The organism is Streptomyces spinosus (assembly GCF_020400655.1).
Lineage (GTDB): Bacteria > Actinomycetota > Actinomycetes > Streptomycetales > Streptomycetaceae > Streptomyces > Streptomyces argyrophylli.
In genome coordinates, this window is the sequence record NZ_JAINRC010000027.1 from 1 (window position 1) to 101,191 (window position 101,191).

The 101,191-nt window shown below is 72.2% G+C and carries 84 protein-coding genes, 3 pseudogenes and 2 riboswitches; of the genes and pseudogenes, 53 read left to right on the plus strand and 34 right to left on the minus strand.

The window, feature by feature from the left end:
* Positions 1-752, minus strand: a 752-nt coding sequence (locus tag LG395_RS36755) for a maltotransferase domain-containing protein (RefSeq protein WP_225813292.1), incomplete at its 3' end; no start/stop codon positions are given.
* Positions 753-1,069: 317 nt separating this feature from the next.
* On the opposite strand from LG395_RS36755, the gene LG395_RS36760 reads away from it, so the two are divergent.
* The 3 genes from LG395_RS36760 to LG395_RS36770 all read left to right on the plus strand — a co-directional run bounded on the left by LG395_RS36760 (position 1,070) and on the right by LG395_RS36770 (position 8,913).
* Positions 1,070-1,486 carry a Pepco domain-containing protein gene (locus LG395_RS36760; protein ID WP_225813302.1) on the plus strand — a complete coding sequence of 139 codons (417 nt, stop codon included), beginning with the start codon at positions 1,070-1,072 and terminating at the stop codon, positions 1,484-1,486.
* Entirely contained in the window at positions 1,476-6,197 is a 4,722-nt protein-coding gene (locus LG395_RS36765) for a wHTH domain-containing protein (RefSeq protein ID WP_225813304.1), read from the plus strand. Before LG395_RS36760 ends, LG395_RS36765 begins: the two co-directional genes overlap by 11 nt.
* Before the next feature lie 97 nt (positions 6,198-6,294).
* The gene (locus tag LG395_RS36770) at positions 6,295-8,913 is read left to right on the plus strand and encodes a glycosyltransferase family 1 protein (protein WP_225813306.1); all 2,619 of its coding nucleotides are present in this window, start codon (positions 6,295-6,297) and stop codon (positions 8,911-8,913) included.
* A gap of 98 nt (positions 8,914-9,011) precedes the next feature.
* Here LG395_RS36770 and LG395_RS36775 read toward each other — a convergent pair whose 3' ends face one another.
* The 9 genes from LG395_RS36775 to LG395_RS36815 all read right to left on the minus strand — a co-directional run bounded on the left by LG395_RS36775 (position 9,012) and on the right by LG395_RS36815 (position 23,884).
* Complete coding sequence (locus tag LG395_RS36775; protein WP_225813308.1) at positions 9,012-9,443, minus strand: contact-dependent growth inhibition system immunity protein; 432 nt, start codon at positions 9,441-9,443, stop codon at positions 9,012-9,014.
* 12 nt (positions 9,444-9,455) lie between these two features.
* On the minus strand, positions 9,456-14,144 hold the full coding sequence (locus LG395_RS36780; protein ID WP_225813310.1) for a putative T7SS-secreted protein: 4,689 nt from the start codon (positions 14,142-14,144) through the stop codon (positions 9,456-9,458).
* A complete protein-coding gene (locus LG395_RS36785; protein ID WP_225813312.1) occupies positions 14,144-14,803 on the minus strand; it encodes a hypothetical protein in 660 nt (219 codons plus the stop codon). The genes LG395_RS36780 and LG395_RS36785 overlap by 1 nt, the downstream gene beginning before the upstream one ends.
* Positions 14,804-14,817: 14 nt before the next feature.
* Positions 14,818-15,345, minus strand: coding sequence for a hypothetical protein (locus tag LG395_RS41555; protein ID WP_225813317.1), 528 nt, complete (start codon positions 15,343-15,345; stop codon positions 14,818-14,820).
* Between the two features lie 91 nt (positions 15,346-15,436).
* The gene (locus tag LG395_RS36795) at positions 15,437-15,958 is read right to left on the minus strand and encodes a DUF1990 domain-containing protein (RefSeq protein ID WP_225813318.1); all 522 of its coding nucleotides are present in this window, start codon (positions 15,956-15,958) and stop codon (positions 15,437-15,439) included.
* A 71-nt stretch (positions 15,959-16,029) separates the two neighbouring features.
* Complete coding sequence (locus LG395_RS36800; RefSeq protein ID WP_225813319.1) at positions 16,030-17,670, minus strand: M4 family metallopeptidase; 1,641 nt, start codon at positions 17,668-17,670, stop codon at positions 16,030-16,032.
* Positions 17,671-17,921: 251 nt separating this feature from the next.
* Positions 17,922-19,976: a M4 family metallopeptidase gene (locus tag LG395_RS36805; protein WP_225813321.1), complete on the minus strand. Its 2,055-nt coding sequence runs from the start codon at positions 19,974-19,976 to the stop codon at positions 17,922-17,924.
* A gap of 339 nt (positions 19,977-20,315) precedes the next feature.
* Positions 20,316-22,079, minus strand: a complete 1,764-nt coding sequence (locus tag LG395_RS36810) for an ABC transporter ATP-binding protein (RefSeq protein WP_171152664.1) — start codon at positions 22,077-22,079, stop codon at positions 20,316-20,318.
* On the minus strand, positions 22,076-23,884 hold the full coding sequence (locus LG395_RS36815; protein ID WP_225813322.1) for an ABC transporter ATP-binding protein: 1,809 nt from the start codon (positions 23,882-23,884) through the stop codon (positions 22,076-22,078). Before LG395_RS36815 ends, LG395_RS36810 begins: the two co-directional genes overlap by 4 nt.
* Before the next feature lie 217 nt (positions 23,885-24,101).
* Between LG395_RS36815 and LG395_RS36820 the strand changes: the two genes are divergently transcribed.
* The 3 genes from LG395_RS36820 to LG395_RS36830 all read left to right on the plus strand — a co-directional run bounded on the left by LG395_RS36820 (position 24,102) and on the right by LG395_RS36830 (position 28,712).
* A complete protein-coding gene (locus LG395_RS36820; RefSeq protein WP_225813324.1) occupies positions 24,102-25,901 on the plus strand; it encodes an ABC transporter ATP-binding protein in 1,800 nt (599 codons plus the stop codon).
* Positions 25,898-27,778, plus strand: coding sequence for an ABC transporter ATP-binding protein (locus LG395_RS36825; protein ID WP_225813336.1), 1,881 nt, complete (start codon positions 25,898-25,900; stop codon positions 27,776-27,778). Before LG395_RS36820 ends, LG395_RS36825 begins: the two co-directional genes overlap by 4 nt.
* A 70-nt stretch (positions 27,779-27,848) precedes the next feature.
* On the plus strand, positions 27,849-28,712 hold the full coding sequence (locus LG395_RS36830; RefSeq protein WP_171152658.1) for an alpha/beta fold hydrolase: 864 nt from the start codon (positions 27,849-27,851) through the stop codon (positions 28,710-28,712).
* 13 nt (positions 28,713-28,725) lie between these two features.
* On the opposite strand, the gene LG395_RS36835 is transcribed toward LG395_RS36830, so the two are convergent.
* The 5 genes and pseudogenes from LG395_RS36835 to glgX form a co-directional block, all read right to left on the minus strand.
* Complete coding sequence (locus LG395_RS36835; RefSeq protein ID WP_372463514.1) at positions 28,726-29,964, minus strand: putative hexosyltransferase; 1,239 nt, start codon at positions 29,962-29,964, stop codon at positions 28,726-28,728.
* Positions 29,965-29,987: 23 nt separating this feature from the next.
* A pseudogene (locus LG395_RS36840) lies at positions 29,988-30,704 on the minus strand (dolichyl-phosphate beta-glucosyltransferase); the annotation flags it as partial.
* A gap of 167 nt (positions 30,705-30,871) precedes the next feature.
* Complete coding sequence (locus tag LG395_RS36845; RefSeq protein ID WP_225813338.1) at positions 30,872-31,462, minus strand: hypothetical protein; 591 nt, start codon at positions 31,460-31,462, stop codon at positions 30,872-30,874.
* Positions 31,463-31,472: 10 nt separating this feature from the next.
* Entirely contained in the window at positions 31,473-31,979 is a 507-nt protein-coding gene (locus LG395_RS36850; protein ID WP_171152654.1) for a SigE family RNA polymerase sigma factor, read from the minus strand.
* Positions 31,980-32,092: 113 nt separating this feature from the next.
* The gene (gene glgX / locus LG395_RS36855) at positions 32,093-34,336 is read right to left on the minus strand and encodes a glycogen debranching protein GlgX (RefSeq protein ID WP_372463515.1); all 2,244 of its coding nucleotides are present in this window, start codon (positions 34,334-34,336) and stop codon (positions 32,093-32,095) included.
* Between the two features lie 230 nt (positions 34,337-34,566).
* On the opposite strand from glgX, the gene LG395_RS36860 reads away from it, so the two are divergent.
* The 6 genes from LG395_RS36860 to LG395_RS36885 all read left to right on the plus strand — a co-directional run bounded on the left by LG395_RS36860 (position 34,567) and on the right by LG395_RS36885 (position 40,861).
* Complete coding sequence (locus LG395_RS36860) at positions 34,567-35,790, plus strand: L,D-transpeptidase (protein ID WP_225813340.1); 1,224 nt, start codon at positions 34,567-34,569, stop codon at positions 35,788-35,790.
* Positions 35,791-35,947: 157 nt separating this feature from the next.
* Complete coding sequence (locus LG395_RS36865) at positions 35,948-37,177, plus strand: L,D-transpeptidase (RefSeq protein ID WP_225813343.1); 1,230 nt, start codon at positions 35,948-35,950, stop codon at positions 37,175-37,177.
* Between the two features lie 79 nt (positions 37,178-37,256).
* The gene (locus LG395_RS36870) at positions 37,257-38,024 is read left to right on the plus strand and encodes an enoyl-CoA hydratase/isomerase family protein (RefSeq protein WP_225813345.1); all 768 of its coding nucleotides are present in this window, start codon (positions 37,257-37,259) and stop codon (positions 38,022-38,024) included.
* A 194-nt stretch (positions 38,025-38,218) separates the two neighbouring features.
* Entirely contained in the window at positions 38,219-38,827 is a 609-nt protein-coding gene (locus tag LG395_RS36875; protein WP_171152644.1) for an ATP-binding protein, read from the plus strand.
* Between the two features lie 70 nt (positions 38,828-38,897).
* Positions 38,898-39,674: a polysaccharide deacetylase family protein gene (locus LG395_RS36880; protein ID WP_225813346.1), complete on the plus strand. Its 777-nt coding sequence runs from the start codon at positions 38,898-38,900 to the stop codon at positions 39,672-39,674.
* Complete coding sequence (locus LG395_RS36885; RefSeq protein WP_171152640.1) at positions 39,674-40,861, plus strand: YncE family protein; 1,188 nt, start codon at positions 39,674-39,676, stop codon at positions 40,859-40,861. The genes LG395_RS36880 and LG395_RS36885 overlap by 1 nt, the downstream gene beginning before the upstream one ends.
* On the opposite strand, the gene LG395_RS36890 is transcribed toward LG395_RS36885, so the two are convergent.
* A complete protein-coding gene (locus LG395_RS36890; protein WP_225813356.1) occupies positions 40,828-41,481 on the minus strand; it encodes a GNAT family N-acetyltransferase in 654 nt (217 codons plus the stop codon). The two genes, LG395_RS36885 and LG395_RS36890, sit on opposite strands and share 34 nt — an antisense overlap.
* Before the next feature lie 48 nt (positions 41,482-41,529).
* On the opposite strand from LG395_RS36890, the gene LG395_RS36895 reads away from it, so the two are divergent.
* Together LG395_RS36895 and LG395_RS36900 are read left to right on the plus strand one after the other, a co-directional pair.
* A complete protein-coding gene (locus LG395_RS36895) occupies positions 41,530-42,441 on the plus strand; it encodes a MerR family transcriptional regulator (protein ID WP_225813358.1) in 912 nt (303 codons plus the stop codon).
* Positions 42,442-42,500: 59 nt separating this feature from the next.
* Complete coding sequence (locus LG395_RS36900; RefSeq protein WP_014675107.1) at positions 42,501-42,713, plus strand: EF-hand domain-containing protein; 213 nt, start codon at positions 42,501-42,503, stop codon at positions 42,711-42,713.
* 59 nt (positions 42,714-42,772) lie between these two features.
* Here the strand turns inward: LG395_RS36900 and LG395_RS36905 are convergent, their stop codons facing one another.
* Together LG395_RS36905 and LG395_RS36910 are read right to left on the minus strand one after the other, a co-directional pair.
* Positions 42,773-43,597 (minus strand): ABC transporter ATP-binding protein, encoded by an 825-nt coding sequence (locus tag LG395_RS36905; protein WP_225813360.1) that lies wholly within the window; start codon positions 43,595-43,597, stop codon positions 42,773-42,775.
* Positions 43,594-43,797, minus strand: coding sequence for a hypothetical protein (locus LG395_RS36910; RefSeq protein WP_308071480.1), 204 nt, complete (start codon positions 43,795-43,797; stop codon positions 43,594-43,596). The genes LG395_RS36905 and LG395_RS36910 overlap by 4 nt, the downstream gene beginning before the upstream one ends.
* 223 nt (positions 43,798-44,020) lie before the next feature.
* Between LG395_RS36910 and LG395_RS36915 the strand changes: the two genes are divergently transcribed.
* Positions 44,021-44,683, plus strand: a complete 663-nt coding sequence (locus tag LG395_RS36915) for an NADPH-dependent F420 reductase (protein ID WP_171152633.1) — start codon at positions 44,021-44,023, stop codon at positions 44,681-44,683.
* 31 nt (positions 44,684-44,714) lie between these two features.
* Here LG395_RS36915 and LG395_RS36920 read toward each other — a convergent pair whose 3' ends face one another.
* The 6 genes from LG395_RS36920 to gcvT form a co-directional block, all read right to left on the minus strand.
* Positions 44,715-45,272 carry a glycoside hydrolase family 25 protein gene (locus LG395_RS36920; RefSeq protein WP_171152632.1) on the minus strand — a complete coding sequence of 186 codons (558 nt, stop codon included), beginning with the start codon at positions 45,270-45,272 and terminating at the stop codon, positions 44,715-44,717.
* A gap of 36 nt (positions 45,273-45,308) precedes the next feature.
* The gene (locus LG395_RS36925; RefSeq protein WP_372463516.1) at positions 45,309-46,340 is read right to left on the minus strand and encodes a phosphatidylinositol-specific phospholipase C domain-containing protein; all 1,032 of its coding nucleotides are present in this window, start codon (positions 46,338-46,340) and stop codon (positions 45,309-45,311) included.
* A gap of 250 nt (positions 46,341-46,590) precedes the next feature.
* Positions 46,591-47,958: an L-serine ammonia-lyase gene (locus LG395_RS36930; protein WP_225813364.1), complete on the minus strand. Its 1,368-nt coding sequence runs from the start codon at positions 47,956-47,958 to the stop codon at positions 46,591-46,593.
* Between the two features lie 62 nt (positions 47,959-48,020).
* Positions 48,021-49,286: a serine hydroxymethyltransferase gene (gene glyA, locus LG395_RS36935; RefSeq protein WP_171152628.1), complete on the minus strand. Its 1,266-nt coding sequence runs from the start codon at positions 49,284-49,286 to the stop codon at positions 48,021-48,023.
* 14 nt (positions 49,287-49,300) lie between these two features.
* Complete coding sequence (gene gcvH, locus LG395_RS36940; RefSeq protein ID WP_171152626.1) at positions 49,301-49,678, minus strand: glycine cleavage system protein GcvH; 378 nt, start codon at positions 49,676-49,678, stop codon at positions 49,301-49,303.
* Positions 49,679-49,814: 136 nt separating this feature from the next.
* Positions 49,815-50,933 (minus strand): glycine cleavage system aminomethyltransferase GcvT, encoded by a 1,119-nt coding sequence (gene gcvT / locus LG395_RS36945; RefSeq protein WP_225813365.1) that lies wholly within the window; start codon positions 50,931-50,933, stop codon positions 49,815-49,817.
* A 42-nt stretch (positions 50,934-50,975) separates the two neighbouring features.
* Positions 50,976-51,088, minus strand: a riboswitch (glycine riboswitch).
* Positions 51,089-51,184, minus strand: a riboswitch (glycine riboswitch). It abuts the riboswitch before it with no gap.
* Positions 51,185-51,363: 179 nt separating this feature from the next.
* Between gcvT and LG395_RS36950 the strand changes: the two genes are divergently transcribed.
* From LG395_RS36950 to LG395_RS36995, 10 genes are all read left to right on the plus strand, one after another.
* Positions 51,364-52,032, plus strand: a complete 669-nt coding sequence (locus tag LG395_RS36950) for an AAA family ATPase (protein ID WP_171152622.1) — start codon at positions 51,364-51,366, stop codon at positions 52,030-52,032.
* Between the two features lie 66 nt (positions 52,033-52,098).
* Complete coding sequence (locus LG395_RS36955; RefSeq protein ID WP_171152620.1) at positions 52,099-52,890, plus strand: enhanced serine sensitivity protein SseB; 792 nt, start codon at positions 52,099-52,101, stop codon at positions 52,888-52,890.
* A 196-nt stretch (positions 52,891-53,086) separates the two neighbouring features.
* Entirely contained in the window at positions 53,087-53,872 is a 786-nt protein-coding gene (locus tag LG395_RS36960) for an enhanced serine sensitivity protein SseB C-terminal domain-containing protein (protein WP_225813401.1), read from the plus strand.
* A gap of 349 nt (positions 53,873-54,221) precedes the next feature.
* On the plus strand, positions 54,222-55,220 hold the full coding sequence (locus LG395_RS36965; protein WP_171152618.1) for an ABC transporter permease: 999 nt from the start codon (positions 54,222-54,224) through the stop codon (positions 55,218-55,220).
* Positions 55,221-55,277: 57 nt separating this feature from the next.
* A complete protein-coding gene (locus LG395_RS36970) occupies positions 55,278-57,029 on the plus strand; it encodes an ABC transporter substrate-binding protein (protein WP_443743017.1) in 1,752 nt (583 codons plus the stop codon).
* A gap of 72 nt (positions 57,030-57,101) precedes the next feature.
* The gene (locus LG395_RS36975; RefSeq protein WP_171152614.1) at positions 57,102-58,109 is read left to right on the plus strand and encodes an ABC transporter permease; all 1,008 of its coding nucleotides are present in this window, start codon (positions 57,102-57,104) and stop codon (positions 58,107-58,109) included.
* Positions 58,106-59,200: an ABC transporter ATP-binding protein gene (locus LG395_RS36980; RefSeq protein WP_171152612.1), complete on the plus strand. Its 1,095-nt coding sequence runs from the start codon at positions 58,106-58,108 to the stop codon at positions 59,198-59,200. Before LG395_RS36975 ends, LG395_RS36980 begins: the two co-directional genes overlap by 4 nt.
* Positions 59,197-61,020, plus strand: coding sequence for a dipeptide ABC transporter ATP-binding protein (locus tag LG395_RS36985; protein ID WP_225813366.1), 1,824 nt, complete (start codon positions 59,197-59,199; stop codon positions 61,018-61,020). The genes LG395_RS36980 and LG395_RS36985 overlap by 4 nt, the downstream gene beginning before the upstream one ends.
* 98 nt (positions 61,021-61,118) lie before the next feature.
* Positions 61,119-62,510 (plus strand): M1 family metallopeptidase, encoded by a 1,392-nt coding sequence (locus LG395_RS36990; protein ID WP_225813367.1) that lies wholly within the window; start codon positions 61,119-61,121, stop codon positions 62,508-62,510.
* 47 nt (positions 62,511-62,557) lie between these two features.
* Complete coding sequence (locus LG395_RS36995; RefSeq protein ID WP_103811275.1) at positions 62,558-63,217, plus strand: trimeric intracellular cation channel family protein; 660 nt, start codon at positions 62,558-62,560, stop codon at positions 63,215-63,217.
* Here the strand turns inward: LG395_RS36995 and LG395_RS37000 are convergent.
* Entirely contained in the window at positions 63,126-64,385 is a 1,260-nt protein-coding gene (locus tag LG395_RS37000) for an alpha/beta hydrolase (protein WP_225813368.1), read from the minus strand. The genes LG395_RS36995 and LG395_RS37000 overlap by 92 nt on opposite strands.
* A gap of 165 nt (positions 64,386-64,550) precedes the next feature.
* Here LG395_RS37000 and LG395_RS37005 point away from each other — a divergent pair, with 165 nt between their 5' ends.
* On the plus strand, positions 64,551-65,414 hold the full coding sequence (locus LG395_RS37005) for a thioesterase family protein (protein ID WP_171152605.1): 864 nt from the start codon (positions 64,551-64,553) through the stop codon (positions 65,412-65,414).
* Here LG395_RS37005 and LG395_RS37010 read toward each other — a convergent pair.
* Complete coding sequence (locus LG395_RS37010; protein WP_225813369.1) at positions 65,401-66,003, minus strand: TIGR03086 family metal-binding protein; 603 nt, start codon at positions 66,001-66,003, stop codon at positions 65,401-65,403. The genes LG395_RS37005 and LG395_RS37010 overlap by 14 nt on opposite strands.
* 99 nt (positions 66,004-66,102) lie before the next feature.
* Here LG395_RS37010 and LG395_RS37015 point away from each other — a divergent pair, with 99 nt between their 5' ends.
* Positions 66,103-67,065 carry a helix-turn-helix transcriptional regulator gene (locus tag LG395_RS37015; protein WP_225813370.1) on the plus strand — a complete coding sequence of 321 codons (963 nt, stop codon included), beginning with the start codon at positions 66,103-66,105 and terminating at the stop codon, positions 67,063-67,065.
* Between the two features lie 24 nt (positions 67,066-67,089).
* On the opposite strand, the gene LG395_RS37020 is transcribed toward LG395_RS37015, so the two are convergent.
* A complete protein-coding gene (locus LG395_RS37020; RefSeq protein WP_171152599.1) occupies positions 67,090-67,716 on the minus strand; it encodes a TetR family transcriptional regulator in 627 nt (208 codons plus the stop codon).
* A 145-nt stretch (positions 67,717-67,861) separates the two neighbouring features.
* On the opposite strand from LG395_RS37020, the gene LG395_RS37025 reads away from it, so the two are divergent.
* The 3 genes from LG395_RS37025 to LG395_RS37035 all read left to right on the plus strand — a co-directional run bounded on the left by LG395_RS37025 (position 67,862) and on the right by LG395_RS37035 (position 69,832).
* A complete protein-coding gene (locus LG395_RS37025; protein ID WP_171152597.1) occupies positions 67,862-68,029 on the plus strand; it encodes a hypothetical protein in 168 nt (55 codons plus the stop codon).
* A 53-nt stretch (positions 68,030-68,082) separates the two neighbouring features.
* Positions 68,083-68,367, plus strand: coding sequence for a DUF4190 domain-containing protein (locus LG395_RS37030; RefSeq protein WP_171152596.1), 285 nt, complete (start codon positions 68,083-68,085; stop codon positions 68,365-68,367).
* A gap of 295 nt (positions 68,368-68,662) precedes the next feature.
* Positions 68,663-69,832 carry a cysteine desulfurase family protein gene (locus LG395_RS37035; protein ID WP_225813372.1) on the plus strand — a complete coding sequence of 390 codons (1,170 nt, stop codon included), beginning with the start codon at positions 68,663-68,665 and terminating at the stop codon, positions 69,830-69,832.
* On the opposite strand, the gene LG395_RS37040 is transcribed toward LG395_RS37035, so the two are convergent.
* Positions 69,825-70,526: an N-acetylmuramoyl-L-alanine amidase gene (locus tag LG395_RS37040; RefSeq protein WP_225813374.1), complete on the minus strand. Its 702-nt coding sequence runs from the start codon at positions 70,524-70,526 to the stop codon at positions 69,825-69,827. The genes LG395_RS37035 and LG395_RS37040 overlap by 8 nt on opposite strands.
* Before the next feature lie 106 nt (positions 70,527-70,632).
* Here LG395_RS37040 and mnmA point away from each other — a divergent pair, with 106 nt between their 5' ends.
* Positions 70,633-71,763, plus strand: a complete 1,131-nt coding sequence (mnmA, locus tag LG395_RS37045) for a tRNA 2-thiouridine(34) synthase MnmA (protein WP_225813376.1) — start codon at positions 70,633-70,635, stop codon at positions 71,761-71,763.
* A gap of 31 nt (positions 71,764-71,794) precedes the next feature.
* Here the strand turns inward: mnmA and LG395_RS37050 are convergent, their stop codons facing one another.
* Complete coding sequence (locus LG395_RS37050; protein ID WP_171152590.1) at positions 71,795-72,577, minus strand: alpha/beta fold hydrolase; 783 nt, start codon at positions 72,575-72,577, stop codon at positions 71,795-71,797.
* Between the two features lie 63 nt (positions 72,578-72,640).
* Complete coding sequence (locus tag LG395_RS37055) at positions 72,641-72,964, minus strand: DUF427 domain-containing protein (RefSeq protein WP_171152588.1); 324 nt, start codon at positions 72,962-72,964, stop codon at positions 72,641-72,643.
* 66 nt (positions 72,965-73,030) lie between these two features.
* On the opposite strand from LG395_RS37055, the gene LG395_RS37060 reads away from it, so the two are divergent.
* From LG395_RS37060 to LG395_RS37080, 5 genes are all read left to right on the plus strand, one after another.
* The gene (locus LG395_RS37060) at positions 73,031-73,561 is read left to right on the plus strand and encodes an LOG family protein (protein WP_171152587.1); all 531 of its coding nucleotides are present in this window, start codon (positions 73,031-73,033) and stop codon (positions 73,559-73,561) included.
* Positions 73,562-73,600: 39 nt separating this feature from the next.
* The gene (locus LG395_RS37065) at positions 73,601-74,299 is read left to right on the plus strand and encodes an SDR family oxidoreductase (RefSeq protein ID WP_171152585.1); all 699 of its coding nucleotides are present in this window, start codon (positions 73,601-73,603) and stop codon (positions 74,297-74,299) included.
* Positions 74,300-74,330: 31 nt separating this feature from the next.
* A complete protein-coding gene (locus tag LG395_RS37070) occupies positions 74,331-75,338 on the plus strand; it encodes a methionine synthase (protein ID WP_225813378.1) in 1,008 nt (335 codons plus the stop codon).
* Positions 75,339-75,353: 15 nt separating this feature from the next.
* A complete protein-coding gene (ligA, locus tag LG395_RS37075) occupies positions 75,354-77,549 on the plus strand; it encodes an NAD-dependent DNA ligase LigA (RefSeq protein WP_225813380.1) in 2,196 nt (731 codons plus the stop codon).
* Between the two features lie 259 nt (positions 77,550-77,808).
* Entirely contained in the window at positions 77,809-80,028 is a 2,220-nt protein-coding gene (locus LG395_RS37080; protein WP_225813383.1) for a putative bifunctional diguanylate cyclase/phosphodiesterase, read from the plus strand.
* Between the two features lie 51 nt (positions 80,029-80,079).
* Here LG395_RS37080 and LG395_RS37085 read toward each other — a convergent pair whose 3' ends face one another.
* Entirely contained in the window at positions 80,080-80,658 is a 579-nt protein-coding gene (locus LG395_RS37085; protein WP_225813384.1) for a TetR/AcrR family transcriptional regulator, read from the minus strand.
* Between the two features lie 96 nt (positions 80,659-80,754).
* Between LG395_RS37085 and LG395_RS37090 the strand changes: the two genes are divergently transcribed.
* From LG395_RS37090 to LG395_RS37120, 7 genes and pseudogenes are all read left to right on the plus strand, one after another.
* Positions 80,755-81,126: a DUF4267 domain-containing protein gene (locus LG395_RS37090; protein WP_225813385.1), complete on the plus strand. Its 372-nt coding sequence runs from the start codon at positions 80,755-80,757 to the stop codon at positions 81,124-81,126.
* Between the two features lie 37 nt (positions 81,127-81,163).
* Entirely contained in the window at positions 81,164-81,658 is a 495-nt protein-coding gene (locus LG395_RS37095; protein WP_225813386.1) for a cupin domain-containing protein, read from the plus strand.
* 157 nt (positions 81,659-81,815) lie between these two features.
* Entirely contained in the window at positions 81,816-82,112 is a 297-nt protein-coding gene (gatC, locus tag LG395_RS37100) for an Asp-tRNA(Asn)/Glu-tRNA(Gln) amidotransferase subunit GatC (RefSeq protein WP_004925108.1), read from the plus strand.
* A 5-nt stretch (positions 82,113-82,117) separates the two neighbouring features.
* Positions 82,118-83,620, plus strand: coding sequence for an Asp-tRNA(Asn)/Glu-tRNA(Gln) amidotransferase subunit GatA (gene gatA / locus LG395_RS37105; protein WP_171152573.1), 1,503 nt, complete (start codon positions 82,118-82,120; stop codon positions 83,618-83,620).
* The gene (locus LG395_RS37110; RefSeq protein ID WP_014675152.1) at positions 83,617-83,856 is read left to right on the plus strand and encodes a hypothetical protein; all 240 of its coding nucleotides are present in this window, start codon (positions 83,617-83,619) and stop codon (positions 83,854-83,856) included. Before gatA ends, LG395_RS37110 begins: the two co-directional genes overlap by 4 nt.
* 16 nt (positions 83,857-83,872) lie before the next feature.
* A complete protein-coding gene (gatB, locus tag LG395_RS37115; RefSeq protein WP_171152572.1) occupies positions 83,873-85,387 on the plus strand; it encodes an Asp-tRNA(Asn)/Glu-tRNA(Gln) amidotransferase subunit GatB in 1,515 nt (504 codons plus the stop codon).
* Between the two features lie 304 nt (positions 85,388-85,691).
* A pseudogene (locus LG395_RS37120) lies at positions 85,692-85,802 on the plus strand (SAM-dependent methyltransferase); the annotation flags it as partial.
* An 8-nt stretch (positions 85,803-85,810) separates the two neighbouring features.
* Here LG395_RS37120 and LG395_RS37125 read toward each other — a convergent pair.
* Positions 85,811-86,029: pseudogene (locus tag LG395_RS37125) on the minus strand (SAM-dependent methyltransferase); the annotation flags it as partial.
* A gap of 76 nt (positions 86,030-86,105) precedes the next feature.
* Here LG395_RS37125 and LG395_RS37130 point away from each other — a divergent pair.
* From LG395_RS37130 to LG395_RS37155, 6 genes are all read left to right on the plus strand, one after another.
* Complete coding sequence (locus LG395_RS37130) at positions 86,106-86,414, plus strand: hypothetical protein (protein ID WP_225813387.1); 309 nt, start codon at positions 86,106-86,108, stop codon at positions 86,412-86,414.
* A 160-nt stretch (positions 86,415-86,574) separates the two neighbouring features.
* Positions 86,575-87,147 carry a GNAT family N-acetyltransferase gene (locus LG395_RS37135; RefSeq protein WP_171152568.1) on the plus strand — a complete coding sequence of 191 codons (573 nt, stop codon included), beginning with the start codon at positions 86,575-86,577 and terminating at the stop codon, positions 87,145-87,147.
* A 35-nt stretch (positions 87,148-87,182) separates the two neighbouring features.
* Positions 87,183-87,827: a hypothetical protein gene (locus tag LG395_RS37140; RefSeq protein ID WP_225813388.1), complete on the plus strand. Its 645-nt coding sequence runs from the start codon at positions 87,183-87,185 to the stop codon at positions 87,825-87,827.
* A gap of 209 nt (positions 87,828-88,036) precedes the next feature.
* Positions 88,037-88,219 (plus strand): hypothetical protein, encoded by a 183-nt coding sequence (locus tag LG395_RS37145; protein ID WP_225813389.1) that lies wholly within the window; start codon positions 88,037-88,039, stop codon positions 88,217-88,219.
* Between the two features lie 95 nt (positions 88,220-88,314).
* Positions 88,315-91,353 carry a helix-turn-helix transcriptional regulator gene (locus LG395_RS37150; RefSeq protein ID WP_308071481.1) on the plus strand — a complete coding sequence of 1,013 codons (3,039 nt, stop codon included), beginning with the start codon at positions 88,315-88,317 and terminating at the stop codon, positions 91,351-91,353.
* Between the two features lie 37 nt (positions 91,354-91,390).
* On the plus strand, positions 91,391-91,597 hold the full coding sequence (locus LG395_RS37155) for a DUF6191 domain-containing protein (RefSeq protein WP_225813390.1): 207 nt from the start codon (positions 91,391-91,393) through the stop codon (positions 91,595-91,597).
* A gap of 31 nt (positions 91,598-91,628) precedes the next feature.
* On the opposite strand, the gene LG395_RS37160 is transcribed toward LG395_RS37155, so the two are convergent.
* Together LG395_RS37160 and LG395_RS37165 are read right to left on the minus strand one after the other, a co-directional pair.
* The gene (locus tag LG395_RS37160; RefSeq protein ID WP_225813405.1) at positions 91,629-92,774 is read right to left on the minus strand and encodes a PQQ-dependent sugar dehydrogenase; all 1,146 of its coding nucleotides are present in this window, start codon (positions 92,772-92,774) and stop codon (positions 91,629-91,631) included.
* A gap of 195 nt (positions 92,775-92,969) precedes the next feature.
* A complete protein-coding gene (locus LG395_RS37165; RefSeq protein ID WP_225813391.1) occupies positions 92,970-93,968 on the minus strand; it encodes an aldo/keto reductase in 999 nt (332 codons plus the stop codon).
* A gap of 75 nt (positions 93,969-94,043) precedes the next feature.
* On the opposite strand from LG395_RS37165, the gene LG395_RS37170 reads away from it, so the two are divergent.
* The 4 genes from LG395_RS37170 to ilvN all read left to right on the plus strand — a co-directional run bounded on the left by LG395_RS37170 (position 94,044) and on the right by ilvN (position 101,064).
* Positions 94,044-95,021 carry a 2-hydroxyacid dehydrogenase gene (locus tag LG395_RS37170; RefSeq protein WP_225813393.1) on the plus strand — a complete coding sequence of 326 codons (978 nt, stop codon included), beginning with the start codon at positions 94,044-94,046 and terminating at the stop codon, positions 95,019-95,021.
* Between the two features lie 386 nt (positions 95,022-95,407).
* Entirely contained in the window at positions 95,408-98,425 is a 3,018-nt protein-coding gene (locus tag LG395_RS37175; protein WP_225813395.1) for a putative bifunctional diguanylate cyclase/phosphodiesterase, read from the plus strand.
* A gap of 243 nt (positions 98,426-98,668) precedes the next feature.
* Complete coding sequence (locus LG395_RS37180; RefSeq protein ID WP_171152554.1) at positions 98,669-100,519, plus strand: acetolactate synthase large subunit; 1,851 nt, start codon at positions 98,669-98,671, stop codon at positions 100,517-100,519.
* A 20-nt stretch (positions 100,520-100,539) separates the two neighbouring features.
* Positions 100,540-101,064 (plus strand): acetolactate synthase small subunit, encoded by a 525-nt coding sequence (ilvN, locus tag LG395_RS37185; protein WP_171152553.1) that lies wholly within the window; start codon positions 100,540-100,542, stop codon positions 101,062-101,064.
* Positions 101,065-101,191: the final 127 nt, after the last annotated feature.

The window sequence follows — 101,191 nt, forward strand, 5'->3', positions numbered from 1 at the left end:
AACAGCGCCCGTTCGCGCTCCACCAGCAACGGCATCGGCTCCGAGGCCGTGACCAACTCCCTCAACGGGTACCGCGCGAGGACCGCCTCCACCTCCGGCGCCAGCGCCGCCGCCAGCCGCCAGGCCGCCGGGCGGTCGTCGTCCCGCAGGGCCGCCGCCGCGTCCAGGACGGCCTGGCGCCGGTCCTCGGGGACACCCTCGGCCGCACGCTCGTACAACTGCGCGCCCTCGGTCAGGACGAGTTCGGTGTCGATGCCCGCCGGGACCTTGATCCGGGCGTGGTGCCGCCAGGTGGCCAGCGGGTCCGACCAGGCCTCCACCGTGTACGTCCAGTGACCGGGTTCCCCCGCGGTGACCGTGGCACCCCAGCGGTCGGTGCCCGGGGCGAGTTCCCGCATCGGCGTCCACGGGCCGGGCCGGCCCGCCGGGTCCCGCAGCACCACGTTCGCCGCGACGGCGTCGTGGCCCTCCCGGAACACGGTGGCCGACACCTCGAACGACTCCCCGGTGACGGCCTTGGCGGGCCGGCGGCCGCGCTGGACCACGGGGCGTACGTCGAGGACGGGGATACGGCCCACGGTGGTGGCCGGGTCCGGGGAGGACCGTTCCCCGGCGGCGGTGGCGTCGACGACGGCGGCGGACGGACCGTCGGTGCCGGCCGGCGCCGTGCCTTTCCTGCCCGTCGTCCTCTTTCCTGTGGCCTTGTCCTTACTGCTTGTCGGTGGTGCTGACGAGTGGTGCGTGGCGGGCATGACCGCTCCTGTCCGCTTCAACGAGGTATGGCGGATGGATATGGGGAGGTGGGTCCTGCGAGGTGCTGTGGTGCTGCTGTGGGGCGTACCGGAGGAGCCTTCCCACCCGGTTCGGGTGGGCAATCCGGCACTTTGTTAACTACTCACGCGTACGTCCGTCCACAAGACCGGCCCCTCTTTCCGAGTGCCCGGTGACCGGGTCTTGACGCCAGTCTCCAGGGCAGAAGCCCGTACGGCTGTTCGTTCCGCGCACCGGGCCGCGTCGGCTCGTCAACTCACCCACCAGGTGAACCATTTGGCCCTATGATCGGCGGCAGGTGCCGGGACGAGCGTGGGGGCGGGGCATGGAGTCGTACGACGGACGGTCGGCCGGCGGCGCGCAGGAGCTGGAGTTCCTGGTAGTGGACGAGGAGAGCGACGGACGCGGCGGATACGACAAGTCCGGCGGAGGGCTGCGCGGCGGCCGGAGCGACGACGGACCCCGGATACGGCGCCGCAGTTTCAGACCGGCCGACCTCAACGCCCAGCTGGCGCACACCCTGGCCGGCCTGCGCGACGCCTTCGAGGGGCTGCAGCAGGCGGGCCCCGACGGCTGGGGCATCTCCCAGGTGCAGGTGTCCTGCCAGCTGACCACGTCAGGGCAGCTCGTCGTCGTGGGAGTCGGCGGCCAGGCCCAGTGCATGGGCGGCATCCAGCTGACCCTCACCCCGAACCCGACCGGCGGTGACCGCTAGCCGAGGCGGGCCGGGCGGGAGGGAGCGGCGGTTCCGCGCGCTCCTGGTGGGCGTGGGCCGCTACAGCGACCCCCTCTTCCGGCCGATGCCCTTCATCACGACCGAACTACGGGCGCTGGCCGAGGCGCTGAAGGAGCACGGCGGATACCAGGAGGCGGAGGTCCGGGAGGCGGACGACTGGTACGGCCCGCAGCTCAGGCGTGAGGTGGAGCGCTTCGTGGAGGACGCCGCGCCCGGCGACCACCTTCTCCTGGTGCTGTCCGGACACGGTTTCCACGAGGACGGCTCGGACTACCTCGTCACCGGACCCGCCGTGCGCAGCTCCCAAACCTTCAAGGAGACCTGCCTGCGCATCGAGTTCGGTGCTTTTCTAAAGGACTCGGGGGCCGACCAGTTCGTCGTGGCCGTCGACGCGTGCCGTGCGCCGCTCGACGAGTACGCCAAGGGCGGCGACGAACTCGGCTGGAGCACGGGCGACACCGGCTATCGCGCCGACGAGGTCCTGGACCAGCCCCGCTACGCCCACGTCTACGCCTGCACCCGCTACAACAAGGCGGGCTTCAAGCCCGCGGCCGGACCGTACCCCGAGGACACGCAGGCCGACGGCGTGGTCGAGGAGTCCAAGGGGTTCTCCTACTTCACCAAGGCCCTCACCCAGATCGCCCGGGACGGCACCGCCCCCGGCCTCCTCGACGAACTGGAGCCCGCGCTCGACGAGCGGGTCCGCGCCATCGCGCGCGAGGAGCGCGGCGACTCCGACCAGTGCGTACAGATCACCTACGCCACCGGCAAGGACGACCTGCTGCTGTTCCCCGACCGGGGCCCCGGAGCGAGACGGGCGGGCGAACACCACTGGGAGGAGAGGGCCCGCGAGCACGAGGCCTGGCGCCGGGTGCGGCGTCCCGAGGGCCTCACCAAGGCCCAGACCGAGCAGGCCGTCGCCCAGCTGCGCGAGGCGGTCGCCCGGCTCGTCGGCCTGTGGGGGCACGACACCGACGAAGGCGACGCGTGGCTCGCCGGGCACGGGGACATCTGGCGGCCCGCCGGCACGGAGAGCCGGATGGGGCCCTGCGTCGAGACCATGCTGCGGAACGCCGACAAGTCCGCGACGGGTCTCAGCCTCACCGAGGCCGCGCTGCTCGTCGCCGGCCCCTTCCTCTACACCGCGTTCGGCACCCGGCTCGCCTACCTGGCCCGGGACATCCGGCCCTGGACCCTGGTGGACGGCACGCCCGCGGGCGAGGAGCGCGGCTTCGCGACCCGCGAGGCGTTCGAGCACTACTGCGGCGCGCACCAGGCCCTCCAGGACCGCGAGCGGCGCGCCCGGGAACGCGGCCGGGACGGCGAGGCCCACGCCGTCGCCTGGTGGCTGGCCCGGCAGTGGCTGATGCGGCTGCCCGCCTCCCGCGCCGCTGTGGAGCGCTCCGGCCTCGCCGGGTTCGACTCCCTCCCCGACGAGCCGGAGTTCGAGCCGTGGCTGGTTCGCGAGGTGCTCACCCCAGTCCGGCTGCGGTCGCTCGCCGGCCTCTTCGGGCTCGACCTCGAACAGCTGCGGCCCGCGTGGCTGGACACGGTCACCGCCCTGCGACGCACCGAGCACACCGCCGACTGGGGGAGGATCGCCACCCTCCTCACCGTGGCCCACCACATGGCCGTCGACCCGGTGCTGCTGCCGTCCCTGGTCGCCGAGCACCTCGGGATCAGCGACCCCGTCGACGGCCGGGAGTTCCGCGAGACCCTGCGGGGGCTGACCTGGCAGCCGGAGAGTCCCGGCCGGGTGCTGTCCGCGGACTGCGCGCACGAGGCTGTCGAACTCGCCCTGCGGGAGCACACCGACACCCTCGACGGCACCGTACGTGCCGTGCTGCGCGGCCCGGCCGGCGCCCGCGTCACGGCCTGGGGCGTCCCCGCCGCGTACGGTGCGGGCAGAGTCGGTCCCGCTCCGGGCGAGGGCCGTCAGCCGCGGTACCACTCGGCCGACGTGCGGTTCCGGCTCGACGGCGAACGGGTACGCGACCTGCTCATGGGCGAACAGCTCTACCAGGACCGCACCCTCGCCCTGCGCGAGCTGTACCAGAACGCCCTGGACGCCTGCAGGTACCGGCGCGCCCGCACCCAGCTGCTGAACCTGCGCAACCCCGACAACCCCGATCACTGGCAGGGGGAGATCACCTTCGTCCAGGGTGAGGAGAACGGGCGCGCCTACATCGAGTGCCGGGACAACGGCATCGGCATGGGTCGGCACGAACTGCGCCATCTGTTCGCCTTCGCGGGCAGCCGGTTCGTGGAGGAACGCGAGTTCCTGGAGGAGCGCGCCAAGTGGGCCGAGAAGAACATTCCCTTCCAGCCCAACAGCCGCTTCGGCATCGGTGTGCTCAGCTACTTCATGCTGGCCGACGAGATCCAGGTGATCACCAGCAGGATGCCCCGCGAGGGCGGCTACGGCGAACGGCTCGAAGTCGGCATCGACGGGCCCGGAGTGCTGTTCCGGGTGCGGGAGACGGGCCTGTCCCGGCCGCCCGGGACGACCGTACGACTGTACCTGCGCAACCCGGACGACCACGTGTCGTGCGGGGAGGTGCTGCGCAAGCACCTGTGGGTGTCGGACTTCTCGGTCACCGTGTGCGAGGCGGGCGAGGAGCGGCTTCAGTGGCGGCCCATGGAACTGTCGGAGTACGTGGGCGTGGTCCCCGCGGGCTCACCGGACGACGGGCCGGAGCAGGACGGTGCCGGTCCCGCCGTACAGGACGCCGGGGACGGAGTGTGGTGGTGCCCCGGGCACGGCGCGGTCCTCGCGGACGGACTGTGGGCCGGAGAGGCCCGTTTCGGCGCCGTGGTCAACCTCACCGGGGAGCACGCGCCCACGCTGCGCCTGGACCGGGGTGCCATGCTCGACGACCACGAGGAGTACGTGGCCGGCCTCCTCGCCGAGAAGATCCCCGTCCTCTTCGAGGAGGGCGGGCGTGTGCTCTCCTTGGAGTGGCTGGACGACCTGGTGCAGGGAGGTTCCCGCGCCTTCGGCGCGCCGAAGGCCGAAAGCCCGGGCCAAGGGGAGCTGGCCAACCGGATCGCGGCGCAGGCCGCGGCCCGCGGACACCGTTTCCGGTTTCGTACCTTCGAGCAAACGGAGGTCGTCGCGGACGCCTCAGTGCTCGGTTGTTGCCCGGGCGACAGCAGGCTGGTCCGCACCAGGAGGTCGGGCGCGCCGACGGTGCTCACGGATGACGCGAACCTCTTCACCGAATGGCGGGCCAGGGTCTGGGCAGCCGCCGATCCCGCGGCCGGAGTGGTGCCCCGCTCACCGCTCCCCGCCGCCCTCCCCACGGATCAAGTGATCATCGACCATGTCGCACGGGTAGACGGCGCGATCGCCCCGCCGGGAGCGCTGGTGGCGGCCGCCAGGTCGTGCGGGATGGCCATCGAGCAGGTCGCCGACCGCATGCGGGAGCTGGGCATCGAAGCGCCCGGCGAGCCGATCCTGCGCCGACTTGCCGACCTGTACGAGGAGCAGGCCGCGCGGCTGGTCAGGCTGCTCAGCCGCGACCGGGACGGTCTGCACCCCTGGCTTCCCTGGGGCGAGCGGCTGGACGTCGGAGAGATCGTCGCCAGGCGCGCCTCCGACAGCGAGGACCCTCGTTCCCTGGCGGGGCTGTTGGTCACCCTGGGCTTCCGGGTGCCCGCCGACGAGGAGTTCGACCGGCCGCCCGTGCGCCGGCGCTGGCCGCCGGCCCGTAAGGACTTGCTCACCCTGCTGCTGCGGCAGGACTTCGACCCGGAGGGGCCCGAGCTGCCCCGGGATCGGCCCGTGTCGCCGGTCCATCTCGCCATGGCCGTGTCTGCCTTCCCCGACCTGTGGGACGTGATCGCAGAGACGCTGACGAGGGCCGGACACCGGCTGCCGCCGGACCTGGTACCCGACCCCGATCTCGATCCCGCTCTCGTCAGCCGGTTCAGCAACGGCCGGGATCCGTGGCGCTCTCCGGACGAGCCTGTTTCGCTGGGCGACCTGCTCGTCCTCGCCGAGGAGCTCCGCATGAGCCCCGAGCGGGTGGCCCAGCGGTGCGAGGTGCTCGGCTTCGTCCCGCCGCGGCTGCCCGGCGAAGACGAGCGGCGCGTCCTTGAACGGCTCTTGGCGGACCTGCACCGGAACGACCGGATCGATCCTCAAGGCGACTCGGAGAAGATGGAGCCGTATGTCGTCCTCACCCTGGCTCGGCGTCACGCGCGGGACGACAGGGAGATCGCCCGGTTGCTCGGCATCCTGGGTTACTCCGTACGGGGTCTCGAGGAGCACCCGGGGCAGCCTCGGGACCACCTCGACATGGCGCTGACAAGCCTCGACGAGGAAGGCGGACCGCCCTGGCTGGATGTGGAGCACCGGGTGCCGTGGCACCACGTCCTGCGCGGCGCGGACACCTACCGGCTGACGGCCGAGGAGGTCGTCGAGCGGCTGGTGCGTTGCGGTTACGACGTGGCCCCTGAACCCCCGCGCGCGGACTGGGCATGGGACGACGACCTGTTCCTGCTCCGTAACCGCTCACGGCATATGGCGTACATGTGGCACGCCATGAACGTCCCCGTCCCCCTCACCCACATCCTCCACACCGCCCACCGCCTCAACCGCACCCCCACCGCGGTCGCCCGCCGGCTCGAACAGCTGGGGCACGTCCTCCCGGAGGACGTGGAGTTCACAGAACCCGCCGTTCGCTAGGACAAGCCGGGCCAACCCCGAAGTAACCACTACCGTCGACAGTGATGACAGGGCGCACACAGCGGTGCGTCCCCCTCCGCATGCGACGAGGTGGAATGTGAAGGCGATCCGCCGATTCACCGTCCGACCTGTTCTCCCCGACCCCCTGCGCCCCCTGAGCGACCTCGCGCGCAACCTGCGCTGGTCCTGGCACGCCGAAACGCGCGACCTGTTCCAGTCCGTCTGTCCCGAGGGGTGGGCCGGGGCCGGCGGGGACCCGGTGCGGCTGCTGGGCAGCGTGCGGCCCGACAGGCTGGCCGAGCTGGCCGGGGACCGGCGGTTCCTGCGCCGCCTCACCGCCGCCGCCGACGACCTCGACGACTACCTCACCGGCGACCGGTGGTACCAGGAACAGGCCGCGGGCCTGCCCGCCGCCGTCGCCTACTTCTCACCCGAGTTCGGCATCACGGCCGCGCTCCCGCAGTATTCCGGCGGCCTCGGCATCCTCGCCGGCGACCACCTGAAGGCGGCCAGCGACCTCGGGGTGCCGCTGATCGGGGTGGGACTGCTGTACCGGCACGGGTACTTCCGGCAGACCCTCTCCCGGGACGGCTGGCAGCAGGAGCACTACCCGGTGCTCGACCCGAACGAACTGCCGCTCACCCAGCTGAAGGAGGCCGACGGCACCCCGGCGCAGGTCTCCCTCGCGCTGCCCGGCGGCAGGGCGTTGCGCGCCCGGGTCTGGCTCGCCCAGGTGGGCCGGGTGCCGCTGCTGCTGCTCGACTCGGACGTGGAGGAGAACGAGCTCGGCGAACGCGGGGTGACCGACCGGCTCTACGGCGGCGGCAGCGAGCACCGGCTGCTCCAGGAGATGCTGCTCGGCATAGGAGGTGTGCGGGCCGTACGGACGTACTGCCGGCTCACCGGGCACCCGGAGCCGGAGGTGTTCCACACCAACGAGGGGCACGCGGGCTTCCTCGGCCTGGAGCGGATCGCCGAACTGTGCGCGGACGGCCTTGACTTCGACGCCGCGCTGGAGGCCGTGCGGGGCGGGACGGTGTTCACCACGCACACCCCGGTCCCGGCCGGCATCGACCGCTTCGACCGGGAGCTGGTGGGCCGGCACTTCGGCCCGGACGCCGAACTGCCCGGCATCGACGTGCAGCGCGTCCTGGCGCTGGGCATGGAGACCTACCCGGGCGGCGAGCCGAACCTGTTCAACATGGCCGTGATGGGGCTGCGGCTCGCGCAGCGGGCGAACGGGGTGTCGCTGCTGCACGGGCAGGTCAGCCGGAACATGTTCGCCGGGCTGTGGCCGGGATTCGACGCCGAGGAGGTGCCGATCACCTCCGTGACCAACGGGGTGCACGCGCCGACCTGGGTGGCGCCGGAGGTGCTGCGGCTCGGTGTGCGGCAGATCGGCGCCCAGCGGACCGAGGACGCGCTGAGCGTCGGCCGCTCCGAACGCTGGGACGCGGTCGCGGACATCCCGGACCAGGAGATCTGGGAGCTGCGCCGCACGCTGCGCGAACAGCTGGTGCTGGAGGTACGGGAGCGGCTGCGCGCCTCCTGGCGGCAACGCGGAGCGGGCGACGCCGAGTTGGGCTGGATCGACGGGGTACTGGACCCGGACGTCCTGACGATCGGTTTCGCGCGCCGCGTCCCGTCGTACAAACGCCTGACGCTGATGCTGCGCGACCGCGACCGCCTGATGGAGCTGCTGCTGCACCCGGAGCGGCCGGTGCAGATCGTGGTCGCGGGCAAGGCGCACCCGGCGGACGACGGCGGCAAACGCCTGGTGCAGGAGCTGGTCCGCTTCGCCGACGACCCGCGGGTGCGCCACCGGATCGTCTTCCTGCCCGACTACGGCATGGCGATGGCGCAGAAGCTCTACCCCGGCTGTGACATCTGGCTGAACAACCCGCTGCGCCCCCTGGAGGCCTGCGGTACCTCCGGCATGAAGGCGGCGCTGAACGGCTGCCTCAACCTCTCGGTGCTGGACGGCTGGTGGGACGAGTGGTTCCAGCCCGACTTCGGCTGGGCGATCCCGACCGCGGACGGCGCGGGCACCGATGCCGACCGGCGCGACGACATCGAGGCGGCCGCCCTGTACGACCTGCTGGAGCAGCGGATCACCCCCCGCTTCTACGAGCGCGGGCGCGCCGGTCTGCCCGACCGCTGGATCGAGATGGTCCGCCAGACCCTGTCCCTGCTCGGCCCGAAGGTGCTGGCCGGCCGCATGGTCCGGGAGTACGTCGACCGTCTCTACGCTCCCGCCGCGCGGGCGCACCGCGCGCTGACCCCGGACACGGCGCGGGATCTCGCCGGGTGGAAGGCGCGGGTGCGGGCCGCCTGGCCGGGGGTGAGCGTCGACCACGTCGAGACGACGGCGACGACGGCCACGGTGGAACTGGGCGGCACCGTGGGGCTGCGGGTCCGGGTCGGCCTCGGGGAGCTGAGCCCCGACGACGTGGAGGTGCAGGCGGTGTCCGGGCGGGTGGACGAGGAGGACCGCATCACGGACGCCACGGTGGTCTCCCTGAAGCCGGCCGGCACCCCCGACCTGGAGGGCCGCCTCCTCTACGAGGGCCCCCTCTCCCTGGACCGCACCGGCCCCTACGGCTACACGGTCCGCATCCTCCCCGCCCACCCCCTCCTGTCCTCGGCCGCCGAACTGGGCCTCGTGACGGTGCCGTCCCAGGAGGTGGTGGAGGGGGCGGGGATGGTGTTGCGCTGAAGGGGACGCCTCCTCGCTGATTCACCGAAGACCGACGCGAGTGCGGCAGTGGCGACGGGCCCGGAGCGGCTGCCGCTGCGCGGAAGTCACACAGGCGTTCAGATCACGTCCGACAGGGTGGCGCGGAATGCGTCCACCTCTCGCTGTACGTAAGGCGAGAGGTCGGTGAGCATGCGGACTGTCCCGTCAAGGTGACGTGCGAGTTCCGGCGCGTTCCTCCACACCGATTCCTTGCGCGTCAACGCCGCGGAAAGCAAGTCGTCGTCGTACCAGCCGCCCGCCGCTTCCTGCGGTGCTGTATCGCGCAGGAAGTCCAGAGCAACGGGAAGGAGCCAGTCAAGGCCGACATCCTGGGCGATGAGCCGGCGTAGATCCTCCACTGTGAGATCTTCGATGGCTCGTCTCCTCAACTCGTGGACGCTGAGAACCAAGTTCGTGCTGCCTTCTGGGGGATCGGGCCATCGATCCCCCTCCAACTCTTCGACGGATCTGCTTTTGTCAACGAAATCCGAGAGCATGATCTCCTTCATTCCGAGATTGGTCTAACGATGTCCGATCGAATGCAGGAAGCCATTCAAGCGGTCAAGCTCTCCGATCACCTCTTTGCGCTTGGTGATCAGAACGTCGACTCCTCGGTCCGTCAGCGTTTCAGGAGGACTCTCGATTTCACGTTCAAGAACTCTCCTTGCCCTGTCCAAACCATCCCGTGCCTGCTTCAGTTCCGCGATGTGATCGAAGGGCGTGCCGTCGGCTTTCCGGGCGACCACCTCTCCGTTTGCCTCTCGCCTGGCCGCATCGTAGTGGTTGTGATTCGGCTGCGAGTTGACATCACCAAGCGGGTCCTTCCTTATGTTCTCGAACTTTTCAATGGCACGCTGCGCGGCCGGCGACAATCCCAACTCACGGCAGGCGTCGGGCGCGAGGCCCAGCGAGTCGGTCCACCTGAGCGGGTTATGGACGTAGGTGGCTGGGCTGGGAGCGGGTGCGAGTCCGAGAGGGTCTGGTGTGAGGTAGCGGGCGGTTTCGGGGTCGTAGTGGCGGAAGTAGTTGTAGTGGAGGCCGGTTTCAGGGTCGTAGTACTGGCCTGGGAAGCGTAGGGGAGTGTAGGTCGTGCTGTTCGCCGACCACGCCGTTGTTCCCCACAGGGTGCTGCGGGTGCGCCAGGCGATGTCGCCCTGTTCGTCGATCAGTTCGCTCGGCGTGCCGACCAGGTCGGTGACGATGGCGAAGAAACGGGAGTCGATTTCCTGCTGGGGAGCATTGGCTGCGGTGATGCGTTCCGTTTGGGAGAGCGGGCGCAGGCCTTGGTGGTCCCAGGTGAGGGTGACCGGGTGGGGTAGGTCAACGGCTGTCGTGGTCTGTTCACACAGCGTTGTGCCGTCCCAGGTGAAGTCCACCCGCTCCACGACCGTCTCGCCGTCGTCGGCCAGGCGGAGTTTCGCCGTGCGGCGGCCCAGCGGGTCGTAGGTGTAGCGCCAGCGGGTGCCGTCGGGGGTCACCACCGAGGTCAGGCGGTCCTCTGCATCCCATTCGTAGCGCCATGTGTCCGGCTTGCGGGACAGGCGGGTCTTCTGGCGGAGGGTGATGCGGCCCAGCGCGTCGTGCTCGTAGCGGGTGTTGCCGGCTCGGACGATGCTGGTGCCCACGTAACTACGGGGCCCCGTCGCCTCTCGGCCCGGGTGGTGCGGTGGCCAGGACGCCTGGGTCTGGTTGCCTGCCTCGTCGTACGCGTACCGTTCCGTCCAGTTGGACGCGTGTACTGCCGTCACCCTGCCTGCCGCGTCCAGGTCGAAGCGGCGGCTGCCGGACAGGTGGTCGTCTATGCCGATCAGGTTGCCGTCCGCCCGGTAGGTGTAGGTCCGGTGCTGCACGGTGCAGCCGCCGTGTCCGGTCACCCGTTGGGTGGTCAGGCGGCCGAGAGCGTCGAAGGTGTGTTCCAGGGCGACCGTGGCGCCAACCCGACGGGTTAGTTCGCGGTCTGCTGCGTCGTACGTGAAGTCGATCGTCCGGCCGGACGCCACCATGCTCGTGCGGCGGCCCGCCGCGTCGAACGACCACGTTGTCCTGGCCCCGGTCGGGGTGGTGCGGCCCGTGGGGCGGCCCAGGGGATCATAGGTGTACGTCACTGTACGGCCGTTGACGCTCTCGGAGTGCACGCGGCCGTGGCGGTCTCGCAGCAGGGTCAGTGTGGTGCCGTCCGGGCCCGTCGCCTGGGCCAGTTGGTCGGTCAGGTCGTACGCGTAGGTCGTGACCTGGCCCGCCGTGTCTTTGCGGACTACCTGACCCAGTTCGTTGCGTTCGAAGGACGTCACCTCACCGAGTGCGTTCCGACGTGCGATCAGGCGGCCCGCCGTGTCGTATTCGTACGTCAGCGTACGGTCGTCGAAGTCCGTCTCCGTCACCAGGCGGCCGGCCGCGTCGTACTCGTACGACCAGGTCAGCCCCTGTGGAGTCGTGACCTTCGTCAGGCGCAGTTCCGTGTCGTGGTCGAATGCGTAGCGAACACCGTCCGGGCCCGTGCGGGCCGTCAACAGGTCGAAATGGGTGAACTCGAAACGGCTGACCCCGCCGAGCGGGTCCGTGTGGCTCGTGCAGTTTCCTTCGCCGTCGTACGTCCATGTCTCTGTGGTGCCATCGGGGGCCGTGCGGCGGGTCAGCTTGCCTTCCAGCGACCATTCCAGGTGGGTCGCCGCGCCGGTGGGGTCCGTGATCGTGGTGGGGAGGCCGAGGGGGTTTCGTTCGTAGCGCGTGGTCGCGCCCAACGGGTCCGTCACCTGCACAGGCAGGCCCCTGCGGTCGCAGATGACCCTTGTCGTGTTGCCCAAGGGGTCCGTCACCGACGTCAGATGGCCGGCCCCGTCGTACGCGTATCGGGTGGTCTGGCCCGCCGAGTCGGTCACCGAGGTGCGGTTGCCCCGTTCGTCGTACGTCTGGCGGGTCACCGTCCCGTCCGCGTGCACGACCTTCACCGGGAGGCCGAGGCCGTTGTACTCCGCCCGCGCCTCGCGGCCGTCCGGGCGGACCACCCGGGTGAGGTTGCCGGCGACGTCGTACTCGTACGTGGTCGTGTTGCCCAGTGGGTCCGTGGTGGACAGCAGGCGGTTGAAACGGTCGTGACTGTAACTGGTGGTGACGCCGAGGGCATTCGTTTCGGCGATGACCTGGCGGTTACGGTTGATCAGATAGTGGGTGGTGTGACCGTGTGAATCGGTGATAGTCGTGGTGTGCTCACCGGTGCCGGGATCCACCGGCCCGTAGGCGAAAGTCGATGCCAGGTGGCCGGCGGCTCCCGACTGGTGGGTGCAGCGGTCCTGGTCGTCATAGACATACGTGAAGTGACTGTCGTTGCTGTCGGTCCAGGAGGTGATGCGCCCGCGATGGTCGTAGGTGAAGCGGGTGGCATGACCGGCTGAGTTGACGACCTCAGTCAGGTGGCCGTCGGCGTAGCCGTAGCGGATCAGTTCATGACCGGTGTCATCCGCCGCCCCCGCCAGGCGCAGGGCGGTGACACGGTCGTCGGCAGTCGACACCAGCAGGCGGTAGCCGCCGCTGTGGGTGAGAGCGCTGGGTACTCCCGTGGTGTCGTACTCGAAGGTGATCCAGTTGCCGTTGCGGTCGTTGATCTGCTCCAGTACCGCCAGGCTTGCGGAGCGGTTGGCGAAGTGCCGCACCTGGCCCGTCTCGGGGTCGGTGAGGGTGTAGCCGTCGTCCGTTCGGTCCAACGACCAGCGGGGGCCGTGGTTGGGGAGAGTCGGCAGACCTGGAGCCGGATGCGGGTAAGCGAGTGTAAGGCCGTCCTCGCCGACGAAGACGACTCCCTGTGAGTCGATCTCCAGGCGCTGGTCGAGCGTCGAGGACCAGGCCGGTCCGAACCAGCCGCCGAGTCGGTAAGAGGATTCGAACTGGCGCTTGACGATCAGCGGCAGGACGCCGAGAAGCGAGACGTCCGTGGCGGGCAACACCATGCGGCCGGTGGCGACGTCGACGGGGTCCTTCTCGCAGACCTTCTCCAGCGGCCGCCGTGAGACGTCCTCCGCGCCCTCCTCCACCGCGTTGCGGGCGGTCTTGCGCAGCCCCTGTTCCGCGACCCCTTCGGCGCCTTCCTTCAGCGCGAGCCGCAGGCCGCCCCGGGCCAGGCCCGCGCCCTTGGTGCCGATCAGTTCCGGGATGAGGCGGCCGACGAACTCCGAGGGGTCCTTCTTGAAGCCGTCCACTGCGGCCTGCACGACCCGCTCGGGATGCGCGGCGGTGGAGACCAGCCCGGACAGCGTCATGCTGACGTTCTGCAGGTATGCGGCGGGGTGGGTGAGGTTGTAGGGGTCCGTCGGGTTCAGCCCGCGGACGAAGTTGACCAGGCCCGCCGTGCCCTTGAGAGCGCCGCCGACGACATGGGTGAGTTCGGTGTTGACCGCCTGGTAGCCGTCGCTGAGGTCGTTCCCGATGCGTTCCAGGGGCGGGGGTTCCGCGGGGGCGTGGGCCAGGGCTGCCTTGACCTTGCCCTGGGCTTCGGAGGCGGCGGTGTTGCGCTGTTTGCGGGCCTCGGCGAGCTTGTCCTGCGCGGCCTTGATGTCGGCTTTGCCCGGGTCGTGGAACGGCTCCGGCTTGGGGCCGGGGTCCTCGTTCGCCTTGATCTTGGCGTTGTAGGCGTCGACCGTCTTGTTGTACGCGTCCACCGCGTCCTTGGAGGCCTTCACGCCCTTCTTGTAGAGCTCGACGGCCTCCTTGGCCTGCCCTTGTGCCCACTTGACGGTGTCGGCGTACGCCTCCAGCGCACCGGCCGCCGTGGCGCACGCCTCCGCCGCCCGCGCCCACTTGACGGGGTGCACGCCGAACTTCTCCCGGAAGGCGTCGCCGCCCTCGCCCCGCCAGCCGGAGGAGTCGACCTTCTTCAGCCCCTGGCCGACCTTGTCGAACGCGCCGTGGAAGTCCCGCAGGTGCTTGGCGCTTTCGCGGATCTTGTCCGGGCTGCCGTGGACGAGTTCGTTCGCCTCCTCGCTCTGGCCGAGCTGCTGCTCGCCCGGTGTCGCCCCGAGGTCGGAGGCGACGCCGTCGCCCCAGTCCTCCACGCTGTCGGCCCAGTCGTGCGCACCGACGTAGTCCAGCGCGCCGCCCAGCTTGTCGGTGCCGTAGTCGACCGCCTCGCCGAGTTTCTTCTTGCCCTCGTCGTAGAGGTGTTCCCCGTAGCCCAGGGCACTGTTCAGGCCGTCGCCGATGTCACCGAAGACCCCCATCAGCCCTCACCGCCCTGCTGCTCGGCGGCTTGGGCGCGGGCCTCGGGGGAGGGGCCGAAGGTGTCGTCCAGGTACTGGCCGTACTCCTGGTCCGAGACCCCGAACGCGTTGTGCAGGTTCTCGGGGTTGAGGCCCATCGGCCCCACGGTGTGGGAGGTCATCACGTCCCGCCCGGCGTCCTTCCAGCCCTGCTTGCTGTTGGCCCAGGCCTGCTCGAAGGACTCCTTGCTGTAGTCCACGTCACCGCCGTAGGCACCGGAGGAGGCGATGTCACCCCAGCCCATCTTCTGCACGTCCTCCTCGGAGGCGTACGGATTGCCGATGGCCGCGTTGGTGACGATCTTGAAGGTGCCCTCGACGTACTGGTCGGTCTCGTAGTAGGTGCCCGCCGCCAGGCCGGTCTTCGCGGCGAAGCCGTTGCCCTCGTCGATGAGCGAGCGCACGCCCCATTCCCAGCGTTCACAGAAGGACTTGAACTCGTCCGTGAGGCCTTGGTGGCCCAGTTCCAGCCCGGACAGGGCGATGTCGGAGAAACCGCGCCCGGCACCGGCCTCGCCGACCATGCCAAGTTCCTTCAGCTCGCCCAGCGCCTCGGTCAGCCCCTTGGCGATCAGACCGAGTCCCTCGGTCGCCAGATCCTTGCCGCCGCCCCCGCTCACCGCACGTCCCCCGTCTACTCAGCCACCACGTCGACGTCCACCGCCACCTCGTCCGGCACGATCCCGCGCACCGGGGGAAAGACCATCCCGTCCTCACCGTCCGCACAGTCCAGCGCCACCCCACACGGCACCCCGACCGCCGGAACCGCAGCGTCCAGCAGACGCGCCCCCAGCCACCGCTGGTACGGCCACTCCCGGTCACCCTCACCTCGCGCGAGTGCGAAGCGCGCCAACGCCTCCTCGTTCGAGAAGGCGTAGAACCAGCGGACACCACCGAAGTCCGCTGTCAGCGGCGCGTCGTCCTGGTCCAGCGGCACGAGCACCGCCGTACGGCGGAACTCGCCGAGCAGACGCACAAATTCATGCCGTCGGTGCTCCGCGGCATCGGTCTGTGGTGCCCCTCGAACAGGCGAACCGGTGCCTTCGGGCGCCTCCGGTGTGGTCGTGTCCTGCTGGTCGGTACGGGTCGAGTTCACGTAGTCGTATAGACGTGACCTCGGCACATGTGCCGGAAATTCGGCGTTGCCCCCGTGATCGTTCACGGCCGGATCATTACATCGGCACATTCTGGATCGCAACGCGGAGCGGGGGATGCCGTCGGCGGCACGGTCGAATTCCGGCCTTCTCGAACGGTCATGCTTCCGGCAGGCTCCCGCACAGCTTCCTCAGCACAGCCCCGCACCGGCGCGCGTACGCGTGTTGCAGTCCCCGGGTCGCCGGGCCGCCCGCGCGGGCGTACCACTTGGCGGCCTTGCTGAAGGCCGCCACCGTCAGCCAGACCGTGCCGTCGCCGGTGCGGTCGACCACGAAGGCCTCCTCGCCGCACTCGGGGTGGCCTTCGAGGGTGCCGTAGGCCCAGCCGGCCCGGCGGTGTTCCTCGGCCGTCCATATGATGCGGCAGGGGGCCCGGATGACGCCGGCCAGGGTGACGGTGACGTCGGCGCCGGGGGCGGCGCGGTCGGCGCCGGCGTCGATGCCGACGCCCAGGGCGCGGTGCATCTCCCAGGTCAGGACCGCCTCGGCGGCTCGCTGGAACACCTCCTGGCCTTCGCCGAGGCGGGTGCGGACCAGCATGGGGTGGAAGCCGGGCGGGCAGAAGGTGAGATCGTCGCGGGTCGCACCGACCGGCTCGTAGGTGAAGGTCGCCGAGGACATGGGTCACAAGCGTAGGGCGGCACCCGGAAGAACCGCTTCCCGGGTGCCGCCCCCTCACGAGCCGGCGCGTACTAGCTGACGTTGACCGCTGTCCAGGCCGCCGCGACCGCGTTGTACTCGGCGCTGCCGGAGCCGTACAGCGCGGACGCCGCGTTCAGGGTCGCCGTGCGGGCGGCCTTGTAGTTGGTCGTCGACGTCATGTACGTGGTCAGCGCCTTGTACCAGATCTGCAGCGCCTTGGCGCGGCCGATGCCGGTGACCGCGGCGCCGTTGTAGGTCGGCGAGTTGTAGGTCACGCCGTTGATCGTCTTCGAACCGCTGCCCTCCGACAGGAGGTAGAAGAAGTGGTTCGCGACGCCGGACGAGTAGTGCACGTCCTTGCTGCCGACGGACGAGGACCAGTAGTCGGCCGAGCCGCCGTCCTTGCTGGGCTTGTCCATGTAGCGCAGCGGGGTGCCGTCGCCGTTGATGTCGATCTTCTCGCCGATGAGGTAGTCACCGGGGTCGGACGCGTTGTTCGCGAAGAACTCCACGCCGGTGCCGAAGATGTCGGAGGTGGCCTCGTTCAGGCCGCCGGACTCACCGGAGTAGTTCAGGCCCGCGGTGTTGGAGGTGACGCCGTGGCTCATCTCGTGGCCGGCCACGTCCAGCGAGGTCAGCGGGTCGACGTTGCCGGAGCCGTCGCCGTAGGTCATGCAGAAGCAGCCGTCGTCCCAGAACGCGTTGACGTAGGCGTTGCCGTAGTGCACGCGGGAGTAGGCGCCCACACCGTTGTTCTTGATGCCGTTGCGGCCGAAGGTGCTCTTGTAGAAGTCCCAGGTCTCGGCCGCGCCGTAGGCGGCGTCGGCGGCCGCGGTCTGGTCGGAGGAGGAGCTGGAGGCGGTGCCGGTGCCGAAGACGTTGGTGGAGCTGGCCACCAGGGTGCCCGTGCCGGACGTCTTGCGGGCCAGGTTGTAGGTCTTGTGGTTGCCCCGCGCGCTGTCGGTGAGCTGGTAGGTCGAGCCCGACTGCACGGAGTTGAGGGTGACCGTGCCGGAGTACAGCGTCTTGCCGGTCGCGTTCTCGATGCCCTGGTACTCGAACAGCTTCTTGCCGGTGGCCGCGTCGGTGATGACGTGCAGCTGGTTCGGGGTGCCGTCGTCCTGGAGGCCGCCGACGACGGTCTCGTAGGCGAGGACGGGCTTGCCGGAGCCGGCCCAGATCACCTTGCGGGCGCCGTCCGCGGTGGTCTTGGCGGAGCCCAGCGTCTTGGCGGCGGACACCGCCTGCTTCTCGGCCTTGGCGGCGGTGATCTGCGGCTTGAGCGAGGCCACCTTGATGGCGGACTTGGTCGCCTTGGTGACGCCCTGGGTCTTGCCGGACTTGGCCGTGTGGACGATCAGGTCGCCGCCGAGCACCGGCAGGCCCGCGTAGGTGCGCTCGTAGCGGGTGTGGACGGTGCCGTCGGCGTCCTTGACGACGTCCTTGACGACCAGCTTCTCCTGGGCGCCGAGGCCTATCTGCCGGGCGGTGCCGGCCGCGTCGGCCTGGGCCTGCTGGATCAGGGTGGTGCGCGCGGCCGCGGACAGCGCGGTCGGGGCGGCGGCGAGCGGCTTGGCCGCCGGCTGGGCGGTGGCACTGGTGGTGACACCGGTGGCGAGCAGGGCTCCGGCGGCGACGGCGGTGGCGATGGCCAGAGTGGTGCGCTTGTGACGCGCGTAGAGGGGGCTCACAGAAGCTCCTTCTGGTGGGGGAGTCCGGGCAGTGTGGGGTTACTGCCGGAGTGTGTGGCGTTGCGGAGTTGCGGTGCTGCTGCGGCGGGTGGAGAGAGAGTGACATCAAGGGCGCGTACATGTCAGGCCCTTGACGTGATGTTGGCCGAAAGTCAACTGTCCGAGAAACGTTGCGGGCGTGTGAACCGGGTGCCGCCCGAGGGTGTTCGACCCCCGGACGGCCCCGTGATCACCGGCCCCCGGCGTGCGGTTTACGGGAAGGTCAGCTTCCAGCCGTTGAGTGTTCCGGTGTCGTACGTGGCCTGATCCTGTACCCGCAACTTCCACGTGCCGTTGGCCGGTTCGGCCGAGGCGTTGACCGTGTAGGTCTCGTTCACGTCGTCCGCCGAGTCCGAGGAGCTGAAGTTCTTCAGCCGGTAGGCGGTGCCCGACGGGCCGACGAGGTCGATCACCAGGTCACCGCGCCAGGTGTGGGTGATGTCGACGCTCACCTGGAGGTTGGCGGGCGCGTTCCCGCTGCGGCCGGAGACGGTGATGTCGGAGGTGACGGCGGGGCCGTTGTCCGGCACCGCCACCGGCGTGGTGCTCTCGTACGACGTACCGCCGCCGCCCCCGCCTCCGGAGCGCGAGCCGACCCCGACGCCCGCCCAGGCGTCCTGCACGGCCTTGTACTCGGCGCTGGTGGTGCCGTACAGCTCGCCGGCCACCGCGAGGGTGCCGGTGCGGGCGCCGGCGTAGTTGGTCGTGGACGTCCACTTGGTGGTCAGCGCCCGGTACCAGATCTGCAGCGCCTTGTCCCGGCCGATGCCGGTGACCGGGAGGCCGTCCGCCGTCGGCGAGTCGTAACTGACGCCGTTCACGACCTTGGCGCCGCTGCCCTCGCTGAGCAGGTAGAAGAAGTGGTTCGCGGGACCGGACGAGTAGTGCACGTCCACGCCGCCGATGCCCGAGTACCAGTTGTCCTTGGACGCGCCGTCCTTGCTGGGCTTGTCCATGTAGCGCAGCGGGGTGCCGTTGCCGTTGATGTCGATCTTCTCGCCGACCAGGTAGTCGCCGGGGTCGGTGGGGTTGTTCGCGTAGAACTCCACCCCGGCGGCCATGATGTCGCTGGTCGCCTCGTTCAGACCGCCGGACTCACCGCTGTAGTTGAGGTTGGCGGTGGCGGAGGTGACGCCGTGGCTCATCTCGTGGCCGGCCACGTCGATCGAGGTCAGCGGCTTGGTGTTGCCGGAGCCGTCGCCGTAGGTCATGCAGAAGCAGCTGTCGTCCCAGAACGCGTTGACGTAGGCGTTGCCGTAGTGCACGCGGGAGTAGGCGCCCACGCCGTTGTTCTTGATGCCGGTGCGGCCGAAGGTGTTCTTGTAGTAGTCCCAGGTGAGCGCCGCGCCGTAGTGGGCGTCCGCGCCGGCGGTGGCGGCGTTGGAGCTGCTGCCGTTGCCCCAGGTGTCGGAGGACTGCGAGAACAGGGTCCCGGTGCCGGAGGTGCCCCGGTTCAGGTTGTACGTCTTGTGGCCACCGCGCGCCCCGTCGGTGAGCGTGTACGCCGAGCCCGACTGGGTCGTGGTCAGCGTGACCTGCCCGCTGTACTGGGTGTTGCCGATACCGGTCTTGACGCCCTGGTACTCGAAGAGCTTCCTCCCCGTGGCCGCGTCGGTGACGACGTGCAGCTGGTTCGGGGTGCCGTCGTCCTGGAGGCCGCCGACGACCGTCTCGTACGCCGGCACGGGCTTGCCGCTCGCCGCCCAGATCACCTCGCGCACGCTGTCCGCGGCCGGCTTCGTCGCGCCGAGCGCCTTCGCCCGCTGGACGGCCTGCTTCTCGGCGGCGGCCTTCGGCACGGCCGGGGTGAGCCCGGGGACCTTCAGTGTGGCGCCGGTGGCCCGGATCACCTCCATGGTCTTGCCCGACCTGGCGGTGGTCACCACCAGGTCGCCGCCGAGCACCGGCAGACCTCCGTACGTGCGCTCGTAGCGGGTGTGCAGCGTGCCGTCGGCGTCCTTGACGACGTCCTTGACGACCAGCCGCTCCCGGGCGCCCAGGCCGATCTCCCGGGCGGTGGCGGCGGTGCCGGCGTCGGCGTGGCGTATCAGCTCGGCGCGCTGCGCCGGCGTGAGCCTGACCGCGGTGTGGGCCCGGTCGGCCTTGCCGGCCCGCGGGGTCGCCGGGGCGGCGGTGGCCGCGCCGGACTGGACGGCGGCGGCGATCAGGGCGGCGACGCCGGCGAGGGCGACGGTGGCGGCGCGGCGGTGCGTGGTGGGGCGGTGCGGGGTGTGGGAGGTGCGTCCGCGAGAGAGATTGCTTCTCACACTGACTCCTTCTGCGTGACCGCGGGTCGCGCGGCCGGGGAGACCGGACGGTGGGTTGGGGCGTCCGGGCAGAACAAGGCGTTACGCGAAAGCCACGTGCAGGTGCGGAGCCGGCTCACACAGAAGCGCGGAAACTGTGGGGTTGCTGTGAGTCGGCCAGGGAAGAGTGGCAGGCGATCTCGCTGCTTGTCAGGACCGCGTCACCAATTTGGCCGGAAATGGTTCGTTGTCCGGATGTCCGAGTCCGTTATGCGGACTGCCGGGCCGGCGGACAGCCGCGGGACGCCGGCAGACACCCGCGCGGGACGCCGGCGGTCACCCGCCCGGGGCGCCGGCACATCACCGTTCGGGCGCCCGCCCGTGCCATGTCCGCCACAGCGCCGCGTACGCGCCGTCCGCCGCCACCAGCTCCTCGTGCGTGCCCAGTTCGGTCAGCCGGCCGCCCTCCATGACCGCCACCCGGTCCGCGTCGTGCGCCGTGTGCAGGCGGTGGGCGATGGCGATGACCGTACGGCCCTGGAGCACCGAGGCGAGGGCGCGCTCGGTGTGCCGGGCGGTGGCCGGATCCAGCAGGGCCGTCGCCTCGTCGAGGATCAGGGTGTGCGGATCCGCCAGGACCACGCGCGCGAGGGCGAGCCGCTGGGCCTGCGAACCGTCCGTCGGCCGGCCGCCCTCGCCCAGCCGGGTGTCGAGCCCGTCCGGCAGGCCCCGCACCCAGTCGTCGGCCCCCACGGCCGTGAGCGCCGCCCACAAGGCGGCGTCGTCGGCGGCGGGTTCGGCGATGAGGAGGTTCTCCCGCACGGTGCCCAGGAAGACGTGGTGCTCCTGGGTTACCAGCACCACCTGCCGGCGCAGCAGCTCCGGCGCCAGCCCCGCCACCGGCACCCCGCCCACCGTCACCGTGCCGGAACCGGGCCGGTCGACGCCCGCGAGCAGCCGGCTCAGGGTCGTCTTCCCGGCACCGGACGGCCCCACCACGGCGAGCCGCTCCCCGGGCCGCACCGTCAGGTCCACCCCGCCCAGCACCTCACCGCCGCGTTCGTACGCGTACCGCACCCCGCGCACCTCGATCCGGTCGTCCGCCGGCACCGCGGACGCCCCCTCGTCCTCGTCCCGGGGTGCCTGCGCCAGCCCCTCCACGCGCGCGAACGAGGCGCCGCTGCTCTGCAGTTGCTCCACCCGGATCAGGATCTGGTCCAGCGGCTCGGTGAACTGCCGCAGGTACAGCGCCGCCGCCACCACCGCCCCCACCCCGACCGCCCCCCGGGCGTGCAGCCAGCCGCCGAGCAGCAGCACACCGGCCACGGGGACGGTGTACGTCACCTCGACCGCCGGGAAGAACACCGACCGCAGGCGCAGGGTGTACAGACGGGTACGGCGGGACGCCTCCAGCGCGTCCCGGCTCGCCGCGATCCGCCGCTCCCGCAGCCCGAACGCCTCCACGGTCCGCGCGCCGGCCGCCGTCGCCGCGACACTCTCCGCGACCTGCGAGGTCGCCGCCCCCTCGGCGAGGTAGCCGTCCCGGGCGCGCCGCAGGTACCAGCGCAGCGCCAGCTGGATCGGGGTGAGACCGAGCAGGCCGAACGCCCCCAGCACGGGGTCGAGCGCGAACACCGCGCCCAGCACGAAGACCGCCTGCACGCTGTCGACCAGCAGCTCGGGGCCGGCGTCCCGCAGGGTCGTGCCGACGGTCGCCACGTCCGCGGTGCCCCGCGCGGTCAGGTCACCGGTACCGGCCCGCTCGACCACGGAGGCGGGCAGCGCCAGCACCCGCTCGACGTACTCCTCGCGGACCCGGGCCAGCGTGCGCTCCCCGAACCGGTGCCCGACGTACCGCGCCCAGCGGGCCAGCAGGAGCTGCGCCAGCGCGCACACCACGATCCAGGACGCCAGCCGGTCCACCGCGCCGGCCCCGTGCCCGGCCCGCACCTCGTCGACGATCCGGCCCACCAGCCAGGGTCCGGCCAGCCCCGCCGCCGCGGCCAGCGCGTTCAGTCCCAGCGCCCCGGCGAACGCCCGCCGGTCGGCCGACACCAGCCGCACCGTGGCCCGCCGTACGGCAGCCCGGTCGGCGACCGGCAGCAGGGCGTCGCCGGAGGTCATGCGCGGGGCTCCGTCGCGGGTGGGGCCGCCGCGCCCGCCGGGGGCGCGGCGGTGGTGGGCGTGGCGGTCGCCGGGTGCGGCGTGTCCGCCGCGTCCGGTGTGCCGTCCGTCTCCCCGCCGTCGCGCGCGACCAGCGCCCGGTAGGCCGGTTGCTCCGCCAGCAGGGCCGGGTGCGGGCCGGTCGCCGCGACCTTGCCGTCGGCCAGGAACACGACCGTGTCCGCCCGGGTCAGGACCAGCGGGGACGTCGTCGTCACCAGCGTGGTGCGGCCCTCCCGTGCCGCCCGGAGCCGGTCGGCGACCGTCGCCTCCGTGTGCGCGTCCAGCGCCGAGGTCGGCTCCACGGCGAGCAGCACCTCGGGATCGGCCAGCAGCGCCCGGGCGAGGCGCACGCGTTGCCGCTGGCCTCCGGAGAGGCTGCGGCCCTGCCCGGCCACCGCCGAGTCCAGGCCGTCCGGCAGGCCGCGGACCACGTCCTCGGCCGCCGCCGCGTGCACCGCCCGGCGCAGTGCCGCCTCGTCGGCCGGGTGCGCGGCGGCCAGCACCTCGCGCAGCGGCCCCGCGAACAGGTCCGCCTCGTTGTCCGCGACCAGGACGCGCCGCCGCACGTCCGGCAGCGGGACCGCGTCGAGCCGTACCCCGCCCCAGGTCGCGTCGGTGGGCCCGTACCGGCCGAGCCGGTCGACCACGGCGGCGGCCTCGGCGGGCCGGACGGCGGCCAGCGCGGTCAGCCGGCCCGGCACCACCCGCACCCCGGACACGGGGTCGTGCAGCTCGGCCGGTCCGGCGGGCGCCGGCAGGGTGCCGGTGTCCGGTTCCGGTTCCAGCCGCAGCAGCCGTACCGCCCGGCGCGCGGCCACCACGCCCCGGTTGAGGTCGTAGGCCATCCGGACGAAGAACGCGACCGGTCCGACGAGCACCGCCACATAGCCGTAGACGGACACCAACTCGCCCACCGACATGGAGCCCTCGGCGGTGAGCCGGGCCGCCAGCCAGGTCACGACCGCGAGGAACACGGTCGGCAGGCCCACCCCGAGCGCCTGCACCCAGCTGGCCACCGCGCCCACCCGGTAGCCCTGTGCCCGCAGCCGCCGCGAGTCGTCGCGGAACGCGTCCGCGACCAGCCCCTTGCCGCCGAGCCCGTTGAGGACGCGCAGCCCGCCCGCGAGGTCGGCGATGCGCGCGGTGAGGATCCCCTGGAGCTCGCGGTACCCGCTCTCCGCGCCCTGCAGCCGCCGCGCCGGCGGCCCGGTGAGCAGCGCGATCACCGGCACCCCGAGCAGCACCACCGCGGCCAGCGGCGCGGAGACCGCCAGCAGCAGCCCGGCCACCACCGCGTAGACCACGAGCGAGCCGACCCCCGGGCCCACCACGGTCAGCGCCGTCGCCAGGGTCTGCACGTCCCCGACCCCGATGGTGACGACCTCCCCGGCCCCGGCCCGGCGCGACAGCGTGGCCCCCAGCCGCACCACGTGCCCGACCACCACCTTGACCGTGCGGAAGTTGGCGTCCATCCGGACCCGCGTCATCACCCGGTGCCGCAGGATGCTCACCCACGCGCTCAGCGCCCCGACGGCGAACATCACCCCGGTCCACCCGGCGAGCACCCCGAGCCGTCCCGGCAGCAGCCCGTCGTCCACGGCCCGCGCCATCAGGTACGGCTGTGCGGCCAGCAGCACCATCCAGGTACTGGCCAGCAGCGCCCCGGCCACCGAACGACCCGGCTGACACCGCACCAGCCACCACAGGAACCACCAGCCGCCACGGGTGTCGGGCGTGCCCGGATCCTCGTACGCGTCGATCATCCATCCCCCGATCCGCCGGCCGTCCCCCCGGCGCGCCCGCCCATTTTCCCCGAGGCGGCCCGTCCGGCGGAACACGTCACCCGGCCGGGTGAGGGGGGACCGGCACCGCCCGCGCCTGTCCGTACCCGCGCCGGTCCCGCGACGCGACCGAGGTCCGGGCGGAGCCGGGCCGAAACTCGGTGGGCGTTGTCAGTGCCGGTCCGTACGCTCGCGGTTGATGGCCACGACACGTGAAACCACCGACCGATCCGCCGTACGGACCCTGCTCAGGCTGTGGCCGTACGTCCGTCCCGTGCGCGCCCGGCTGTTCACCGCCGCCTTCGTCGCGGTCGTCGCCTCCTGTACGGGGCTGGTGATCCCGCTCGTCCTGAAGTGGATGGTCGACGGGCCGGTCGCCGGCCGCGACCCGGCGGGCGTCTGGCTCGGCGCGCTGTACCTGCTGCTGCTCGGCATCGCCGAGGCGGTCCTGTTCGGCATACGGCGCTGGCTCGTGGCCCGGCCGCTGTCGCACGTCGAGGCGGAGATGCGTGCCGCGCTGTACCGGCGTCTGCAACGGCTGCCGGTGGCCTTCCACGACCGCTGGGCGTCCGGCCAGCTGCTCTCGCGCGGCACCACCGACCTGATGCTGCTGCGCATGTTCCTCGCCTTCCCGCTGACGTTCCTCCTCGTCAACGGCGTCACCATCCTCGTCGGCCTGGTCATCATGCTGCTCCAGGACTGGGTGCTGGGGCTGGTCATCCTCGGCCCCGCCGTCCCCGTGGTGTGGACGTGCGTGGTCTTCGAACGGCGGTACGCGCAGGTGGCGCGGCGCGCCCAGGACCAGATCGGCGACCTGACGACGCTGGTCGAGGAGAGCGTGCTCGGCATCCGCGTCATCAAGGGCTTCGGCCGCCACCGCAGCCAGGCGCGCGCCTTCCGTGAACTCGCCGGCCGGCTCCGGGGCACGGAGCTGCGCAAGGCGCGGCTGCTGGCCACGATCTGGGGTGTCATCGTGACGCTGCCGGAGGTGGCGATCGGGGCGGCGCTGGTGCTGGGGGTGCTGCGGGTGGCCGACGGGCAGCTGTCCGCCGGCACGCTGGTGGCCTTCCTGAGCACGGCGCTCGCCCTGCGGTGGCCCGTGGACTCGATCGGGTTCCTGCTGGCGATGAGTCAGGAGGCGGCGACCGCCACGGAGCGGTACTTCGAGGTGATGGACGAGGAGCCGGAGGACCGGCTGGACGGGGCCGCGGCCGGAGGCGCGCGCTCGCGCGGTGGCGCGGACCCTGCCGCCGCGCCGGGACTCCGGTTCGAGAACGTGTCGTTCCGCTACCCCGACGCGCCTCCCGGCTCCCCGCCCCTGCTGACCGCCGTCGACCTGCACGTCCGCCCCGGTGAGTCCATGGCCCTCGTCGGGGCCACCGGCAGCGGGAAGACCACCCTCACCGCGCTCGTCCCCCGGCTGCACGAGGTGACCTCCGGGCGGATCACCCTCAACGGCGTGGACATCGCCGCCATGTCCCGCGAGGAGTTGCGCGGCAGAGTCGCCGTGGCCTTCGAGGAACCCACGCTGTTCTCCGCCAGCGTCGGGGAGAACGTGCTCATGGGCGCCCGGGACGCCGCGGGGAAGGCGGAGCTGGACCGGGCCCTCGCCATCGCCCAGGCCGACTTCGCGCACGCGCTGCCGCAGGGCACCGACACCCGCGTCGGCGAGCAGGGCCTGAGCCTGTCCGGCGGCCAGCGCCAGCGCCTCGCGCTGGCCCGCGCGGTGGTCGGCCGGCCGGAGTTCCTGGTCCTGGACGACCCGCTGTCCGCCCTGGACGTGCACACGGAGGCCGCCGTGGAGGCCGCGCTGCGCCAGGTGCTCGCCGACACCACCGCGCTGATCGTGGCCCACCGCCCGTCCACCGTGCTGCTCGCCGACCGCGTCGCCCTGCTCTCGGGCGGCCGCGTCGCCGCCGTCGGCACCCATCAGCAACTGCTGCGCGAGAACGCCGAGTACGCCCGTCTGATGTCCGGGGAACAGGAGGACTCCCGTTGACCACCACGACCCCCTCCACGCCCGCCGTCGACGACGACGGTGACGGACCGGCCCGTCACCGGGACGCGGACGACCCGGGCGGCGCGGGCGACCGGTTCGACCGGGACGTCCTGCCCAGCCCGCCCGGCGCCACCGCCGCCCTGCTGCGCTCGCTGCTCGCGCCCATGAAGGCCCGGGTCGCGCTCACCACGCTCCTGCTGCTGCTCCAGCAGGCGGCGGTGCAGGCGGGCCCGCTGCTCGTGGCGTACGCCATCGACACCGCCGTACCGGCGTTCCGGGACGACCGCGACGGGCCGCTGTTCGCGGTCGCCGCCGGCTACCTGCTGTGCGCCCTCGCCTCCGGCGCGCTGCAGTTCGCGTTCATCGAGGTCTCCGCCCGGGTCAGCCAGGACGTGCTGCTCGACCTGCGCGGGCGGATCTTCCGGCACGCGCAGGCGCTGAGCGTCGACTTCCACGAGCGGTACACCTCGGGCCGGCTGATCTCCCGCTCCACCACGGACGTCGAGTCGCTGCGCGAACTCCTCGACGAGGGTCTGCAGGAACTGGTGACCATCGTCCTGTCCTTCGTCTACATCTCCGCGACGCTGCTCTGGCTCGACCCCGGCCTCGGCGCGGTCGCGGTGGCGTCCTTCCTGCCGCTGTACCTGCTCGTCCGGCTCTACCGGCGGCGCGCGGCGCGGGTGTACGGGGCGCGGTCCACGGCCATCGCGGCGGTGATCGTGAAGTTCGTGGAGACGATGAACGGCATCCGGCCGGTGCGCGCCTTCCGCCGCGAGGCCGCGAACGACGCCGAGTTCGCCGTGCTGAACGCGCGGCACGAACGCACGAACGGCGACTCCCTGCTGGAGATGGCCCGCTATGTGGTCGGCTCCCGGCTGGTGGCCAACACCGCGGTCGCCGGGATCGTGCTCTGGGGTGCCCACCGGGTGGCGGGCGGCTCGCTGGAACTGGGTGTGCTGGCGGCGGCCGTGCTGTACCTGCGCCGGCTGTACGACCCCATCGACCGGCTCGGCATGTTCCTGAACTCCTACCAGTCGGCCGCCGCCTCCCTGGAGAAGATCGCCGGGCTGCTGGCGCAGACGCCCTCCGTGCCGGAGCCGGAGCACCCACGCGAACTGCCGCCGCGCAAGGGCGAATTCCCGGGACGCGAGGTCGTCTTCGACGGGGTCAGGTTCGCCTACCGCACCGGCGGCGAGGTGCTGCCCCGCTTCGACCTGACCCTGCCCGCCGGGCAGACGGTCGCGGTCGTCGGCTCCACCGGCGCGGGCAAGTCGACCCTGGCCAAGCTGCTCGCCCGGTTCTACGACCCCTCCGCCGGGCGCGTGCTGCTGGACGGCGTGGACCTGCGCGAGCTGCCGATGCCCGAACTGCGGCGCGGGGTGGTCATGGTGACGCAGGAGGCGTTCCTGTTCTCCGGCACGGTCGCCGACAACATCGCCCTCGGCCGGCCCGACGCCACCCGGGAGGAGATCGAGCGGGCCGCGAAGGCGATCGGCGCGCACGAGTTCATCAGCGCCCTGCCCGACGGCTACGACACCGACGTCCGCAAACGCGGCGGCCGGATCTCCGCCGGTCAGCGCCAACTGGTCGCCTTCGCGCGCGCCTTGCTCGCCGACCCGGCCGTGCTGATCCTGGACGAGGCGACCAGCTCGCTGGACATCCCGGGGGAGCGGGCGGTGCAGGGGGCCATGGCGACGGTGCTGCGGGGCCGTACCGCGGTGGTGATCGCGCACCGGCTCTCCACGGTCGAGATCGCGGACCGGGTGCTGGTGATGGAACACGGCCGGATCGTCGAGGACGGCCACCCGGATGAACTCATCGGCGGCACCGGCCGGTTCGCGGACCTCCACAAGGCGTGGCGGGACAGCCTGGCCTGACGTGCGGGGTCCGCAAGTCCGCCGAAACCCGGTTGCCCCCGTCGGTACGCGGCTGACAGGGTTCCCGGTCATGCCTTCCTTCTCGGCGTACGACGGGACCCGGCTCGCCTACCACGTGGCCGGGGACGGCCCCCCGGTGGTCTGTCTGCCCGGGGGCCCGGCGGATTCCGCCTACCTCGCCGACCTCGGCGGGCTGTCCGCGCACCGGCAGGTGATCAGGCTGGATCTGCGGGGCACCGGCCGGTCCGCGGCACCGCGGGACACCGCGTCCTGCCGTTGCGACCGGCTCGTCGACGACGTCCAGGCGCTGCGCGAACACCTGGGCCTGGACCGGGTGGACCTGCTCGCGCACTGCGCCGGCGCCAACCTGGCCGTGCTCTGCGCGAGCCGCCACCCGGACAGCGTCGGCAGGCTCGCGCTGATCACGCCGAGCGTCCGGGCCGTCGGCCTCACGATCACCGGTGACCTCCGGCTCCGGACCGCGCGGCTGCGCCGGGGGGAGCCGTGGTTCCCGGAGGCGTTCGCGGCCCTGGAGGCGATCGTGGCGGGGGAGGCCACCCCCGACCGCTGGCAGGCCGTCGCACCGTTCTCCCACGGCCGCTGGGACGCGGCGGCCCAGGCCTGCCAGGCGGCCCAGGACGAGCGGACGGACCCGGAGCTCGTCGCCGCCTTCGGCGCCGAAGGAGCCTTCGCCCCGGCGGCCACCCGCGCCGCGCTCGCCCGGTTCCCGCGGCCCGTCCTCCTCCTGGCCGGCGAGGTCGACCCGGGAGCCCCTCCCGGCACCACGGCCGAGTTCGCGGACCTGTTCCCGGCCGCCGAGCTCGTCGTCCAGTCCGGCGCCGGACACTACCCGTGGCTCGACGACGCCGACCGGTTCGTGGCCGCCGTCGCGGCGTTCCTGGGCCCGGCCGACGTCCCGGGACAGCCCACCTAGTCGGCGGGCCCGGTCACGGCACCCCCAGTTCGAACAGCGCGTACCCGGCGTACGAGCCGGAGGCCAGGGCCGCGATGCCCAGCAGCGTGCACTGCACGGGCAGGCTCAGCCGGCGCATGGCCACCGCGAGCGGCAGGAACAGCGGGAAGCAGGGCAGCAGGTAGCGGGAGATGTTCGCGACGATCTGCTGGCTGCCGAGCACCAGGACCAGGGTCAGCACGGTGTACACCACCAGCACCGCCGGCGGGCGCAGCCGCAGCAGCAGCGGCAGCAGCGCGCAGGCGAGCAGGATGACGGCGACGGAGACGACGTCCGCGAAGGGGTAGGCGAAGAGGTAGTCGAACCTGCCCACGGGCACGGACGTCAGCACGTCCAGGGTCTGCGCGCCGTAGTCGAAGCTGTGCGCCCACGCGCCCGACTGGAGGCGGAAGTAACCGCCCAGGTCGCCCATGCGGTCGCCGACCCAGAGCAGGTAGCCGAGCAGTCCCAGCGGGGCGAGGGCCGTGGCCAGCAGCGGGCGCAGGACGCCGTCCTCCCGCCGGCGCAGGGACAGCAGCGCGGCCACGCCGAGCGCGGCGATCAGCGCGGCGGCCGTGGGCCGGTTGAGACCGGCCGCGAAGGTGAGCACGCCGGCGGTGAGCCAGCGGCGGGTCAGGACGGCGTGGCAGGCCCAGGCGGCCAGGGCCACGTACAGCGATTCGGAGTAGACCGCCCACTCCACCCCCGAGCCCGGCCACACCGCCCACAGCCCGGCCGCCGCGAGCCCGGCCCGCCTGCCGCCGAAGCGCTCGGCGACGGCGTACACGCCGAGGGCGGCGACGAAGGAGGCGACGACGGAGACGAGCAGCCCGGCGCCGTAGGGGACGAGACCGGTGACGGCCGAGGCCGGCCGCATCAGGGCCGGGTAGAGCGGGAAGAACGCCGCCGAGTTGCCCTCCAGCGTGATCAGGCCGGTGGCGCCCGGGACCGGGACGAGCTTCGGGTCGTAGCCGTGCAGCGCGATCTGCTGGTACCACCAGCCGTCCCAGGTGGCCAGCACGTCCCAGGGGTGTGCGCCGCCGCCGAACCGCGGGTGCCGGGTGCGGTAGTCCCCGGTGGAGGACAGCAGGTACAGGAACGAGCAGAAACCGGCCAGCTTCAGCGTGCCGAACAGGGCGAGGACCGGTCCGTGGCGGCGGACGGCGGCCCGCGGCCGGGAGACGGGCGCGGCCTCGGGCGCCGGCTTGCGGGCGCCGGGCAGGATCGCGGTCACCGGAGCGCCGGCCCGGGCCGGCGGCGGCTCAGGGTGCGCCGCATCCGTACGATCCCGCGCAGGTCGGCCAGGGCGGTGGCGAGGATGTCGACGCTGCTGTCCGGGTCGTCCACCCAGTCCACCGGCACCTCGTGGATCCTGAGGCCCGCCCGCTCGGCGAGTACCAGCAGCTCGGTGTCGAAGAACCACTCCCCGTCCCGCACCAGCGGCAGCAGCCGCTCGGCGGTCTCCCGCCGGACCGCCTTGAACCCGCACTGCGCGTCGGAGAAGCCGACGGCGAGCGTGCGGCGCAGCAGGGCGTTGTAGCAGCGGGATATGACCTCGCGCCGGGCCCCGCGCACCACCCGGGCGCCGGGCGCCAGCCGGGTGCCGATGGCCAGGTCGGAGTGGCCGGAGATCAGCGGGGCCACCAGCGGCAGCAGCGCGGTGAGACCGGTGGACAGGTCCACGTCGAGATACGCCAGCACGGGCGCCCGGGAACCCGACCAGGCGGCCCGCAGCGCCCGGCCGCGGCCCTTCTCGGGCAGCCGCAGCGAGACCACCTCCGGGAGTTCGCCGGCGACCCGGGCGGCGATGACCGGGGTCCGGTCGGTGCTCGCGTTGTCGGCGATGGTGATCCGGAACGGGTAGGGGAAGCCGTCCCGCAGGTGCGCGTGCAGCCGCCGGACGTTGGGCTCCAGGTCCTTCTCCTCGTTGAACACCGGCACGGTCACGTCCAGGACGGGGTCCTCCTGGGGCATCCGCAGGGGGGTGCGCCGGGGTGCCGCGGCCGGTGATGCGCTCGGCCGGACCGGTCGTGCCGATCGGCTCGGTCGGATGTATGTCACGTAAGTACCTGTTTGTTCCAGTGGACAGGGCGCACGGAAGGGCATGCGCGGGTGCGACGCGCGAGGTAGGGCAGGTGGGGCTAGTCGCTCGCCGTCGCGGTGGCCGGTGGCGTGGTGCTGTCGCCCCGGGCGGTGGCCGTCGGCGGCCGCTGCGTGGCGGTCGTCGAACTCTCCGGGGCGGTGGGCGGGGCGGAGGTGGTCGCGGTGTCGCCCGGTGACGGCAGGCCCGTCGGCGTCGATGTCGGCGTGGACGACGGCGTCGATGTCGGCGTGGACGTCGGCGTGGACGACGGCGAGGACGACGAGGACGGCGGCGGACCCGGCGTCCCGGACGGCGACCGCGACGGCGAGGTGCTCGGCGCGGGCGCCGGGCTCAGCGCGGGCCGGGGGCGCGGGGCGGTGGGCCGGTCGGCGGTGTGGCCGTGCGGCCACAGGAACAGGCCCAGGCCCAGCCCGGCCGCCGCCAGCACGGAACCGGCGGCCCGGCGCGCCGCGCGCACCCGGCGCCGGGCGCGCACTCCCGCGCGCAGCGCCTCCCGGTGCCGCACCTCGAACGGCACCGGCTGCCGGGCCCGGTGCATGAGCCGCGTCAGCTCCCGCTCGAAACGGTCCGTGCCGTCCGGCGCGGCCCTGCGGTCTTCCCCGTGATCCGTGCGGTCCCTGCGCTCCATGGGTCCTCCCTCACCCCACCGGCTCGATGACGTCGGCCAGCAGCCCGCGGAGCCGGGCCACGCCGCGCGCGGCATGCGACCGGGCCGTGCCCACCGGGCAGCCCAGTGCCTCCGCGACCTGCCGGTCGGGCAGGTCCTGGTAGTAACGCAGGACCACGGCGGCCCGCTGCCGCGGCGTCAGCTGGGCGAGCGCGGCCTCCAGCCGGGACCGCTCGGCCACGGTCGCCGACACGTCACCGGACACCGCCACCTCGGGCAGCTCCTCCACCGGCCGTTCGCCCCACCAGCGCCGCCGCGCCGAGCGGGCCGCGGCCCGCGCCAGCACCTTGCGCACGTACGCCTCCGGCGCCTCGTCGGCGACCCTCGGCCAGACGAACCACAGCTTGACCAAGGACTCCTGCAACAGGTCCTCGGCGCGGTGCCGGTCCCCGCCGGTGAGCAGACGGGCGAGATGGAACAACACCGACCAGCGGGCCGCCACGAACGCGTCGTACTCACCGGCCCTGGTCTGCTCCATCCCACGGTCCCCGTCCTCGCCGGCTCTTCCTCCACCAGGGGTAAGGCACTGGACCCCCGGCGGCGCTGCACCCGGCGGACGTGATCCGCGTCACCCACGGCTCCCGCGCGGCCTCAGCAGACCCTCAGCAGCAGCACCGTCCGCGCCGGCACCGTGATCTCCGCCCCCGCCCGGTGGACCGTGCCCGGCGCCCGGTCCTGCTCCTCCGCCGAGGTGTCCACGACCACCTCGTACCGCCGCGCCCACGGCGGGCCGGGCAGCACGAAGCCGGTCGGACTCTCGCCCGCGTGCAGCACGGCGAGGAAGCTGTCGTCCACCACCGGCGCGCCCCGCTCGTCGCGGCCCGGGATGTCCCGGCCGGAGAGGTACATGCCGAGCGTGGCGGCGGGCGCGTACCAGTCGCCCTCGGTCATCTCCGCGCCCCGCGCGGTGAACCAGGCCAGGTCGCGCAGCCCGTCCGCGGTCTGGGCGCGGCCGGAGAAGAAGGCCCGCCGGCGCAGCACCGGATGCCGGTGGCGCAGCGCGATCAGCCGCGAGGTGAGGTCGTACAGCGCCCGCCAGCCGGGCTGCTCCAGCAGCGACCAGTCCAGCCAGCTGATCTCGTTGTCCTGGCAGTAGGCGTTGTTGTTGCCGCGCTGGGTGCGGCCCAGTTCGTCGCCCGCGACCAGCATGGGCACACCGGTGGACAGCAGGAGGGTCGTCAGCAGGTTCCGCAGCTGCCTGCGGCGCAGGGCCCGTACGCCCGCGTCGTCGGTCTCGCCCTCGGCGCCGCAGTTCCAGGAGCGGTTGTCGTTCGTGCCGTCCCGGTTGTTCTCGCCGTTGGCCTCGTTGCGCTTGGTCTCGTACGACACCAGGTCGCGCAGGGTGAAACCGTCGTGCGCGGTGACGAAGTTGACGGAGGCGTAGGGGCGCCGGCCGCCCCAGGCGTACAGGTCGCTGGAGCCGGAGAGGCGGTAGCCCATCTCGCGCACGTCGGGCAGGGCGTGCCGCCAGAAGTCGCGGACCGCGTCGCGGTAGCGGTCGTTCCACTCGGTCCACAGGGGCGGGAAGGCGCCCACCTGGTAGCCGCCGGAGCCGATGTCCCACGGCTCGGCGATCAGCTTCACCCGGCGCAGCACCGGGTCCTGGGCGATGACCGCCAGGAACGGGGAGAGCATGTCGACGTCGTGCATCGAGCGGGCCAGCGCCGCCGCGAGGTCGAAGCGGAAGCCGTCGACGCCCATCTCGGTCACCCAGTAGCGCAGCGAGTCGGTGATCAGGCGCAGCACCTGGGGGCGGACCACGTGCAGGGTGTTGCCGCAGCCGGTGTAGTCGGCGTACCGGCGGGCGTCGTCCTGGAGCCGGTAGTAGCCGCGGTTGTCGACGCCCTTCAGGGACAGCGTGGGGCCCAGCTCGCCGGCCTCCGCGGTGTGGTTGTAGACCACGTCCAGGATGACCTCGATGCCGGCCGCGTGCAGCGCGCGCACCATCCGCTTGAACTCGCCGACCTGCTGGCCGGTCGTACCGGAGGCCGCGTAGGCCGCGTGCGGGGCGAAGTAGCCGATGGAGTTGTAACCCCAGTAGTTCCTCAGGCCCCGGCGCAGCAGGTGGTCCTCGTGCGCGAACTGGTGCACCGGCAGCAGCTCGACGGCCGTGACGCCCAGCCCGACGAGGTGGTCGATCGCGGCCGGGTGCGCCAGTCCCGCGTAGGTGCCGCGCAGTTCCTCGGGGACGCCGGGGTGCAGCTTGGTGAAGCCCCGCACGTGCAGCTCGTAGATCACCGAGTCGGCCCACGGCGTCTTGGGGCGCCGGTCGTCGGACCAGTCGTCGTCGTCGTGGACGACGACCCCCTTCGGAACGTACGGCGCCGAGTCCCGCTCGTCGCGCACGGTGTCGGCGACCGACTGCTCCGGCCAGTCCCGCACGTGCCCGTACACCTCCGGCGGGAGGCCGAACTCGCCGTCCACCGCGCGTGCGTACGGGTCCAGCAGCAGCTTCGCCGGGTTCCAGCGGGCGCCGGTCCACGGGTCCCAGCGGCCGTCCACCCGGTAGCCGTAGCGCTGTCCGGGCATCACCCCGGGCACGAAGCCGTGCCAGATCTCGTGCGTCAGTTCGGTCAGCGGGATCTGCGTCTCCCGGCCGCCCTCGTCGAACAGGCACACCCGGACCGCCTCCGCACCGGCCGCCCACAGCGCGAAGTTGGTGCCCGCGACCCCGTCCGGACCGACCCGGAACCGGGCACCCAGCGGGGTCGGCGCACCCGGCCACACGGCCGGGACCGGCGGTACGGCACGCCGGGCGCCGTTCACCGCCGCCGGTTGCCCGCTCCCCGCGGCCGGCATCCCGGCCGGTGCCCGCTGCTCGGCTGCGCTCGTCACTGTCGCCCCTCTTCCCAGTGGCTCGCCCGAGGGGCGCGGCCGGCCGCGCCGGGTGGCCGGGGCGCTCCCGGCACCCCGGCCACCCGGTCCGGCCGCGCCCCGACGGCTCCGACGCGGGCCCGGGGGTCCCCTGCGGGGAGACCCCCGATGTGTCGTCCTTCCCTCTGTTCTGCCCAGCGCGTGGCTCGCACTCACGTTTCCCCGGAGCGGGCCCGGTCGTTGGGTCTCGCGTGAGGCACGCAACTGGACGCGCACGGCGCGCGGGGGCCGCGCTGGCCGCCGTACTGACATGGGCGGGGCTGCTCGCGGGCTGCTCCATGAACGGCTCGGGCCCCCTGGGCATGGGCGGGCCGGTGGGCAAGCCCCCGGCTCCCGAGGACATCATCCGGGTGACCCCCGACGACGGCAGCAAGGCCGTCCGTCCGGGTGACCGGCTACAGGTGCGGGTGCCCGGCGGGCGCCTGGAGAAGGTGACCGTGGTCAGGTCGCAGGACGCGCAGGACACCCCGGTCCCGGGGCACATCAGCGAGGACGGGCTGACCTGGCGGCCCGACGAGGACCGGCTGGCGCTGGCCGCCAGGTACACCGTCGACGCGGTCGCGCTGGACCCCCACGGCCGCCGCTCGGCCCGGCACACCACGTTCACCACCTACGTCCCCGACCGGCGGTTCATCGCCTACGTCAGCCCCGAGAACCGCGCCACCGTCGGCACCGGCATGATCGTCTCGCTCTCCTTCAGCCAGGAGATCACCGACCGTGCCGCCGTCCAGCGCGCGGTCCGGGTCAGCGCGAAGCCCCCGGTGGAGATCCGCCCGCACTGGTTCGGCAAGAACCGCCTGGACTTCCGTCCCGAGCGCTACTGGAAGCCCGGCACCGAGGTGACCGTCGACCTGGACCTGCGGGACGTCCAGGGCGCCCGCGGGATCTACGGGCTGCAGGACAAGACGTTCGCCTTCACCGTCGGCCGCAGTCAGGTCTCCGTGGTCGACGCGGCCCGGCACACCATGGACGTCCGGCGCGACGGACACCTCCTCGCCACCGTCCCCATCACCGCGGGCGCCCCCCAGCACCCGACGTACAACGGGAAGATGGTGGTGATGGACATGCTGGAGGTCACCCGCATGAACAGCCAGACGGTCGGGCTGGGCGCCGAGTACGACATTCCCGACGTCCCGCACGCCATGAGGCTCACCGACTCCGGGACCTTCCTGCACGGCAACTACTGGGCGCCGGAAGCCCCCGGACAGGTCAACGTCAGCCACGGCTGCGTGGGACTCATGGACGTCAAGGGCGGCAGTTCGGACACCCCGGCGGGCTGGTTCTTCGACCGCAGCCTCGTCGGCGACGTCATCGAGGTGGTCAACAGCAAGGACAAGACCGTCGCCCCCGACAACGGCCTCGGCGGCTGGAACATGGGCTGGAAGGAATGGAAGGCGGGCAGCGCGGTGAAGTAACCAGGTGAGGGGGCGGGGCGCGCGGCGCGGGTGCCGGGCGGAAGTTGCGACGGAACGGTGACATTCGGCTGACACCCCGCTCAAATCCAGGCGGTTAATATGCGCGCACAATGTGGTGGGGAGCGGCCTGACCAGGGCCGCTGGAGGGGAGAACAACGTGAACACGCGGCCTGTGGCGGGGGCGTCGGCTCGGGGGCGGCAAGGCCGTGGGGCGCTGGCGGTCATAGCCGGCGCCCTGGCGTTGTCGCTCGCCGCGTGCGGCGGGGGCGGCGACTCGGGCTCCGGTGACGGCAAGGGCAAGGACGGCGGCGGCCGGAAGGGCGGCCAGTCCACGGCCGCGGTCAGCATCGCGCCCAAGGCCGGTGCCACCGGCGTCGACACCAGCGGGGCGCTCAAGGTCGACGTCGCCCGGGGCCGGCTGACCGAGGTCACCGTCAAGGACGCCAAGGGCGAGAAGGTCGAGGGCGCGATATCCGGCGGCGGCGCCTCCTGGACGCCGTCGACCCATCTGGCCGCCGGCACCAAGTACACGGTGCACGCGGTCGCCAAGGACTCCGAGGGCCGCGAGGCCGCGGAGGACTCCACCTTCACCACGCTGACCCCGAAGAACACCTTCGTCGGCTACTTCACCCCCGAGGACGGTTCCACCGTCGGCGTCGGGATGCCGTTCTCCATACGCTTCACCCGGGGCATCACCAGCCCGGACGCGGTCGAGAAGGCCATCCGCGTCAAGACCGAGCCGGCCGTCGACGTCGAGGGCCACTGGTTCGGCAACGACCGCCTGGACTTCCGCCCCGAGAAGTACTGGAAGGCAGGCACCAAGGTCACCGTCGACCTCGACCTGGACGGCGTCGAGGGCCGCGACGGCGTCTACGGCAAGCAGCGCAAGACCGTGAAGTTCACCATCGGCCGCAACCAGGTCTCCGTCGTGGACGCCAAGAAGCACACGATGAAGGTCACCCAGGACGGCAAGGTCGTGAAGACCATCCCGGTCACCACCGGCAAGCCCGGCTACGACACCTGGAACGGCCAGATGGTCATGAGCGAGAAGCTCGCCGTCACCCGGATGAACGGCGAAACCGTCGGCTACGGCGGCGAGTACGACATCAAGGACGTCCCGCACGCCATCCGCCTCACCAACTCCGGCACCTTCATCCACGGCAACTACTGGGGCGGCGACGCCTTCGGCAACTACAACGCCAGCCACGGCTGCGTCGGCCTGCGCGACGTGCGCGGCGGCTACGACGGCTCCGTACCGGCGGCCTGGTTCTTCAACCACTCGCTGATCGGCGACGTGGTCGTCGTCAAGAACTCCCACGACGCCACGGTGGCCCCCGACAACGGCCTCAACGGCTGGAACATGTCGTGGGCCGACTGGAAGAAGTAGCCCCGTCCGACGTAAGGGCCCGGTGCTGTGACCTACGGCACCGGGCCCATTGTCGTTAGTGGCCGTTAACCTGACCCCCATGACCGTCTCTCTCGAAGTCGCCGAAGGCGTCGGCACCCTGCGGCTCGACCGGCCGCCGATGAACGCGCTGGACATCGCCACCCAGGACCGGCTGAAGGAGCTGGCCGAGGAGGCCACGGACCGCGACGACGTGCGCGCCGTGGTGATCTACGGCGGCGAGCGGGTGTTCGCGGCGGGCGCGGACATCAAGGAGATGCAGACCATGGACCACGCGGCGATGGTCCGGCGCTCCCGAGCCCTGCAGGACTCCTTCACCGCCGTCGCCCGCATCCCCAAGCCCGTCGTCGCGGCCATCACCGGCTACGCCCTCGGCGGCGGCTGCGAGCTGGCCCTGTGCGCCGACTACCGCATCGCCGCCGACAACGCCAAGCTCGGCCAGCCCGAGATCCTGCTCGGCCTGATCCCGGGCGCCGGCGGCACCCAGCGGCTGCCCCGGCTGATCGGCCCCTCCAAGGCCAAGGACCTCATCTTCACGGGCCGTCAGGTCAAGGCCGACGAGGCCCTCGCCGTCGGCCTGGTGGACCGTGTCGTGCCGGCCGCCGAGGTGTACGAGCAGGCGCACGCCTGGGCCGCGCGGCTCGCCCAGGGTCCGGCCATCGCGCTGCGCGCGGCCAAGGAGTCCGTCGACACCGGCCTGGAGGCCGACATCGACACCGGGCTCGCCGTCGAACGGAACTGGTTCGCCGGTCTGTTCGCCACCGAGGACCGCGAGCGCGGCATGCGCAGCTTCGTGGAGGAGGGGCCGGGCAAGGCCAAGTTCGTCTGACCGTCAACCGCGTGGACGGCCCGCCGGCTTGCGCGCGGGGTCTTGCAATTGACGCGTCGTCTCATTCGGGTCCCCCGATGGGGCGGTTTATGGGAGCCTTATCGCAACCTTAAGCCTGCCTCGTCGAGGGGGTCCGACGATTGCCCGGAAGTGAGCCGTCGCCGCAGGTCAACCGGGCAGCACCGGACATCGACATGCCAACGGCATATGCCGATCGGCGGGTGCGGGGCGGGGGCGTGCGGGGGGCGTATTCCTCCGGAACGGCCCCCAAGACGGCTCCGGACGGCCATCATGGGGGCATGGCGGGGCTGGAGGGCATCGAGCAGCCGCGGGGAGACAGCCGTGCGGCCGCGGCGCGCTGGTCACCCGCGGTCGAGGACGAACAGGGACTCAAGGCGCTCGAACTGTTCGGGAACCCGACCGAGGCGGAGGTCCCGCTGCCGTCCCGCCCGGAGTCCGCGGCCACCGCCCGCCGGCTCGCCCAGGTCGTCGTCCTGCGCACCTGGCGGCTCACCCCCAAACTGGCCGAGGACGCCGTCCTGCTCGTGTCGGAACTCGTCGGCAACGCCGTACGGCACACCGGCGCCCGCGTCTTCGGTCTGCGGATGCGCCGCCGCACCGGCTGGATCCGGGTCGAGGTCCGCGACCCCTCGCGCGGGCTGCCCTGCCTGATGCCGGTCCAGGAACTGGACGTCAGCGGGCGCGGACTGTTCCTCGTCGACAAACTGGCCGACCGCTGGGGCGTGGACCTGCTGCCGCGGGGCAAGACGACGTGGTTCGAGATGCGGGTCGCCGACCGCTGAGGACCGGCGGGGCGTCCGGTTGCGCCATCCGCGGCGCCAATCGCCCTGTTTCTCACCGATCGCCCCTTAAATGGTGCAGGTGACCCCCACCCACCGCCGTGATGTGCTGCGCACCGGCGCCGGAATCGTCGCCGGCGGTGCGCTCGCCGCCGGATGCGGCACCGGACACGCCGTCCGGCCCCCCGTTCCGGCCGCCCCCGAGCGCTCCCCGTCGGCACCCCCGCCGGAACCCCGCGCCTACCCCGGCCAACCCGCCCAGATCACCCACGGCCCCCGCACCCGCCCCCAGGTCGCCCTCACCTTCCACGGCCAGGGGGACCCCGCCCTCGCCCGCACCCTGCTCGACACCGCCGAACAGCGCGGCGCGCGGCTCACCGTGCTCGCCGTCGGCACCTGGCTGGACCAGCACCCGGACCTCGCCCGCCGCATCCTCGACGGCGGCCACGACCTCGGCAACCACACCCAGCGGCACATCGGCGTCAACACGCTGCCCGAGGCGGAGGCCCGCCGGGAGATCACCGACTGCGCCGCCCGGCTCAAGCGGCTCACCGGCTCCATCGGCACCTGGTTCCGCCCCTCCCGCGCCCCGGCCGCCTCCCCGCTCGTCGCCCGGCTGGCCCGCGCCGCCGGCTACCCGCACGTGCTGTCGTACGACGTCGACTCGCTCGACTACACCCGCCCCGGCGCCGCCGCCGTCACCCGCGAGGTCCTCGCCGGCGCGCGCAACGGATCGGTGGTGAGCCTGCACTTCGGATACCCCGACACGGTCGCCGCCCTCCCCGACCTCCTGTCCGAACTCGGCCGCCGCGGACTGCGCGCGGTCACCACCACGGAGCTGCTGAGCTGATGCGAACCACGAAAGCCGCCCGCCTGCTGGCCGCCGGTGCCGCCGTCACCGCCCTGACGCTGCTCTCCGCGTGCGGCGGCGGGTCCCGCGACCACGCGGACGAGCCCGTCGGCAGCAAGGCGCCGGTCCAGCCGAAGGTGAAGAAGCCGCTGGTCGACGTGTTGCCGGGGATGCCACCGGTCGACGACCCGGCCGACCTCTACGCCGCCGACCGGCCGAACCGGCTCTCGCCCGTGGTCAAGGGCTTCCCCTCCCGGGTGTACGTCCCCAACACCAACTCCGACACCGTCACCGTCATCGACCCCGCCACCTACCGGATCGTCGAGACCATCCGGGTCGGCCGCCAGCCCCAGCACGTCGTGCCGTCCTGGGACCTGAAGACCCTCTGGGTCAACAACGACCTCGGCAACAGCCTGACCCCCATCGACCCGCGGACCGGCCGGGCCGGCGAACCGGTCTCCGTGCACGACCCGTACAACCTGTACTTCACGCCCGACGGCAAGTACGCCGTCGTCATGGCCTCCATGGACCGCCAGCTGGTCTTCCGCGACGCGCACACCATGAAGGTCGTCAAGGCGCTCCCGGTCAGCTGCTACGGCGTCAACCACGCCGACTTCTCCATCGACGGCCGCTACTTCATCGTCTCCTGCGAGTTCAGCGGCGAGATCCTCAAGGTCGACACGGCGCGGATGAAGGTCGTCGGCCAGGAGAAGCTGCCGCTGCACGGCGCCATGCCGCAGGACGTCAAGATCTCCCCGGACGGCAAGCTGTTCTACATCGCCGACATGATGGCGGACGGCCTGTGGATCCTCGACGGCGACAAGTTCACCCGGCCCCGGTTCCTCGCCACCGGCAAGGGCGCCCATGGCCTCTACGTCAGCCGCGACTCCCGCGAGATGTACATCTCCAACCGGGGCGAGGGCACCATCTCGGTCTTCGACTTCACCCGCAACCGGCTCACCAAGAAGTGGCACCTGCCCGGCGGCGGCAGCCCCGACATGGGCGGGGTCTCCGCCGACGGCAAGGTCCTGTGGCTCTCCGGCCGCTACAACGCCGAGGTGTACGCCATCGACACCCGCACCGGCGCCCAGCTGGCCCGCATCAAGGTCGGCAGCGGCCCGCACGGCCTGGCCGTCTACCCCCAGCCGGGCCGCTACTCACTGGGACACACCGGCGTCTTCCGCTGAAGCAGCAGTTCCGCGCCCACCGGACGGTACCCGGCGGCCTGGAACGCCCGCAGGCTGCGGGCGTTCCCCGGCGCCACCTGGGCCCACAGCGGCTCCGCGGCCAGCTGCCGGGCGGCGGTCACCAGCAGCCGCCCGAGCCCCCGGTGCCGCACGTCCTCGGCCACCTCGACGGACACCTCCAGCCGCCCGGCGAGCCCGCGCCCCATCACCAGCACCCCGCCGTCGGTCACCCAGGCCCGCACCTCGTCCCGGCGCCCCCGGGCGTACCGGATCCGGGGGTGCCCGGCGTCCTCGATCTCCGTCAGCGCGAGCGGGGGTCCGCCCGGCAGCGGGTCGCCCACCAGCACCGCGTCGACGGTCTCGGCCCGGCGTCCGGTCCGGTCCAGGAGGGCGGTCAGGAAGCGCGGGTTCAGCGTGGCCGCCAGGGGATCGCAGTCCAGGCCGCGCAGCGTTTCGTACACCCACTGAGGGTCCTCGTCGGTGACGACCACCGAGTGCGCGGTGAAGGACAGCACCCCGGCGTCCCGCGGTGAGGGCTGCGCCACGACCGTCGTACCGCCGTCCGCCGGCGGGAAGACACCGGCCGCCGCCGCATCGAGAATGTCCCGCAACGTCTCCACGGCCCGCTCCTTGAGTCTCCACCCACTGGAAGGCCCAGACTCGCAGACATGATCGAGGACGGCACCGGACTTCTCACCATCGGCGAGCTGGCCCGCGCCACCGGACTGGGTGTGCGCACCATCCGCTACTGGTCCGACGCCGGGGTGCTCACCCCGGTGACCCGGTCGGCCGGCGGTTACCGGCTCTACGACGCCGAGAGCGCCGCACGCCTGGAGCTGATCCGCACCCTGCGCGAACTGGGCCTCGGCCTGGCGGACGTGCGCGCGGTGCTGGCCGGCGAGCGGACCGTGGCCCAGGTCGCGGCCACCCACGCGGCGGCGCTGGACGCGCAGATCCGGTCGCTGGGGGTGACCCGGGCGGTGCTGTCCGCCGTAGCGCGACGCGGTGCGACCGCTGAGGAGATGACACTGGTGAACAAGCTGGCCCGACTGTCCGCCGCCGAACGGCAGCGGATCATGGAGGAGTTCGTGGCGGAGGCGCTGCACGGGCTCGACACCGTGGACCCGGACGTCCGGGAACGGATGCGGCGCACGGCCGTCCACCTTGCGGAGGACCCCACGCCCGAGGAGGTGGACGCCTGGGTGGAGCTGGCCGAGATGCTCCAGGACCCCGCGTTCCGGGCGCAGATGCGCCGGGCCGTCGAGTTCAACGCGGCCGACCGGCGGCCCGGCGAGCCGCGGGGACGGTCGCTGTGGTTCGCCAGGCGGCTCGTGGAGCTGGTGGCGCCGGTCCGCGAGCGCGGCGTCGACCCCACCGGACCCGGCGCGGAGGAGGTGCTGGACGAACTGTTCGGCGACGCCGACCGGGGCGAGGCACTGGAGCGCATGACGGCCGGCTTCGACGAGCGTGTGGCCCGCTACCGGGAGCTGGTCGCCGTGGTGAACCGGCAGCCCGCGCCACCGCACGCCGAGGACTTCGCCTGGGTGGTCGCCGCACTGCGCTTTCGTGCGGGCCGTTAACCTGACCAGCGTCAGTACGCCAGCACGGCATGAGAAACACGAACAAAAGGGGCGGATCGGTGGCGGACATCGAGGAAGCACGCAAGCAGTTCCAGCGGATCGACGCGGACGGTGACGGATTCATCACCGCAGCGGAGTTCAAGTCCGCCCTCGCGCAGCAGGGTGACTGGAACGTCACCGAGACGGTCGCGGAGGCCGTCATCAAGACCCGCGACCTCAACGGCGACAAGGTGCTGTCGTTCGACGAGTTCTGGGCCTACCTGAGCAAGTGACCCGTCGGCGACAGGGGGTGCCCGCGCCGAGCGGCCCGGGCACCCCCTTCGTCATGCCGTCACGCCGTCATGCCGTCACGGCGCCGCGTCCCGCGCCGGATCCGCACGCTCCAGCGCCCCTCGTGCCGCTCCAGCGTCAACGGCAGGTCGAAGCACTTGCCGACCTGGTCACCGGTGAGCACCGACGCGACCGGCCCCGAGGCCAGCACCCGTCCGTCGCGCAGCAGCACGGCGTGCGTGGTGCCCGCCGGCAGCTCCTCCAGGTGATGGGTGACCAGCACCGTCGCCAGCGCCGGATGAGCCGCCCGCAGGTCCTCCAGCGCATCGATCAGCTGTTCCCGGCCGGGCAGGTCCAGGCCGGTCGCCGGCTCGTCCAGGAGCAGCAGCCGCGGCTCGGGCATCAGCGCCCGCGCGATCAGCGTCCGGCCGCGCTGCCCCTGCGAGAGCGTCGGCCACCGGGCGTCCCGCAGCGCCCCCAGCCCCAGTGTGGCCAGCAGCGCCTCGGCCCGCTCCGTCTGCTCCGGGGTGGGACGCCACCGGGGGACCGGTTCGACCGAGTTCGTCGCCCCCGTGAGCACGACGTCCCGCACTCGCAGCGGCGAGGTCAGCGGATGGCGCGGGTCGACGTGCCCGACCAGGGTCCGCAACTCGCGCAGGTCCACCCGGCCCAGCCGGTGTCCGAGCACCTCCACCGCGCCCCGGGTCGGATGGACCAGCGCGCCGAGCAGCCCCAGCAGCGTGGACTTGCCCGCCCCGTTGGCGCCGAGCAGCGCCCAGTGCTCACCGGCCCGGACGGTCAGCGAGACCTCCTGGAGGATGGCCCGCCCGTCCCGGACGACGTGCACGTCCTCGGCGCGCAGCACCTCCGTCGTCGCCTTCGTCATCGCGCCGCCCGGTTCACCGCGGACGGCACCGTGCGCGCGGCGGCCGACCGGTTCTCCCGGGCGCGGCGGGCGGGCCCGGCCCGGCCCTCGCCGAGCGCGTCCTGGTGGGTGCCGGAGAACACCGTGCGTACGGCGTCGACGTCGCCGGGGCCGGCCATGGGGCCGGCCTCCTGGGCGCGGAGATCGAGGGCGAGGGTCACCAGGCCGACGTTACCGGTGCGCTCACCGTCGCCGAACGGGCAGCCCCCCGCCCGGGGTCTCCGGGTGCCGCGGCCGTTGTGCGGATGCCCCGAGAGGATCGCGCGGCGGCACCGGCCGGGCAGCCGTCACCCGTTCGGCGCACGGCGCGGAATAGGCCCGGACCCGGCTGGGTTGAGCGGAGAACATCCCATGCATGCGCATAGACCATCCGGAGGGTCAGCCATGAAGATCGGCATCATCGGCGCGGGGAACATCGGCGGCAACCTCACCCGGCGGCTCACCGCCCTCGGCCATGACGTCTCCGTCGCCAACTCCCGCGGCCCCGAGACGCTCCGTGACCTGGCGGAGGAGACCGGCGCGACCCCCGTCCGGGCGGAGGAGGCCGCCAAGGGCGCCCAGGTCGTGGTCGTCACCGTGCCGCTGAAGGCGGTCCCGGACCTGCCCGCCGGCCTGCTCGACGGCGCGGCCGAGGGCGTCGCGGTGATCGACACCGGCAACTACTACCCGCAGCAGCGGGACGGCCGGATCGCGGCCATCGAGGACGAGGGCCTCACCGAGAGCCGCTGGACCGAGCAGCACCTCGGCCACCCGGTGGTCAAGGCGTTCAACGGCACCTACGCCCAGGACATCCTGGACCGGCCGCGCCCCGCGGGCGACCCCGAGCGCATGGCCCTCCCGGTCGCCGGCGACGACGAGGCGGCCAAGCAGGCCGTCCGCGACCTGATCGACGAACTCGGCTTCGACACCGTCGACGCCGGCACCATCGCCGACTCCTGGCGCCAGCAGCCCGGTACCCCCGTCTACGGCCTGCGCGCCGGCGCGGAAGCGGTGCGCAAGGCCCTCGCGGAGGCGTCCCCGGAGCGCCCTGCGGACTTCCGGGGCTGACCCCGGCGAGACGGGAGGGGCCACGAACCCGTCAGGCGCTCGTGGCCCACTCCTTCAGCGCCGCCTTGCTCGCGAAGTCCGCCACGTCCTTGTCGTGGGGTTCGCTGGTGTACTGGTGGAACCGCCACCTGGCCTCGATCCGGGGCTTTCCGGCGGTGACGTAGTCGGCGATCCACAGCCCGTCCCCGGCGTAGGAGGTGGTGTCGACGTTCAGCCAGAAGTGGCGGTTGCAGTAGAGCACCACCCGGTTGTCCGGCCGCAGTTCCTTCAGCTTGCGGATGAAGCGGTCCTTCTCCGCGTTGCTCGCGTGGGTGCCGTCGCCGGTGGTCTCCCAGTCGACGGCGAGGAGATCACCGCGGCGGTCCGGGGCGTGACTGAGGAAGTACTCGGCCTGGGCGGTGAGGTTGCCGGGCCACAGGAAGTGGTAGAAGCCGACGACCAGGCCCGCGTCACGGCCGTGGCCGGCCTGGGCCGCGAGTCTGGGATTGACGTACGAACGGCCTTCCGTCGCCTTGATGAAGACGAAGGAGAGACCGCTCGTCGCGTAGGAGGAGGACTGGTAGGCGCTCACGTCGATGCCATGCAGCATGTGAAGGTTGTCCCCCGTGGGCGCCGCCCCGGAACCTCAGCTTCGGGTGGTCACCGAACTCAGTACGGAGGCGGACTTCGCCGACCAGTCCGAGGTGATCAGACTGGCGTGGTTCTTGGCCAGCAGGGCGAGGCGCGCGGCGACTTCGGCGTCCGTCGGGCTGGTGGAGGAGATGGCCGGTGACACGTTGTGGGCGTCGGTGGTGATGAGGATGTAGTGGTTGGCGGAGTAGAACGAGGTGTCGTAGCCGTTGTCGACGTACGTCGCCGCGTCGCCGTCGAAGAACACGAACCAGGGGCGGATCGAGGCGTCGTAGCGGCTGGTGCGCGGGTCGCCGTTCGCCGCGCCGAGGACGACGGGGAAGGCCTGGGCCGCCGAGATGTTCCCGGCCGCCTTCAGGTCGCGCAGGTGGTCGCCGTACTCCTCGTCCGTCCAGTAGCTGTCGAACGGGTTGGACTGCTCCACCGTGCCCGGGATCAGGTCGAAGACGAACTTGCCCTTCAGGGCGTCCCGGGCGGGCCAGGCGTTGGCCTTCGCGGCCTCGTCCAGCGTGCCGTACGTCCCGCCGAGCAGGTCGGCCGGCTTGTAGACGCTGCCGCCCAGCCGCTGCGCGACGAGCGTGTCGAACTCGTCCGGTCCGAGGCCCGCCTTGTCGTTGAAGCCGACCTTCATCTCGACCTTGACGACGATCGGCGGGTGGTCGGGGTGGAGCTGGTTCCAGGCGGCCATGTTGTCCAGGCAGCTGCCGAGGTCCTGGTTGCGGCTCTTGCCGTACAGCTCGCCCGGGGTCTTCGCCGCCTCGCAGTTGTTGTCGTTGCCCAGCGGGTTGCTGTGGCTGACCCGCCAGCGGTGGCTGATGCTGTCGACGTAGACGTCCAGTTCCAGCAGCGAGGCGCCGGAGTCCAGCGCCTGGGCGAAGTAGGCGTACTTGGCCTTGTCGTACGCGTTGTGCGTGCCGATCGCCGTCGTCTCGGAGAACTTCGGCGACGCCGCGTGCGCGTTGCCCGGCACCATCGCCAACAAAGCGGCGGCCCCCACGAGCGCCGCCAGCCGTCTCATCCCGCGTATCACCGAACTCCCTTTCGCTGACGTCGAGTTGGCGGCAGCGTAGGGCCAATCGGTTACTGTGCGGTAGCCCTTGAGGGAACATCAGAAGCGGGGCGGCGGCGCGTGGCGCGGGCTCCGGCCGGACATGACACCGCCGCCCCGTCCGGTGGGCGGGGCGGCGGTGTGCGGGGTGGGGGGGAGGCGGCGGGGCCGGGCGGGTGCCCGTCACGGCGCGACGGGCTTCACCGCACGGTGGGACCGGGTGGGCGGGTCAGCACTCGATGATGTTCACGGCCAGCCCGCCCCGGGCCGTCTCCTTGTACTTCACGCTCATGTCCGCGCCGGTGTCCTTCATCGTCTTGATGACCTTGTCCAGGGACACCTTGTGGGAGCCGTCGCCGCGCATCGCCATCTTCGCGGCCGTGACCGCCTTCACCGCGGCCATGCCGTTGCGCTCGATGCACGGGATCTGGACCAGACCGCCCACCGGGTCGCAGGTCAGGCCGAGGTTGTGCTCCATGCCGATCTCGGCCGCGTTCTCCACCTGCTCGGGGGAGCCGCCGAGCACCTCGGCGAGCGCGCCCGCCGCCATGGAGCAGGCGGAGCCCACCTCGCCCTGGCAGCCGACCTCGGCGCCGGAGATGGAGGCGTTCTCCTTGAAGAGCATGCCGATCGCGCCGGCGGCCAGCAGGAAGCGGACCACGCCGTCCTCGTCGGCGCCGGGCACGAAGTTGATGTAGTAGTGCAGGACCGCCGGGATGATGCCGGCCGCTCCGTTCGTGGGCGCGGTCACCACACGGCCGCCCGCCGCGTTCTCCTCGTTCACCGCCATCGCGTAGAGCGTGATCCACTCCATGGCGTGCGCCAGCGGGTCGCCCTCGGCGCGCAGCTGGCGGGCGGAGACGGCGGCGCGGCGGCGTACCTTCAGACCGCCCGGCAGGATGCCCTCGCGGGACATGCCCCGCTGCACGCACTCGCGCATCACCCGCCAGATCTCCAGCAGGCCCGCGCGGATCTCCTCCTCGGTGCGCCAGGCCCGCTCGTTCTCCAGCATCAGCGAGGAGATCGACAGGCCCGTCTCCCTGGTCAGGCGCAGCAGCTCGTCGCCCGTGCGGAACGGGTACTTCAGGACCGTGTCGTCCAGCTTGATCCGGTCCGCGCCCACCGCGTCCTCGTCGACGACGAAGCCGCCGCCCACCGAGTAGTACGTCTTGGTGAGCAGCTCCTTGCCGTCTGCGTCGTAGGCCCACAGCGTCATGCCGTTGGCGTGGTACGGCAGGGCCTTGCGGCGGTGCAGCACCAGGTCCCGGTCGAAGTCGAAGGCGATCTCGTGCTCGCCCAGGAGCCGGATCCGTCCCTCCGCCTTGATGGCCTCCACGCGCGCGTCCGCCGTCTCCACGTCCACCGTGCGCGGTGAGTCGCCGGTCAGGCCGAGCAGGACGGCCTTGGGGGTGCCGTGGCCGTGCCCGGTCGCGCCCAGGGAGCCGTACAGCTCCGTGCGGACGGCGGCGGCCTGCTCCAGGAGGCCTTCGTTGCGCAGGCGGCGGGCGAACATCCGTGCCGCGCGCATCGGGCCGACCGTGTGGGAGCTGGACGGGCCGATGCCGATCGAGAACAGGTCGAAGACCGAGATGGCCACGGTCACTCCTCAAGACAGCAGGGGGGTGGTGGGGCACCCTCGGCGGGTGCCCCACCGGGGACTTACTTGTTCAGGCCCGGGTACAGCGGGTGCTTGTCGGCGAGCGCCTTCACGCGCGCCTTCAGGGCCTCGGCGTCGTAGGACGGCTTCAGCGCCTCGGCGATCACGTCCGCGACCTCGGCGAAGTCCTCGGCCGTGAAGCCGCGGGTCGCCAGGGCCGGCGTACCGATGCGCAGACCCGAGGTGACCATCGGCGGCCGCGGGTCGTTCGGGACGGCGTTGCGGTTGACCGTGATGCCGACCTCGTGGAGCCGGTCCTCGGCCTGCTGCCCGTCCAGCTCGGACGCGCGCAGGTCCACCAGGATCAGGTGCACGTCCGTGCCGCCGGACAGCACGTTCACGCCGGCCTCGCGGGCGTCCGGGGCCGTCAGGCGCTCGGCGAGGATGCGGGCACCCTCCACCGTACGACGCTGGCGCTCCTTGAAGTCCTCCGAGGCCGCGACCTTGAACGACACCGCTTTGGCCGCGATCACGTGCTCCAGGGGGCCGCCCTGGAAGCCCGGGAAGACGGACGAGTTCAGCTTCTTCGCGAAGTCCTTCCTGGCGAGGATGATGCCGCCGCGGGGGCCGCCCAGCGTCTTGTGGGTGGTGGAGGTGACCACGTCGGCGTACGGCACCGGGTTCTCGTGCAGACCGGCCGCGACCAGGCCCGCGAAGTGCGCCATGTCGACCCACAGGTAGGCGCCGGCCTCGTCGGCGATCCGGCGGAACCCGGCGAAGTCCAGCTGCCGCGGGTACGCCGACCAGCCCGCGATGATCACCTTGGGGCGGTGCTCCTTGGCGAGCCGCTCGACCTCGGCCATGTCGACCAGGCCGGTCTCGGCGTCCACGTGGTAGGCGACCACGTCGAACTGCTTGCCGGAGAAGTTCAGCCGCATCCCGTGGGTCAGGTGGCCGCCGTGCGCCAGGTCCAGGCCGAGGATGGTGTCCCCGGGCTGGGCCAGCGCGAAGAGGGCCGCCTGGTTCGCGGAGGCGCCGGAGTGGGGCTGCACGTTGGCGTACTCCGCGCCGAACAGCTCCTTGACCCGGTCGATGGCGATCTGCTCGGCGACGTCGACGTGCTCGCAGCCGCCGTAGTAGCGGCGGCCCGGGTAGCCCTCGGCGTACTTGTTCGTCAGGACCGAGCCCTGCGCCTCCATCACCGCGAGCGGCGCGAAGTTCTCGGAGGCGATCATCTCCAGGGTCGACTGCTGGCGGCGCAGCTCGGCGTCGACCGCGGCGGCGATCTCCGGGTCCAGCTCGTGCAGAGGCGTGTTCAGGACAGTCATACGGCTACGACTCCTCAGCCGGCGGAAAAGGCGGTGTACTCGTCGGCGGAGAGCAGGTCGGCCGGCTCCTCGGTGACGCGTACCTTGAACAGCCAGCCACCCTCGAAGGGGGCGGAGTTCACCAGCGACGGGTCGTTGACGACGTCCTCGTTGACCTCGGTGACCTCGCCGGTGACCGGCGAGTACAGGTCGGACACCGACTTCGTTGACTCCAGCTCTCCGCAGGTCTCGCCCGCGGACACCGTGGAGCCGGCCTCGGGGAGCTGGACGAAGACGACGTCACCGAGCGCGTTGGCCGCGTGCTCCGTGATGCCGACCGTCGCGACGCCGTCCTCGGCGGCCGACAGCCACTCGTGCTCCTTGCTGTAGCGCAGCTGCTGGGGGTTGCTCATGGCCTGAATTCTCCTGTACACGCGAGGGTGCTGATGACGGGGGACTGCGGAAACCGCTGGTGAGCGGGCGAATGTGCGCAGCGTCACGCCCCGGCCACGGGACCGGGGCCCCGGCGGGCGCGACCGCGCCCAGTGTCTACTTCCGGCGCTTGTAGAACGGCAGCGCCACGACCTGGTACGGCTCGTGGGTGCCCCGGATGTCCACGCCGACGCCCTCGGTGCCCGGCGCCGCGTGCGCCGCGTCGACGTAGGCCATGGCGATCGGCTTGCCCAGGGTGGGGGAGGGGGCGCCGGAGGTGACCTCGCCGATCACCTCGCCGCCGGCGACGACGGCGTACCCGGCGCGCGGCACCCGGCGGCCCTCGGCGACCAGGCCGACCAGGACCCGCGGCGGGTTCTCCTGGGCCCGCGCGGCGGCCTCGGTGAGCGCCTCGCGCCCGACGAAGTCGCCCTCCTTCTCGAACTTGACCACACGGCCGAGCCCGGCGTCGAACGGGGTGAGGGAGGTGGTCAGTTCGTGCCCGTACAGCGGCATGCCCGCCTCCAGGCGCAGCGTGTCCCGGCAGGACAGCCCGCACGGGACCAGGCCCGCGCCCTCGCCCGCCTTGGTCAGCGCCTGCCACAGCTCGACGGCGTGCTCCGGCGCGACGAACAGCTCGAAGCCGTCCTCGCCGGTGTAACCCGTGCGGGCGATCAGCGCCGGGACGCCGGCGACCGTGCCCGGCAGGCCGGCGTAGTACTTCAGGCCGTCGAGGTCGGCGTCGGTGAGGGACTTCAGGATGCCGGGGGACTCCGGGCCCTGCACGGCGATCAGCGCGTAGGCGTCCCGGTCGTCGCGGACCTCGGCGTCGAAGCCCTCGGCGCGCTCCGTCAGCGCGTCCAGCACCACCTGGGCGTTGGAGGCGTTGGCCACGACCATGTACTCGGTCTCGGCGAGGCGGTAGACGATCAGGTCGTCCAGGATGCCGCCGTCGGTCCGGCAGATCATCGTGTAGCGGGCGCGGCCGACGCCGACGGAGGCGATGTCGCCGACCAGGGCGTGGTTCAGGAACGCGGCGGCCTGGTCGCCGGTGACGGTGATCTCGCCCATGTGGGAGAGGTCGAAGAGACCGGCCCTGTTCCGCACCGCGAGGTGCTCGTCGCGCTCGGAGCCGTAGCGCAGGGGCATGTCCCAGCCGGCGAAGTCGGTCATCGTCGCACCGAGCGCGCGATGCACGGCATCGAGCGCGGTGTGGCGGAGTTCAGTGCTGCTCATCGGACGGTCGTCTCCCAAGGCGAGCGGACAGGCGAGGAACGTTCCTCCCCATCTGTCATCGGAACCTGAGAGGTTCGCCACGACCGCCACAGGGACGATCACGGCTTGCACCGTGGGTGGAGCCACTGACACAGCGGCCCGCTTTTCAGATGTGCCTCGCCCGCGCGGTAACGGGGCCTGAGAGATTCAAGGGAGGGACTTGCTCCTTCGGCGTCCCAGCCGGGGGCTGGGAACTCTCCCGCGCGGATTCAAGCGGCCGGTATGCAGTTGGCGGCCTCATCATTGCACGCCGCTCCCCGCCCATCCAGAGCGTGCTCCTTGTGACCGGGCTGTGGCAGAACGCACACGAACCGCCTACCGTTGCCCATTACCTTCTCTTTACACAGAACGGGCATGGGGATGACCGAGCCCCCTGGGGAGGACGATCACGGTGAACAGGACATCGGCCTACGCCACCGACGCCGGCATCGCGGTGCCGGGACAGCCTTCCGCCGCGGCCCGCGCGCGCCGCGCGGACCGCCCCGCCCCGGTCGTCCGCGACCTGCGCGACCGCGCGGGCCGCAGCCCGCACGCCCTGCTCTTCGGCCCCCGCGACCTGGTGGTGATCACCGGCCTGCCCGGCAGCGGCAAGTCCACCCTGATGCACCGCGCGGTCACCGGCCACCGCGTCGACTCCCAGGACACCCGCGACCGCTGGGACGCCCGCGTTCCCCGCTCCGTCCCCTACGCGCTGTACCGCCCCCTGGTCCGCCTCGCCCACTACGCCGCCCTGCGCAGGGCGCTGCGCACCGGCGAGGGCGTCGTCGTGCACGACTGCGGCACCCAGCGCTGGGTGCGCGCCTGGCTGGCCCGCGAGGCCCGGCGCCGCGGCGCCACCCTGCACCTGCTCCTCCTCGACGTCAGCCCCGAGACCGCCCGGGCGGGCCAGCGCGAGCGCGGCCGGGGCGTCTCCCGCTACGCCTTCCGCCGCCACCGCCGTACGACCGGCCGGCTGCTGCGCGCGGTGGAGAAGGGGGAGCTGCCCGCCGGCTGCGGCGCGGCGGTGCTGCTGGACCGGGACGCGGCGGACGTCCTCGGCCGGGTGGGCTTCGCGCGGTGAGGCACTGTCACAGCCACCCGCTAGCCTTCTTGCTCCCAGCAGTGGTTCCCAGCAGGCGGTAGGCACATGGACTTCCCGGCGGACGTTCCCGCGGACTTCCCGGCACAGGCGCACCCCCACCCGCACGGCGGTTGGCCCGGCAACGAGCTGGAGGAGGTGCTGTCGGCCTCCCTCGGCATCCCCTCGGCGGGCGGCCGGATCATCGAGGTCCTCGGCCGCAGCTTCCTGTGGATACCGCTGCCCAACGGCGGGGGCCCGCACAGCGGCCCGCTGGACCTGCCGACGATGGAGATCGACGGCCAGGTGTACGTCCCGGTGTTCAGCTCCGAGGAGCAGCTGCGCCAGGCGACCGGTTCCCACATGTCGTACACCATCGCGCCCGCCGTGGAGTTCGCGCGCGGCCTGCCGCCGCAGGCGGGCATCGCGGTGAACCCGGGCGGTGTGGTCGGTATCCCGCTGCCGCCCGACGCCGTGGCCGAACTGTGCCGCGCCGGCCGCACCCCGCTCGACGGGCCCGGCACCGGCGGCCGGGTCCGCCTCTTCGAACCCGACTGGCAGGACGACCCGGTCGACTTCCTCGCCGCGGCCTCCGCCGAGTTCGCGGCCACCGGCGTGGTCCTCACCGCCCGCCGCTGCCTGGCCGCCATCGAGACGGCCGACCCGGTGATGTTCGTGGGCGTGGAACTCTCCCAGTGGGAGGGGGACGTCCGGAACCTGCCCCTGGACGCCCTCGGCCGGGCCCTCGGCACGGTCCCGGTCAAGTGGCCGGTCAACCTGATCCTCATGGACGTGGCCGAGGACCCGGTCTCGGACTGGCTGAAGACGCACGTCCGGCCCTTCTACCAGTACGGCCGCTGAACGCACCGGAAGAAAGCGGGGCCGCATCCGGTATGCGGTCCCGCCGCGGGGCGCGGCCGGCCACGGACGACCCGCACCGGCACACGAACCCGAGGCCCCGGGCCGCTGGGCGCTTAAGCTGTCTCCAAACGCGGGGCACGGAGTAGAAGGGCCGGTACAACAGGTGAGCGCGAGCCACAGCGGCAGCGTCGAGCACATGCTGCGCCAGGTCACCCCGGGACGCTACGACGCCTACGAGGCCCTGCTCCGCGCCCTCGCCACTCCCTCCTCCGGCCAGATCTGGATGCTCCTGTGGCACGGCCAGGCCGGCTCCCCGGACGCCCAGTACGGGGACATGGAGGTGGACGGCTGCCACTACGCCCCCTGCGTCACCTCCGCGCAGGAGTTGTCGGCCAGCGGCTGGAACCGTTCGTACGAAGTGGTCGACGGCCTGGACGTGGCGCGCACCCTCTACCCCGACCACTACGGCCTCTGGCTCAATCCGCACTCCCCGGGCGGCGGTGTCGGCATCCCCTGGCTGGATCTGCGCCGCATCGCCACCGGCCTGGACCGCCAGCCCGCCGGCCCGCTCCGCCTGTCGGAACCCGGCATCGAGATCCCGCAGTTCTACGCCCTGCTCGCGCAGAACGCGCACCGCACCCCCGCGCTGCGCTCCCTGCGCCGCGCCTGGGTCCAGCCCGCGCTCGGGGCGCCGTATCTGGCCATCGGCCTGGACGTGTACGAGACCTCGCCCGCCGCGGTCGACTCGGTGCGCGCGATGATGCAGCAGTCCATCGGCGCGGTCCCGGAGGGGCTGCCGGTCTCGACGGTCGCGATGACCGACGGCTACGACCCGGTGGTGATGTGGATGCGGGCCAACGCGCGCCCCTTCTACGACCGCGAGGCACACGCCCCCGCGCCGCAGCCGCAGCTTCAGGCGCCGGTCCCGCCGCAGGCCCCGGCCGGCGGGTACGGCTACCCGCCCGTACACGGCGGTTACTGACAACCGGGCGGTGCCGCGGGCTTTCTGAGTCCGGGTCGCAGATTTCACACGGGCGACACACTTCTGCGCGCGTAGACATCGCCCGATCGCCCCGAACCGCGTAGATTCGCCGTTCTGTCCCAACTGGCCCACGTCCGATGCCCGTTACCCACTGATCGGATAACGGAATCCCCTGGACTGCATCACGGTTGCGCATACATTCGCCGTCAGCTCTGGCGGGTGATCGCAAAGACGCTGAAGACTCCCGACTCAGACATGAGGTCGAGACCTCATGCTCGATGGCAAGTCGACAAAGCCGCAATCCGCGGCAGCGCAGGCCGGTCACCACCGGCGAGAGGGGTCGCTCACCGTGACCGCACCGATCGAGACCACCGGGGCGGCAGCCGAGGCACAGCCGGAGGCTGTGCTGGAGGGTGCCGGTAAGGGGCAGATCGAGGGTCGTTCCCTGGGCCAGATCGCCTGGACCCGGTTCAAGAAGGACAAGGTCGCCGTCGCGGGCGGCGTCATCGTGGTCCTGCTGATCCTCGTCGCGATCCTCTCGCGTCCCATCCAGGCCGCTTTCGGGCTCGACCCCAACGCCTTCAACCAGGACCTGATCAGCCCGGACACCTCGCTGCCGAAGGGCAGTTTCGGCGGCATCAGCGCGGATCACCCGCTCGGTGTGGACCCGAAGTTCGGCCGGGACATCGCCACCCGCGTCCTGGAGGGCTCCTGGGTGTCGCTGGTGGTCGCCTTCGGCGCCACGATCCTGTCCAACGTGATCGGCGCCATCATGGGCGTCATCGCGGGCTACTACGGCGGACGGGTGGACTCGATCATCAGCCGGCTGATGGACACGTTCCTCGCCTTCCCCCTCCTGCTGTTCGCCATCTCCATCTCCGCCACCCTCCAGGGCGGCGCGTTCGGCCTGGACGGTCTGCCGCTCCACCTGAGCGTGCTGATCTTCGTCATCGGCTTCTTCAACTGGCCCTACCTGGGCCGGATCGTCCGGGGCCAGACCCTCGCCCTGCGCGAGCGCGAGTTCGTCGACGCCTCCCGGGGCATGGGCGCCAAGGCCCCGTACATCCTGTTCCGGGAGCTGATGCCCAACCTGGTCGGCCCGATCATCGTCTACTCGACGCTGCTCATCCCGACCAACATCCTCTTCGAGGCGTCCCTGAGCTTCCTCGGCGTCGGCATCCAGCCCCCGCAGGCGTCCTGGGGCGGCATGCTCCGGGAGGCGGTCAACTTCTACCAGGTCGACCCGATGTTCATGATCGTTCCTGGTCTCGCCATCTTCATCACCGTCCTGGCGTTCAACCTGCTGGGTGACGGTCTCCGCGACGCTCTCGACCCGCGCAGCCGCTGACGCCTGCCGCGGAGAGCCCGTAAATTTTTCCGATCAATGGAGGGGAAAGCGCCCATCATGCGAAGGTCAGCGCTGGCCGCGATCGCGGCCATCGGCTCCGCCAGCCTGCTTCTTGCAGGTTGCAGCAAGGCCGATGACAACAAGAACGAGAACGGCACCAAGTCGGCCGGGGCCAACGCCGCGACCAAGGGCGTCGTCAACGCGTCGGACAAGAAGGGCGGCACGCTCACCTACGAGCTGTCCGACGTCCCGGACTCCTTCGACCCGGGCAACACGTACTACGCGTACATGTACAACCTCAGCCGGCTGTGGGCCCGCCCGCTGATGACCTTCAAGCCGGGCGCCGGCCAGGAGGGCAACGCCCTCGTCCCGGACCTCGCCGCGAGCAAGGGCGTCCCGAGCGACGGCGGCAAGACCTGGACGTACAAGCTGCGTTCGGGCCTGAAGTACGAGGACGGCTCGCCGATCACCTCGAAGGACGTCAAGTACGCCGTCGAGCGCTCGAACTTCGCGCGTGACGTGCTCTCCCTCGGCCCGAACTACTTCCAGCAGTTCCTGGCCGGCGGCGACAAGTACAAGGGCCCGTACAAGGACAAGAGCGACAAGGGCCTGTCCTCCATCCAGACGCCGGACGACACCACGATCGTCTTCCACCTGAAGCAGGCCTTCCAGGAGTTCGACTACCTGGTCGCCGCCCCGCAGACGGCCCCGGTGCCCAAGGCGAAGGACACGGGCGTCGACTACGTCAAGCACATCGTCTCCTCGGGCTCGTACAAGTTCCAGAGCTACGCGGAGGGCCAGCAGGCCGTCCTCGTCCGCAACGAGAACTGGGACGCGAAGACGGACCCGCTGCGCAAGCAGCTGCCGGACAAGATCGTCGTCAAGCTGAAGGTCAACCCGGAGACGATCGACAAGGACGTCCTCGCGGGCAACGCGATCGACCTCGGCGGCACGGGTGTCCAGGCCGCGACGCAGGCCCAGGTCATCACCGACCCGTCGAAGAAGGCCAACACGGACAACACCTACGGTGGCCGTCTGGTCTACATGGCGATCAACACCAAGGTCGCGCCGTTCGACAAGGTCGAGTGCCGCAAGGCCGTCCAGTACGCCATCGACAAGGTCTCGGTGCAGACCGCCGAGGGCGGCCCGATCCGCGGTGAGATCGCCTCCACGGTCCTCCCGCCGGACATCCCGGGCTACGCCAAGTCCGACGTCTACGCGACCACGGACAGCAAGGGTGACGCGGCCAAGGCCAAGGCGCAGCTCAAGGCCTGCGGCAAGTCCTCGATCTCGACGAACATCTCGGCCCGTTCGGACCGTCCGCAGGAGATCGACGCCGCCACGGCGATCATCAACTCGCTGAAGAAGGTCGGCATCAACGCCACCCTCAAGCAGTACCCGTCCGGCAAGTACTTCACCGACTACGCCGGCGTGCCGAAGTTCACCAAGAAGCAGAACATCGGCCTGGAGATGATGCAGTGGGGCGCCGACTGGCCCTCCGGCTACGGCTTCCTGCAGCAGATCCTGAACGGCAAGGCGATCAGCCAGTCCGGTAACACCAACCTGTCGCAGTACGACAACAAGGACGTCAACGCCCAGCTGTCGAAGGCGATCGGCACTCAGGACACCACCGAGCGCAACAGCCTCTACACGCAGATCGACAAGAAGGCCATGGACGACGCCGTGCTCGTCCCGCTGACCTACTTCAAGGTCCTGCTGGCCCGCCCGCAGAACTACACCAACCTGGTTTCCACGGCGGCCTTCAGCGGTCAGTACGACTACCTCAACATCGGCGTCGCGTCGAAGTAGCAGCCCCGGAAGGCAGGTGAAGGCATTGGTGCCCGCGGGCTTCGCGGCCCGCGGGCACCAGCGCCGATCCCCGTGATCTCGTACATCCTCCGCCGGACGTTCGCGGCAGTGATCCTGCTGCTGGTCGTCTCCGCGGTCACCTTTGCCATCTTCTTCCTGCTGCCACGGCTCGCCGGCCAGACAGCGGATCAGCTGGCGCAGCAGTACATCGGCAAGAGCCCGTCGAAGGCGGACATCGTCGCGGTCAAGCACAACCTCGGTCTGGACCAGCCCGTCTACGTCCAGTACTGGCACTTCATCAAGGGGATCGTGGCCGGCGCCGACTACAACCTCGGGCCCACCACGGTGCACTGCGACGTACCCTGCTTCGGCTACTCCTTCAAGGACCACGTCGCGGTCTGGCCGCAGCTCACCCAGCGCATTCCGATCACCCTGTCGCTGGCCGCCGGTGCCGCCGTGCTGTGGCTCGTCTCGGGTGTGGTCATCGGTGTCATCTCCGCTCTGAAGCCACGCTCGGTCTTCGACCGCACCTTCATGGGCATCGCGCTCGCCGGTGTCTCACTGCCCATGTTCTTCACGGGGAACCTGGCGATCCTGCTCTTCGTCTTCAACTGGCCGATCTTCGGACGTGACTACGTCCCGTTCACCGAGAACCCCGAGCAGTGGGCCAACACCCTGTTCCCCGCCTGGTGTTCGCTGGCGCTGCTGTACTCCGCCATCTACGCGCGGCTCACCCGCTCGGGCATGCTGGAGACGATGAACGAGGACTTCATCCGCACGGCCCGCGCCAAGGGCCTGCGCGAGCGCAACGTCGTCGTCCGGCACGGACTGCGCGCGGCCCTCACCCCGATCATCACCGTGTTCGGCATGGACCTCGGTCTGCTGCTCGGCGGTGCCGTGATCACCGAGAGCGTCTTCTCGCTGGGCGGTGTCGGCCAGTACGCGGTCCAGGGCATCACCGACAACGACCTGCCCAAGATCCTCGGCGTGACGCTGCTCGCCGCCTTCTTCGTCGTGATCGCAAACCTTGTGGTGGACGTGCTCTACGCCGCCGCCGACCCGCGGGTGAGGCTCTCGTGACCGAACTCTCCAAGACCGGTGCCGCGGTGGGCGAGCCCACCCACTCCGGCAAGGCGCCCGAAGCCTTCCTGGAGGTCCGCGACCTCAAGGTGCACTTCCCGACCGACGACGGCCTGGTGAAGTCCGTCGACGGGCTCAGCTTCTCGCTGGAGAAGGGCAAGACCCTCGCCATCGTGGGCGAGTCCGGCTCCGGCAAGTCCGTCACCTCGCAGGCCATCATGGGCCTGCACCGGCTCGGCACCCGCGGCAAGAACGTGCAGATGTCCGGCGAGATCTGGCTGGACGGCAAGGAACTGGTCTCCGCCGCCCCGGACGAGGTGCGCAAGCTCCGCGGCCGCGAGATGGCGATGATCTTCCAGGACCCGCTGTCCGCGATGCACCCCTACTACAAGGTCGGCGACCAGATCGTCGAGGCGTACCGGGTGCACCACGACGTCAGCAAGAAGGTCGCCCGCGCGCGGGCCGTCGAGATGCTCGACCGCGTCGGCATCCCCGAGCCCGCCAAGCGCGTCGACGGCTACCCGCACGAGTTCTCCGGCGGTATGCGCCAGCGCGCCATGATCGCCATGGCGCTGGTGAACAACCCCGAGCTGCTCATCGCGGACGAGCCGACCACCGCCCTCGACGTGACCGTCCAGGCGCAGATCCTCGACCTGATCCGTGACCTGCAGAAGGAGTTCGGCTCCGCGGTCATCATGATCACTCACGACCTCGGTGTGGTCGCCGAGATCGCCGACGACGTCCTCGTGATGTACGGCGGCCGGTGCGTGGAGCGCGGTCCGGCCGGCGAGGTCTTCGAACAGCCGCAGCACCCCTACACCTGGGGCCTGCTCGGCTCGATGCCCCGCATCGACCGCGAGACCTCCGAACGGCTCATCCCGGTCAAGGGCTCCCCGCCGAGCCTCATCAACGTCCCCTCGGGCTGCGCCTTCCACCCCCGCTGCCCGTACGCGGACATCCCCAAGGGGAACGTCACCCGCACGGTGCGCCCCGAGCTGGAGCAGGTGAGCACCGGGCACTGGTCCGCCTGCCACCTCTCGGCCGAGGACCGCCAGCGGATCTGGACCGAAGAGATTGCGCCCAAGCTGTGAGTGAGACCAAGAAGACGGACACCGTCGCCGAGGCCGAGGTCCCGAAGCAGGCGTCGGCTCCCGAGGAGCGGGACGTGCTGCTCAAGGTCGAGGGGCTGACCAAGCACTTCCCGATCAAGAAGGGCCTCCTGCAGCGCCAGGTCGGTGCCGTGAAGGCCGTCGACGGCATCGACTTCGAGGTGCGCAAGGGCGAGACCCTGGGCGTGGTCGGCGAGTCGGGCTGCGGCAAGTCGACCATGGGCCGGGTCATCACCCGCCTCCAGGACCCGACCGGCGGGAAGATCACCTTCGAGGGCCGGGACATCACGCGGCTGAGCACCGGGGACATGCGCCCGCTGCGCCGCGACATCCAGATGATCTTCCAGGACCCCTACGGCTCCCTGAACCCCCGGCACACCATCGGCTCGATCGTCTCGGCGCCCTTCCGGCTCCAGGGCGTCGAGCCCGAGGGCGGGGTGAAGAAGGAGGTCCAGCGGCTCCTCGACCTGGTCGGCCTCAGCCCCGAGCACTACAACCGCTACCCGCACGAGTTCTCCGGCGGCCAGCGCCAGCGCATCGGCATCGCCCGCGCGCTCGCCCTGAAGCCGAAGCTGGTCGTGGCGGACGAGCCGGTCTCCGCGCTGGACGTGTCGATCCAGGCGCAGGTCGTCAACCTGATGGACGACCTCCAGCAGGAGCTGGGCCTGACCTACGTGATCATCGCGCACGACCTCTCGGTCGTCCGGCACGTCTCGGACCGCATCGCGGTGATGTACCTCGGCAAGATCGTGGAGCTCGCCGACCGCACCTCGCTGTACGAGTCGCCGATGCACCCGTACACCAAGGCGCTGATGTCGGCCGTGCCGGTGCCGGACCCGAAGCGCCGGGGCCAGAAGAGCGAGCGGATCCTGCTGCGCGGCGATGTGCCCTCGCCCATCGCCCCGCCCTCCGGCTGCCGCTTCCACACCCGGTGCTGGAAGGCGACGCAGATCTGCAAGACCACCGAGCCTCAGCTCGTGGAGCTGCGGCCGGGCCAGCGGGTCGCCTGCCACCACCCCGAGAACTTCGCCGACCAGGCCCCGCAGGACACGGTCCTGCTGACGGCGGCGAAGGAGGCGTCGGAGCTGGTGCCGGACGCGGTGCTCTCCGAGGGTCCGGCCGGTGCGGAGCCGGAGTCGCGGAAGGAGACGGCCGCGCAGGAGACGGCCGCGGCCGAAGCGGCGGCGGTCTCCGAGAAGCCGGCGGTGTCCGAGGAGGCGGCGGTGTCCGAGGAGGCGGCTTCTGACAAGGCCGCGTCCGACGAGGTGGCTTCCGAGGAGAAGGTGGCTTCCGGGGAGAAGGCGGCTTCCGGCGAGGCGGCGTCCGAGAAGGAGGCGGCTTCCGAGGACGGGGCTTCCAAGGAGGCGGTCTCCGAGGACGAGGCTTCCGAGGAGGCGGCCTCTGAGGTGGCGGCTTCCGAGGAGGCGGCTCCTGCCAAGGCGGCTTCCGGCGAGGCGGTCAGCGGCAAGGCGGCGGCTTCCGGAGAAGAGGCTCCCACGGACGAGGCGGTCTCCGAGGGTGAGGCCTCCGACGAGGAGGCCGCCAAGGACGAGGCGGCTTCCGAGGCGGCGGCTTCCGGTGTGAAGACCGGTCCCGGTGCGAAGGTCTCGGCGGGGAAGGCCGCGCCCGCGGCCGACGCCCCCGCCGAGGAGCCCACCGCATCCACCGCCACCGGTGCCGCGGCCGACGTCCCGGCGGAGGACTCGGGCGACACCGGGGCCGTCGCCGAGGAGAGCGGCCGTGCGGCCGAGGCCGCCGGCGAGGCGTCCGGCGCCGGCTCCCAGGAGTCAACCGACAAGTAGCACATGACAACTAGGCAAAGTCATGTACATGCCTGAGCGGGGGAGTGCAGAGTCGTCCGTGCCCGGCCACTGATCGGCACGCTCGAAAGGGACGACACATGGCACTCTCCCGTTCGGCACGTCTGGGGGCTGTCGCGACCGCGGCAGCCTCCTTCCTCGTCGTCGCCGCCTCCTCCGCCCCCACCCCCGGCGCCCCCGGCATCGGCGACCCCTACTTCCCCCGGCTGGGCAACGGCGGCTTCGACGCCCGCCACTACGACCTGGACATCGCCTACGCCCCGGACACCGGCCGCCTGGACGGCCGTACCACCCTCACGGCCCGCGCCACCCAGACGCTCTCCTCCTTCGACCTCGACCTCCAGCAGCTGGAGGTCACCGGTGTCCGGGTCGACGGCAGACCGGCCCGGTTCACGCGCGACGGCGACGAGATCACCGTCACCCCGCGCCACCCCCTCCCCGAGGGACGGGACTTCACCGTCTCCGTGACCTACGGCGGTGTACCGCGGGCCCTCGGCGGGCCGATCATCTTCGGCTCCGACTACGGGTGGATGAAGACCCCCGACGGCGTCTTCGTCGCCTGCGAACCCAACGCCGCCTCCACCTGGTTCCCGTCCAGCGACCACCCCTCCGACAAGGCCACCTACGACATCCGCGTCAAGGCTCCCCGGGGCCTGACCGCCGTCTCCAACGGCCGGCTGGTGTCGACGTACGACAAGGGCGCCTCGACGTACACCCACTGGCGGGAGTCCAAGCCGATGGCGACCTACCTCGCCACCGCCACCATCGGGAAGTTCGACGTGCGCACCGGGCGCACCCCCGGCGGCATCCCCGTCTACGTCGCCATCGACCCCGTGCTCAAGGACAGCAACAGCGTCGACGTGTACGCCGTCACGGCCGCCGCCACCGACTACTGGTCGCAGGTCTTCGGGCCGTACCCCTTCGAGGAGACCGGCGCGATCGTCGACGACATGCCGCAGGCCGGGTTCTCGCTGGAGGTGCAGAGCAAGCCCGCCTACTCGGCCGTGCGCAACGAGTCGACCATCGTGCACGAGCTGGCCCACCAGTGGTTCGGCGACTCGGTGAGCGTGGCCCAGTGGAAGGACACCTGGCTCAACGAGGGCTTCGCCACCTACGCCCAGTGGTTGTGGGCCGAGCACCAGGGCACCCGCAGCGCCCACGACTCCTTCCTGGCCGGGTACGACTCCCGTCCCGCCGACTCCGCCTTCTGGCAGATCAAGGTCGCCGACCCGCAGCGGGACACGATGTTCGCCTCCGCCGTCTACCAGCGCGGCGCGATGACGCTCCAGGTGCTGCGCGAGCGGATCGGCGACACGGCCTTCTTCAAGCTGCTGCCGGCCTGGACGAAGCTCCACCGGTACGGCAACGCGGACACCGCCGACTTCATCCGCCTCGCCGAGCGCGTCAGCGGACAGCAGCTCGACGATCTCTTCGACACCTGGCTGTTCACCCCAAGGAAACCCGCCCTGTGAGCCTGGCTTTGTAAGGCCCACGCACTCGGGCGGGTGAGAATGTCAGGGTGCAGCTCCAGCAACTCTTCAGTCCCTCCGTCCAGCACACGCTCGATGTGATCGGCATCTTCGTCTTCGCGATCTCCGGCGCCCTGCTGGCCGTGCGGAAGAACTTCGACGTCTTCGGCATCGCCGTGCTCGCCGAGGTCACCGCGCTGGGCGGCGGGCTGTTCCGCGACCTGGTGATCGGGGCCGTACCCCCGGCCGCCTTCACGGACCTGGGGTACTTCGTCACCCCGCTGCTCGCCACGCTCGTCGTCTTCTTCCTCCATCCGCACGTGGAGCGCATCCAGGCGGCGGTGCTCGTCTTCGACGCGGCCGGCCTCGGTCTGTTCTGCGTCAGCGGTACGACGAAGGCGTACAGCTACGGCCTCGGCCTGACCGCGTCGGCGACGCTGGGCCTCGCCACCGCCGTGGGCGGCGGTGTCCTGCGGGACGTGCTGGCCAACGAGGTGCCCTCGCTGCTGCGCTGGGACCGCGACCTGTACGCGGTGCCGGCGATGGTCGGCGCCACGATGGTCGTGCTGTGCATCCGCTACGACGTCCTGACCCCGTTCACCAGCGGGCTGGCGGTGATCACGGCCTTCGTGCTGCGCCTGCTCGCGATGCGGTTCCACTGGCGAGCGCCGCGCGCGTGGAACCGCCGGTCGACGGTGACCGAGGAGTAGCCCCGGGAGCCCTCCCGGCGACCGAGGTGTCCCGGCCCCTGGCGTGGCCCTGGCCCATCTGGAGGGTCAGCCAGCGGAAGACGGTGTCGACCTGCGGACGCCACAGTGCCATGGTGTGACCGCCCGCGCTGCTCGGCAGGAACACCACCCGCACGGTGGTCGGCGCCTTGGCGACGGACTCCAGGGCCATGCCCGCCTGGTAGCCGTCGCCGGACTCGCCGGAGAGGTACAGCGCGATCGGGGGCGGCACGGCCTCGTGCCTGAGCAGCAGATAGGGGTTGTTCGCGGCGCGCAGGGCGGGGGTCTGGGCGGCGAGGGAGGCGCGCTCGCCGATCGGGTCGTTGTAGCCGGACATGCCCACGGCGGCCCGGTACCGGCCGGGGTGGGCCACGGCGAGCTTCACCGCGCAGTGCGCGCCCGCCGAGTACCCGGCCACCGCCCAGCCCCGCGGGGCGGGCTGGGCCCGGAAGTTGTCCACGACCATCTTCGGGACGTCGACGCTGAGCCAGCTGTCGGCGTCGACCTGCCCCGGGATGTTGGCGCAGCCCGTGTCCACGCCGGCCAGCAGGTTGGTGCGCGGGGCGACGAGGATGAACGGCGCCACCCGGCCGCTCCTCATCAGCGGCAGCAACTGCTCGTGCGCCTTGAGCGACCCGAACCACGCCTTCGCGGAACCGGGGTAGCCCGGCAGCAGCTCGACCACGGGGAACCTCTTGTTCCGGTAGGCCGGTTCGCCGTACTGCGGCGGCAGCCAGACGTAGACCTCGGCGTTCACGCCGGAGACCCGGCCCCTGAGCTGGGTGACGCGGACCCCGCCGGCCGCGCGCATGCCCGGCCCGTCGGCGGCCGTGAAGGTCTGCCTGACCTTCGGCAGCCGGGTCACCGTGATGCCGCCGGTGCCGTCCCTGCCGAGGTCGGCGGCCCGCTGGACGTGGTTACCGGTGCCGAGCAGGTCGGCCCAGTTGTCGTAGAGGTTGTTCTGGTTGTTGACCAGCACGAAGACCAGGGTGACGGCCGTGCCCTGGGCGAACAGCAGCATGAGGACCCGGGCCGTGATCCGCAGGGGCTCGGGCCCGCGCATCCGCGACCACAGGACGAGCGGCAGTATGAGGGCGACGACCGAGAGCAGGACGGTCGTGTAGAGGAACGGAGTCCCGGTGAGGCTCATGTCCCCATAGAGGGCGATCCGCCGCCGGGGGTTGTGGACAGGTCCGGACACTTACCGAGAAATTGCCGGAAGCTCACCCGGGGGCGGGAGCGGAACGACCACCGGACACCCCATCATCAGGGTAGAAAGCTACCGCTTAGTAGTTTTCTGCTGTACCGTGCAGCCATGCCAGAAGCAGCTTCCGCCCCTTCCCCGTCGCGGGCCCTGATCGGCGACAGCGAGTTCGACCGGGACACGGCGGTGACCCGGCGCGGGCCCGGCGCCTACGACACCGACCTCTCGGCCGGCTGGACCATCCTCGGCGCCGTCAACGGCGGCTACCTGCTGGCCGTGCTCGGCCGGGCCCTCGCGGACACCCTCCCGCACCCGGACCCCTTCTCCGTCACCGCCCACTACCTGACCGCCTCCCGGCCCGGCCCGGCGGTCGTCCGCACCGAGACCGTCCGCACCGGCCGCACCCTCTCCACCGGCCAGGCCTCGCTCTTCCAGTACGACGACGAGGGCAACGAGGTCGAACGCATCCGTGTCCTCGCCTCCTACGGCGACCTCGCCACCCTCCCCGACGACGTCCGCACGACCGCCACCCCGCCCGCGATGCCCCCGCTGGAGCAGTGCTTCGGCCCCGAGGACGGACCGTCCCCGGTCGAGGGCGGCTCCGCCATCGCCGGCCGGCTGATGCTCAAGCTCGACCCCGCCACCCTCGGCTGGGCGCTCGGCACCCCCTCCGGCAACGGCGAGATGCGCGCCTGGTTCGGCCTCGCCGACGGACGGGACGCCGACCCGCTCTCGCTGCTCCTCGCCGTGGACGCCCTGCCGCCCACCGCCTTCGAGCTGGGCCTCAAGGGCTGGGTGCCGACCGTGGAACTCACCGTGCACGTCCGCCACCGCCCGGCCCCCGGCCCGCTGCGGGTGTCCATCACCACCCGCAACCTGGCCGGAGGCTTCCTGGAGGAGGACGCCGAGGTGTGGGACAGCGCCGACCGCCTGGTCGCCCAGTCCCGTCAGCTGGCCCGGGTCAGGCTCGGCTGAGCGGCTCGCGCCCCAGCCAGGCCGCCAGCCGCTCGTAGGGGCCGGCTGCCGGCGGCGCCTCGCGGCGGGCTCCGAAGGGGGTCTCCGTGTCGCGGGGCCGGGAATCCGGCAGCACGGCACGGGCCGTCGCGAGCGCGAACTCGGCCAGTTCCGCGTCGAGTTCGCCGGCGGCCACGCCGATCGCCTCGGCCAGGTCCCAGGTGTGCGTGACGATCTCCATGACGTAACCGGAGAGCGCCGCGTGGCCGGGGACCTCGCCCCAGGGCACCCGCACCGGGGTCACCATGCGTGCGTCGCTCTCCCAGGCCGTGAGGACACGGGCCCGCACCTCGTCGTAGGCCGCGGCCCAGCCGTCGTCCCCGACGCCGTCCGCGCTCGGGTCCACGGCGAGCCCGTCACCGCCCTCGCCCACCACCGCGATCCGCCGGGTGCCGCCGACGACGTGGCTCAGCAGACCCCGGACGTCGAACTCGGTACAGGGTGTCGGCCGGGTCAGGTCTTCGGGGCGCACGGTCTTGATCAGGGCGGCCGCCTGCTCGGTGGCGCGGGCGTACACGGGACGCGGGTCGATGAAGCCGGTGCCGGTCATGGTGTCTCTCCTTCGGTCGGTGAGGCGAGGATGCCCGGATAACCTGACAACCGGCGTCATGATTTGTGCGGCACCCCGCGGCGGCGCGATCCTGGCGCGGTGAAGTCCGACCGGCTGCTGTCGATCCTGCTGCTCCTCCAGACCCGGGGCCGTGTCCCCGCGCCCGAACTCGCCGACCGGCTGGAGGTGTCGGTCCGCACCATCTACCGGGACGTCGAGGCACTGTCCGCCGCCGGCGTCCCGGTGTACGCCGAGCGCGGCCGGCACGGCGGCATCGAACTCCTCCCCGGCTTCCGCACCGACGTCACCGGGCTGACCGCCGACGAGTCCCGCGCGCTGTTCGTCCTGGCCGCGCAGGGCGCCCATGCCGCGCTCGGCCTCGACGCGGCCCTCGGCTCGGCCCTGCGCAAGGTGATGGCCGCGCTGCCGGCGCCGCACCGGCCCGCCGCCGAGGTCACCAGCCGTCGCGTCCTGGTCGACGCCAGCCGCTGGAAGAGCGGCCCGCGGCAGGCCGTCGACCTCGACGTGCTCCAGGACGCGGTCTTCTCCGACCGGCGCCTGAGACTGCGCTACCGGCACAGCGGGGAGCCGGAACCGCGGACGTACACGGTGGACCCCTACGGCCTCGTCGCCAAGGCCGGCGTCTGGTACCTGGTCGCCGACCGGCGCGGCGGCCCCCGGCTGTTCCGCGCCGACCGGGTGCACTCGGCCCGGCTGCTCGACGAGCCCGCACGGCGCAGGGTCGGGGTCGAACTCGCCGACGTCTGGGAGCTGTTGCGCCGGCAGGTGGAGGAAGGCGGGAACGAGGTCGAGGTCACCGTGCGGGTACGGCGGGAACTGCTCGACATGTTCCGGCGCATGGCCGCCGCACAGCTGACGGCTCCGCCCGAGGACGACGGCGCGAGCGAGTGGGTCACCGCCCGGCTGGCCTACCCGGTGCTGCGCGCGGTGCGTCAGCTCCTCGCGTTCTCCGACCGGGTGGAGATCCTGGACCCGCCGGAGGCCCGCGCGGAACTGCTGGCCGGGGCGCGCTCCGTCGCGGCCCTGTACGAGCAGGGCTGAGCGGCCCGGGCGCTGCGCGACGGCTCAGTCCGGCCAGTGGGTGCGGCCGATGCTGATGAGCCGCAGCTGGCGGGTGGCGAGCTGGGCCACCCGCTCCCGCTCCTGTGCCGGGGCCTCCAGCGCCTCGAGGAACAGGGAGGCGGTGATGAGCATCTGGTCGACGTAGAGGTGCGCGAGCATCAGCAGGTCGTCGTCGCTCCATCCCGCCGCCTCCGGGTCCTTGGCCAGCTCGGCCTTCACCTCCTCGGCGAACCGCTGCAGTTGGGCCCGGATGGCCTCGCGCACCGGCTGGACCCCGCCATGTCGTTCCCGGGCGATAAAGCGGACATGCGCGGGGTACGCGTCTACGTGACGGGCGATCAACTCGACGGCCCGCGCGATGCGTTCCTCGCTGTCGCCCGTCGTGGACACCGTCGTCCGCACCATCGGATGCAGGCTGCCCAGCGCCTCGTCGACCAAGGCGACCCCGAGGTCGGCGGTCGAGCGGAAGTGCCGGTAGAAGGCCGTCGGGGCGACACCGACGGCCCGGGTGACCTCGCGCAGACCCAGGCTGCTCAGGCTCTGTTCCTCCAGCAGCGCGAGGGCCGCGTCGAGGAACGCCTGCCGGGTCTTCTGCTTCTGGGCCTGCCGGATGCCGAGGGTGTGACTCATGTCATCCAGTTAACAACTGTTCTCTGGAATTGGAAAGCCGTCAGGAGCGCTAGACTCGAAGTCAGTGAACAACTGTTACTACAACTGTTCACCCAAACTTCACACCGGCCGAACACGAGGCATATCGGAGGGGGGATCTGATCCCATGCTGTTCCTCGTCGCCGCACTCATGCTGCTCGGCGTCGTGCTGGGCACCGTCGCCCACGCGCCGCTGACCGTCACCGCCGTCCTGGCCGCCGTCATCGCCGTCTGGCTCGGCGTCTTCGCGATCCGCGAGCGCCACGGGCGTCGCCGCCGCACCTCGGCCAACTGACCCGGGACCCCCGGCCAGCCGACCACCGGAAAGCACCCCAGGAGCTGAGCGTCATGCACCTCACCGCACCGGCCACCGGCCGCACCCGCACCGACACCCGCCCGCGCCCCCGCGACGCCGACGGCATGGCCGTCGCGTCCTTCATCCTCGGCCTCCTCGGCCTGCTCGTGCTCAACCTCTTCCTCGGCCCGGTCGCCGTCGTCCTGGCCGCGGTCGCCCTCTGGCGCGGCACGTCCCGCCGGGGCCGCGCCTACCTCGGTCTGGCCCTGGGCGTCGCCGACCTGGCGGTCCTGCTGATCGCGATGGAAGTCTCGGGCACGGTGTCCTGGAGCCTGTGACGTCCCCCGGCGCGCCATGGCGCACCACGGACGACTACACGGCCCAGGCCCCCGCCGCACCCGTACCGCCGCGGTGCGCGCCATACCCGCCGTGGGCAATCGTTCCGCAGGGCGGAACGGGTGGGCACGGCCCACAGCGCCGGGTGCGCCGCCACCAAGCCCAGGTGCGGCCGACGCGAGGCGCCCAGGCGCGGCCAGCGCAAGGGGCCCAGGCGTGGCCGGCGCAAGGCGCGGAGCCGACGGCACGCCCTCGCGGCCGAAGCCGACCGCGGGGGAGCCGTAGAATCGCCTCACCATGGCTTACCTCGACCACGCCGCGACCACCCCGATGCTCCCGGAGGCGGCGGAGGCATTCACCGCCCAGTTGAGCATCACGGGCAACGCCTCCTCCCTCCACGCATCCGGCCGCCAGGCCCGCCGTACGGTCGAGGAGTCCCGTGAGACCCTCGCGGAAGCCCTCGGCGCCCGCCCCAGCGAGGTCGTCCTCACCTCCGGCGGCACCGAGGCCGACAACCTCGCCGTCAAGGGCCTGTACTGGTCCCGCCGCGACGCCGACCCGGCCCGCACCCGCGTCCTGGCCAGTCCCGTCGAGCACCACGCCGTGCTGGACGCCGTGCACTGGCTCGGCGAGCACGAGGGCGCCACCGTCGAGTACCTCCCCGTCGACTCCTACGGCCGTGTCCACCCCGAGGCGCTGCGCGAGGCCATCGCCCGCAACCCCGCCGACGTCGCCCTGGCCACCGTGATGTGGGCCAACAACGAGATCGGCACGCTCATGCCGGTCCGGGAACTGGCCGACGTCGCCGCCGAGTTCGGCATCCCGCTGCACGCCGACGCGGTCCAGGCCTTCGGTCAGGTCCCGGTCGACTTCGAGGCCTCGGGCCTGGCCGCCATGACCGTCTCCGGGCACAAGATCGGCGGGCCGTACGGCATCGGCGCGCTGGTCCTCGGCCGCGAGCACACTCCCGTACCCGTCCTGCACGGCGGCGGCCAGGAGCGGCATGTGCGCTCCGGCACGCTGGACGTCCCGGCCATCGCCTCCTTCGCCGTCGCCGGCCGGCTCGCCGCCGAACAGCGCGAGTGGTTCGCGCGCGAGGTCGGCGCCCTGCGCGACCAGCTGATCGACGCCGTGCGCCGCGCCGTACCGGACGCGATCCTCGGCGGCGACCCGGCGCCCGAGGGGCGGCTCCCGGCCAACGCCCACTTCACCTTCCCCGGCTGCGAGGGCGACTCCCTGCTGCTCCTGCTGGACGCTCAGGGCATCGAGTGCTCCACCGGCTCCGCCTGTACCGCGGGCGTCGCCCAGCCCAGCCATGTCCTCCTCGCCACCGGCACCGACCCCGACCTGGCCCGCGGCACCCTGCGCTTCTCCCTCGGCCACACCTCCACACAGGCGGACGTCGAGGCCGTGGCCAAGGCGATCGGTCCGGCGGTGGAACGCGCCCGCGCGGCCGGGCTCACGTAGCCGCGCGGGGGGACGCGGACGCCCGTGCCCTTTCCCGCTCGGCCTTCTCCCGCTCGGCCCGGACCAGGCGCATGTACCGGTCCCAGTCCCAGAACCGCCCCGGATCGGTGTGGTCCGTGCCCGGCACCTCCACGTGCCCGATGACGTGCTCGCGGTCCACGGGCATGCCGTACCGCGCGCATATCGCCGCCGTCAGCCGCGCCGAGGACGCGTACATCGCGGCGGTGAAGGAGGAGGCGTCCTCCACGAAGCCCTCGTGCTCTATCCCGACGCTGCGTTCGTTGTACTCCCGGTTGCCCGCGTGGAAGGCCACGTCCAGCTCCCGGACCAGCTGGGTGACCCGCCCGTCCTTGCGCACGATGTAGTGCGCCGCCGCCCCGTGCCCCGGGTCCCGGAAGACCTTCACCGCGGACGCGTAGCCGCCCTGCGTGACATGGATGACCACCCGGTCCACCCGGTAGTCGGACGGCCGGTCCGCGACCCGGTAGTTCGCGGCCGACGCCCCCACCCAGCGCGCGCCCCGGAAGTCCACCGCGCCCGCCACCCGCGGCTTGTCCACCCCGGGCATCCGCCACCACAGCCGGGACAGCTCCTGACGGGCCAGCACGGCCGTGCCCACGGCCGCCGCGGCCCCGCCGACCAGCAGCGCCCGCCGCCCCAGCCGCCGGTCCGCGTCGTCCTTCGCCGTGCCCATGCCCGCCCCCGTCACCGCCGGTGTCACCGGCCCCGTCGTCACCCTCTGCGACCGTCAACGGATACCAGGCCGACGGGGTTCCCGCGCCCCGTACCCTGGAAGGGCTATGACTGACACCCCGCAGCGCACCCGCCCCCTCCGCGTCCTCGCCGCCATGTCCGGCGGGGTCGACTCCGCCGTCGCCGCCGCGCGCGCCGCGGAAGCAGGACACGACGTCACCGGCGTCCACCTCGCGCTCTCCGCGAACCCGCAGTCGTTCCGCACCGGCGCGCGGGGCTGTTGCACCATCGAGGACTCGCGCGACGCCCGCCGCGCGGCCGACGTCATCGGCATCCCGTTCTACGTCTGGGACCTCGCCGACCGCTTCCGCGAGGACGTCGTCGAGGACTTCGTCGCCGAGTACGAGGCCGGCCGCACCCCGAACCCGTGCCTGCGCTGCAACGAGAAGATCAAGTTCGCCGCGCTGCTCGACAAGGCGCTGGCCCTCGGCTTCGACGCCGTCTGCACCGGCCACTACGCCAAGGTGATCGTGAACCCGGACGGCTCCCGCGAGCTGCACCGCGCCTCCGACATGGCGAAGGACCAGTCGTACGTCCTCGGTGTCCTGGACGAGAGGCAGCTCGCGCACGCGCTGTTCCCGCTCGGCGACACGGTCACCACCAAGGAGGAGATCCGCGCGGAGGCCGAGCGCCGGGGCCTGGCCGTGGCCAAGAAGCCCGACTCGCACGACATCTGCTTCATCGCCGACGGCGACACCCAGGGCTTCCTGGCCAAGCGGCTCGGCAAGGCCGAGGGCGACATCGTGGACGAGTCCGGCGCCAAGCTGGGCACGCACGAGGGCGCGTACGGCTTCACCATCGGCCAGCGCAAGGGCCTGCGGATCGGCACCCCGGCCCCGGACGGCAAGCCGCGCTACGTCCTGGACATCTCCCCGGTCACCAACACGGTCACCGTCGGCCCGGCCGACGCCCTGGACGTCACCGCCCTCACCGCGATCAAGCCCCGCTGGTGCGGCACCGCCCCCACCGGGCCCGGCACCTACACCGCCCAGCTGCGCGCCCACGGCGGCGAGACCGAGGTGACCGCCGAGCCGGTCGACGGCGGGCTGCGCGTGACGTTCACCGAGCCGGTCCGCGGCGTCGCCCCCGGCCAGGCGATCGTCCTGTACGACGGCACGCGCGTGGTGGGCTCGGCGACGATCGCGTCGACCACGCGGGCGACGGCCGCGGCGGTCTGAACCGGCCCCCCGTCCTGGGAGGACGGCGGGCTCAGCCCGCGAAGAACTCCGCCAGCACCGGCCCCAGCACGTCCGGTTCCACCACGTGGGTCTGGCCCTCCAGGACCCGGTACGTGCCCCGGGGCACCGTCTCGGCGATGTCCCGGGAGGCCGCGCGCATCCACGCGGGGCTCGCACCGCCCGCGACCGCGAGCACGGGCACGCCGACCGAGGCGAGCCGGTCCCGGGGGAGCAGGCCGTCGCCCATGACGGCGTCGTCGTGGGCGAGGCTGGGGGCGACCGCCTCCATCCCGGCCCACATCGGCGACTCCCGGGCGCGCTGGATCATCTCCTCGCCGAGGCCCGTCAGACGCAGGAACAGCTCCACCGCGTCCCCGCGCCGGCCCTCGCCGAGCGCCTTGCCCAACTGCTCCTTGTAGGTGGCCTCACGCGCGGCGCCGCCCGCCAGGTGGTCGGCGTAGGGCACCTCGTAGACCGCCGCGCGGGCGACGGGCAGTCCGCTCGCCGCCGCGCGCAGGACCAGCGCGCCGCCCGAGGAGACCCCGAACAGCGCCGCCTCGCCGCCCACCGCGTCGATCAGCGCGGCCAGGTCCTCGATCTCGCGGTCGACCTCGTACGGCGCCGTGTCACCGCTCTCGCCGCGGCCCCGGCGGTCGTAGACGACGGCCGTGCAGCGGTCCGCGAGGCGCTGGGCCAGGGGCGCCACGGTGCCGCCGGTGGACATCGCGCCGCTCACCAGGATCACCGTGGGTCCCTGGCCGATCACTCCGTACGCGAGGCAGGTGCCGTCGCGGGAAGTCGTCTTCTTGTCCATGGCCGTGCAGACTGCCGCACGGCACGGCACGGACCGGTCACGACACGGCGATGCCGGGGGTGGTCATGCGACCTCGGTGTCGTAGAAGCAGTAGTGGTCCTTGATCTCCGCGACCCCGTCCTTGGGGTCCGGATACGCCCAGACGAGGTCCGGCGCGTCCGGCAGCGACCAGTAGGACGCCGTGCCCTTGAAGGGGCACACGGTGTGCGTGTCGGAGGGCGTCAGCAGATCGAGGCGGACGTCCTCGGCGGGGATGTAGTACCTGACCGGGCAGCCCGTCTCGCGCAGCTCCAGGGGCCGGTCGGACTCCGCGAGCACCTGGTCGCCGCGCACCACGCGCACGTGCCGCTCGCTCTTCTGGATCGTGATCGTGTGTCCTTGGGTCATACCCGTTCAGCGCCGGGAGGGGCCGCGCTTCTTCCCGTCCGGCGCGGGGACCGTACGGTAGAGGCCATGAACATCTGCGTCTTCCTGTCCGCCGCCGACCTCGACGAGCGGTACACCCGCCCCGCCCGCGAGTTCGCGGAACTGCTCGGCAAGGCCGGCCACACGCTCGTCTGGGGCGGTTCCGACGTCGGTCTGATGAAGGTGGTCGCCGACGGTGTGCAGGAGGCGGGCGGCAGGCTGCTGGGCGTCTCCGTGGAGTTCCTGGCGAACAAGGCGCGGCCCGGCGCCGACGAGATGATCATCGCCGCCGACCTCGCCGAACGCAAGAAGCTGCTGCTGGAGAAGGCCGACGCCGTGGTGATCATGGTGGGCGGCACCGGCACGCTGGACGAGGCCACCGAGATCCTGGAGCTGAAGAAGCACGGCCGCACCGAGAAGCCGGTCGTGCTGCTGAACACGGCGGGCTTCTACGACGGCCTGCGCGAGCAGTTCCGCCGCATGGAGGCCGAGGGCTTCCTGCCGCGCCCGCTCGCCGAACTGGTCTTCTTCGCCGACGAGCCGGTCGGGGCCCTGGCGTACCTGGAGGCGCAGACCTGAGCCGCACCGCCGCGTGACCCGGCGCCCGGTGATGCGAGCATGGCCGTCATGGCTACTCATGTGATCACCGGAGCCGGTTCCGGCATCGGCGCGGCCGTGGCCCGCCGGCTGCACGCGCGCGGGGACGAGATCGTGCTCCACGCGCGCGACGCGGGCCGGGCGAAGGAACTGGCGGCCGGGTTCCCCGGCGCACGCACCCTCGTCGGCGACCTGGCGGACCCGGACAAGCTGTCGTGGGCGTTCTCCCACCAGACGCTCCCGGACCGGATCGACTCCCTGCTGCACATCGCCGGCGTCGTCGACCTCGGCGGCGTCGGCGAGCTGACCCCGAAGTCCTGGCGCCACCAGCTCAACGTCAACCTGATCGCCCCCGCCGAGCTGACCCGGCACTTCCTGCCGCAGCTCCGGACGGCCCGCGGCCATGTGATCTTCGTCAACTCCGGCGCCGGCCTGTCCGCCAGTGCCGGGTGGTCCGCGTACGCCGCCTCCAAGCACGGTCTGAAGGCCCTCGCCGACTCCCTGCGCCAGGAGGAGCACGCGAACGGCGTCCGCGTCACCTCGGTCTACCCGGGTCGCACCGCCAGCCCCATGCAGGCCAAGGTGCACCAGCAGGAGGGCAAGGAGTACGACCCGTCGAAGTGGATCGACCCCGAGTCGGTCGCCACGACGATCCTGACCGCCCTGGACCTCCCGAGGGACGCGGAGATCAACGACCTGACGGTACGCCCGGGGCGCTGACCTCGCCCGGAGGGTTCCGTACGCTTCCCGGGTGAGCGAAAACAGCCAGTTCAGGTTCCCGGGGGCCACCGGCGTCGGTTCCCTGCCCGGCGGGGACGCGAGGGAAGCCGCCAAGACCGCCACCGGATCCTTCGAGGACTTCCCCTTCCTCCCGGAGCTGCCCGCGCGCGGGCCCGGCGCCGACATGATCGGCCGCACCGCCGGGATGCTGGTCGAGCTCTACGCGCGCGTGGAGCCCAGCGGGTGGCGGATCGGGGACCGGCCGGGCCGGGACACCAGGCGGGCCAGGTCCTGGCTCGGCGAGGACCTGGACGCCCTGGAGGAGTTCACCCAGGGCTACGAGGGCGACCTGAAGGTGCAGGCGGTCGGGCCGTGGACGCTGGCCGCCGCCCTGGAGCTGAGGAACGGCGAGGCCGCCCTGTCGGACCCCGGCGCCTGCCGGGACCTCGCCGCCTCGCTCGCCGAGGGCCTGCGGCTGCACCTCGACGAGGTGCGGCGCCGCGTCCCGGGCGCCCGGATCGTCCTCCAGCTCGACGAGCCCTCCCTCACGGCCGTCCTGCGTGGGCAGGTCCGTACGGCGAGCGGCTACCGCACCCACCGGGCCGTGGACCGGCAGGTCGTGGAGGCCACGCTCCGGGACGTCGTCGGCACGCACGCCGGCGCGCCGGTGGTGGTGCACTCCTGCGCCCCGGACGTGCCGTTCGCCCTGCTGCGGCGGGCCGGCGCGGCGGCCGTCTCCTTCGACCTCGCGCTGCTCACCGAGCGTGACGACGAGGCGATCGGCGAGGCCGTGGAGGGCGGTACCCGGCTGTTCACCGGTGTCGTGCCGGGCACGGACGGCCCGTTGTCAGACCCTGCCGGTAGCGTCATGGGTGTCAGGACGTTGTGGCGCAGGCTGGGGCTGCGTCCGGAGCTGCTCGCGGAGGCGGTCACGGTCACCCCGGCGTGCGGGCTGGCGGGCGCTTCCCCGGCGTACGGGCGCCAGGCGCTCGCCCACTGCGTCCGGGCGGCGAGATCCCTCGCGGACAACCCTGAGTAACGGGAGGACAACACGGTGGCCGGCGACAAGCAGGCGGAGACGACGGCGGTGCCCGCCGAGGCCCGCGACAAGCACGCGCAGCTGGCGGAGCAGGTCGAGGAGCACCGCTTCCGGTACTACGTGAAGGACGCTCCCGTCATCAGCGACGCGGAGTTCGACCAGCTCCTGAAGTCCCTGGAGGCCCTGGAGGAGCGGTACCCGGAGCTGCGCACCCCGGACTCGCCCACCCAGAAGGTCGCGGGGTCGTACGAGACGGAGTTCACGGCGGTCGAGCACCGCGAGCGGATGCTCTCGCTCGACAACACGTTCAACGACGACGACCTGGCCGCCTGGGCCGACCGCGTCGCCAGGGAGCTGGGCGACCAGACGTACCACTTCCTGTGCGAGCTGAAGGTGGACGGCCTCGCGGTCAACCTCACCTACGAGAAGGGCCGCCTCACACGCGCGGCCACCCGCGGCGACGGCCGCACCGGCGAGGACATCACGCCGAACGTCCGGACGATCGCGGAGATCCCGGACCGCCTGACGGGCGACAAGGTGCCCGACCTGGTGGAGATCCGCGGCGAGGTCTACTTCCCGATGGAGAAGTTCCTCGAACTGAACGAACGCCTGGTCGCGGCCGGCGACAAGCCCTTCGCCAACCCCCGCAACGCCGCCGCCGGTTCGCTGCGCCAGAAGGACCCGCGGGTCACCGCGACCCGCCCGCTGCACATGGTCGTCCACGGCATCGGCGCCCTGGCGGGCTTCTCGGGCATGACCCGGCTCTCGCAGGCGTACGACCTGCTGAAGACCTGGGGCCTGCCCACCTCCCCGCACAACCGCGTGGTCGACGACCTCGCCGGCGTACGGGAGTTCATCGCGTACTACGGCGAGAACCGCCACTCCGTCGAGCACGAGATCGACGGTGTCGTGGTCAAGCTGGACGAGATCCGCCTCCAGGGCCGGCTCGGCTCCACCGCGCGGGCACCGCGCTGGGCGATCGCCTACAAGTACGCGCCGGAGGAGGTCAACACCAAGCTCGTCGACATCAAGGTGGGCGTCGGCCGCACGGGCCGCGTCACGCCGTACGCGCAGGTCGAGCCGGTCACGGTCGCGGGCAGCGAGGTGGAGTTCGCCACCCTGCACAACCAGGAGGTCGTCAAGGCCAAGGGCGTGCTCATCGGGGACACCGTGGTCCTGCGCAAGGCCGGCGACGTCATCCCGGAGATCCTGGGCCCGGTGGTCGACCTCAGGGACGGCAGCGAGCGGGAGTTCGTGATGCCGGGAGAGTGCCCCGAGTGCGGGACGCCGCTGCGGCCCATGAAGGAGGGCGACATCGACCTCCGCTGCCCCAACGCGCGCGGCTGCCCCGCCCAGTTGCGCGAGCGGGTGTCCTACCTCGCCGGCCGGGAGTGTCTGGACATCGAGCACTTCGGCGCGGTGGCCGCCGCCGCGCTCACCCGTCCGCTGGAGCCGGCCGACCCGCCGCTGGTGGACGAGGGCGACCTGTTCGACCTGACGGTGGAGAAGCTGCTGCCCATCAAGGCCTACGTCCTCGACCCGGACAGCGGCCTGCCCAAGCGCGACCCGAAGACCGGCGAGGAGAAGGTCGTCACGGTCTTCGCCAACCAGAAGGGCGAGCCGAAGAAGAACACCCTCGCCCTGCTGGCGAACATCGAGGCGGCCAAGTCCCGTCCGCTGGCCCGCTTCCTGAACGGGCTGTCGATCCGGCACGTGGGACCGGTGGCCGCGCAGGCGCTGGCGCGCGAGTTCCGGTCCATCGACCGCATCGAACAGGCGACCGAGGAGGAGCTGGCGGCCACCGACGGCGTCGGCCCCATCATCGCCGCCGCGCTCAAGGAGTGGTTCGCCGAGGACTGGCACCGCGAGATCGTCCGCAAGTGGAAGGCCGCGGGCGTCCCCCTGGAGGACCAGTCGTCCGGCGAGGAGGAGGGGCCGCGTCCGCTGGAGGGGCTCACGGTCGTCGTCACCGGCACGCTGGAGAACTTCACCCGGGACGGCGCCAAGGAGGCGTTGCAGCGCCAGGGCGCGAAGGTGACCGGTTCGGTGTCGAAGAAGACCTCGTTCGTCGTTGTGGGTGACAACCCCGGATCGAAGTACGACAAGGCCATGCAGCTGAAGGTTCCCGTGCTGAACGAGGACGGTTTCGGCGTCCTGTTGGAACAGGGCCCCGAGGCGGCGGCCGAAGTCGCGCTTCCGACCGGGGAGTAGCGGTTGAAGGCCACCCGATCGGCGCATATCAGATGCATACGGGTGGCCCGGGCGCATTCGGGCAACCGTCGGAGACCGCTGCCCGTGGAAGCCTTCCGCGGCCTACTGTTGAGGTGTGCGCCTGCCGTGCCCAGCTACGGCTGGGGCATTTCCGTGCCCTCCACGGGCGCGGGGAAGGTTTCTTCGACGCGGAGCTGCTGATGGTTGTCGGGCATCGGGCCGCGTGGCGTGGGCACCGCCGGCTGTGAGAGGGACGGGAATGGAACCGACCGAGAGCGCCGCCCCGGACTCATGGCTGCGCCTGCGCCGCCGCGCGGGCGTGTGGCGGGTCAACCGGTGGAGCGGACGGGGCGTCGGGCGCACGGCCGGACCGGGCGCGGTCACCGACGCCCGCGCCTCCCTGTCCGCCGTCGCGCCCGCCCCCGGCCTGGCCGGCGCCGACACCGAACGGCACCTGTCCTGGCCCGCCCTGCCCACGGCCGCCGTGGCCGCCGCCGGACTCGTCCTGGGCGCCGGGTTCTACCGCGCCTACGCCGGTCACCACGCCCTCTTCCCCGGTGGCACGGTCGGCTGGTCGCTGGCCCTGCTCACCGGCGTCATCGTCGGCCACCTCGTCATGCTGGGCCGCGCCCGCTGGTCGGGCGGCACCGGATCGGGCGCCGCCCTCACCCTCGCCGTCCTGCTGCTGTACGGCTGGGTGCCCGCCGGCCTGGTCAGCCTCGCCGTCGTCGTCCTGGTCGGCATCGCCCGCCGCAACCGCTGGCGGCAAGGGGTGCTGCACGGCGCGGCCGACATCCTCGGCATCGGCGTCGGCGCCCTGCTGCTCGGCGCGTTCGGCCGGGTCCCGAGCGTCGAGGAGCCCTGGCGACCCGGCACCTGGAGCGTCGCCACGGCACCCCAGATCATGCTGGTCGCGGTCGCCTACCTCGCCGTCGGCCGCGGCCTGCTGTGGTACCTGAACGCCCCGCGCGGCGGCGGGGTGCCCACCGTCGCCCGCACCGCCCTGGTCCGCCAGGGCCTGGTCGCCGTCGCCCTGCTCGGCATCGCGCCCCTGCTGTGCGTCGTCGCCGACACCCAGCCGGTCCTGCTGCCGCTGTTCGCCATCCCGCTCATCGCCCTGGACTCCACGCTGTGGATGGCCCGTGCCCGCGCCGAGGAGCAGCTGCGCGACCCGCTGACCGGGCTGCCCAACCGGCAGTGGCTGCTGGAGCGCATCTGGACCGCCCTGGACGACGCCGACCGCATCGGGGCGCGCTCCGCGCTCATGCTGATCGACCTCGACCGCTTCCGTTCGGTGAACGACACCCTGGGTCATCTGGCCGGTGACCGGCTGCTGCTCCAGATCGCCGACCGGCTGCGGCTCGCCCTGCCGCGCGGTGCCGAGGCCGCCCGGCTCGGCGGTGACGAGTTCGCGGTCTTACTGCCCGTAGCCGACTCCACCACGTCGGCCACCCGCGTCGCCCGCGGCCTCGTCACCGACCTCAGCTCCCCGCTCGACCTGGACGGACTCACCCTCGTCCTGGAGGCCAGCGCCGGCGTCGCCGTCTTCCCCGACCACGCGCTCGACGCCGAAGGGCTCCTGCGCCGCGCCGACGTCGCGATGTACCAGGCGAAGAGGGACCGCACGGGCGTCGAGGTCTACGAGTCCAAGCGGGATTCCAACACCCCGGACCGCCTCGGCCTGCTGGGCGACCTGCGCAGGGCGTTGGACGCGCACGAGGTGCAGCTCCACTACCAGCCCAAGGTCCGTTTCGACGGACAGGTCGCCGGCCTGGAGGCCCTGGTCCGCTGGGTGCACCCGGAGCGCGGCAAGGTGCCGCCGGACGAGTTCATAGCGATAGCGGAGTCCTCGGGGCTGATGCCCCACCTCACCGAGTACGTCCTGGAGACCGCGCTTGGCCAGGTCGCCCGGTGGCGCGCACAGGGGCTGCGGGTGCCGGTCGCCGTCAACGTCTCCCCGCGCGACGTGCACACCCCGGGATTCGCCGGTTCGGTCGCCGCGCGCCTGGCCCGGCACGGCGTCCCCGCCGGGGCGCTCCAGCTGGAGATCACGGAGCACGTGCTGCTGGAGGACCCGCAGCGGGCCGCCGACACCCTCGCCGGGCTCACCGGCCACGGCGTGAAGATGTCCCTGGACGACTTCGGCACCGGCTACTCGTCGCTGGTGCACCTGCGGCGGCTCCCCGTCAGCGAGCTGAAGATCGACCGCTCCTTCGTGGCCCGGCTGGCCGTCGACGCCCAGGACGCGGAGATCGTGCGCTGCACGGTGGATCTCGCGCACTCCCTGGGCCTCCTGGTCGTCGCCGAGGGGGTCGAGGACGACGAGACGTGGGAGCGGCTGCGGGACCTGGGCTGCGACGCGGTGCAGGGATGGCTGGTCGCCGCGGCGATGCCGCCCGAGGAGGCCACGGCCTGGCTGCTGGCGCGGGGTTCCCGCGGCTGGCAACGGCCGCGCGCCGCACTGCCCGCGGCCGAGTAGCTCCCGCCGAGAGGCCCCGCGGGGCCTCTCGGCGGCGTCAGGAGAAAGTCCCTAGTCCCCGGCGAAGCGGCCGATGAGCAGCGCCAGGCGCGCCTCGTGCGCGCGTTCCGGCAGCCTGCCGCCGCGCGTCAGCGTCACCAGGCCGTGCAGCCCCGCCCAGAACGTCTCCGTCAGCAGCCCGGGGTCATCGCCCTCGGCCGCGGCCGGTTCCACCGCGAGGAGCAGTTCGGCGAAGGCCTCCCGCAGCGGCGCGGGCGCCTCCCGCGCCGCGAACGGCAGGTCCACCAGGTGGGTGAACATCGCGTCGTAGAGGGCGGGCCGGCGCCTGCCGAAGGACGTGTACGTCCGGGCCACCGCCGCCAGCGCCTCCCGCGTGCCCCGCGCCGCCGTACGGGCCCGGCGTAGCTCCGCCGCCAGGTCGGCGCACCCCTGCGCCGCGACCGCCGCCATGATCGCGCCCTTGCCCCGGAAGTGGCTGTAGAGGACCGGCTGGCTGTACTCGATCTCGGCGGCCAGCCGGCGCGTGGTCACCGCGTCCCAGCCCTCGGCCTCCGCCAGTTCCCGGGCGGCCGTGACGATCAGCCGCGCGCGTTCCGCTCGTTCGCGCTCCCGGCGCGCCTGGATAGGCATGGCCGTGATTCTAGCAGCGCTAGTCAATCTGTCGATGATCTGCTAGCTTCGCTCTCACGCCTAGCAACGCTAGAAATCGATGGGGGAGAACCACACATGACCGTCACCGCGTACACCCTGGCCGTCCTGCTCGACCTGTTCTGCGTGTTCCTCGGCTACCGGTTCTGGTTCCGGCCCGGACCCGCGGCCGCCGGCTACGGAGTCCCCGCCGACCCGCACGGCGACGCCCGCGCCTACCTGTCGGTCAAGGGACTCAGGGACGGCACCCTCGGGCTGGTGGGCCTCGCCCTGCTCGCCTTCGCCGGCGCCCGCGCCGAGGCGTGGTTCATGCTCTGCGTGGCACTCGTGCCGTTCGCCGACACGTTCATCGTCCTGCGCCACGGCGGGCGGAAAGCCGTCGCCTTCGGGATCCACTTCGCCACCGCGATCGTTGTACTGATCGGTGCCGGACTGCTCTTCGCGGTCTGACCGCCCCGCAGCGGGCTCACACGAGGGGGATGCCGCCATGTCGTTGTTCGTGCCAAGGTTCGACGAGACCGTGCTGGTCCGGGACGCCGAGGCGGAGGTCGTCGGCGACGCGCCCGTCGCCGTCAGGCTGCTGGCCGACAGCAGCGCCAGCGGCGGCGCGCTGTCCACCGTGCGCGTCACGCTCGCCGAGGGCGCCGACGGGGCCCGGCCGCACGTGCACCACAACTCGGCCGAGATGTTCTACCTGCTCGACGGCGAGGCCGAGGTGCTGTCCGGCGACGATGTCGTCACCGCCGGGCGCGGCGACCTGATCATCGTGCCGCCGGACCGGCCCCACGCCTTCGCCGCCGCCCCCGGCAGCACCGCGGACCTGCTCATCGTCATCACCCCGGGCGTCGAGCGCTTCGAGTACTTCCGCCACCTCCAGCGCATCCGCCTCGGCGAGGTCACCCCGGAGAGCCTGCTGGAGGTCCAGGAGCTGTACGACAACCACTTCCTGGGGAGCGACGCCTGGGACGGGCGCCGCCGCTGAGGCCGGGGCGGGGGGAAACCGTTTCACGGTCAGGCCGCCCCGCCCCATAGGATTGGGGCTGGTCGTCCCGTTCCGTCACCCGCCCTCCGGGCGGACGACGGGAACGGCACGAACAGCCCCCGGCCCGAACCACACACTCACCCCAGAGGATCGCTGCATGCCTGGCATCACGCGCGAGGAGGTCGCCCACCTCGCCCGGCTGGCGCGTCTGGAGCTGAAGCCCGAAGAACTCGATCACTTCGCGGGACAGCTGGACGACATCATCGGCGCGGTCGCCCGCGTCAGCGAGGTCGCCGACCAAGACGTACCGCCGACCTCCCACCCGCTGCCGCTGACGAACGTCATGCGGCCGGACGAGGTCCGTCCCTCGCTCACCCCCGAGCAGGCGCTCTCCGGCGCCCCGGCACAGGAGCAGCAGCGTTTCAAGGTGCCGCAGATCCTGGGGGAGGAGTGACCGCCATGACGGACAACAACAGCATCATCAGGCTCACCGCGGCCGAGACCGCCGCCAAGATCGCCTCCGGCGAGCTGACGGCCGTCGAGGTCACCGAGGCCCACCTCGCCCGGATCGAGGCGGTCGACGAGAAGGTGCACGCCTTCCTCCACGTCGACCGCGAGGGCGCCCTCGCCCAGGCCCGTGCCGTGGACGAGAAGCGGGAGCGCGGCGAGAAGCTCGGCCCGCTGGCCGGCGTCCCGCTCGCGCTCAAGGACATCTTCACCACCGAGGGCGTGCCCACGACCGTCGGCTCGAAGATGCTCGAGGGCTGGATCCCGCCGTACGACGCGACGCTCACCAAGCGGCTGAAGGCCGCCGACGTGGTCATCCTCGGCAAGACCAACATGGACGAGTTCGCCATGGGGTCCTCCACCGAGAACAGCGCCTACGGCCCGACCGGCAACCCGTGGGACCTCACCAAGATCCCCGGCGGCTCCGGCGGCGGCTCCTCCGCCGCGCTGGCCGCGCACATGGCCCCCCTCGCCATCGGCACCGACACCGGCGGCTCCATCCGCCAGCCGGCCGCCGTCACCGGCACGGTCGGTGTGAAGCCGACGTACGGCGCGGTCTCCCGCTACGGCATGGTCGCGTTCTCCAGCTCGCTCGACCAGGGCGGCCCCTGCGCCCGCACGGTGCTCGACGCCGCCCTGCTGCACGAGGTCATCGCAGGTCACGACCCGCTCGACTCCACCTCCATCGACGCCCCGGTCCCGCCGGTCGTCGAGGCCGCCCGCAACGGCAGCGTCCAGGGCATGCGCGTCGGCGTGGTCAAGCAGTTCCGCGGCGAGGGCTACCAGGCGGGCGTCATCCAGCGCTTCGACGAGTCCGTCGAGGTGCTGAAGGAACTGGGCGCCGAGATCGTCGAGCTGGACTGTCCGTCCTTCGACCTCGCCCTGTCGGCGTACTACCTGATCGCCCCGTCGGAGTGCTCCTCCAACCTCGCCCGCTTCGACGGCCTGCGCTACGGCCTGCGGGTCGGCGACGACGGCACGCACTCCGCCGAGGAGGTCACCTCCCTCACCCGTGAGGCGGGCTTCGGCCCCGAGGTGAAGCGCCGCATCATGCTCGGCACGTACGCCCTGTCGAGCGGTTACTACGACGCGTACTACGGCAGCGCCCAGAAGGTCCGCACGCTGATCAAGCGGGACTTCGACAAGGCCTTCGAGCAGGTCGACGTGATCGTCTCCCCGACGACCCCGACCACCGCCTTCGCGATCGGCGAGCGCGCCGACGACCCGATGGCGATGTACCTCGCGGACCTGTGCACCATCCCGACCAACCTGGCGGGCAACGCGGCCATGTCCCTGCCCTGCGGCCTCGCCCCGGAGGACAACCTCCCGGTCGGCCTGCAGATCATCGCCCCGGTGATGAAGGACGACAGGCTGTACAAGGTGGGCGCCGCCGTCGAGGCCGCCTTCGTGGAAAAGTGGGGTCACCCGCTGCTGGAGGAGGCACCGTCGCTGTGAGCGCACTGACCAAGGCCAAGGGCTTCAAGAAGTCCAAGTCCGGTACGTACCTGTCCATGGCCGCCACCGCGTTCGGCGCGGTCGGCGCCGCCAAGCAGATCAAGAAGGCCCGCGCCGAGAACGACACGCTGCGGCTCGTCGACGCCGTCGTCACCGCCGCCGGCATCGTCACCGGCCTCGCCATCCTCTACCGCGAGCTGAAGCGGCTGGGCGACGACGACGTCCTGCTGGGCTGAGAGGGAAGTTTTCACCGTGACCACCACGACCGACCTGGTGTCGTACGAGGACGCGCTGGCGTCGTACGACCCCGTCATGGGCCTCGAGGTCCATGTCGAACTCGGCACCAAGACGAAGATGTTCTGCGGCTGCTCGACGGCGCTCGGCGCCGACCCGAACAGCCAGACCTGCCCGGTCTGCCTCGGCCTGCCCGGCGCGCTCCCGGTCGTCAACGCGACCGGCGTCGAGTCCGCGATCAAGATCGGTCTCGCACTGAACTGCGAGATCGCCGAGTGGTGCCGCTTCGCCCGGAAGAACTACTTCTATCCGGACATGCCGAAGAACTTCCAGACCTCCCAGTACGACGAGCCGATCGCCTTCAACGGCTACCTCGACGTGCAGCTGGAGGACGGCGAGGTCTTCCGCGTGGAGATCGAGCGCGCCCACATGGAGGAGGACACCGGCAAGTCGACGCACGTCGGCGGTGCCACCGGCCGTATCCACGGCGCGTCCCACTCCCTGCTGGACTACAACCGCGCCGGCATCCCGCTGATCGAGATCGTCACCAAGCCGATCGTGGGCGCCGGTGAGCGGGCCCCCGAGGTGGCGAAGGCGTACGTCCGCGAGCTGCGCGAGCTCATCCGGGCCCTCGGCGTGTCCGAGGCCCGCATGGAGATGGGCCAGATGCGCTGCGACGTCAACCTGTCGCTGATGCCCAAGGGCGCCGACAAGTTCGGCACGCGCTCGGAGACGAAGAACGTCAACTCCCTGCGCTCGGTGGAGCGCGCGGCCCGCTTCGAGATCCAGCGGCACGCGGCCGTGCTGTCCTCGGGCGGCACGATCGTCCAGGAGACCCGCCACTTCCACGAGGACACCGGGTCCACGACCTCGGGCCGCGTGAAGGAGGAGGCCGAGGACTACCGGTACTTCCCGGAGCCCGACCTGGTGCCGGTCGCGCCGTCGCGCGAGTGGGTCGAGGAGATCCGCGGGGCCCTGCCCGAGCTGCCGCTGGCCCGCCGCACCCGGCTGCTGGCCGAGTGGGGCATCTCCGCCACCGACATGCAGGCGATCCTCAACGCCGGCGCGCTGGACCCGATCGTCGCCACCATCGACGCCGGTGCCGACGCGGCCTCCGCCCGCAAGTGGTGGATGGGCGAACTGGCGCGCAGCGCCAACGAGTCCGGCAAGGCGCTGGAGGAGCTGGCGATCACGCCGCAGCAGGTGGCCCGGGTCACCGAGCTGGTCGCGAAGGGTGACCTGAACGACAAGCTGGCCCGCCAGGTCATCGAGGGCGTCCTCGCGGGCGAGGGTACCCCGGACGAGGTCGTCGACAAGCGCGGTCTGAAGGTCGTCTCCGACGACTCCGCGCTCGGCACGGCCGTCGACGAGGCCATCGCCGGCAACCCGGCCATCGCGGACAAGATCCGCGGCGGCAAGGTGGCCGCGGCGGGCGCCCTGGTCGGCGCGGTCATGAAGGCCACCCGCGGCCAGGCCGACGCGGCCCGCGTCAAGGAGCTGATCCTGGAGAGGCTGGGCGTCAGCGAGGGCTGACGGCAGGCGGTGTACGGCCCCGGAGGGATGCCCTCCGGGGCCGTACGGCTGGTCGCGCCGTCCCACGGCCCGGGCGGGTCCCAGCAGGCGCCCCTGGTCGGCCCTCGGCGGCTCCGCCGAGTCGCGTGCCGGCCCGGCCACGACCTCGCTCGGGCTCTCCTCGGCGCACACCTCACCCCACGGCAGCCAGTCCCGCCGGCCGTCCACCAGCCGGTCGGCGGCCTCGACGGTCAGGGCGCCCGTGCGCGTCCGGCCCCGGTGCCACCAGCCGGGGGAGCGGGACGCCCGTAATCCGGGTTCTGTCCTCTGTCTGCCCCCACTCACGCGGCTGCTGAAGCCGGGCGGGCGGATCGGGGTGGTGGTGCCGTCGCCGCGCGAGGAGACCGCCGGGACCGAGCCGCCGGAGCACCTGAAGGCCCACGGGGACGTCATGGCCCGTTCCGCAGCCCAGGCCGAGCACCCGTGCGCCGGGCGGCAGCCGGTCGAGGCCGGGCGCGGGCGCCAGCCACTCCGGCAGCCACAGGGCGTGCGGGCCCACCTGGTTCTCGATGGTCCAGCGGGCGTCGTAGCCGTTGCTGCGTGGTGGCGCGGACGGGTGAGGCGGCTGAGCCACGCTTCGGTCGTTCCCGGGTTCTCGGTCACAGGCGACCGTGCCCAGCATCCGCAGGCACCGCCCCGCAGCAGGGTTTCCCGAGCGGCGACGGTACGCTCGCCCGCCATGAGTGGACGCACCGATTCCGACATCGAGCCCCCGATAACCGAGGAGCCGGAGGGGTACGTCGAGGACGCCCGGCGGGCCCGGTGGACCGCGGCCGGCACCGGAGCGCTCCTCTGCCTCGCGGGGCTCGCCGCCTCCCTGCTGCGGCTCACCGGGTCCGCACCCGCCCGCGTGCCGGCGGCCTACGGCCTCGGCGCCGCCGTCTGCGCGCTCGCGGCCCTCCTCGGTTCCCAGGGCCGCACCCGCAGGGCCCTGTGGCTGCTCGTGGCCGGGACGATGGTCATGGCGCTCGGCGACCAGTTCGACTGACGTCCTTTCCGTTCTCGCCCTCGGCCCGATCGCCTCCCCCCGCCGATCGCCACCGCGCCGGTCGGCGGCGGCGCCGCGCCCGCCTCCGTCGCCGCCCTCGACGCCTTCGCGCTGCGTACGCTGCTCGTGCCCCACGCACTACGGAAGGAACAACGGCACGATGTACGCGATATCGCTCGGTGACGCCGCCGAACTGCGGCCCCTGGAGGTCTGGCACGCCCAGGAACTGCTCGCCAACATCGACCGGGGCCGGGAGTTCATCGGCCGGCACGTCGGTCTGACGGACGTGGTGTCCGACCTCGACGGAGCCCGTGGCTGGCTGAAGGCGTACGCCGACAAGCGCGCCGCCGACGCCGGCGGCCTGCACGGCATCTGGCTGGACGGCACGCTCGTCGGCGGCCTGCTGTTCCGCGTCTGGGACACCCCGGGCGGGGTCTGCGAGGCCGGCTGCTGGCTGGAGCCGGCCGCGGCCGGGCGCGGGCTGGTCACGCGCGGGATGCGGGTGCTGCTCGACTGGGCCTTCGAGGAGCGCGGCATGCACCGGGTGGAGTGGCAGGTGTCCTCGGCCAACGAGCCGAGCATCAACGTGGCCCGGCGGCTCGGCATGACGCGTGAGGGCGTGCTCCGCGAGAACTACCGGCACCGGGGTGTGCGCACCAGCACCGAGATCTGGTCGGTGCTCGCGCCCGAGTGGCGTGCGGCACGCGCGCGTACCGCGCACGACGATCGTTAAGGGACCTCTCAGAGAGCGTCCGTACGGTGCCGGGCATGGCAACGAAGACAGCGGAAGGCGCCACGGGCGGCACTGAGGCCGGCACCGGGGCGCGCAAGGACGACGAGACGACGACGGTGGGTCCCGCGGCGGAGCAGAGCGCCGAGGAACAGGCCGCCGAGGAACAGAGCGCCGAGAACCAGGCCGCCGGGGACCCGGCCGCCGAGAACCAGGGCGCCGAGGAGGCCGCGGAAGCCGCCGGCGGCGAGGCGGGCGACGCGACGGAAGCCGCCGGCGGCAAGACGCCCTCCGGGGTGGGCCAGGGCGCCGGCGCCGTCGTCTCCGCCGCGCTGGGCCTGGTCTCGCTCAGCGGCGGCTGGATCGGCACCGTCGCGTCCGCGCGCGAGCAGCTCGTCGGCCAGCTGCAGACGTCCTCGACCGCGAGTGTCGCCCGGCAGATCAAGGAGGTCTACGGCGACGCCTGGCACGCCACCGCCCTGTGGGCCGGCCTGTTCGCGCTGGCCGCGCTGATCACCGGCGTGGTCGTGCTGGCCCGGCCCGCGTTCGGCACGCCCGGCCGCCCGCAGGCCGCGTGGATCAAGTCGGTCGCCTGGGCGGGTGTCTCGCTCGGCGTCATCGGACTGCTGCTCGCCGTCCTGAAGTACTCCGACGCCCTGCTCGGCCTGCCCTCGACCGGCTGAGAGCACGTCGGGAACCCCCGGTCCCAGGGGGGCCTTAGGGCGCGCGTGAGCGACTCACCGCCGCCCTGAGGCCCCTTACGCGTGTGCGCGGCCCGGCTGCCGCCACGAAGATGCGGCACTCTCCCGATGTGGCGGACCCCTCCGGGAAACGAGGGTGGAGGTGTCGCGGAAAGCGGCACTCGACACCGTCCCTCCCGGAAGGACCCGCCATGTACGCCCTCGAACTGCACCGCCTGCGCTCCGACGAGCTGCGTCGCACGGCCGAAGAGGACCGCCTGGCCCGCGAGGTCCTGCGGTCCCGCCGCGCCGCCCGCCGCGCCGGCGACGGAGCCCCGGCCGCCGAGTCGCATACCGACGGCCCGCGCCGGCACCGGCTGCCACGCACCGCGTGACCCTGCCCCCGGCCGGTACGGCACCGCCGGCCACCGGTACGACCATCACACAGGGGCTGTGGAAAACCGGTGCCGGGCCGTTCAGGCCCCGTGCGGTGCTCGGGCCCGTGGAGAACAGGTCCGTCAGTCCCGTGTTCGTCGGCCGCGCCGACGAGTTGGACACGCTGAACGACGCGCTCGCCCGTGCCGCCCGGGCCGAGCCGCAGGCGCTGCTGCTCGGCGGCGAGGCGGGCGTGGGCAAGACCCGCCTCGTGGAGGAGTTCGCCACCGTCGCCGTCCGGCACGACGCCGTCGTCGCCGTCGGCGGCTGTGTGGAGATCGGCGCGGACGGACTGCCGTTCGCCCCCTTCTCCGCCGCGCTGCGCGCCCTGCGCGACACCCTGCCCGAGGAGTTCGCGGCGGCGGCGGCCGGCCAGGAGGAGGAACTGGCCCGGCTGCTGCCCGACCTCGGCGAGGCCGGCGCCGGCCGTCCCGACGAACAGGGCACGGCCCGTCTGTTCGAGCTCACCGCCCGGCTGCTGGAACGGATCGCCGCCGAGCACACCGTCGTCCTCGTCCTGGAGGACCTGCACTGGGCCGACGCCTCCACCCGCCATCTCCTCGCCTACCTCTTCCGCACCCTGCGCGCGGGCCGCCTCCTCGTCCTGGCCACCTACCGCTCCGACGACATCCACCGCCGCCACCCGCTGCGCCCGCTGCTCGCCGAACTGGACCGGCTGCGCACCGTCCGCCGCATCGAACTCGCCCGCTTCACCCGCGAGGAGGCCGGCCGCCAGATCGCGGGCATCCTCGCCGCCGAACCCGACCCCGCACACGTGGACGAGATCTACGCACGCTCCGACGGCAACGCCTTCTTCATCGAGGAGCTCGCCGTCGCCGCCACGCCGGGCGACTGCACCGGCCTCACCGACTCCCTGCGCGACCTGCTCCTCGTCCGGGTCGAAGCACTGCCCGAGCCCGCCCAGCGGGTCGCGCGGATCGTCGCCGAGGGCGGCTCCACGGTGGAGTACCGGCTGATCGCCGCCGTGGCCAGGCTCGCCGAGGACGACCTCATCGAGGCGCTGCGGGCCGCAGTCGGCGCCAACATCCTCACCCCCACCCGCACCGGCGACGGCTACCGCTTCCGCCACTCCCTGGTCCGCGAGGCCGTCGCCGACGACCTGCTGCCCGGCGAACGCTCCCGGCTCAACCGGCGCTACGCGGAGGCCCTGGAGGCCGACCCGGCACTGGTCCCGGCCGACGCCCGCGTGATGCGCCTGGCCAGCTACTGGTACCACGCCCACGACGCCGCGAAGGCCCTGCCCGCCGTCCTGTCCGCCGCCGTCGTCGCCCGCCGCCGGCACGCCTACACCGAGCAACTAAGACTGCTGGAACGGGCGATGGAGCTGTGGGACAGCGCCCCGGCACAGGTCCGCTCCGCCCTGCGCCCGGTCGACTACGCCGAGGTCTACCCCCCGTGCGGCTGCGACCCGGCCACCACACCGCTGCGCTACCTCGACCTGCTGGCCGAGGCGGCCGTGGCGGGCCGTTTCGGCGGCGAGCGGGAACGCGCCCTGAAGATCACCAAGCGTGCCCTGCGCCTCCTTGAGGAGGAGCCGGACCCGCTGCGCGCCGCCTGGTTCTGGGTGCAGCGCTCCCGGCTGATCCAGGCCACGGCGCGCGGCGACGGCCGGCAGGAGCTGGCCACCGCCCAGGAGCTGGTGCGCGGACTGCCGCCGTCGGAGGTGCACGCGGAGGTGCTGGCGGTCGCGGCCAGCTGGTCCATGCAGCGCCGGCCGGGCCCCGAAGCGCTGGCCGCCGCCGAGCGGGCCGTGGAGTACGCCCGCATGGTCGGCGCCCGGGAGACCGAACTGGACGCCCGCCTCACCCTGGGCGGGCTGACCGTGGAGTCCGGCGAGCCGGAGGCCGGTCTGGCGGAGATGCGGCAGGTGCTGCGGGACACCCGCGCGGAGGGCATGCACCAGGTCGCGGCCCGCGCCTACGTGAACCTGCCGTCCGTGCTGCAGAGCGTCGGCCGGGACCGGGAGGCCGTCCCCCTGCTGCGCGAGGGCATCGAGTTCTGCCGCGCCTACGGGATGCTGGACTCCGGGGCCTGGATGTGGGGCAACCTGTCCGAGGCGCTGTACTCGCTCGGCCGGTGGCAGGAGGCCGCCGAGGCCGCCGCGCACGCCACCCGGGTCGGCCACGGCGCGATGCCCCGAGGCGCGGGTGCCGTGCTGCGGGCCCACCTGGCCCTCGCCCGCGGCGACCACGCCGAGGCCGGCCGGCACCTCGCCGCCGCCCGCGCCTGGTACGGCACCCACGACCCGATGCCCCAGCAGTCCCTGCCCGTGGCCGGCATCGTCCTCGGGGTCGCCGCCGCCGAGGGCCGGATCACCGACGCCCGCGCGGCACTGCTCCCGGCCCTCGACGCCGGCTTCCCGCCCGGCACCCACCGCTACGGCTGGCCCCTGCTGCTGGCCGCCGCCACCGCCGAGGCCGACGCCCGCGCCCTGCCCGCCGCCCTGCCCGGCCGCGCCGGGACCCTGGACCGTCTCTCGGCGGCCGCACGGACCCTCACCACCGGCGTCCCGCTCTGGCAGGCCTACGGCCAGTGGACCCGCGCCGAACTGCTGCGCGCCGAGGGCCGGGACACCGTCGGCACCTGGTGCCCTGTCGTCACCGCCTTCGAGTGCCTGGACCGGCCCTACGACCTCGCCCGGGTCCGCCACCGCCTCGCCGCGGCGCTGCTGGCCGAGGGCGGCGACGACGAGCGCGAGCGCGCGGTGGAACTGCTCCGGCTGGCCGGGGCGGTCGCCGACCACCTCGGCGCGCGCCCCCTGGCCGGCGCCGTCGCCCGGCTCGCCCAGCGCGCCCGCCTCACCCTGACCGGCGCCACCCGCCAGGCCCCCGCCGACCCGGCCACGGCACTCGGTCTCACCAGCCGCGAGCGGGACGTCCTGCACCTGGTCGCGGCCGGCCGCACCAACCGCCAGATAGCGGCGGAGCTGTTCATCTCCCCGAAGACCGCGAGCGTGCACGTCTCCAACATCCTCGGCAAGCTCGGTGTCTCGGGCCGGGGGGAGGCGGCGGCCGTGGCCCACCGGCTGGGGCTGTTCGCGGCCGGGACGCTCACTGCCGAAACACCGGGCTGAGACCTACGCTGGAGGAAACCGGCAGTGAGGGGGAGCCGTGTTCAACGCCTTCGAGGAACTGTTCGCACCCGGCCGCAAGCACACCCGGGACGAGCAGAACCGGCTGGAACTGACCCGCGAGGACGTGGGCGACAACGATCCCGGCCGCGGTCCCATAGACCTGACCTCCGGGAAGGCGGTGATACGCCTGCCGGAGAGGGCGGCTGCCGAGCCGGAGCCCGAAGCGCCCACCGGGGAGGAGTAGCCGCGCGGCCCCTCCCGGGAAGGCGCGCCGCTCACCGCACCCGCAGCTCCAGCACCCGGTCGTCGCCCTTCTTCGAGGTGCCCCTGCCGTCCGTGTTGCTCGTCACCAGCCAGAGTCTGTCGCCGCCCGCCGGGACGACCGTACGCAGCCGGCCGTAGGCACCCGTCAGGAACGCCTGCGGGGCGGCCGAGGCCGAGGTGCCGTTCAGCGGGACGCGCCACAGACGCGCGCCCTTCAGGCCCGCCATCCAGATCACGCCGTTCACGTAGGCGATGCCGCTGGGGGAGGCGTCGTCGGTGTGCCACTGGGCCACCGGGTTGCGCAAGCCGGCCTCGGATGACCTTCCCTCGGCCCGGGGCCACCCGTAGTCGCCACCGGGCGCGATCGCGTTCAGCTCGTCCCAGGTGTCCTGCCCGAACTCGGAGGCGAACAGCCGCTGTCTGTCGTCCCAGGCCAGACCCTGGACGTTCCGGTGGCCGTACGAATACACGGGCGAGCCGGGGAACGGGTTGCCCGGGGCCGGTTCGCCGTCCGGGGTCAGCCGCAGGATCTTGCCGCCCAGCGACTTCCTGTCCTGCGCCAGGCCCTTCTCCCCGCTCTCGCCGGTGCCCGCGTACAGCATGCGGTCGGGACCGAACGCGATCCGGCCGCCGTTGTGGATGACACCCTTGGGGATGCCCTTGAACACCGTGTCCGGGGCGCCCAGTTGCTCACCGGCCGGCTTCCGCTCGTCGTACAGCATGCGGACGATGCGGTTGTCCGAGGCCGAGGTGAAGTAGGCGTAGATCATGTGGTCCGAGGCGAAGTCGGGGGAGAGGGCGATGCCCAGCAGGCCGCCCTCGCCGGCCGGCGAGACCCCGGAGACCGTGCCCAGCTCGGTCGTCCGGCCGGTCTTCTCGTCGATCCGGCTGATCGTGCCCTCGTTCCGGGAGGAGACGAGCAGGCCCCCGCCGGGCAGCGGAGCCAGCCCCCACGGTGTCTTCAGACCCTCGGCCACCGTGCGCAGCACCTCCACCGAGCCCTTGGCCGGGGGGAGCGGCGCGGCCGGGGCCGTGCCGTGCCCGGAAGCGGTGGCCCCGGAGGCCGTCGCGCCCGGGGTGCCGCCCGGGGCGCTGCCGCCGTCGGAGGAGCAGCCGGCCACCAGCAGGAGGGCGGCCACGGCCAGCGCGGCAGGCACAGCTCTACGTCGCACGATCACGGTTCCCTTCGCCGCGGCGGTCCGGTGGCGCTCCACAGGCGGGCTTGTCGGCACGCTCTCCCTGCTGAACACCGGCCACGCCCCCACGGGTTCCCGATCCCCACCGGCCGACCGCGAAAACCTCGGTCATGTGTCCGCCGGGTGGCGGGCAGCCCGCGACCCCTGGTGGCCGGCTCAGTCCCACGATCCCTGGGCGGGCGGCAGCCCGGACACCTCCGCCAGGTCCTTCGGGGTCAGCCGCAGCCCGGCGGCCGCCGCGTTCTGCGCCGCCCAGCGCTCCCGCTTGGTGCCCGGCAGCGCGATCACATGCCGGCCCTGGGCGAGCACCCAGGCCAGCGCCACCTGGGCCGGGGTCATGTCCTCGCCGTGCCGGCGGGCTATGCGCCGCAGGCCCGCGACGATCGGCTGGTTGGCCGCCATCATCTCGGCGGTGAACCGGGGGTGCCGGGCGCGCAGGTCGTCCGGTTCGAAGCCCTCGCCCGGTGTCAGCGTGCCGGTCAGGAAGCCGTTGCCCAGCGGCATCGCCGCGAGGAAGCCCACACCGCGCGCCTCGCACCACGGCAGCAGATCCCGCAGCGCCTCCGGCGACCACACCGACAGCTCCGCCTGCACCGCGCTCACCGGGAACACCTGCTGCACCCGCCGCAACTGGCGCAGCGTCGTGTCGTACAGCCCGGCCCCCGGGCGGCGCCCGCCGCGCGCGCCCACCGCGCACAGACCGAGGGCCCGCACCTTCCCGGCCCGCACCAGGTCCGCCATCGCGCCCCAGGTCTCCTCGACGGGTATCTCCGGATCGGCGCGGTGCAGCTGGTACAGGTCGATCACATCGGTCTGGAGCCGCCGCAGCGAGGCGTCGCAGGCACGCCGCACATATCCGGGCCGGCCGTTGGCCACGATGTGCTGCTCACCCACCAGCAGGCCCACCTTCGTGGACACGAAGGCGTCCCGGCGCCGCTCCCTGAGCACCCGGCCGAGCAGCAGCTCATTGGTGAACGGGCCGTACATGTCCGCGGTGTCCAGGAGGTCGCAGCCCAGGTCCAGCGCGCGGTGCACCGCTCTGACCGACTCCTCCCCCCGCCGGCGCGATCCGCTGTACGCCCAGCTCATCGGCATGCATCCGAGTCCGACGGCCCCCACCGCGAGCGCCCCCGCGCCGATCGTCCTGCGCTCCACCTGCTCGTGAACCTCCCTTAGCCCGGCCCCCAACCTAACCTCTGCGCGCCGGCGTGCCTGACATAGCCTCCTGGCATGAGTGCAGACGTGTGGCTTCCCATTCCGCCCGAGGAGATCGAGGGGCTGCCCGAGGGGCCCCGGTACCTGTTCTGGGACGGGGGAGAGGACGGCGCGCAGCCGTATCCCGGCGACCCGGCGGAGTGCGCCGTGTACGTGGTGCCGTACATGAAGCGGCTGTCGGTGCGGGTGGGCCCCCTGGAGCACCTGACGAACGTGCGGCTGATCCAGACGCTCACCGCAGGCGTCGACGACATCACCGGGCAGCTGTCGGTGATCCCGCCGGGTGTGCGGCTGTGCAACGCGCGCGGGGTGCACGAGACGAGCACGGCCGAGCTGGCGCTCACCCTCACCCTCGCCGCGCTGCGCGGCATCCCCGGTTTCGTACGCGCCCAGCAACAGGAGCGCTGGGCGGCCGGTTTCCACCCCGCCCTCGCCGACAAGAACGTGCTGATCGTCGGGTACGGGGCCATCGGTGCCGCCATCGAGGACCGGCTCGTGCCCTTCGAGGTCGCGCGGGTGGCGCGCGTTGCGCGCTCCGGTCGCACAACCGCGCGCGGTCCCGTGCATCCGATCGCCGATGTGCTTCCACTGCTTCCACACGCGGATGTCGTGATCCTCTGCACCCCGCTCACGGACGAGACCAGGGGGCTCGTCGACGCCGGCTTCCTCGCCCGGATGAAGGACGGCGCGCTGCTCGTGAACGTCGCGCGCGGTCCCGTCGTGGACACCAAGGCGCTCCTCACCGAGCTGGAGCGGGGCCGGATCACCGCCGCCCTGGACGTCACCGACCCCGAGCCGCTGCCCCCGGGCCACCCCTTGTGGCAGGCGCCCGGAGTGCTGATCAGCCCGCACGTCGGCGGGCCCTCCTCGGCCTTCCTGCCCCGCGCCGGGAGGCTGCTCGCCGACCAGTTGACCCGGTTCGTGAACCGGCAGCCCTTGCGGAACGTGATCCTGACGACCGGACCCGAAACCAAGGGAGCAAACGGGCGCTAGGCCGCTTCCGGCACCCTCCGCAACCTTTCGGGCGCGTTCTGTACCCGCATCCTCGCTGGTCGTCACGGAGCGTAGAGACACTATGTCCCTGAGTGACGAACCTGGTGTATGGTCCCCGACAGGGGCTGCGCCGCTGACCACTCGGCGCCGGGGATGGACATTTCAGATTCGTGAGGGGGGCGACGGGCGATGCACGGCCTATGGACGAACGATCCGACGCGGCGGAGCCGCCGACGGCGACCCTGGCGCACGGCCGCGCGCAGGCGCGGACACCACACCGGCCACCACAGCCACCACCAGCGCAGGCACAGCGGTCGTCGCAGGCATGCGCACCCCGCGCACCGGGACCGTCGGGACACGGGAGCGGCGCTCACGGGGAGGCCCCGGTGAGCGCCCCGCCCTCCGTGACGACCACCCTCGACGGAGCGGCGCGCGCACCGCACCCGCACGAGGCACCGCCGCCCCGCCGGCCGGTCATCGGCGGCAACATCCGGCTGATGGAGCAGCTCGTCCTCGCCGTGATCTGCGCGGCCTACGCCGTCGGGGCCGCGTTCGACTGGGGCGCGAGTCAAGTCGCGCTCGTCATGGGCGACTTCGGCCTGAGCGCGGCGGCGGGCACCGCCGCCGTCTCCTGCTTCCTCTACGCTCGCAGCCGGCGCGTGCGCTTCCGCTCGGCCTGGCTGCTGTTCGCCCTCTCCTCGCTCATGGCCGCGCTGGGCAACGCGGTCTGGGGCTGGTACGAGGTCGTGCTGGACCGGCCCGTGCCCAGCCCCAGCTACGCCGACCTGTTCTTCCTCTGCTTCGCACCGCCCGCCATCGTCGGCCTGCTGGTCCTCGCCAAGCGGCCCGTGACGAAGGCGGGCTGGATCTGCCTGGGACTGGACGCCTGGCTGATCGGCGGCTCGCTGCTGACCCTCTCCTGGAGCCTCGCCCTCGCCCAGGCGGCCCGGATCGAAGGCTCCAGCGTGGCGCACGCCGCGCTGTCCCTGGCGTACCCGCTGCTCGACATCGCGCTCGTCAGCATGGTCCTCGCCCTGCACTTCCGCCGCGCCCCGGGCAACCGCACCGCGGTGAACACCGCGATCGGCGCGCTCGCGCTGACCGTGATGTGCGACGCCCTGTTCACCTCGCCGCTGCTGCACAGCAGCTACCGCTCCGGGCAACTGCTGGACGCGGGCTGGTTCGCCGGTTCGCTGCTGCTCGCCTACGCGCCCTGGGCCGCGCCCCGGCGCCGGCGCGCGCGGGAGGCGCGCGCGGCGGACGGTCACACGCGCGTGGTCCACGAGCACCGGCCGGGACGGCGCAGCACGGGCCGGCAGCCGCCCCTGTCCGCGCCGGGCGGCGAGCACCCCCGGTACCCGTCGGGCCGGCCGCTCACCGGCTCGCTGGCCGCCCTCACCCCGTACCTCGCCGCCGCGGTGTGCACCCTGGGCATCCTGTACAACGTCCTCAACGGCCGCAGGCCCGACCACGTGGTGCTGATCACCGCGGGCGCCGTGGTGCTGGCGCTCGTCATCCGGCAGGGCATCATGCTGCTGGACAACATCACCCTCACCCAGGAACTGGCGCAGAAGGAGAACCACTTCCGCTCCCTGGTGCAGGGCTCCAGCGACGTCATCATGATCGCCGCGCCCAACGGCATCCTGCGGTACGTCTCCCCGGCCGCCGCCGGGGTGTACGGCAGACCCGCCGAGGAGCTGGTGGGCACCGAGCTGGCCGGGCTCATCCACCCGGAGGACCTCGGCTGCGTGGTGCACGAGGTGCGCCGTTTCCTCGCCGCGAGCCCGTTGGAGGAGCCCACCACGCGCATCGAGTGCCGGTTCCGCTCCGGCGACGGCGGCTGGCTCAACGTCGAGTCGACCGTCAACCGGCACCACGGCGGACTGATCTTCAACAGCCGGGACGTGACCGAGAGAGTGCGGTTGCAGGCCCAGTTGCAGCACAACGCCGAGCACGACCCGCTGACCGACCTGCCCAACCGGGCGCTGTTCACCAAGCGCGTGCAGCAGGCCCTGTCCGGCCGCCGGGCCACCGACCGGGGCGCCGCCCTGCGGGGTACGGCGGTGCTCTTCATCGACCTGGACGGCTTCAAGGCCGTCAACGACACGATCGGACACCAGGCCGGTGACGAACTGCTCATCCAGGCCGCCCGCAGACTCCAGGACGCGGTCCGGCAGGGGGACACCGCGTCCCGGCTGGGCGGCGACGAGTTCGCGGCCCTGATCGTCGGGGACGGCACCCGGGACCGGGCCGCCCGCGAGCGGAACATCCTGGAGCTCGCCAACCGCCTCAGGGTGACCCTCTCCCACCCGTACGCCATCGACGGCAACGACGTCAGGGTCAACGCCTCCATCGGCGTCGCCTTCGCCGAACCGGGCCTCGGCGCCGGGGAGCTGCTGCGCAACGCCGACCTGGCGATGTACCGCGCGAAGTCGGCCGGAAAGGGCCGGGTCGAGCTGTACAAGCCGCAGATGCAGCAGGACGTCGTCCGCAAGGCGGAGCTGGCCACCCGGCTGCGCGCCGCGCTGCACGACGGCGAGTTCGCCCTGCTGCACCAGCCCGTGGTGTGCCTGCAGAACGGCCGGATCACGGCGGTCTCCGCACAGGCGCGCTGGCGCTCCTCGCAGGGGGTGCTGTTCACCCCGGCCGAGTTCCTGCGGGTGACCGAGGACGGCGACAAGACGGCCGAGCTGGACCGCTGGATCCTGCGGGAGGCTGTGGAGCAGGCGGCCGAGCGGGCCGCGACCGGGACCGTCGTCCCCGTGACGGTCCGGATGAGTGCCCGGCGGCTGCTGGACCGCTCGACGCCGCTGGGCTCGGTGGAGGGGCTGCTGACCCGGCACGGGCTGCCGCCCGGGGCACTGGTCGTCGAGCTGTCCGAGACCGACCCCCGCGTCTCCCTGGACGAGCTGGAGCGGCGGCTGACCGCGCTGAGCCGGCTCGGGGTGCGGATCGCGCTGGACGGCTTCGGCAGCGGCTACGCGGCCATCACGGCCCTCAGGAGGCTGCCCGTGGACATCCTCAAGCTCGACCGCGGCCTGGTCGAGGGCGTGGTCGAGTCGGCGCGGCTGCACAAGATCACCAGCGGTCTGCTGCGGATCGCCGGCGATCTCGGGCTCCAGTCGGTCGCCGAGGGCGTGGACCTGCCCGAGCAGGTGGTCGCGTTGCGCGCGATGGGCTGCACGCATGGGCAGGGCATGGCGTTCGCCGGCCCGCTGGACGAGTACCGGCTGCGCCGGGCGCTCGGATCCGGCCACTACCCGGTGCCGCACGCCCCGGCCGAACCCGCGTTCGCCGGCAGCGCCAGGGAGCCGGAGAGGATGTACACAGGAGGCGTTCCGGCCGTCCTGGGAGGCGGCACCGCCCTTCGCTCACATTCTGAGACTCCCGTCCCACCCACTTGACACGTGGTGCGTGCCGGGGGGAGGGTCAGTGCCATGCGCACCCGAATTCTCGTACTTGGACAGCGCGTCGGCTGAGCTGGGACCCACCGGAGGACGATCCGGAATCCCCAGCGACCTCACCGGCGCGCTCCCCTCGCTTGCCTTGCGGCACGAGGGGTTTTTTGTTGCACGAGTACCTTGCGTGCGACGCTCGAAATCCGCCCGAACCTCGCAAAAACCCTCAGCATCGAGAAGAGAATGCCGATGACCGAGCAGGCCACCGGGGCCCACCATCCGCAGCCGCGGCCCCGTTCCGGAGGACAGCAGTCCGCCCCCGTCGAGCACGTCACGGGTGCGCAGTCCCTCATCCGCTCCCTCGAGGAGGTCGGCGCGGACACGGTATTCGGCATTCCGGGCGGTGCGATCCTGCCGGCGTACGACCCGATGATGGACTCCACCCGGGTGCGGCACGTCCTGGTCCGGCACGAGCAGGGGGCGGGCCACGCGGCCACCGGTTACGCGCAGGCCACCGGCAAGGTCGGCGTCTGCATGGCGACCTCGGGTCCGGGCGCGACGAACCTGGTGACGCCGATCGCCGACGCGCACATGGACTCCGTGCCGCTGGTCGCGATCACCGGCCAGGTCGCCTCCAAGGCGATCGGCACGGACGCGTTCCAGGAAGCGGACATCGTCGGCATCACGATGCCGATCACCAAGCACAACTTCCTGGTCACCAAGGCCGAGGACATCCCCCGGGTGATCGCGCAGGCGTTCCACATCGCCTCCACCGGCCGCCCCGGCCCGGTCCTGGTCGACATCGCCAAGGACGCACTCCAGGCGAGGACCACCTTCTCCTGGCCGCCCGTCATGGACCTGCCCGGCTACCGCCCGGTGACCAAGCCGCACGCCAAGCAGATCCGCGAGGCCGCCAAGCTGATCACCGCCGCCCGGCGGCCCGTGCTCTACGTCGGCGGCGGCGTCCTCAAGGGGCGCGCCACCGCCGAGCTGAAGGTCCTGGCCGAGCTGACCGGCGCCCCGGTCACCACCACCCTGATGGCGCTCGGCGCGTTCCCCGACAGCCACCCGCAGCACCTGGGCATGCCCGGCATGCACGGCAGCGTCGCCGCCGTCACCGCGCTGCAGAAGGCCGACCTGATCGTGGCCCTCGGCGCCCGCTTCGACGACCGCGTCACCGGCAAGCTGGACAGCTTCGCCCCCTACGCCAAGATCGTCCACGCGGACATCGACCCGGCCGAGATCGGCAAGAACCGCGCCGCCGACGTGCCGATCGTCGGCGACGCCCGCGAGGTCATCGCCGACCTGGTCCAGGCCGTGCAGAAGGAGCACAGCGAGGGCAACCGGGGCGACTACACCGCCTGGTGGAGCGACCTCAACCGGTGGCGCGAGACCTACCCCCTCGGCTACGACCAGCCCGGGGACGGCTCGCTCTCCCCGCAGGCGGTCATCGAGCGCGTCGGACAGCTCGCCCCCGAGGGCACGATCTTCGCGGCGGGCGTCGGCCAGCACCAGATGTGGGCCGCGCACTTCATCCAGTACGACACCCCCGCCACCTGGCTGAACTCCGGCGGCGCCGGGACGATGGGCTACGCGGTCCCGGCCGCGATGGGCGCCAAGGCCGGCCGGCCGGGCCGTACCGTCTGGGCGATCGACGGCGACGGCTGCTTCCAGATGACCAATCAGGAACTGACCACCTGCGCCCTGAACAACATCCCCATCAAGGTCGCCATCATCAACAACGGCGCCCTCGGGATGGTCCGCCAGTGGCAGACCCTCTTCTACAACCAGCGTTACTCCAACACCGTGCTGCACAGCGGCCCCGACGACGTCAACCCGGAGGCCAAGGGCACGCGCGTGCCGGACTTCGTGAAGCTGTCCGAGGCGATGGGCTGCGTGGGCCTGCGCTGCGAGCGCCCGGAGGACCTGGACAAGGTCATCGCCGAGGCCAACTCCATCAACGACCGCCCGGTCGTCGTGGACTTCATCGTCCACGAGGACGCGATGGTCTGGCCGATGGTCGCCGCCGGCACCTCCAACGACGAGATCATGGCCGCCCGGGACGTCCGCCCCGACTTCGGCGACAACGAAGACGACTGAGCGAGGAAGAGCAACAAGACATGTCCAAGCACACGCTCTCCGTCCTGGTGGAGAACACGCCGGGCATCCTCGCCCGCATCGCCGCCCTGTTCTCCCGGCGCGGATTCAACATCGACTCGCTCGCGGTCGGCGTCACCGAGCACCCCGACATCTCCCGCATCACCATCGTGGTGGGCGTCGAGGAGCTGCCGCTCGAGCAGGTGACCAAGCAGCTCAACAAGCTCGTCAACGTGCTGAAGATCGTGGAGCTGGAGCCCGGTCAGGCCGTTCAGCGTGAACTCGTTCTGGTGAAGGTCCGCGCCGACAACGAGACCCGCTCGCAGATCGTGGAGATCGTCCAGCTGTTCCGCGCCAAGACCGTCGACGTCTCCCCGGAGGCCGTGACCATCGAGGCCACCGGTTCCGGCGAGAAGCTGTCCGCCATGCTCAAGATGCTGGAGCCATACGGCATCAAGGAACTGGTCCAGTCCGGCACGATCGCGATCGGCCGTGGCGCCCGTTCGATCACGGACCGCTCGCTGCGCGCTCTCGACCGGTCGGCGTAAGACTGGGAACGGGCGGCCGGCGATCAACGGCCGCCCGTATGCCGAGACCCCCGAACTTCCTTCCCGCCCGCCGTCATACGGTGGGACGCACCACCTGCACACAAGGAGAGAACCCAAAGTGGCCGAG

Bases quoted from the DNA above. Each gene is read 5' to 3' on its own strand.
- LG395_RS36775 (WP_225813308.1), bottom strand. From the start codon at position 9,443: ATGAAGGAGATCATGCTCTCGGATTTCGTTGACAAAAGCAGATCCGTC.
- LG395_RS36780 (WP_225813310.1), bottom strand. From the start codon at position 14,144: ATGGGGGTCTTCGGTGACATCGGCGACGGCCTGAACAGTGCCCTGGGC.
- LG395_RS36795 (WP_225813318.1), bottom strand. From the start codon at position 15,958: ATGTCCTCGGCGACCTTCACCTACGAGCCGGTCGGTGCGACCCGCGAC.
- LG395_RS36810 (WP_171152664.1), bottom strand. From the start codon at position 22,079: ATGACCTCCGGCGACGCCCTGCTGCCGGTCGCCGACCGGGCTGCCGTA.
- LG395_RS36815 (WP_225813322.1), bottom strand. From the start codon at position 23,884: ATGATCGACGCGTACGAGGATCCGGGCACGCCCGACACCCGTGGCGGC.
- LG395_RS36820 (WP_225813324.1), top strand. From the start codon at position 24,102: ATGGCCACGACACGTGAAACCACCGACCGATCCGCCGTACGGACCCTG.
- LG395_RS36830 (WP_171152658.1), top strand. From the start codon at position 27,849: ATGCCTTCCTTCTCGGCGTACGACGGGACCCGGCTCGCCTACCACGTG.
- LG395_RS36845 (WP_225813338.1), bottom strand. From the start codon at position 31,462: ATGGAGCGCAGGGACCGCACGGATCACGGGGAAGACCGCAGGGCCGCG.
- LG395_RS36850 (WP_171152654.1), bottom strand. From the start codon at position 31,979: ATGGAGCAGACCAGGGCCGGTGAGTACGACGCGTTCGTGGCGGCCCGC.
- LG395_RS36870 (WP_225813345.1), top strand. From the start codon at position 37,257: ATGACCGTCTCTCTCGAAGTCGCCGAAGGCGTCGGCACCCTGCGGCTC.
- LG395_RS36875 (WP_171152644.1), top strand. From the start codon at position 38,219: ATGCCAACGGCATATGCCGATCGGCGGGTGCGGGGCGGGGGCGTGCGG.
- LG395_RS36880 (WP_225813346.1), top strand. From the start codon at position 38,898: ATGGTGCAGGTGACCCCCACCCACCGCCGTGATGTGCTGCGCACCGGC.
- LG395_RS36885 (WP_171152640.1), top strand. From the start codon at position 39,674: ATGCGAACCACGAAAGCCGCCCGCCTGCTGGCCGCCGGTGCCGCCGTC.
- LG395_RS36895 (WP_225813358.1), top strand. From the start codon at position 41,530: ATGATCGAGGACGGCACCGGACTTCTCACCATCGGCGAGCTGGCCCGC.
- LG395_RS36905 (WP_225813360.1), bottom strand. From the start codon at position 43,597: ATGACGAAGGCGACGACGGAGGTGCTGCGCGCCGAGGACGTGCACGTC.
- LG395_RS36915 (WP_171152633.1), top strand. From the start codon at position 44,021: ATGAAGATCGGCATCATCGGCGCGGGGAACATCGGCGGCAACCTCACC.
- LG395_RS36920 (WP_171152632.1), bottom strand. From the start codon at position 45,272: ATGCTGCATGGCATCGACGTGAGCGCCTACCAGTCCTCCTCCTACGCG.
- glyA (WP_171152628.1), bottom strand. From the start codon at position 49,286: ATGACTGTCCTGAACACGCCTCTGCACGAGCTGGACCCGGAGATCGCC.
- gcvH (WP_171152626.1), bottom strand. From the start codon at position 49,678: ATGAGCAACCCCCAGCAGCTGCGCTACAGCAAGGAGCACGAGTGGCTG.
- gcvT (WP_225813365.1), bottom strand. From the start codon at position 50,933: ATGAGCAGCACTGAACTCCGCCACACCGCGCTCGATGCCGTGCATCGC.
- LG395_RS36955 (WP_171152620.1), top strand. From the start codon at position 52,099: ATGGACTTCCCGGCGGACGTTCCCGCGGACTTCCCGGCACAGGCGCAC.
- LG395_RS36960 (WP_225813401.1), top strand. From the start codon at position 53,087: ATGCTGCGCCAGGTCACCCCGGGACGCTACGACGCCTACGAGGCCCTG.
- LG395_RS36970 (WP_443743017.1), top strand. From the start codon at position 55,278: ATGCGAAGGTCAGCGCTGGCCGCGATCGCGGCCATCGGCTCCGCCAGC.
- LG395_RS36990 (WP_225813367.1), top strand. From the start codon at position 61,119: ATGGCACTCTCCCGTTCGGCACGTCTGGGGGCTGTCGCGACCGCGGCA.
- LG395_RS37000 (WP_225813368.1), bottom strand. From the start codon at position 64,385: ATGAGCCTCACCGGGACTCCGTTCCTCTACACGACCGTCCTGCTCTCG.
- LG395_RS37005 (WP_171152605.1), top strand. From the start codon at position 64,551: ATGCCAGAAGCAGCTTCCGCCCCTTCCCCGTCGCGGGCCCTGATCGGC.
- LG395_RS37010 (WP_225813369.1), bottom strand. From the start codon at position 66,003: ATGACCGGCACCGGCTTCATCGACCCGCGTCCCGTGTACGCCCGCGCC.
- LG395_RS37020 (WP_171152599.1), bottom strand. From the start codon at position 67,716: ATGAGTCACACCCTCGGCATCCGGCAGGCCCAGAAGCAGAAGACCCGG.
- LG395_RS37025 (WP_171152597.1), top strand. From the start codon at position 67,862: ATGCTGTTCCTCGTCGCCGCACTCATGCTGCTCGGCGTCGTGCTGGGC.
- LG395_RS37030 (WP_171152596.1), top strand. From the start codon at position 68,083: ATGCACCTCACCGCACCGGCCACCGGCCGCACCCGCACCGACACCCGC.
- LG395_RS37035 (WP_225813372.1), top strand. From the start codon at position 68,663: ATGGCTTACCTCGACCACGCCGCGACCACCCCGATGCTCCCGGAGGCG.
- LG395_RS37040 (WP_225813374.1), bottom strand. From the start codon at position 70,526: ATGGGCACGGCGAAGGACGACGCGGACCGGCGGCTGGGGCGGCGGGCG.
- mnmA (WP_225813376.1), top strand. From the start codon at position 70,633: ATGACTGACACCCCGCAGCGCACCCGCCCCCTCCGCGTCCTCGCCGCC.
- LG395_RS37050 (WP_171152590.1), bottom strand. From the start codon at position 72,577: ATGGACAAGAAGACGACTTCCCGCGACGGCACCTGCCTCGCGTACGGA.
- LG395_RS37055 (WP_171152588.1), bottom strand. From the start codon at position 72,964: ATGACCCAAGGACACACGATCACGATCCAGAAGAGCGAGCGGCACGTG.
- LG395_RS37060 (WP_171152587.1), top strand. From the start codon at position 73,031: ATGAACATCTGCGTCTTCCTGTCCGCCGCCGACCTCGACGAGCGGTAC.
- LG395_RS37065 (WP_171152585.1), top strand. From the start codon at position 73,601: ATGGCCGTCATGGCTACTCATGTGATCACCGGAGCCGGTTCCGGCATC.
- LG395_RS37080 (WP_225813383.1), top strand. From the start codon at position 77,809: ATGGAACCGACCGAGAGCGCCGCCCCGGACTCATGGCTGCGCCTGCGC.
- LG395_RS37085 (WP_225813384.1), bottom strand. From the start codon at position 80,658: ATGCCTATCCAGGCGCGCCGGGAGCGCGAACGAGCGGAACGCGCGCGG.
- LG395_RS37090 (WP_225813385.1), top strand. From the start codon at position 80,755: ATGACCGTCACCGCGTACACCCTGGCCGTCCTGCTCGACCTGTTCTGC.
- LG395_RS37095 (WP_225813386.1), top strand. From the start codon at position 81,164: ATGTCGTTGTTCGTGCCAAGGTTCGACGAGACCGTGCTGGTCCGGGAC.
- gatC (WP_004925108.1), top strand. From the start codon at position 81,816: ATGCCTGGCATCACGCGCGAGGAGGTCGCCCACCTCGCCCGGCTGGCG.
- gatA (WP_171152573.1), top strand. From the start codon at position 82,118: ATGACGGACAACAACAGCATCATCAGGCTCACCGCGGCCGAGACCGCC.
- LG395_RS37130 (WP_225813387.1), top strand. From the start codon at position 86,106: ATGAGTGGACGCACCGATTCCGACATCGAGCCCCCGATAACCGAGGAG.
- LG395_RS37135 (WP_171152568.1), top strand. From the start codon at position 86,575: ATGTACGCGATATCGCTCGGTGACGCCGCCGAACTGCGGCCCCTGGAG.
- LG395_RS37140 (WP_225813388.1), top strand. From the start codon at position 87,183: ATGGCAACGAAGACAGCGGAAGGCGCCACGGGCGGCACTGAGGCCGGC.
- LG395_RS37145 (WP_225813389.1), top strand. From the start codon at position 88,037: ATGTACGCCCTCGAACTGCACCGCCTGCGCTCCGACGAGCTGCGTCGC.
- LG395_RS37170 (WP_225813393.1), top strand. From the start codon at position 94,044: ATGAGTGCAGACGTGTGGCTTCCCATTCCGCCCGAGGAGATCGAGGGG.
- LG395_RS37180 (WP_171152554.1), top strand. From the start codon at position 98,669: ATGACCGAGCAGGCCACCGGGGCCCACCATCCGCAGCCGCGGCCCCGT.
- ilvN (WP_171152553.1), top strand. From the start codon at position 100,540: ATGTCCAAGCACACGCTCTCCGTCCTGGTGGAGAACACGCCGGGCATC.